This is a genomic window from Microbacterium yannicii (assembly GCF_024055635.1).
Classification (GTDB): domain Bacteria; phylum Actinomycetota; class Actinomycetes; order Actinomycetales; family Microbacteriaceae; genus Microbacterium; species Microbacterium yannicii.
In genome coordinates this window covers 114,240-229,582 of the sequence record NZ_JAMXMB010000008.1, presented here as the reverse complement: position 1 = coordinate 229,582, position 115,343 = coordinate 114,240, and the positions used below count along the sequence as shown (strand labels likewise).

Annotated in this window: 100 protein-coding genes, 4 tRNA genes and 1 other RNA gene (2 of these 105 cut by a window edge); 70 read left to right on the top strand and 35 right to left on the bottom strand. The window is 70.0% G+C overall.

Translation table 11 applies throughout. The annotated features are described in order from the left end of the window. Positions 1 to 979, top strand: partial view of an epoxide hydrolase family protein gene (locus tag NCG93_RS04170; protein ID WP_194415276.1) — the 3' portion only. Its footprint begins 140 nt before the window's first position; only the last 979 of its 1,119 coding nucleotides appear in the window; its start codon lies beyond the left edge, outside the window; it ends in the stop codon at positions 977 to 979. 7 nt (positions 980 to 986) lie between these two features. Here the strand turns inward: NCG93_RS04170 and NCG93_RS04165 are convergent, their stop codons facing one another. Next, positions 987 to 3,038, bottom strand: coding sequence for a M3 family metallopeptidase (locus NCG93_RS04165; protein ID WP_194415277.1), 2,052 nt, complete (start codon positions 3,036 to 3,038; stop codon positions 987 to 989). Positions 3,039 to 3,144: 106 nt separating this feature from the next. Between NCG93_RS04165 and NCG93_RS04160 the strand changes: the two genes are divergently transcribed. Genes NCG93_RS04160 through NCG93_RS04150 form a run of 3 tightly spaced genes read left to right on the top strand, consistent with a single transcriptional unit; the run spans position 3,145 to position 5,383 of the window. Beyond that, on the top strand, positions 3,145 to 3,780 hold the full coding sequence (locus tag NCG93_RS04160) for an ArsR/SmtB family transcription factor (RefSeq protein WP_194415278.1): 636 nt from the start codon (positions 3,145 to 3,147) through the stop codon (positions 3,778 to 3,780). Continuing rightward, entirely contained in the window at positions 3,777 to 4,007 is a 231-nt protein-coding gene (locus NCG93_RS04155; protein WP_194415279.1) for a hypothetical protein, read from the top strand. Before NCG93_RS04160 ends, NCG93_RS04155 begins: the two co-directional genes overlap by 4 nt. Then, positions 4,004 to 5,383: an MFS transporter gene (locus NCG93_RS04150; RefSeq protein ID WP_194415280.1), complete on the top strand. Its 1,380-nt coding sequence runs from the start codon at positions 4,004 to 4,006 to the stop codon at positions 5,381 to 5,383. The genes NCG93_RS04155 and NCG93_RS04150 overlap by 4 nt, the downstream gene beginning before the upstream one ends. Before the next feature lie 9 nt (positions 5,384 to 5,392). On the opposite strand, the gene NCG93_RS04145 is transcribed toward NCG93_RS04150, so the two are convergent. The 3 genes from NCG93_RS04145 to NCG93_RS04135 form a co-directional block, all read right to left on the bottom strand. Then, complete coding sequence (locus tag NCG93_RS04145) at positions 5,393 to 5,641, bottom strand: hypothetical protein (RefSeq protein WP_194415281.1); 249 nt, start codon at positions 5,639 to 5,641, stop codon at positions 5,393 to 5,395. 1 nt (position 5,642) lies between these two features. Then, the gene (gene valS, locus NCG93_RS04140; RefSeq protein ID WP_194415282.1) at positions 5,643 to 8,237 is read right to left on the bottom strand and encodes a valine--tRNA ligase; all 2,595 of its coding nucleotides are present in this window, start codon (positions 8,235 to 8,237) and stop codon (positions 5,643 to 5,645) included. Between the two features lie 148 nt (positions 8,238 to 8,385). After that, positions 8,386 to 9,732: an MFS transporter gene (locus tag NCG93_RS04135; RefSeq protein WP_252787436.1), complete on the bottom strand. Its 1,347-nt coding sequence runs from the start codon at positions 9,730 to 9,732 to the stop codon at positions 8,386 to 8,388. 312 nt (positions 9,733 to 10,044) lie between these two features. Between NCG93_RS04135 and ileS the strand changes: the two genes are divergently transcribed. From ileS to ndk, 4 genes are all read left to right on the top strand, one after another. Continuing rightward, on the top strand, positions 10,045 to 13,449 hold the full coding sequence (gene ileS, locus NCG93_RS04130) for an isoleucine--tRNA ligase (RefSeq protein ID WP_194416027.1): 3,405 nt from the start codon (positions 10,045 to 10,047) through the stop codon (positions 13,447 to 13,449). Continuing rightward, a complete protein-coding gene (locus NCG93_RS04125; RefSeq protein WP_194415283.1) occupies positions 13,446 to 14,804 on the top strand; it encodes a bifunctional folylpolyglutamate synthase/dihydrofolate synthase in 1,359 nt (452 codons plus the stop codon). The genes ileS and NCG93_RS04125 overlap by 4 nt, the downstream gene beginning before the upstream one ends. Further along, complete coding sequence (locus NCG93_RS04120; protein ID WP_194415284.1) at positions 14,801 to 15,196, top strand: DUF4233 domain-containing protein; 396 nt, start codon at positions 14,801 to 14,803, stop codon at positions 15,194 to 15,196. The genes NCG93_RS04125 and NCG93_RS04120 overlap by 4 nt, the downstream gene beginning before the upstream one ends. 72 nt (positions 15,197 to 15,268) lie before the next feature. Continuing rightward, positions 15,269 to 15,685, top strand: coding sequence for a nucleoside-diphosphate kinase (gene ndk, locus NCG93_RS04115; RefSeq protein ID WP_194415285.1), 417 nt, complete (start codon positions 15,269 to 15,271; stop codon positions 15,683 to 15,685). A 36-nt stretch (positions 15,686 to 15,721) separates the two neighbouring features. Here ndk and NCG93_RS04110 read toward each other — a convergent pair whose 3' ends face one another. After that, positions 15,722 to 16,339: a vitamin K epoxide reductase family protein gene (locus NCG93_RS04110; RefSeq protein ID WP_194415286.1), complete on the bottom strand. Its 618-nt coding sequence runs from the start codon at positions 16,337 to 16,339 to the stop codon at positions 15,722 to 15,724. Positions 16,340 to 16,682: 343 nt separating this feature from the next. Between NCG93_RS04110 and NCG93_RS04105 the strand changes: the two genes are divergently transcribed. Further along, the gene (locus NCG93_RS04105) at positions 16,683 to 19,085 is read left to right on the top strand and encodes an Rne/Rng family ribonuclease (RefSeq protein WP_194415287.1); all 2,403 of its coding nucleotides are present in this window, start codon (positions 16,683 to 16,685) and stop codon (positions 19,083 to 19,085) included. Between the two features lie 106 nt (positions 19,086 to 19,191). Continuing rightward, positions 19,192 to 20,286, top strand: a complete 1,095-nt coding sequence (locus NCG93_RS04100; protein ID WP_194415288.1) for a glycosyltransferase — start codon at positions 19,192 to 19,194, stop codon at positions 20,284 to 20,286. A 4-nt stretch (positions 20,287 to 20,290) separates the two neighbouring features. Here the strand turns inward: NCG93_RS04100 and NCG93_RS04095 are convergent, their stop codons facing one another. Next, a complete protein-coding gene (locus tag NCG93_RS04095) occupies positions 20,291 to 20,557 on the bottom strand; it encodes a DUF4031 domain-containing protein (protein ID WP_194415289.1) in 267 nt (88 codons plus the stop codon). Between the two features lie 156 nt (positions 20,558 to 20,713). Between NCG93_RS04095 and rplU the strand changes: the two genes are divergently transcribed. The 10 genes from rplU (at position 20,714) to NCG93_RS04045 (ending at position 27,727) form a co-directional block, all read left to right on the top strand. Then, on the top strand, positions 20,714 to 21,022 hold the full coding sequence (gene rplU, locus NCG93_RS04090) for a 50S ribosomal protein L21 (RefSeq protein WP_141894409.1): 309 nt from the start codon (positions 20,714 to 20,716) through the stop codon (positions 21,020 to 21,022). Positions 21,023 to 21,042: 20 nt separating this feature from the next. Next, on the top strand, positions 21,043 to 21,300 hold the full coding sequence (rpmA, locus tag NCG93_RS04085; protein WP_194415290.1) for a 50S ribosomal protein L27: 258 nt from the start codon (positions 21,043 to 21,045) through the stop codon (positions 21,298 to 21,300). A gap of 124 nt (positions 21,301 to 21,424) precedes the next feature. Further along, positions 21,425 to 22,933, top strand: coding sequence for a GTPase ObgE (obgE, locus tag NCG93_RS04080; protein WP_194415291.1), 1,509 nt, complete (start codon positions 21,425 to 21,427; stop codon positions 22,931 to 22,933). Continuing rightward, the gene (proB, locus tag NCG93_RS04075; protein ID WP_194415292.1) at positions 22,930 to 23,772 is read left to right on the top strand and encodes a glutamate 5-kinase; all 843 of its coding nucleotides are present in this window, start codon (positions 22,930 to 22,932) and stop codon (positions 23,770 to 23,772) included. Before obgE ends, proB begins: the two co-directional genes overlap by 4 nt. After that, complete coding sequence (locus NCG93_RS04070; protein WP_194415293.1) at positions 23,769 to 25,028, top strand: glutamate-5-semialdehyde dehydrogenase; 1,260 nt, start codon at positions 23,769 to 23,771, stop codon at positions 25,026 to 25,028. Before proB ends, NCG93_RS04070 begins: the two co-directional genes overlap by 4 nt. 54 nt (positions 25,029 to 25,082) lie before the next feature. Further along, the gene (locus NCG93_RS04065) at positions 25,083 to 25,307 is read left to right on the top strand and encodes a hypothetical protein (RefSeq protein WP_194415294.1); all 225 of its coding nucleotides are present in this window, start codon (positions 25,083 to 25,085) and stop codon (positions 25,305 to 25,307) included. A 10-nt stretch (positions 25,308 to 25,317) separates the two neighbouring features. Further along, the gene (gene nadD / locus NCG93_RS04060; protein WP_194415295.1) at positions 25,318 to 25,914 is read left to right on the top strand and encodes a nicotinate-nucleotide adenylyltransferase; all 597 of its coding nucleotides are present in this window, start codon (positions 25,318 to 25,320) and stop codon (positions 25,912 to 25,914) included. Then, positions 25,911 to 27,203, top strand: a complete 1,293-nt coding sequence (locus tag NCG93_RS04055; protein ID WP_194415296.1) for a hypothetical protein — start codon at positions 25,911 to 25,913, stop codon at positions 27,201 to 27,203. Before nadD ends, NCG93_RS04055 begins: the two co-directional genes overlap by 4 nt. Further along, complete coding sequence (gene rsfS / locus NCG93_RS04050; RefSeq protein WP_194415297.1) at positions 27,203 to 27,583, top strand: ribosome silencing factor; 381 nt, start codon at positions 27,203 to 27,205, stop codon at positions 27,581 to 27,583. Before NCG93_RS04055 ends, rsfS begins: the two co-directional genes overlap by 1 nt. A gap of 71 nt (positions 27,584 to 27,654) precedes the next feature. Beyond that, positions 27,655 to 27,727, top strand: a tRNA-Ala gene (locus NCG93_RS04045). Between the two features lie 83 nt (positions 27,728 to 27,810). On the opposite strand, the gene NCG93_RS04040 is transcribed toward NCG93_RS04045, so the two are convergent. Next, positions 27,811 to 28,476, bottom strand: a complete 666-nt coding sequence (locus tag NCG93_RS04040; RefSeq protein WP_194415298.1) for a M15 family metallopeptidase — start codon at positions 28,474 to 28,476, stop codon at positions 27,811 to 27,813. 86 nt (positions 28,477 to 28,562) lie between these two features. On the opposite strand from NCG93_RS04040, the gene NCG93_RS04035 reads away from it, so the two are divergent. From NCG93_RS04035 to NCG93_RS04005, 7 genes are all read left to right on the top strand, one after another. Further along, positions 28,563 to 29,243: a response regulator transcription factor gene (locus NCG93_RS04035; RefSeq protein WP_194415299.1), complete on the top strand. Its 681-nt coding sequence runs from the start codon at positions 28,563 to 28,565 to the stop codon at positions 29,241 to 29,243. Between the two features lie 10 nt (positions 29,244 to 29,253). Next, positions 29,254 to 30,321, top strand: coding sequence for a sensor histidine kinase (locus tag NCG93_RS04030; protein WP_241742254.1), 1,068 nt, complete (start codon positions 29,254 to 29,256; stop codon positions 30,319 to 30,321). A gap of 53 nt (positions 30,322 to 30,374) precedes the next feature. Next, the gene (locus tag NCG93_RS04025) at positions 30,375 to 30,851 is read left to right on the top strand and encodes a VOC family protein (RefSeq protein WP_194415301.1); all 477 of its coding nucleotides are present in this window, start codon (positions 30,375 to 30,377) and stop codon (positions 30,849 to 30,851) included. Beyond that, a complete protein-coding gene (locus NCG93_RS04020) occupies positions 30,848 to 31,981 on the top strand; it encodes a PQQ-dependent sugar dehydrogenase (protein WP_194415302.1) in 1,134 nt (377 codons plus the stop codon). Before NCG93_RS04025 ends, NCG93_RS04020 begins: the two co-directional genes overlap by 4 nt. 41 nt (positions 31,982 to 32,022) lie before the next feature. Next, positions 32,023 to 33,108, top strand: coding sequence for a zinc-binding metallopeptidase family protein (locus tag NCG93_RS04015; protein WP_194415303.1), 1,086 nt, complete (start codon positions 32,023 to 32,025; stop codon positions 33,106 to 33,108). After that, positions 33,105 to 34,781, top strand: a complete 1,677-nt coding sequence (locus NCG93_RS04010) for an acyl-CoA dehydrogenase family protein (protein WP_194415304.1) — start codon at positions 33,105 to 33,107, stop codon at positions 34,779 to 34,781. The genes NCG93_RS04015 and NCG93_RS04010 overlap by 4 nt, the downstream gene beginning before the upstream one ends. 62 nt (positions 34,782 to 34,843) lie before the next feature. Continuing rightward, complete coding sequence (locus tag NCG93_RS04005) at positions 34,844 to 36,049, top strand: glycoside hydrolase family 3 N-terminal domain-containing protein (protein WP_194415305.1); 1,206 nt, start codon at positions 34,844 to 34,846, stop codon at positions 36,047 to 36,049. A gap of 18 nt (positions 36,050 to 36,067) precedes the next feature. Here the strand turns inward: NCG93_RS04005 and NCG93_RS04000 are convergent, their stop codons facing one another. From NCG93_RS04000 to NCG93_RS03985, 4 genes are read right to left on the bottom strand one after another with little or no spacing between them, the layout of a single operon-like run. Continuing rightward, positions 36,068 to 36,940, bottom strand: coding sequence for a 3-methyladenine DNA glycosylase (locus tag NCG93_RS04000; protein ID WP_372495944.1), 873 nt, complete (start codon positions 36,938 to 36,940; stop codon positions 36,068 to 36,070). A 45-nt stretch (positions 36,941 to 36,985) separates the two neighbouring features. Then, positions 36,986 to 37,699: an SOS response-associated peptidase gene (locus tag NCG93_RS03995; protein WP_194415306.1), complete on the bottom strand. Its 714-nt coding sequence runs from the start codon at positions 37,697 to 37,699 to the stop codon at positions 36,986 to 36,988. A 28-nt stretch (positions 37,700 to 37,727) separates the two neighbouring features. Continuing rightward, a complete protein-coding gene (locus NCG93_RS03990) occupies positions 37,728 to 38,783 on the bottom strand; it encodes an App1 family protein phosphatidate phosphatase (protein ID WP_194415307.1) in 1,056 nt (351 codons plus the stop codon). Between the two features lie 4 nt (positions 38,784 to 38,787). Continuing rightward, the gene (locus NCG93_RS03985; protein WP_194415308.1) at positions 38,788 to 39,465 is read right to left on the bottom strand and encodes a DedA family protein; all 678 of its coding nucleotides are present in this window, start codon (positions 39,463 to 39,465) and stop codon (positions 38,788 to 38,790) included. A 42-nt stretch (positions 39,466 to 39,507) separates the two neighbouring features. Here NCG93_RS03985 and NCG93_RS03980 point away from each other — a divergent pair, with 42 nt between their 5' ends. From NCG93_RS03980 to holA, 5 genes are all read left to right on the top strand, one after another. Then, complete coding sequence (locus tag NCG93_RS03980) at positions 39,508 to 40,830, top strand: anthranilate synthase component I family protein (RefSeq protein WP_194415309.1); 1,323 nt, start codon at positions 39,508 to 39,510, stop codon at positions 40,828 to 40,830. A gap of 96 nt (positions 40,831 to 40,926) precedes the next feature. Then, entirely contained in the window at positions 40,927 to 43,533 is a 2,607-nt protein-coding gene (gene leuS / locus NCG93_RS03975) for a leucine--tRNA ligase (protein ID WP_194415310.1), read from the top strand. 184 nt (positions 43,534 to 43,717) lie between these two features. Continuing rightward, complete coding sequence (locus NCG93_RS03970) at positions 43,718 to 44,302, top strand: ComEA family DNA-binding protein (protein WP_252787440.1); 585 nt, start codon at positions 43,718 to 43,720, stop codon at positions 44,300 to 44,302. Position 44,303: 1 nt separating this feature from the next. Then, entirely contained in the window at positions 44,304 to 46,691 is a 2,388-nt protein-coding gene (locus NCG93_RS03965; RefSeq protein WP_252787433.1) for a ComEC/Rec2 family competence protein, read from the top strand. Between the two features lie 56 nt (positions 46,692 to 46,747). Beyond that, complete coding sequence (gene holA, locus NCG93_RS03960) at positions 46,748 to 47,785, top strand: DNA polymerase III subunit delta (RefSeq protein WP_194415311.1); 1,038 nt, start codon at positions 46,748 to 46,750, stop codon at positions 47,783 to 47,785. 112 nt (positions 47,786 to 47,897) lie between these two features. On the opposite strand, the gene rpsT is transcribed toward holA, so the two are convergent. Beyond that, positions 47,898 to 48,158 (bottom strand): 30S ribosomal protein S20, encoded by a 261-nt coding sequence (gene rpsT, locus NCG93_RS03955; RefSeq protein WP_163617239.1) that lies wholly within the window; start codon positions 48,156 to 48,158, stop codon positions 47,898 to 47,900. A gap of 236 nt (positions 48,159 to 48,394) precedes the next feature. Here rpsT and NCG93_RS03950 point away from each other — a divergent pair, with 236 nt between their 5' ends. Next, complete coding sequence (locus NCG93_RS03950; RefSeq protein ID WP_194415312.1) at positions 48,395 to 49,753, top strand: GH1 family beta-glucosidase; 1,359 nt, start codon at positions 48,395 to 48,397, stop codon at positions 49,751 to 49,753. Beyond that, positions 49,750 to 50,994, top strand: a complete 1,245-nt coding sequence (locus NCG93_RS03945) for an MFS transporter (RefSeq protein WP_194415313.1) — start codon at positions 49,750 to 49,752, stop codon at positions 50,992 to 50,994. Before NCG93_RS03950 ends, NCG93_RS03945 begins: the two co-directional genes overlap by 4 nt. Here the strand turns inward: NCG93_RS03945 and NCG93_RS03940 are convergent. Next, positions 50,983 to 51,708: an alpha/beta fold hydrolase gene (locus tag NCG93_RS03940; protein ID WP_194415314.1), complete on the bottom strand. Its 726-nt coding sequence runs from the start codon at positions 51,706 to 51,708 to the stop codon at positions 50,983 to 50,985. The two genes, NCG93_RS03945 and NCG93_RS03940, sit on opposite strands and share 12 nt — an antisense overlap. Positions 51,709 to 51,792: 84 nt before the next feature. Between NCG93_RS03940 and lepA the strand changes: the two genes are divergently transcribed. The 11 genes from lepA to era all read left to right on the top strand — a co-directional run bounded on the left by lepA (position 51,793) and on the right by era (position 62,894). After that, entirely contained in the window at positions 51,793 to 53,646 is a 1,854-nt protein-coding gene (lepA, locus tag NCG93_RS03935) for a translation elongation factor 4 (RefSeq protein WP_194415315.1), read from the top strand. A 10-nt stretch (positions 53,647 to 53,656) separates the two neighbouring features. Continuing rightward, complete coding sequence (locus tag NCG93_RS03930) at positions 53,657 to 54,307, top strand: DUF1990 domain-containing protein (RefSeq protein WP_194415316.1); 651 nt, start codon at positions 53,657 to 53,659, stop codon at positions 54,305 to 54,307. Positions 54,308 to 54,314: 7 nt separating this feature from the next. Further along, positions 54,315 to 55,532: a radical SAM family heme chaperone HemW gene (hemW, locus tag NCG93_RS03925; protein ID WP_194415317.1), complete on the top strand. Its 1,218-nt coding sequence runs from the start codon at positions 54,315 to 54,317 to the stop codon at positions 55,530 to 55,532. A 140-nt stretch (positions 55,533 to 55,672) separates the two neighbouring features. After that, the gene (hrcA, locus tag NCG93_RS03920; RefSeq protein WP_194415318.1) at positions 55,673 to 56,713 is read left to right on the top strand and encodes a heat-inducible transcriptional repressor HrcA; all 1,041 of its coding nucleotides are present in this window, start codon (positions 55,673 to 55,675) and stop codon (positions 56,711 to 56,713) included. A gap of 51 nt (positions 56,714 to 56,764) precedes the next feature. After that, a complete protein-coding gene (gene dnaJ / locus NCG93_RS03915; protein WP_194415319.1) occupies positions 56,765 to 57,877 on the top strand; it encodes a molecular chaperone DnaJ in 1,113 nt (370 codons plus the stop codon). A gap of 3 nt (positions 57,878 to 57,880) precedes the next feature. Beyond that, positions 57,881 to 58,618, top strand: a complete 738-nt coding sequence (locus NCG93_RS03910; RefSeq protein ID WP_194415320.1) for a 16S rRNA (uracil(1498)-N(3))-methyltransferase — start codon at positions 57,881 to 57,883, stop codon at positions 58,616 to 58,618. A 54-nt stretch (positions 58,619 to 58,672) separates the two neighbouring features. Next, positions 58,673 to 59,020: an HIT domain-containing protein gene (locus NCG93_RS03905; RefSeq protein WP_194415321.1), complete on the top strand. Its 348-nt coding sequence runs from the start codon at positions 58,673 to 58,675 to the stop codon at positions 59,018 to 59,020. A gap of 70 nt (positions 59,021 to 59,090) precedes the next feature. Then, positions 59,091 to 60,122: a PhoH family protein gene (locus NCG93_RS03900; RefSeq protein WP_206687913.1), complete on the top strand. Its 1,032-nt coding sequence runs from the start codon at positions 59,091 to 59,093 to the stop codon at positions 60,120 to 60,122. After that, positions 60,119 to 60,589, top strand: a complete 471-nt coding sequence (gene ybeY, locus NCG93_RS03895; RefSeq protein WP_194415322.1) for an rRNA maturation RNase YbeY — start codon at positions 60,119 to 60,121, stop codon at positions 60,587 to 60,589. The genes NCG93_RS03900 and ybeY overlap by 4 nt, the downstream gene beginning before the upstream one ends. Next, positions 60,586 to 61,935 carry a hemolysin family protein gene (locus tag NCG93_RS03890; protein WP_194415323.1) on the top strand — a complete coding sequence of 450 codons (1,350 nt, stop codon included), beginning with the start codon at positions 60,586 to 60,588 and terminating at the stop codon, positions 61,933 to 61,935. Before ybeY ends, NCG93_RS03890 begins: the two co-directional genes overlap by 4 nt. Then, a complete protein-coding gene (gene era / locus NCG93_RS03885) occupies positions 61,932 to 62,894 on the top strand; it encodes a GTPase Era (protein ID WP_194415324.1) in 963 nt (320 codons plus the stop codon). The genes NCG93_RS03890 and era overlap by 4 nt, the downstream gene beginning before the upstream one ends. Before the next feature lie 30 nt (positions 62,895 to 62,924). Here era and NCG93_RS03880 read toward each other — a convergent pair whose 3' ends face one another. Next, positions 62,925 to 63,554: a hypothetical protein gene (locus tag NCG93_RS03880; RefSeq protein ID WP_194415325.1), complete on the bottom strand. Its 630-nt coding sequence runs from the start codon at positions 63,552 to 63,554 to the stop codon at positions 62,925 to 62,927. 260 nt (positions 63,555 to 63,814) lie between these two features. On the opposite strand from NCG93_RS03880, the gene leuA reads away from it, so the two are divergent. After that, positions 63,815 to 65,575, top strand: coding sequence for a 2-isopropylmalate synthase (leuA, locus tag NCG93_RS03875; RefSeq protein WP_194415326.1), 1,761 nt, complete (start codon positions 63,815 to 63,817; stop codon positions 65,573 to 65,575). A gap of 76 nt (positions 65,576 to 65,651) precedes the next feature. On the opposite strand, the gene NCG93_RS03870 is transcribed toward leuA, so the two are convergent. From NCG93_RS03870 to NCG93_RS03860, 3 genes are read right to left on the bottom strand one after another with little or no spacing between them, the layout of a single operon-like run. Further along, positions 65,652 to 66,338 (bottom strand): trimeric intracellular cation channel family protein, encoded by a 687-nt coding sequence (locus NCG93_RS03870; RefSeq protein ID WP_194415327.1) that lies wholly within the window; start codon positions 66,336 to 66,338, stop codon positions 65,652 to 65,654. Positions 66,339 to 66,375: 37 nt separating this feature from the next. Next, positions 66,376 to 67,029, bottom strand: a complete 654-nt coding sequence (locus NCG93_RS03865) for a hypothetical protein (protein ID WP_194415328.1) — start codon at positions 67,027 to 67,029, stop codon at positions 66,376 to 66,378. Continuing rightward, the gene (locus tag NCG93_RS03860; RefSeq protein ID WP_194415329.1) at positions 67,026 to 67,493 is read right to left on the bottom strand and encodes a MarR family winged helix-turn-helix transcriptional regulator; all 468 of its coding nucleotides are present in this window, start codon (positions 67,491 to 67,493) and stop codon (positions 67,026 to 67,028) included. Before NCG93_RS03860 ends, NCG93_RS03865 begins: the two co-directional genes overlap by 4 nt. Positions 67,494 to 67,767: 274 nt before the next feature. Between NCG93_RS03860 and recO the strand changes: the two genes are divergently transcribed. From recO to NCG93_RS03815, 9 genes are all read left to right on the top strand, one after another. Then, entirely contained in the window at positions 67,768 to 68,508 is a 741-nt protein-coding gene (gene recO, locus NCG93_RS03855; protein WP_194415330.1) for a DNA repair protein RecO, read from the top strand. Continuing rightward, on the top strand, positions 68,505 to 69,317 hold the full coding sequence (locus NCG93_RS03850; protein ID WP_194415331.1) for an isoprenyl transferase: 813 nt from the start codon (positions 68,505 to 68,507) through the stop codon (positions 69,315 to 69,317). Before recO ends, NCG93_RS03850 begins: the two co-directional genes overlap by 4 nt. 100 nt (positions 69,318 to 69,417) lie before the next feature. Then, on the top strand, positions 69,418 to 70,098 hold the full coding sequence (locus NCG93_RS03845) for a DsbA family oxidoreductase (RefSeq protein ID WP_194415332.1): 681 nt from the start codon (positions 69,418 to 69,420) through the stop codon (positions 70,096 to 70,098). 148 nt (positions 70,099 to 70,246) lie between these two features. Continuing rightward, positions 70,247 to 71,413, top strand: a complete 1,167-nt coding sequence (gene dusB / locus NCG93_RS03840) for a tRNA dihydrouridine synthase DusB (RefSeq protein WP_194415333.1) — start codon at positions 70,247 to 70,249, stop codon at positions 71,411 to 71,413. Further along, on the top strand, positions 71,403 to 72,764 hold the full coding sequence (locus tag NCG93_RS03835; RefSeq protein WP_194415334.1) for a deoxyguanosinetriphosphate triphosphohydrolase: 1,362 nt from the start codon (positions 71,403 to 71,405) through the stop codon (positions 72,762 to 72,764). The genes dusB and NCG93_RS03835 overlap by 11 nt, the downstream gene beginning before the upstream one ends. After that, the gene (gene dnaG, locus NCG93_RS03830) at positions 72,764 to 74,626 is read left to right on the top strand and encodes a DNA primase (protein ID WP_194415335.1); all 1,863 of its coding nucleotides are present in this window, start codon (positions 72,764 to 72,766) and stop codon (positions 74,624 to 74,626) included. Before NCG93_RS03835 ends, dnaG begins: the two co-directional genes overlap by 1 nt. Positions 74,627 to 74,676: 50 nt before the next feature. Next, complete coding sequence (locus tag NCG93_RS03825; RefSeq protein ID WP_194415336.1) at positions 74,677 to 75,468, top strand: ATP-binding cassette domain-containing protein; 792 nt, start codon at positions 74,677 to 74,679, stop codon at positions 75,466 to 75,468. A 76-nt stretch (positions 75,469 to 75,544) separates the two neighbouring features. Next, positions 75,545 to 75,617 (top strand) — tRNA-Asn (locus NCG93_RS03820). Between the two features lie 64 nt (positions 75,618 to 75,681). Continuing rightward, positions 75,682 to 76,341: a hypothetical protein gene (locus NCG93_RS03815; protein WP_194415337.1), complete on the top strand. Its 660-nt coding sequence runs from the start codon at positions 75,682 to 75,684 to the stop codon at positions 76,339 to 76,341. A 10-nt stretch (positions 76,342 to 76,351) separates the two neighbouring features. Here NCG93_RS03815 and def read toward each other — a convergent pair whose 3' ends face one another. Next, positions 76,352 to 76,921, bottom strand: coding sequence for a peptide deformylase (def, locus tag NCG93_RS03810; protein WP_194415338.1), 570 nt, complete (start codon positions 76,919 to 76,921; stop codon positions 76,352 to 76,354). Between the two features lie 42 nt (positions 76,922 to 76,963). On the opposite strand from def, the gene NCG93_RS03805 reads away from it, so the two are divergent. The 3 genes from NCG93_RS03805 to nagE all read left to right on the top strand — a co-directional run bounded on the left by NCG93_RS03805 (position 76,964) and on the right by nagE (position 80,603). Continuing rightward, a complete protein-coding gene (locus tag NCG93_RS03805) occupies positions 76,964 to 78,052 on the top strand; it encodes a DMT family transporter (protein WP_194415339.1) in 1,089 nt (362 codons plus the stop codon). Between the two features lie 56 nt (positions 78,053 to 78,108). Beyond that, a tRNA-Ile gene (locus NCG93_RS03800) sits at positions 78,109 to 78,182 on the top strand. Between the two features lie 480 nt (positions 78,183 to 78,662). Next, positions 78,663 to 80,603: an N-acetylglucosamine-specific PTS transporter subunit IIBC gene (nagE, locus tag NCG93_RS03795; protein WP_194415340.1), complete on the top strand. Its 1,941-nt coding sequence runs from the start codon at positions 78,663 to 78,665 to the stop codon at positions 80,601 to 80,603. A 60-nt stretch (positions 80,604 to 80,663) separates the two neighbouring features. Here the strand turns inward: nagE and NCG93_RS03790 are convergent, their stop codons facing one another. Then, positions 80,664 to 82,670 (bottom strand): DUF262 domain-containing protein, encoded by a 2,007-nt coding sequence (locus tag NCG93_RS03790; protein ID WP_194415341.1) that lies wholly within the window; start codon positions 82,668 to 82,670, stop codon positions 80,664 to 80,666. 164 nt (positions 82,671 to 82,834) lie between these two features. Between NCG93_RS03790 and NCG93_RS03785 the strand changes: the two genes are divergently transcribed. Together NCG93_RS03785 and NCG93_RS03780 are read left to right on the top strand one after the other, a co-directional pair. Beyond that, on the top strand, positions 82,835 to 83,608 hold the full coding sequence (locus NCG93_RS03785; protein ID WP_194415342.1) for a hypothetical protein: 774 nt from the start codon (positions 82,835 to 82,837) through the stop codon (positions 83,606 to 83,608). A 153-nt stretch (positions 83,609 to 83,761) separates the two neighbouring features. Beyond that, on the top strand, positions 83,762 to 84,265 hold the full coding sequence (locus NCG93_RS03780; RefSeq protein ID WP_194415343.1) for a DUF3145 domain-containing protein: 504 nt from the start codon (positions 83,762 to 83,764) through the stop codon (positions 84,263 to 84,265). A gap of 171 nt (positions 84,266 to 84,436) precedes the next feature. Here NCG93_RS03780 and NCG93_RS03775 read toward each other — a convergent pair whose 3' ends face one another. The 6 genes from NCG93_RS03775 to aceE form a co-directional block, all read right to left on the bottom strand. Next, positions 84,437 to 85,675, bottom strand: coding sequence for a beta-ketoacyl-[acyl-carrier-protein] synthase family protein (locus tag NCG93_RS03775; RefSeq protein WP_194415344.1), 1,239 nt, complete (start codon positions 85,673 to 85,675; stop codon positions 84,437 to 84,439). A 56-nt stretch (positions 85,676 to 85,731) separates the two neighbouring features. After that, positions 85,732 to 85,980, bottom strand: coding sequence for an acyl carrier protein (locus tag NCG93_RS03770; RefSeq protein WP_013586517.1), 249 nt, complete (start codon positions 85,978 to 85,980; stop codon positions 85,732 to 85,734). A gap of 74 nt (positions 85,981 to 86,054) precedes the next feature. Continuing rightward, entirely contained in the window at positions 86,055 to 87,056 is a 1,002-nt protein-coding gene (locus NCG93_RS03765) for a beta-ketoacyl-ACP synthase III (protein WP_194415345.1), read from the bottom strand. A 13-nt stretch (positions 87,057 to 87,069) separates the two neighbouring features. Beyond that, positions 87,070 to 87,981, bottom strand: a complete 912-nt coding sequence (locus NCG93_RS03760) for an ACP S-malonyltransferase (protein ID WP_194415346.1) — start codon at positions 87,979 to 87,981, stop codon at positions 87,070 to 87,072. Positions 87,982 to 88,082: 101 nt separating this feature from the next. After that, positions 88,083 to 89,303, bottom strand: a complete 1,221-nt coding sequence (locus NCG93_RS03755; RefSeq protein WP_372495942.1) for a PucR family transcriptional regulator — start codon at positions 89,301 to 89,303, stop codon at positions 88,083 to 88,085. A 7-nt stretch (positions 89,304 to 89,310) separates the two neighbouring features. Beyond that, positions 89,311 to 92,040 (bottom strand): pyruvate dehydrogenase (acetyl-transferring), homodimeric type, encoded by a 2,730-nt coding sequence (gene aceE, locus NCG93_RS03750; RefSeq protein ID WP_194415347.1) that lies wholly within the window; start codon positions 92,038 to 92,040, stop codon positions 89,311 to 89,313. A 141-nt stretch (positions 92,041 to 92,181) separates the two neighbouring features. Between aceE and NCG93_RS03745 the strand changes: the two genes are divergently transcribed. Beyond that, positions 92,182 to 92,257: transfer RNA gene (locus NCG93_RS03745), tRNA-Val, on the top strand. Between the two features lie 20 nt (positions 92,258 to 92,277). Here the strand turns inward: NCG93_RS03745 and NCG93_RS03740 are convergent. Next, on the bottom strand, positions 92,278 to 93,795 hold the full coding sequence (locus NCG93_RS03740) for an amino acid permease (RefSeq protein ID WP_194415348.1): 1,518 nt from the start codon (positions 93,793 to 93,795) through the stop codon (positions 92,278 to 92,280). An 89-nt stretch (positions 93,796 to 93,884) separates the two neighbouring features. Between NCG93_RS03740 and NCG93_RS03735 the strand changes: the two genes are divergently transcribed. Together NCG93_RS03735 and NCG93_RS03730 are read left to right on the top strand one after the other, a co-directional pair. Beyond that, positions 93,885 to 94,616 carry a zinc ribbon domain-containing protein gene (locus NCG93_RS03735; RefSeq protein WP_194415349.1) on the top strand — a complete coding sequence of 244 codons (732 nt, stop codon included), beginning with the start codon at positions 93,885 to 93,887 and terminating at the stop codon, positions 94,614 to 94,616. 38 nt (positions 94,617 to 94,654) lie between these two features. Further along, positions 94,655 to 96,385, top strand: a complete 1,731-nt coding sequence (locus tag NCG93_RS03730; protein ID WP_194415350.1) for a bifunctional 3'-5' exonuclease/DNA polymerase — start codon at positions 94,655 to 94,657, stop codon at positions 96,383 to 96,385. On the opposite strand, the gene NCG93_RS03725 is transcribed toward NCG93_RS03730, so the two are convergent. Together NCG93_RS03725 and NCG93_RS03720 are read right to left on the bottom strand one after the other, a co-directional pair. Then, complete coding sequence (locus NCG93_RS03725) at positions 96,375 to 98,135, bottom strand: DUF4012 domain-containing protein (protein WP_194415351.1); 1,761 nt, start codon at positions 98,133 to 98,135, stop codon at positions 96,375 to 96,377. The two genes, NCG93_RS03730 and NCG93_RS03725, sit on opposite strands and share 11 nt — an antisense overlap. A 22-nt stretch (positions 98,136 to 98,157) precedes the next feature. Next, complete coding sequence (locus tag NCG93_RS03720; protein ID WP_194415352.1) at positions 98,158 to 98,793, bottom strand: LPXTG cell wall anchor domain-containing protein; 636 nt, start codon at positions 98,791 to 98,793, stop codon at positions 98,158 to 98,160. Positions 98,794 to 98,927: 134 nt separating this feature from the next. On the opposite strand from NCG93_RS03720, the gene rnpB reads away from it, so the two are divergent. After that, an RNA gene (gene rnpB, locus NCG93_RS03715) (RNase P RNA component class A) lies at positions 98,928 to 99,297 on the top strand. Positions 99,298 to 99,337: 40 nt separating this feature from the next. Here the strand turns inward: rnpB and ppgK are convergent. Continuing rightward, positions 99,338 to 100,111 (bottom strand): polyphosphate--glucose phosphotransferase, encoded by a 774-nt coding sequence (gene ppgK / locus NCG93_RS03710; protein WP_194415353.1) that lies wholly within the window; start codon positions 100,109 to 100,111, stop codon positions 99,338 to 99,340. Positions 100,112 to 100,210: 99 nt separating this feature from the next. Here ppgK and NCG93_RS03705 point away from each other — a divergent pair, with 99 nt between their 5' ends. From NCG93_RS03705 to NCG93_RS03695, 3 genes are all read left to right on the top strand, one after another. After that, the gene (locus tag NCG93_RS03705; RefSeq protein ID WP_194415354.1) at positions 100,211 to 100,438 is read left to right on the top strand and encodes an SPOR domain-containing protein; all 228 of its coding nucleotides are present in this window, start codon (positions 100,211 to 100,213) and stop codon (positions 100,436 to 100,438) included. Between the two features lie 61 nt (positions 100,439 to 100,499). Next, positions 100,500 to 101,837, top strand: a complete 1,338-nt coding sequence (gene glnA, locus NCG93_RS03700; RefSeq protein ID WP_194415355.1) for a type I glutamate--ammonia ligase — start codon at positions 100,500 to 100,502, stop codon at positions 101,835 to 101,837. 13 nt (positions 101,838 to 101,850) lie between these two features. Beyond that, positions 101,851 to 104,853 (top strand): bifunctional [glutamine synthetase] adenylyltransferase/[glutamine synthetase]-adenylyl-L-tyrosine phosphorylase, encoded by a 3,003-nt coding sequence (locus NCG93_RS03695; protein ID WP_194415356.1) that lies wholly within the window; start codon positions 101,851 to 101,853, stop codon positions 104,851 to 104,853. A gap of 51 nt (positions 104,854 to 104,904) precedes the next feature. On the opposite strand, the gene NCG93_RS03690 is transcribed toward NCG93_RS03695, so the two are convergent. Further along, the gene (locus NCG93_RS03690; protein ID WP_252787432.1) at positions 104,905 to 105,501 is read right to left on the bottom strand and encodes a hypothetical protein; all 597 of its coding nucleotides are present in this window, start codon (positions 105,499 to 105,501) and stop codon (positions 104,905 to 104,907) included. A 271-nt stretch (positions 105,502 to 105,772) separates the two neighbouring features. Further along, complete coding sequence (glnA, locus tag NCG93_RS03685) at positions 105,773 to 107,197, bottom strand: type I glutamate--ammonia ligase (protein WP_194415358.1); 1,425 nt, start codon at positions 107,195 to 107,197, stop codon at positions 105,773 to 105,775. Positions 107,198 to 107,329: 132 nt separating this feature from the next. Here glnA (NCG93_RS03685) and NCG93_RS03680 point away from each other — a divergent pair, with 132 nt between their 5' ends. Continuing rightward, positions 107,330 to 107,722 (top strand): RDD family protein, encoded by a 393-nt coding sequence (locus tag NCG93_RS03680; protein ID WP_252787431.1) that lies wholly within the window; start codon positions 107,330 to 107,332, stop codon positions 107,720 to 107,722. A 77-nt stretch (positions 107,723 to 107,799) separates the two neighbouring features. Here NCG93_RS03680 and NCG93_RS03675 read toward each other — a convergent pair whose 3' ends face one another. After that, positions 107,800 to 108,510: a DUF4191 domain-containing protein gene (locus tag NCG93_RS03675; RefSeq protein WP_194415360.1), complete on the bottom strand. Its 711-nt coding sequence runs from the start codon at positions 108,508 to 108,510 to the stop codon at positions 107,800 to 107,802. 124 nt (positions 108,511 to 108,634) lie between these two features. Between NCG93_RS03675 and NCG93_RS03670 the strand changes: the two genes are divergently transcribed. Further along, positions 108,635 to 109,978 (top strand): hypothetical protein, encoded by a 1,344-nt coding sequence (locus NCG93_RS03670; RefSeq protein ID WP_194415361.1) that lies wholly within the window; start codon positions 108,635 to 108,637, stop codon positions 109,976 to 109,978. A 13-nt stretch (positions 109,979 to 109,991) separates the two neighbouring features. Here NCG93_RS03670 and sucB read toward each other — a convergent pair whose 3' ends face one another. From sucB to NCG93_RS03655, 3 genes are all read right to left on the bottom strand, one after another. Next, on the bottom strand, positions 109,992 to 111,752 hold the full coding sequence (sucB, locus tag NCG93_RS03665; RefSeq protein ID WP_194415362.1) for a 2-oxoglutarate dehydrogenase, E2 component, dihydrolipoamide succinyltransferase: 1,761 nt from the start codon (positions 111,750 to 111,752) through the stop codon (positions 109,992 to 109,994). 62 nt (positions 111,753 to 111,814) lie between these two features. Further along, positions 111,815 to 113,188 carry a dihydrolipoyl dehydrogenase gene (gene lpdA / locus NCG93_RS03660; RefSeq protein ID WP_194415363.1) on the bottom strand — a complete coding sequence of 458 codons (1,374 nt, stop codon included), beginning with the start codon at positions 113,186 to 113,188 and terminating at the stop codon, positions 111,815 to 111,817. Further along, a complete protein-coding gene (locus tag NCG93_RS03655) occupies positions 113,185 to 114,672 on the bottom strand; it encodes a leucyl aminopeptidase (protein ID WP_194415364.1) in 1,488 nt (495 codons plus the stop codon). Before NCG93_RS03655 ends, lpdA begins: the two co-directional genes overlap by 4 nt. A gap of 86 nt (positions 114,673 to 114,758) precedes the next feature. Here NCG93_RS03655 and NCG93_RS03650 point away from each other — a divergent pair, with 86 nt between their 5' ends. After that, positions 114,759 to 115,343 carry the 5' portion of a PAC2 family protein gene (locus NCG93_RS03650; RefSeq protein WP_194415365.1) on the top strand. Its footprint extends 336 nt past the window's final position, so only the first 585 of its 921 coding nucleotides appear in the window; the start codon lies at positions 114,759 to 114,761; its stop codon lies off the right edge, out of view.

Below are 115,343 nucleotides of genomic sequence, written 5' to 3'. Positions count from 1 at the left end.
GCTCGTCGCGACGTGGCGCACGTGGGACTGGCGAGCCCGGGAACAGTGGCTCAACCGGCATCCGCAGTTCCTCGCCGAGATCGGCGACAGCACCGTCCACTTCGCCCACCTGCGTTCCGAACGCGTTGACGCCCCGGCGCTGCTGGTCATGCACGGCTGGCCGCACACCTTCGCGCTCCAGCTGGATTTCGCCGACCTGCTGCCCGACTTCCACGTCGTGGTGCCGAGCTTCCCAGGTTTCGCCTATTCCTCGGCCTATACCGACGGGCCGATCACCGAGGTGCGGCTCGCCGCCACGATGCACGCCCTCATGACGGATGTCCTGGGGTACGAGAAGTACCTCACCTACGGCGAGGACGTGTCGGCCAACGTGAACGATCTGATCGCCGGCTCATATCCGGACGCGGTGAGCGGCGTCATCGTGACGCATTCGCATTTCCCCTCGATGGCCGAGCGACCGGAACTCACGGCGCCCGACGAGGTGGCGTTCTTCACGCGCCTCGCGCAGTGGGGAGGAGCGAACGGCGCCTACGGTCACGTACAGGCGACGCGGCCGGACACCCTGGCTGCGGCACTGAACGACTCCCCGGCGGGCCTGGTCGCCTGGCTGGCGGAGAAGCTCGTCGAATGGAGCGACACACCCACGGGAGATCCTCGGTCGATCGAACGCCGGATCTCGCGCGAGCGCATCCTCACCGAGGCGATGATCTACTGGACGACGCAGAGCATCGGCTCCTCGTTCCGGCCTTATTACGAAGGGGCCGATCAACCCGATGAGATGCCTGCGGTGGTGATTCCGGCATCCGTGCACATCCAGCGCCATGAGGGCGACTATCCGGAATCACTCGCGCGGCGCTTCTATCGCGACCTGCGCACGTTCGAGCGCCTCGACGAAGGCGGACATTTCGCGGTCGCCGAGGTGCCGGAGGCGATGGCCGATCGAGTCCGGGCGTTCGCGCGCGAGCTCGACCTGCTCTGACCGCGCGTCAGTCGGCGAGGCCGCGACGCTCCAGCAGCGGCTGGATCTCGGCATCCCGCCCACGGAAGTCGCGGTAGGCCTCGAGCGGGTCCTTCGATCCGCCGACGCCCAGCAGCCGCCCGCGGAAGCGTTCGCCGTTCTCACGTCGGAGACCGCCGTTCTCGCGGAACCACTCGACGGTGTCGGCATCGAGCACCTCGCTCCAGATGTAGGAGTAGTAGCCCGCGCTGTAGCCGCCGGAGAACACGTGCGCGAAGTACGTGGACGAGTACCGCGTCGGCACGACCGGGTTGTCCAGACCGATGTCGGCGAGAGCGGATGCCTCGAACGCGGCCACATCGAGGTCGGCCGAGGCCTCATCGACCGAGAGCGAGTGCCATGCCTGGTCGAGCCACGCCGCAGCAAGATACTCGCTGGTCGCGAAGCCCTGGTTGAACGCCTCCGACGCGTGCAGCTTCTCCACGACCTCGGCGGGGAGCGGTTCGCCGGTGTCGATGTGGCGGGCGTACGACGCGAGGATCTCGGGCCAGTAGATCCACATCTCGTTCACCTGGCTCGGGAACTCGACGAAGTCGCGGTACACATTCGTGCCGGCGAAATGCGGGTACGTCACCGTGGCGAAGAGCCCGTGCAGTGCGTGACCGAACTCGTGGAACAGCGTCGTCACCTCGTCGAGACTGAGCAGCGTCGGCCGGCCCTCGGCCGGCTTCGGGACGTTCAGGTTGTTGACGACGATCGGCTGCGTCCCGCGTAGGCGCGACTGCAGGACGATGGAGTTCATCCATGCCCCGCCGCGCTTGGTGTCCCGCGTGTACAGGTCGAGGATGTAGAGACCGAGCGCCGACCCGTCGGCGTTGTGCACTTCGAACACGCGGGTGTCGGGGTGGTATCCGCCGAGATCGCCGCGCTCGGTGAACGTGATGCCGTACAGGTCGGTGGCGGCACGGAACACGCCATCCTGGAGCACGCGCTCCGCCTCGAACCAGGGACGCAGCGCCGATCGATCGAGGTCGTACTCGGCGGCCCGCACCTTCTCGGTGTGGAACGCCCAATCGTGCGCCTCGAGCGGGAAGGGCTCAGCACCGGCGTCGATGATCGCCTGCAGCTTCTCCTGCTCGCGGCGCGCGTTGCGCGCCGCAGGCTGCGCCAGGCGACGGAGCAGGTCGTGGACCGCCTCGGGGGAGCCGGCCGTCTCGTCCGACGTGATGTACGCCGCGTGGGAGTCGTACCCGAGCATCGCCGCACGCTCGGCGCGCAGGCGCACGATCTCGAGCAGGGTCGCACGGTTGTCGTTCTCATTGCCGCGCGAACCGCGCGAGCGTGATGCGGAGAGCAGGCGCGCGCGCGACTCCCTGTCGGTGAGGCTCGAGAGGTAGGGGTGGCCGGTGAAGAGGGTGAGCGTCACCACCCACTTGCCGTCCAGGCCGCGCTCGGCGGCTGCCTGCGCCGCGGCCGAGAGCTCGCCCTCCGAGAGCCCGTTCAGCTGGCCGGCGTCGTCGAAGACGACAGCCAGGTCGTTGGTGTCGGCCAGCAGGTTCTTCTCGAACTGCGTGGTGAGGGTCGACAGGCGCTGGTTCAGCTCGGTCAGGCGCTTCTTGGCCTCGTCGTCGAGGCCGGCGCCGGCGTGGGACATCTCGGTGAAGTGGCGCTCGACGAGGTAGCGCTGTTCCGGCGTGAGGTCCAGCTGATCGAGCTGATCATGAATGGTCTTGATGCGCCAGTACAGCGCCGAGTCGAGCTGGATCGAGTCCTGGTGCGCCGACATGAGCGGCGCGAGCTGCTCCTCGATCTTCTGGATCTCGTCCGTCGCATCCGCCGAGGACACGGTGTAGAACGTCCGCGCGACGTCGCCCAGGAGGCGGCCGCTCTCCTCGAGGGGGACCAGGGTGTTCTCGAACGTCGGCATCGACCGAACCCGTGTGATCGCCGACACCTCCGCGCTGTGCGCCGCGAACGCCTGCTCGAACGCGGGGAGGTAGTGCTCGGGAAGGATCTTGGCGTAGTCCGGAAGCCCGTAGGGAAGATTGCTGGACGCGAGGAGCGGGTTGTCGTTCGGCATGGCGTCCAGCCTAGTCGCGGGCGACGCAGGTGCCGAGAACTCTTTGCAAACCATCCCTTGCAAAGACATGCTTGCAAAGAGTTCTTTGCATGGCTATTCTGGGGCCATGGCAGAGAACGAGGCGCACGAATCGGATGCCGCCGCCCGCAGCGAGCAGCACCGCAACCAGGATCGGGTCCTCGACTCCGGTGCCCTCCGTGCGCTGGCGCACCCGCTCCGGGTGAGGATCTACGACATCCTCAGCCAGTACGGTCCGCAGACGGCCAGTTCGCTGGCCGAGCGGCTGGGGGAGTCCAGCGGCTCCACGAGCTATCACCTGCGGGCCCTCGCCAAGCAGGATCTGATCCGCGAGGCCGCCGATCGCGGCACCGGCCGGGAGCGGTGGTGGGAGCGTCCCGTCGGCGGTGTCTCATTCGCGAACCCCTCCGCGATGGCGACCCCCGCCGGCCGCGCTGCGACGCAGGTCGTGATGACCGAGTTCCTGCGCAACCGCAACGATCAGCTGCTCGACTTCATCAACCGGGGCATCGCCGGCGAGGACGAGAGCTGGCAGGACGGAACGCTCATCTCGACGGCGACCGCCCGACTCACGCCGGAGCAGAGCAAAGAGCTCGCTCTCAAGATCATGGCCCTGATCGACGAGGCCGTGGAGAACAACCGCAACCAGACCGGCGAGAGCGTCCGCCCCGTCACCATCCGGGCAGATCTGTTCCCGCTCCCAGAACTAGGAGGACAGTCATGACCACCATCACCGCAGGCGAAGCGGCACGGCACGGCTTCGTGACACCCGCCACCCGCTTCGACCGCACCCTGCTGCGCGCGGCGGCCGCCATCGACGCCTTCGTCCTGGCACGGGTGGAACGTCGGGTCGGCGCCGAACGACGCCGCGCCCTGACCGCACAGGCCGCCGCGAGCGGCGCACGGCGCGAGGCCGAGGCGCTCGCAGCCATCGGGATCCTCCCGCGATGAGCGAGAGCACCGACACCGCGGTGGCGAAGACCGGATCGCCGGTCGGCCGCGCAGGCAAGGTCCCGCTCGGCCGCGATTTCGGCAAGCTGTGGACGGCGGCGGCCTTCAGCAACCTGGCCGACGGAGTGGGGCGCGTCGCCGTGCCGCTCATCGCGACGACGCTCACCCGCGACCCCCTCGCCATCTCCGCACTCGGCGCCCTGGCGTTCCTGCCCTGGCTGGTCTTCGGACTGCCCGCGGGCATGATCGTCGATCGGTTCGACCGCCGATGGATCATGGCGATCGCCAACGGGCTTCGCGGGCTCGCGGCCGTCGGGCTCGCAGCACTCACGGTCGCGGGTGCCATCGACATCTGGTGGCTGTTCGCCGGTGTGCTGGTGTTCGGCCTGGGCGAGACGCTCTTCGACAATGCGACGAACTCCATCGTCCCCAGCGTCGTGCAGCGTCCCGCACTGGATCGAGCCAACGGCTGGCTGCAGGCGGCGCAGATCACGATCGACAGCTTCATCGCCTCGCCGATCGGCGGCGTCCTGTTCGCCGTCGCGCTGGCGCTGCCGCTCTGGGTGGGCGCCGCAGGCTATCTCATCCCCATCGTCCTCGCCGTGATGCTGCCGCTGTCGGCCGCGCGTCCCCTCCGGGCGGACCGCACGCCCGGCGGCAGTGCAGCAGCGAGGGCAGAGGCCGGTGTCGCCGCGGGAGAGCCGCTCGCGGCGGCCGACATGGGCCCCGAGGTCGACGCGACCGCCGACGTCGAGGCATCCGCACCGTCGAACGTGTCGGCCCGTGAAGCGCTCGTCTATCTCTGGCGGCACCGGTTCCTGCGTTCGATGGTCGTCTTCACCTCGATCGTCGGCTGTGCGTTCGCCTTCGCCCAGGCGCCGGTGTTCCTGTACTTCCTCGATGTGCACGGCGTCGCACCGGCGGCCATCGGACTCGTGACGGCGGGGATCGGGCTGGGCGGCCTCGGCGGCTCGCTCGCCGCGGCGTCGCTCGTCGCGAAGTTCGGACGCGGCAAGGTCATGCTCGGCGCCAACATCGTCGCCGCGATCGGGCTCGCCGGCGTGTGGGCCGCGCCGGAGGCGATCTCGGCGACCATCGCCTACGCCACCATGGCAGCGGCGGTGTCGATCTGGAACGTGCCGTGGGGCGCGCTGCGCCAGAGGATCGTGCCCGGGCACCTGTTCGGTCGAGTCCTCGGCATCAGCCGCACCCTCACCTGGGGCATCTTCCCGTTCGCGACGCTGCTCGGCGGCTGGGTGGCACGCATCGATCTGCGGCTGCCCTTCCTGCTGGCCGCGGGCGTGACGCTGGTCGCGACGGCCGTCGCGGTGCGGCTGCTGCTCTCGGCCTCGACGCACAACGCGCCCGAGGAGTGAGCTCGACGTCTAGCCGAAGCCGTCCTCCGGATCGTTCCGCGCGACGGCGTGGCCGTCCGCGTCGAGCGTCACGATGACGCCGGTGTCGAGCTCCGCGATCGGTCTGCCCTCGAGCCAGGTCAGCGTCCAACGCGGACGCGGCTGACCGAGCTGGTCGAGCGGGATCGTCGCGTCGACCGCGTGGATGCCGTGCCGCAGCGCCTCGGGTACGGCCTGAGGCGGTTCGTCGCCCGAGGTCCAGCGGGTTCCCAGCTGCATGTCAGTCCTCCTGCGGGGCGAGCACGATCTCGGTGACCGACAGGGCGTCGGCCTCCTCGTAGCGGATCTCGGCGATCCGCCCGACGGCCTTCAGATCGCCTTCCGCCAGCCGGAGGGCGGCTATCGCGTCGACGGGGGCCGCGATCGTGACGTGCGACACCTCCGCCTTCTGCGACACCTTCGCCTCGGTCTTCGCACGGCGGACGCCGATCAGCGCCTCGCCGACGATCTTGAGCACTGCCGGGTCGCCGTCGATGCCGAGCGGCTCGGGCCACGCCGCGTTGTGGACCGAGCCCTCGTTGAACCACGACCACGACTCCTCCGTCGCGAACGACAGCACAGGCGCGAACAGGCGCAGCAGCGTCGACAGCGCGATGCGCAGCGCGAGTGCCGCGGACGCCTGACCCACGTCGGCCTGGTTGTAGGCGCGCTCCTTGACCAGCTCGAGGTAGTCGTCGCAGAACGTCCAGAAGAACGATTCGGTGAGCTCGAGGGCACGCGCGTGGTCGTACGCGTCGAGGGCCTTGGTGGCGTCGCGCACGACGGCGTCGAGCGCCGTCAGCATCGACGCGTCCAGGGCGTGGGTGACCTCCGCACCCGCGGCAGCGGGGAACGACAGCACGAACTTGGCCGCGTTGAGCACCTTGATCGCCAGACGCCGGCCGATCTTCACCTGCGTCGGGTTCTGGGGATCGAACGCCGCATCGGTGCCGAGGCGGCTCGAAGCCGCCCAGTAGCGCACCGCATCCGAGCCGTGCTGGGAGAGGATGTCGGCCGGGGTGACGACGTTGCCCTTGGACTTCGACATCTTCTTGCGGTCGGGATCCACGATGAACCCCGAGATCGCGGCATCCGTCCACGGTGCGCGGTCATCCTCGAGGGCGCTGCGCAGCAGGGTGGAGAACAGCCACGTGCGGATGATGTCCTGACCCTGGGGGCGCATGTCGAACGGGGCGACGAGGTTCCAGAGCTCGGGGTCGCGCTCCCAGCCGCCGGCGAGCTGCGGGGTCAGCGACGAGGTCGCCCAGGTGTCGAAGATGTCGTTCTCACCCTCGAAGCCGCCCGGCACCCCGCGCTGGTCGGCCGAGTATCCGGCCGGCACGTCGGTGGAGGGGTCGACGGGCAGCGACGCGTCGTCGGGCGTGATGACGCGGTCGTAGTCGCGCTCGCCGTTCTCGTCGAGCCCGTACCAGACCGGGATCGGCACGCCGAAGAAGCGCTGGCGCGACACGAGCCAGTCGCCGGTGAGGCCGTTGGTCCAGTTCTCGAACCGCACCCGCATGAAGTCCGGGTGCCACGACATCTGCTTCCCGAGCGTGATGAGCTTCTCGCGGAGGGCCTCGTCGCGGGCGCCGTTGCGGATGTACCACTGGCGGGTCGAGACGATCTCCATCGGGCGATCGCCCTTCTCGTAGAACTTCACGACGTGCGTGAAGGGCTTCGGGTCGCCGATGAGCTCGCCGGACTCCTGCAGCAGCTCCACCACGCGCTTCTTCGCGCTGAACACCGTCTTGCCCGCCAGCTCGGCATAGGCAGCCTTGCCCGCATCGGTGACGATCACATCCGGAGCATCGGTGACGATGCGACCGTCGAGGCCGAGGATGGTGCGGTTCGGAAGATTCAGCTCACGCCACCAGATGATGTCGGTCACGTCGCCGAAGGTGCAGATCATCGCGATGCCCGAGCCCTTGTCGGGCTGAGCGAGGGGATGGGCGACCACGGGCACCTCGACCTCGAAGAGCGGAGTGCGCACGGTGGTGCCGAAGAGCGGCTGGTAGCGCTCGTCGTCGGGGTGCGCGACCAGGGCCACGCACGCCGCGAGCAGCTCCGGCCGCGTCGTCTCGATGTGCACATCGCCCGACCCGTCCGCCTTGTGGAACGCGATGCGATGGAACGCGGCGGGCTGCTCGCGCTCTTCGAGTTCGGCCTGGGCGATCGCCGTGCGGAAGTCGATGTCCCACATCGTGGGGGCCAGGTCCTGGTACGCCTCGCCTCGCTCGAGGTTGCGCAGGAACGCACGCTGGCTCGTGCGGATCGTGTCGTCCGAGATGGTGCGGTAGGTCTGAGTCCAGTCGACGCTGAGCCCGAGCTGGCGGAACAGCGCCTCGAAGTGCTTCTCGTCCTCGACCGTCAGCCTCTCGCAGAGCTCGATGAAGTTGCGGCGGCTGACCGGGATCTGATCGGCGGCGCGGCTGGACTTGTTGTCGCCGCCCTCGAAGGGCGGCGTGAAGTCGGGCTCGTACGCGAGCGACGGGTCGCAGCGCACGCCGTAGTAGTTCTGTACGCGGCGCTCGGTGGGCAGACCGTTGTCGTCCCAGCCCATCGGGTAGAACACCGTCTTGCCGCGCATCCGCTCGTACCGCACCTTGAGGTCGGTGTGCGTGAACGAGAACACGTGACCGATGTGCAGGCTGCCCGACGCGGTCGGCGGGGGAGTGTCGACCGAGTAGACGCCGTCGCGGCCCACCTGGGCGGCGCGGACGCGGTCGAACAGGTACGTTCCCTGCGCCGACCACGCGGCATCCCACTTGTCTTCGAGGCCTTCCAGCGCGGGCTTGTCGGGGATCGATCCCTGTGCGGGGCGGGCGTCGGTCATGGCAGGACTCCTCGAGCGATATGTGCGGCACTGTGTGAGCGTGCCTGAGTGTGGGATGTCGCTCGATTCTAGCCCGGGCCGATCGCACCTCGAGAAGCGGACGGATGCCGCGGGCCGCGGCATCCGCCCGTTCCGGGGGCGTGTCGACTCAGGCCGCGACGGTCGCGGTCGTCGCGCTGGCCGGGTCGGTCGCCAGTTCCGGCTCGACCGGGCGTCGCGCGGCGGCCCACGCGGACACGAGGGTGACCGCCGACATGATCGCCAGGATCACGCCGGGGTGCCACCACGCGTAGTCCGTTGCCTCGCCGAGGGCGAGCGTGAGGAAGGGCACGAAGCCGCTGATCGTCGCGGCGAGGGCGTACGCGAACGACAGCGCCGAGTACCGGAAGCGGTCGGGGAAGAGATCGTTCATCAGGCCGCCCAGGGCCGCCCATGCCATCGTCGGCAGGATGCCGCCGACGATCATCGTCGCGACCAGGATCGGGAACGTGGCGAACTGGAGGAGGAAGTACATCGGGAACGCGATGAGGAGCGTGCCCAGCGCACCCCACAGCACGACGCGCGCGGAGCCGATCCGCGACGCCCATCGTCCGAACAGCGGGATCGTCACGAGTTGCAGCAGGCCGCCGATGGTGGTGGCGACGAGAAGATCCTGGAAGCTGAAGCCGAGCTGCTCGACGCCGTAGTTGACGGTGTAGGTGTTCATCAGCGAGTACGACCCGATGCCCAGCAGCGCGGCGCCGATCGCGATCGCCATCGCGCCGGGGCGCTTCGCGAACATCGTGACGAACGGGATGCGGTCGCGGCGGCCCTCGGCGACGACGCCTTCGAACACCGGCGTCTCGGAGATCGACCACCGCAGGTAGAGCGAGACCAGCAGCAGCGGAACGGCGAGCAGGAACGGGATGCGCCATCCCCACTCCGCGATCTGCTCGGCGGGAAGCACCGCCGTGAGGACGATGAAGACCGCGGCCGACAGGATGGAGCCGACGGGCGAGCCGAGCTGGGGGATCGCAGCATAGAACGCGCGCTTGACCGGACCGGAGTTCTCGGTGGCGATGAGGATCGAGCCGCCCCATTCGCCGCCCAGCGACAGCCCTTGCACGATGCGCAGCAGGATCAGGAGCACTGCCCCGAGCCAGCCCGCTTGGGCGTAGGTCGGCAGCAGGCCGATGAGGCCCGTCGCGACGCCCATGATGCCGACCGTCCACAGCAGGGTGGCCCTGCGCCCGACGCGGTCGCCCATGTACCCGAAGATCACGGCGCCGATGGGGCGCACGACGAAGGCCAGTGCGATCGTCAGGAACGCCGCGCTGGTGGCACCGAACTCCCCGAGCGGATCGAAGAAGAGCGGCCCGACGAAGAACGCCGAGAAGTAGGCGAACAGGTAGAAATCGAAGGACTCCAGCGAGGTCCCCACCATCGATGCCCAGGCGACGCGGCGCGTGGGGGCGGATTCGGGAACCAGAGCGGATTCGGGTGCGGCTGCGGTCACGGATGTCAATCTTGGCACGAGTCCAGAAACCTCGTCGCCGTGCTCCGCATTCCCCCTTGCGGAGCCACGGTAGACTCGTTGCACAGCGTCGATCCGGCCATCACCGGGGAGCTCTCGGAAGAACAGGACCCCGCGCGAGCGGAATCCCCATTAGAACCGAGCGGGCCAGGCCCGTCACAGCCGCAGTGAGAGGGGATGGATGCCCGGGCGACCGGCATCCGTCAACGCAGGGTGGTACCGCGGTCGACCTGGATCCACGTCCAGGCGGATCGTCCCGGCAGGAAGCACACGAGCGAGCACCTGCGAGAGATGATGACCTACCCCCGCCCCTCCGCCTTCGGCCCCGCCGCCGACGCGGCGCCTGCAGCAGTCGTCCCGAGCCCGCGCTTCCCCGAGATCGAGCGGGAGACGCTCGCGTTCTGGGAGGCCGACCAGACCTTCCGCGCGTCGATCGATCAGCGCGAGGGCGCCGACGAGTGGGTCTTCTATGACGGCCCGCCTTTCGCCAACGGCCTGCCGCACTACGGACACCTCCTCACCGGCTACGCCAAGGACCTCTTCCCGCGCTTCCAGACCATGCGCGGCAAGAAGGTCGACCGCGTGTTCGGCTGGGACACGCATGGCCTTCCCGCCGAGCTGGAGGCGATGAAGCAGCTCGGCATCACCGAGAAGAGCGAGATCGAGGCGATGGGCATCGCGGCGTTCAACGCGAAATCCCGCGAATCCGTGCTCGCGTACACGCGCGAGTGGGAGGACTACGTCACCCGGCAGGCACGCTGGGTGGACTTCGAGCGTGGCTACAAGACGCTGGACCTCACCTACATGGAGTCCGTGCTGTGGGCGTTCAAGACGATCTACGACAAGGGACTGGCCTACGAGGGTCACCGCGTCCTGCCGTACTGCTGGCGCGACGAGACGCCGCTCTCCGCGCACGAGCTGCGCATGGACGACGACGTCTACAAGATGCGCCAGGACCCGTCCGTGACGATCACGTTCCCCCTGACGGGGCTCAAGGCCGAAGCGCTCGGGCTCACCGCGGTGCGCGCGCTGGCCTGGACGACGACGCCGTGGACGCTGCCCACGAATTTCGCCCTCGCCGTCGGTCCCGGCATCCGGTACGTCGTCGTGCCCGGCGGCCCCCACGGCGCTGCGGACGTGCACCGCGACGACGAGCCCGCCGAAGCGGAGTCGCACCGCTACCTCCTCGCCGAGGAGCTGCTCGCCGGGTACGCGAAGGACCTCGGCTACGAGTCGGCGGACGACGCGCGCGCGGCGGTCCAGCAGACGATCCTCGGTGCCGACCTCGAAGACGTCACCTATGACCGTCTCTTCGACTACTACGCGGATGCCGCGACCTGGGGCACCGAGCGCGCCTGGCGCATCCTCGTCGACGACTACGTGACGACCGGCGACGGCACCGGCATCGTCCACCAGGCCCCGGCCTACGGTGAGGACGACCAGCGGGTGACCGAGGCCGCCGGCATCCCGCTCATCATGAGCCTCGACGACGGCGGACGGTTCCTGCCGCAGGTGGCGGACGTCACCGGCCAGCTGTGGATGGACGCGAACCGTCCGCTCATCCGCCTGCTCCGCCAGGCGGGCCGCCTGCTGCGCGAGGCGAGCTACGAGCACTCGTACCCGCACTGCTGGCGCTGCCGCAACCCGCTCATCTACCGGGCCGTCTCCAGCTGGTTCGTGCGCGTCACCGACGTCAAGGACCGGCTGCTCGCCAACAACGAGCAGATCACCTGGGTGCCCCAGAACGTCAAGCACGGCCAGTTCGGCAAGTGGCTCGAGGGCGCACGCGACTGGTCGATCAGCCGCAACCGCTACTGGGGCTCGCCGATCCCGGTGTGGAAGAGCGACGACCCCGAGCACCCTCGCGTCGACGTCTACGGCTCGCTCGAAGACCTCGAGCGCGACTTCGGCCGCCTCCCGTGCAACGCGCAGGGCGAGGTCGATCTGCACCGCCCGTACATCGACGACCTGACGCGCCCGAATCCCGACGACCCCACCGGCACGAGCACGATGCGCCGCATCGAGGACGTCTTCGATGTCTGGTTCGACTCGGGCTCGATGCCGTACGCGCAGGTGCACTACCCGTTCGAGAACCAGCAGTGGTTCGACGAGCACTCGCCCGCCGACTTCATCGTCGAGTACATCGGGCAGACCCGCGGCTGGTTCTACGTGATGCATGTGCTGTCGACCGCGCTGTTCGACCGGCCCGCGTTCACGGGCGTGTCCTGCCACGGCATCGTGCTCGGCAGCGACGGGCTCAAGATGTCCAAGTCGCTGCAGAACTATCCCGATGTCAGCGAAGTCTTCGACCGCGACGGCTCCGACGCGATGCGCTGGTTCCTCATGTCGAGCTCGGTCCTGCGTGGCGGCAACCTCATCGTCACGGAGGAGGGCATCCGCGCGGGCGTCCGCGAATTCCTGCTGCCGCTGTGGAACGCGTGGTACTTCTTCGCCACCTACGCCAACGCCTCCGGCGGTACGTCGACGGGGTCAGGCGCGGTGGGCGAGGGCTACCAGGCGTCGTGGCGCACCGATTCCACCGATGTGCTCGACCGGTACATCCTGGCGCTCACCGGCGATCTCGTCCGCGACGTCGCCGTGGACCTCGACGCGCTGGACTCGACTCTCGCCGCGGCGAAGCTCCGAGACTTCACGGAGGCGCTGACCAACTGGTACATCCGCCGCTCGCGGGACCGCTTCTGGGTCGGGGTGGACCCGTCCGACCCCCAGAGCACCGAGGCGTTCGACACGCTCTACACGGTGCTCGAGACGCTGACCCGCGTCGCGGCGCCGCTCATCCCGCTGGTGTCGGAGAAGGTCTGGAAGGGCCTCACCGGCGGACGAAGCGTCCATCTGCAGGACTGGCCGGACGCCGACGCCTTCCCGGCCGCCGACGACATCCGCACCGCCATGGACGCCGTGCGGGAGGCGTCCAGCGTCGCCAACGCGCTGCGCAAGAAGGAAGGTCGCCGCGTGCGCCTGCCGTTGCCGGCCTTGACGGTGGCGGTGACGGATGCCGCGTCCCTCGGGCAGTTCGAGGGCATCCTCCGTGACGAGCTCAACGTGAAGTCTGTCGAGCTCGTCGAGCTCGGCGAGGACGTGTCGGCGCGGTACGGCATCAGCAGACGCCTGACCGTCAACGCGCGCGCGGTGGGTCCGCGCCTCGGCAAGCAGGTGCAGCACGTCATCGCGGGCGCCAAGGCGGGCCTGTGGGAGGAGCGGGACGGCGGGGTCGTCGTCGACGGCATCGCGCTGCAGCAGGGGGAGTACGACCTCAGCCTCGAGGCCGGCGGGGTCGCGGACGGCACGGCGATCGCGCTGCTCTCGGGCGAGGGCTTCGTCCTGCTGGACACCACCACCACCCCCGAGCTCGAGGCCGAGGGACTGGCTCGCGACGTCGTCCGCGCCGTGCAGGACACCCGCAAGGCGGCCGGCTTCGACGTCAGCGACCGCATCCGGCTCGGTCTTCTCTTCGACGACGCGGCCGACGCCGAGGCGGTCGCCGCGGCGTTCGATGCCGCCAATGTGGCCGGTGAGACGCTCGCGGTCGCACACGCCGTGCGCTCCGGTGGCGCTCAGCTCATCGCAGCGGGCGACAGCGACGGGACCGTCGAGTACGAGGCGGTGATCGACGCGGGCACGTACGCGAACCGCGGCGCGTTCACCGTCTCGGTGGGACGGACGGGGGTCTCGTCATGAGCGATCGCGAGCGCCGGAGGGCCGACGCCGTCTACGAGGCGCTGCTGCAGCGGCAGGGCGAGCAGTGGGTGCAGCCGCGCGTGGAGCGCACGCGCCGCGTGCTCGAGCTGCTCGACGACCCGCAGAAGACGTACCGTGTGGTGCACGTGACGGGCACGAACGGCAAGACGTCGACGAGCCGCATCATCGAGAGTCTGGTGCGTGCCCATGGCCTGCGGACCGGCCTGTTCACGAGCCCGCACCTGGAGCGCTTCACCGAGCGGATCATGATCGACGGCGAGCCGATCGACGACGCCGCCGTCGCCGACGCCTGGGACGAGATCGCGCCGTTCGTGGATCTCGTCGACGGCGAGCTGGTCGCGGGCGGCGACGCCCGGCTCACCTACTTCGAGCTGCTCACCGTGCTCGCGTTCGTCGCCTTCGCGGACGCGCCGATCGACGTGCTCGTGCTCGAGGTGGGCATGGGCGGCTCGTGGGACTCCACCAACAGCGCGGACGGCGACGTCGCGGTCTTCGCGCCGATCGACCTCGATCACGCCGACCGCCTGGGCGACACGATCGCCGAGATCGCCACCGTGAAGGCGGGCATCATCAAGGACGGCGCCGCGGTCGTGTCGGCGAGGCAGGATGCCGCTGCCGAGGCGGTGCTGCGTCAGGCAGCAGCCGCGCGCGGCGCCGCGATCGCGTTCGAGGGCGCGGAGTTCGCGCTCGCGCAGCAGCGGCTCGCCGTCGGCGGGCAGCAGATCACCGTGCGGGGGCTCGCCGGCACGTACGAGGACGAGTACCTCCCGCTGTACGGCGCACACCAGGGCTTCAACGCCGCCCTGGCCGTCGCCGCCGTCGAGTCGCTGGTCGGCGGCGGAACCCTGCCCATCGCCGGCGACGTGCTGGCTGACGGACTCGGCGGCGCGACCTCGCCCGGACGCCTGCAGCTCATCGGAGCCAGCCCGACGGTGCTCGTCGACGCCGCCCACAACCCCCACGGCGCGCGTGCGCTCGTCACCGCCCTCCGGGAGGCGTTCGACTTCGACGAGTGGGGTGTGGTGCTGGGCGTGCTGGCCGACAAGGACGCCGCGGGGATCGTCGCGGAGATCGCACCCGTCGCTGCGCAGGTGTTCGCCACCGCGCCCGATTCCGAGCGCGCGGAGGAAGCCGACGCCATCGCCGACCTCGCCGAGGCCCAGGGGCTGCGTGTCTCGGTGCACCGCGATCTGGCCGACGCCGCCGAGGCGGCGCGGGCGTGGGCGGCGGCATCCGATCGGCGCGCCGTCGTCATCGCGGGATCGGTCGTGCTCGCCGGCGAGGCGCTCAACCTGGCTGCCGCCGAGGACTGGAAATCGGGGTGGAGCGAATGACGGCCGCGCAGCCGCCCCGTGTGCGCCGCCCGCGCGGCGCGGCGGAGTCGCTGGCGACGATCGTGCTCGGGTTCGAGTCCCTCGTCGCCGTCCTCGCCGGACTCGCGATCTACGGGCTGAAGGCGCTTCCGGCCTCGATCGCACCCTGGTGGGGCATCGTCGCCGGCGCGGTGCTCGCCGTCCTCATGGTCGCGACCACCCGCGTGCTGAGGTACCGCTGGGGTATCGTGCTCGGCTGGGTGCTGCAGGTGATCGTCGCGCTCGGCGCCTTCCTCGTGCCGTCGCTGGCGATCGTCGCCCTCATTTTCGGCGCCATGTACGGGTATGCGACGATCAAGGGAGCGGCGCTCGACAAGCGCAACGCCAGCCTCGCGGCCGCACCCCACGAATAGCCCACCCACGAACAGATCCCTCCTCGCGACAGCTCTGTCCTTCTCATGACCCGATCCGAAACGGAGACCCGCATGGCCACCGAAGAGACCCTCGTCCTCGTCAAGCCGGATGGCGTCGCCCGCGGCCTGACCGGCGCGATCCTCGCCCGCATCGAGGCGAAGGGCTACGCGCTGGTCGACATCCGGCTGGTCGAGCCGGACCGCGAGACCCTGGAGCGGCACTATGCCGAGCACGAGGGAAAGCCGTTCTACGAGCCGCTGCTCGAGTTCATGATGTCGGGTCCCTCCGTCGCGATCCGCCTGGCCGGCAATCGCGTCATCGAAGGGTTCCGTTCGCTCGCCGGCACGACCGATCCCACGACGGCGGCGCCGGGCACCATCCGCGGCGACTTCGGTCGCGACTGGGGCCTCAAGGTGCAGCAGAACCTCGTGCACGGTTCGGACAGCCCGGAATCCGCCGCCCGCGAGCTGGGGATCTGGTTCGCCTGATCAGCGCGCCGGCTGACCGCCCGGACGCTCCCGCGGTCAGCCGAACAGCGTCTGCCAGATGTTGACGACGGCGTCCATCTCGACCTGTGCGAGCAGCAGGATGATCGCGAAGCTCACGATCGTCGCGAGTGGGACCCACGCCATGAGGCGGTCGGCGGCGTGGCGCACGCGCTCCGACACCGGCACGACACCCGCACGCAGCAGGTGCAGCGTGACCGCGTAGAACGTCGGGATCGTGACCGACCACGTGACCATGCACCACGGGCAGAGCGTGTGCAGGTCGTAGATGCTCTGGCCGATCAGCCACAGGACGAGGCCGAATGCGAACGCGATCCCGGCCCAGAAGCACCACCAGAACCAGCGTGCGAAACGCGCTCCGGCCAGGATCGCCATCCCTACCACGATCGGTGCGACCCAACCGGCGATCCCGACGATGGGGTTCGGGAAGCCGAAGAGGCTGCCCTGCCACGAATCGAGGTTCTTGGTGCACTGCACGAGCACGCTGAGGTCGCACGAGGCGATCGCATTCGGATTCGCGAGGGCGTGGAGCTTCTCGATCGTGAGCGAGAACGCCGCCCACCACCCGACGACGCCCGCGATCACGAGCCAGATGGCGAATCCCGTGGGACGGGCATGGGTCTGCTGCTCGGGCATGACTCGGATTATGGCATCGAGAACTGCACGGATGCCGCACCCGCCGCCGCGCGGAATCGCGGGGCTGCGGTGTGGGGGACGCCTTCCCACGCCGCGAATGGGCATTCTGGCGGGGGAAGTGCGATAATGGGGGTCGATGACTCACGGCCGCGTCGTGACGATCATCACCAGAAGACTTCAGGGCGACGAATGCCCTTGGCAGCGCGAGCATCCGCCTAGCGCCGGATATCCGCTGCAGACCGAGTGAGTTCGCGGCACCGCCCCGTCCGGAGGGGCATGGGCGGCGCCGCACGAGATTTCGCCGGGCGACGCGCGGTGTCGCCCCGCTAGGAGTACGCCAGTGATGGCTGATGGAAACGATGCCGAATTCACCCCTCAGACCGAACCCGACGCGCCGCTGACACCAGCCGGCGACGCAGGGACGCTCGCTCCTGAGGCGGGTCACTCCGGCGAGGACTCCTCGCCCGAGGTCGCGGACCACCCCTCCGCGGAGCACGACAGCCCGCGGGACGAGCCCCAGGACCACGCTGCGGAGCCCGAGAGCCCTCGCGAGGACGCTGCGGCGCCGGTCGCCGACGAGGAGTCCCAGGGCGACGTAGCGGACGGCGCGGCGCCTGAGCCCGAGCCGGAGCCGGCCGCCGCCGCTGACCCCGAAACCGCAGCCGCGCCGGAGCCGGAGGCTCCCTCGGAGCCCGAGCTCCCCACGGCGGTCAGCCTGGGACTGCTGCCGCAGCAGTTCGTGTCGGCCGTCTCGACGCAGCTCGTCTTCTACGCGCCCGAGATCGCACCGCTCCCCGCGCGAGCCGGTCGACCGCCGGAGGAGGACGAGCCCGAGGCGTCCGCCTCGGCGAGCAGCTCTCGCCGCCGCAGCCGCCGCCGCGGCGGAGAGGGCCGCGACGAGGCATCCGCTCCTTCCGAGCAGGCACCGCCTCAGCCTCGCCAGCGCGCGGTCGAGCTCATCACCGAGCCCCAGCGCATCAAGGGGTCGACGCGCCTCGAGGCGAAGAAGCAGCGACGCCGTGACGGCCGCGAAGCCGGGCGGCGCCGCGCCGTCGTGACCGAGGCGGAGTTCCTCGCCCGTCGCGAGTCGGTCGACCGCGTCATGATCGTGCGCTCGCGCAACGGTCGCGTGCAGATCGCCGTGCAGGAGGACAACGTGCTCGTCGAGCACTACGTCGCCCGCAACCAGGACGCGTCGCTCATCGGCAACGTGTACCTCGGGCGCGTCCAGAACGTGCTCCCGAGCATGGAGGCGGCGTTCGTCGACATCGGCCGCGGCCGCAACGCCGTGCTGTACTCCGGTGAAGTCGACTGGGACGCCGTCGAGACCGGCAACCAGCCCCGCCGCATCGAGCTCGCCCTCAAGACGGGCGACCGCGTGCTGGTGCAGGTGACGAAGGATCCGGTCGGCCACAAGGGCGCCCGTCTCACGAGCCAGATCTCGCTCCCCGGCCGCTACCTCGTGTACGTGCCCGGCGGCGCCATGAACGGCATCTCGCGCAAGCTGCCCGACACCGAGCGTGCGCGTCTGAAGAAGATCCTCAAGGAGGTGCTCCCGGAGTCGTCGGGCGTCATCGTCCGCACCGCTGCCGAGGGCGCCACCGAGGACCAGCTCACCCGCGACGTGCAGCGCCTCACCAACCAGTGGGAGCACATCTCCAAGCAGATCGAGACGATCCAGGCGCCGGCTCTGCTGCACTCCGAGCCGGATCTGCTGGTCAAGATCGTGCGCGACGTCTTCAACGAGGACTTCTCGAAGATGCTCATCCAGGGCGAGGACGCGCATCACACGATCTCCAAGTACCTCGAGTCCGTCGCACCGGACCTGCTCGACCGCGTCGAGCGCTACGAGAGCGACCAGGACCCGTTCGATGCGTTCCGTGTGACGGAGCAGATCGAGAAGGCCCTGGACCGCAAGGTCTGGCTGCCGTCCGGCGGCTCACTGGTCATCGACCGCACCGAGGCCATGACGGTCGTCGACGTCAACACCGGGAAGTTCGTCGGCTCCGGCGGCAACCTCGAGGAGACCGTCACGAAGAACAACCTCGAGGCGGCCGAAGAGATCGTCCGCCAGCTGCGCCTGCGCGACATCGGCGGCATCATCGTCGTGGACTTCATCGACATGGTGCTCGAGTCCAACCGCGATCTCGTCCTGCGCCGTCTGGTCGAGTGCCTCAGCCGGGACCGCACCAAGCACCAGGTGGCCGAGGTCACCTCGCTCGGTCTCGTGCAGATGACGCGCAAGAAGCTGGGCCTGGGTCTGCTCGAGACCTTCAGCGAGGCGTGCGAGGTGTGCGCCGGCCGTGGCGTGATCGTGCACCACGACCCTGTGGTCAAGCACCGGGTGGCCGCTGCCGGCGCCCCCGCGTCCGGACGCCGCCCCCGCGGCGGCACGCCGGCTCCCGCGACGGGAGGGTCGAACGGCACCCACGTCATCACGGAGGGCGTCAAGTCGGCGCTCGCGCAGATCGCGGCATCCACGATCCATCACAACGACGAGCCCGCGGTCGCCGAACCCGAGCCGGTCGTCGAGCGGGCGGCCGCCGAGCGCCCCAAGAAGCAGCGCAAGAAGCGTCAGGATTCCGGCGCGAAGAAGGAGAGCCGGACCGAGAAGGACCTGCTCCTCGACTCGGTGCTCAACGCCCTCCCCGAGCCCAAGGCCCCCGGTCAGGGACGCTCGCGACGTCGCGTGACCACCGCCGCGCTGACGGGCACTCCCGTGCCCCACACGCCCGCCGAGGACTGAGAGTCCTGCGCTCCCGGGCCGGCCATCGCCGGCCCGGGAGCGCGCCCTCTGTCGGGGCAGCCCGCCGCTCGCTAAGGTGGGCGCCGGGGCGGGGAATGGGGACGCCATGGCGCGCTACGTGTTCGTCACGTGGGACGGCGGCGGAAATCGCATGCCCACCATCGCGATCGCCCGCGCTCTGGTGCAGCGCGGCCACGAGGTGCGCGTTCTCGGACACGACTCGCAGGCAGCCGCGTACCGCGCGGCCGGGCTGAGGTTCACCGCCTTCGCGAGCGCGCCCGGCTTCGTGCTCGATCCGCGCCCGGCCGGCATGCTCCGGCTCTTCACCGACCGTGGACTGGCCGACGACACGCTGTCGCAGCTGGCCGCCGATCCGGCGGACGTCGTCGTCGTCGACTGCATGCTGCTGGCCGTCGCCGACATCCTCGACAGGATGCAGCAGACCTTCGTCCTGCTGGAGCACACCATGCATGGCTTCCTGGCGCCGGGCTTCCGGGTGCTCGGCCCCCTGGCGTGGCCCCGCGACGTGCGTGTCGGTCGGCCCCGGAAGCACGCGGCCCCGATCCTCGTGGCGTCCGTTCCCGGTCTCACCGGCCCGTTCCCGCCCCCACCGGAGCTGTCGGCCGTCCGCGGAGCGATCGTGTACGCCGGCGCGATGACGACTGCCGTCGCCGCCGCACCGACGGAGCCGACGGTGGCGGTGAGCCTCAGCACCTTCCGCTTCACCGACCTCGTGGCGACGTGGCGGCGGGTCTTCGCCGCCGTCGAGGGTCTCGACGCGCACGTGGTGGCGACACTCGGACCCGCGATGACGGCGGAGGAGGTCGCGGTGCCGGCCGGCGTGGAGGTGCACCAGTGGATGCCGCATGAAGAGGTGTTCCCGCGCGCGTCCCTGGTCGTCGGCCACGGCGGCCACGGGACGACGCTGGCGTCCCTCGCGCACGGCGTTCCCGTGCTCATCCTGCCGCTGGACGCGACGTCCGATCAGCCGCGCATGGGCCGCGCCGCCGCGCGGGCCTGCGTCGGCGTCACGATGTCGCGCCGGTCCGAGCCTGCGCTGATCCGTCGGGCCATCGAGGACGCCCTCGCCGACGACCGGATGCACGCTCGTGCGAAGCGCCTGGGAGAAGCCATCCGCACGTGGGACGGACCAGGACGAGCGGCCGACGTGCTCGAGCTGTCGGCATCCGTCGCGCGGTGAAGGATCAGTGCCGGTCGCGCGCCCGCACCCTCAGCCCGGAGGTGATCAGGCGCCTGACCAGCTCGTGCCCGGTGACGTGCTGCGCCCCGGCGGCGACCAGCCGCGCGTGCGCCTCTTCGGGCACGTCGTAGTGATCGAGGTCGAAACCACGGCGGGGGATCCCGTTCGCGGCGGCGAACGCATGGAGCTCCTCGAGGTCGGAATCGGTCACCAGATGCGCCCACAGCCGGCCGTGCGCCGGCCAGCGAGGATCGTCGATCAGGATCGCCACGTGCAGATCCTACGGGGACACCCCGACACGACGTCGGCGTGCTTTCGCGGAGTCATCGCGCATCTGATAAAGTAGACCCTTGGTGCGTCGAGATTTCCGCGCCAACTCTTTGATGACATCCTGAGCGCGTGCGCTCCCAGAAGAAACAGGTGTGAAGTGGTTTACGCAGTTGTGCGCGCCGGAGGCCGGCAGGAGAAGGTCGAGGTCGGCACGATCGTCGTCCTCGATCGCCAGGCCGCCAAGGTCGGCGACAAGATCGAGCTCCCCGCGGTGCTCTTCGTCGACGGCGACGCCGTCACGACGGACGCGGACAAGCTCGCGAAGGTCACCGTCACCGCCGAGGTGCTCGGTGAGGAGCGCGGCCCGAAGATCGTGATCCAGAAGTTCAAGAACAAGACCGGTTACAAGAAGCGCCAGGGGCACCGTCAGGACCTCACGCGCGTCAAGGTCACCGGCATCAAGTAAGTCCAGGAAGAGACGCAGAGATGGCACACAAAAAGGGCGCAAGCTCCACCCGCAACGGTCGTGACTCCAACGCTCAGCGACTGGGCGTGAAGCGCTTCGGCGGCCAGAAGGTCCTCGCCGGCGAGATCATCGTCCGTCAGCGCGGCACGCACTTCCACCCCGGCGCCAACGTCGGTCGCGGTGGCGACGACACGCTGTTCGCCCTCGCCCCCGGCGCGGTCGAGTTCGGTCAGAAGGGCGGCCGCAAGGTCGTCAACATCGTGGCGGTCGCGCAGTAGCCTACGACAGGCTCACACACCGCGAGAGCGGTGCAGAATTCCGGAAGGGGCGGGCTTCGGCTCGCCCTTTTCCCTTTACCGCTCGCCCGTCCGTCGGGAAGCATCCACACCTCAGGGGGACCGCATGGTCACGTTCGTCGACCGAGTGACGCTTCACCTGCGCGCCGGCAAGGGCGGCAACGGCTGCGTGTCGGTCAAGCGCGAGAAGTTCAAGCCGCTCGCCGGTCCCGACGGTGGCAACGGCGGTCACGGCGGCGACGTCGTGCTGGTCGCCGACCCCCAGGTGACGACGCTGTTGTCGTACCACCACTCTCCTCATCGCTCCGCGGGCAACGGGGGCTTCGGCATGGGCGATCACCGCTCCGGAGCTGCGGGAGAGACGCTCGAGCTCCCCGTGCCGGTGGGCACGGTCGTCAAGGACGAGTCCGGCGAGACGCTCGTCGACCTGATCGAGCCCGGCATGCGCTTCGTGGCCGCTCCCGGCGGCCTGGGCGGGCTGGGCAACGCCGCACTCGCGAACCCGAAGCGCAAGGCGCCGGGCTTCGCGCTCCTCGGCACCCCGGGCTGGGAGGGCGACGTCCTCCTCGAACTGAAGACCGTCGCCGACGTCGCGCTCGTGGGCTTCCCGTCGGCCGGCAAGTCGAGCCTGATCGCCGCGATCTCCGCTGCCCGGCCCAAGATCGCCGACTACCCGTTCACCACGCTGCACCCGAACCTCGGCGTCGTCCAGGCGGGGGAGCAGCGGTTCACGGTCGCCGACGTGCCCGGCCTCATCGAGGGCGCGAGCGAGGGCAAGGGGCTGGGGCTCGAGTTCCTGCGCCACGTCGAGCGGTGCACGGCGCTCGTGCACGTCCTCGACTGCGCGACGCTCGAACCGGGCCGCGACCCGCTCAGCGACCTCGAGGTCATCATGGCCGAACTGGCGGCCTACCCCGTTCCGGAGGGGCAGCTGCCGCTGCTGGAGCGCCCGCAGCTCATCGCCCTCAACAAGGTCGATGTGCCGGAGGCGAAGGATCTCGCCGACCTGGTGCGCCCCGATCTCGAGGCGCGGGGCTTCCGCGTGTTCGAGATCTCCACCGTGAGCCACGAGGGACTGCGACAGCTCACCTTCGCCCTCGGCGACATCGTCGCGAAGCATCGCGCCGAGCTGGCCGCCGCGCCCGCGCCCGAGCGGCTCGTCATCAGGCCCCGGGGCTCGCAGAAGGAGTTCTCGGTGCGCGTCGAAGGCGGCACCTACGGCAACATCTACCGCATCCTCGGCGACAAGCCGCTCAAGTGGGTCCAGCAGACCGACTTCCAGAACGAAGAGGCCGTGGGCTACCTCGGTGACCGGCTGGAGAAGCTCGGCGTCGAGCTCGAACTGTTCCGCGCCGGCGCCACCCCGGGTGCCACCGTCGTCATCGGCGAGGGCGACGGCATCGTGTTCGACTGGGAGCCGTCGATCTCGTCGAACGCGGAGCTGATGGCCGCGCCGCGCGGCACCGATCCGCGCCTGCTGCGCGACACCCGCCGCACCACGTCGGAGCGCCGCGAGAAGTATCACGACCTGATGGACGCGAAGGCTGAGGCTCGCGCGGAGCTCGAGGCCGAGCGCATCGCAGAGCGCTACCGAAACGAGGAGGACGCCGAGTGAGCGCGCGCGAGCGCCGCGACCTCCCGGCAGCCCGCCGGGTCGTCGTCAAGGTCGGCTCGTCCTCGATCAGCGGCGACAGCGCCCACAAGATCACGCCGCTCGTCGACGCCCTCGCCGCCGCGCACGCGCGCGGCACGGAGGTCGTCCTGGTCTCGTCGGGCGCCATCGCGACCGGCATGCCCTATCTGCTGCTCGACGAGCGCCCGAGCGACCTCGCCACGCAGCAGGCGGCGGCTGCGGTGGGCCAGAACGTGCTCATCTATCGGTACCAGGATGCGCTGCGCCCGTTCCACATCGTCGCGGGCCAGGTGCTGCTGACGGCGGGCGACCTCGAGAACCCCATGCACCGGTCGAACGCCCGTCGTGCCATGGAGCGCCTTCTCGGCCTGCGCATCCTCCCGATCGTCAACGAGAACGACACCGTCGCGACACACGAGATCCGATTCGGCGACAACGACCGCCTCGCGGCCCTCGTGGCGCAGCTGATCGGCGCCGACGCGCTGGTGCTGCTGAGCGACATCGAATGCCTCTACACCCGTCCGCCCGACGAGCCCGGCGCCCGGCCGATCCCGCACGTGACGTACGGCGACGATCTGCACGGCTTCGAGTTCGGCTCGGTCGTCGTCAACAGCGTGGGAACCGGGGGCGCCGCCACCAAGGTGTCGGCGGCGCGGCTGGCCGCGGCATCCGGAATCGGCGTGCTGGTCACCAGTGCCGACCTCGTCGGCGAAGCCCTCGCGGGCGACGAGATCGGCACCTGGTTCCAGCCCAACCCGGAGCCCACGGCGCCTGCCGCGACCGGCGCGGTCCGCACGGCGGTCGATACACTGGGCGGATGACCACCACCGCCACGACGGCACGGGAACGGATGCTGCTCGCCAAGGACGCGGCGCGCAGCATCGGCCTTCTCGGGGACGATGCCAAGCGCGATGCGCTGCTCGCGATCGCCGACGCGATCGAGGCGGCAGCTCCCGAGATCGTCGCCGCCAACGCCGAGGATCTGCGCCGTGGGAGCGAGGGCGGGCTCTCCACCGCCCTGCAGGACCGGCTGCGCCTGGACGAACCGCGGGTGGCAGCCCTTGCCGCCGCAGTGCGCGAGATCGCCGGGCTGCCTGATCCGGTCGGCCGAATCCTCGACGAGCGCACCCTCACGAACGGGGTGTCGCTCACCAAGGTGTCGGTGCCGTTCGGCGTCGTGGGCTCCATCTACGAGGCCCGCCCCAACGTCACGGTCGACATCGCCGCGCTGGCGCTGCGATCGGGCAATGCCGTCGTCCTGCGCGGCGGCACGGCCGCCGAGCACACCAACGCGGCGCTCGTGCGGGAGATGCGCGGCGCCCTGGCCGACCGGGGCATCGACCCGGAGGCAATCCAGACCGTCGACGAGTTCGGACGCGAGGGGGCGCGCGAGCTGATGCACGCCCGCGGCGTCGTGGACGTGCTGGTTCCCCGCGGCAGCGCGCAGCTGATCGAGACCGTCGTCACGGAGTCGTCCGTACCGGTCATCGAAACCGGCGCCGGTGTGGTCCACATCGTGCTCGATGAGACGGCACCGCTCGACTGGGCACGCGACATCGTCGTGAACGCCAAGACGCAGCGTCCGAGCGTGTGCAACGCCGTCGAGACGGTGCTCGTCCACCGAGCCGCCGCCGATCGCCTCGTGGGGCCGGTGGTGTCGGCGCTGCAGCAGAGCGGCGTCACCGTCCACGGCGATCCCAGCGTCGAGCGGCTCGCCGCGGGGATCGTCCCTGCGACCGACGAGGACTGGGCGACCGAGTACCTCAGCCTGGACCTGGCCATGCGCGTCGTCGACGATCTGGACGAGGCGCTCGCGCACATCCGCCGGTATTCGACCCACCACACGGAGTCGATCGTGACGCAGGACGCCGCCAACGAGGCCCGCTTCCTCGCCGAGGTCGATTCGGCCGTCGTGATGACCAACACCTCGACGCGGTTCACCGACGGCGGCGAGTTCGGCTTCGGCGCCGAGGTCGGCATCTCCACGCAGAAGCTGCACGCTCGTGGGCCGATGGGGCTCGCCGAGCTCACCAGCTCGAAGTGGCTCGCGCGAGGCGCCGGGCAGGTCCGCGCGTAACGGAATAGACTTGACCCGTCCCGCGTCCCCGCGGCGAACCCGAACGGAGCCCGAATGACACTCGCCACGATCATCGCCCTTGCTGCGGAGGAGTCCGAGCACCACGGCAACGTCGCCCTCGAGACCGTCGGGTACGGCATCACCGCGATCGTGGTCTTCGCCGCACTGGCGCTCGTGACGCTGTCGTACCGCAACGTGGCGAACCGCCACGCCCACAAGGCGGAGGCGTATGCCAAGGCGCACGCCAACGACGTACAGCGAGCGGGGCACGGTCACTGAGGTCCTCTGCATGTCGGTGACGACAGCTCCCAGAGTGGGGGTGATGGGCGGCACGTTCGACCCCGTCCATCACGGGCACCTGGTGGCGGCCAGCGAAGTCGCACAGTGGTTCGACCTCGATGAGGTCGTCTTCGTGCCCACCGGTGAGCCGTGGCAGAAGGCCGACGTGTCGCCGAGCGAGCATCGCTATCTGATGACCGTCATCGCCACGGCATCCAACCCCCGCTTCACGGTCAGCCGCGTCGACATCGACCGCGACGGCCCCACGTACACCATCGACACGCTCCGCGATCTGAAGGCCCAGCGCCCGGACGCGGAGCTGTTCTTCATCACCGGCGCGGACGCCATAGCGCAAATTCTCAGTTGGAGAGACCATGATGAGTTGTGGGATCTCGCCCACTTCGTCGCGGTCTCCCGGCCCGGACACGTTCTGAACACCGACGGTCTGCCCAGCGAGGACGTCAGCCAGCTCGAGATCCCCGCCCTTTCGATCTCGTCGACGGACTGCCGCGATCGAGTTCAGCGAGGTCATCCCGTGTGGTACCTCGTGCCCGACGGGGTCGTCCAATACATTGCGAAGCATCATCTCTACCGGAGCAAGGAATGAGTACACCCGAGCACCCGGCAACGCCAGCCCTCACCCGTAAGCAGATCCGCGAACTGCGGAACACGGGATCCACTCCCGTTATCACTGCGACTCCGGCGTCCGACGACCCTGTCGAGAACCCGGCCACCTCCGTCGAGCCCTCACCGGCCGACGCCGTCGTCGCTCCGCCGCCCGTCACCGGCGAGCCTGTCACCGGCGCCCCGTCCCCGGCATCGCCGTTCTCGGCAGCACCCCTGAGCGCGGCGCCCGTCAATGCGGCTCCGTTCCCGCGCCCCGCCGAACCGGCACCGGTCGCTCCTGCTCCGGTGCCCGACTCCGCGGTCGACCTCGGAGTCTCCCCGCTGACCCGCCGGCAGGCACGCCAGCAGGAGCGCATCCGCACCGCGTCGGTGCCCGTCATCACGCCCGAGGTGGTCGCGGCCCATGCAGCGGCCTCGTCCGGTGCGGTGCCGGCGTTCGGCTTCCCGGTCGCGCCCCCGCCTGCGACGCCGCTCGGCGAGACCGGCAACCCGCTGGTGAACGCACCGGCGGACGACTCGCAGGTCCCGACGGACAGCGGGATGCACGCCCTGTTCGGCCTGCCGCGCGAATCTGCACCCGAAGCGGTCGAACCGGCGCCGCGCTGGGATCAGCCGGCTCCCTCGGCACCGATCGCCGTGCCTGCCTTCACCGCTGCGACAGCGGCTCCGGAGGTCGACGACGACGACCGACAGGACGAGCCGTTCTCGGACGTCCTCGGCTCGGCCGGCGGGCAGTCCGTCGAGGAGCCCGCAGCCGCGCCGAAGGCGGTCAGTCCGCTCCTCGGCGCCGGCCTCCTCGAGGAAGCGCCCGTCCACGCGGAGCCGACGGCCGTCGAGTTCCCGCCGTCGTTCGATCAGCTGCTGTCGCGCACGACGGGATCCATCGCCATCCCGAACACGCTGATCGTCTCCCAGGCGCCGGAAGTCTCCCCGCTCGTGGCCCCGGTCACGGCGACCGGCGAGGTCATCGTCACCGGTACGTTCAATCTGCCCGAGGGTCTCGGTTCCACCGGCCGCGCAAAGGGCACGGCCGATGGAAAGGAGATCGACGCCACGCTCGTCGACGGCGAGCTGCCGTCGCACTCGTCGCCGACGCCGATCGCCGCCAGCGCCGCCGTGAGCACGGTCAAGACCCCCGGCGAAGTCATCAAGCCCCCCACTCCCGAGAAGGGCGGCAAGCTCATGATGTCGCTTGCCATCACGGCGGGCGTCCTCGCCCTCGCCCTGGTCGGAGTGCTCATCCTCGCCTTCGTGACAGGAGTCTTCTGATGGTCGCGAGTGCGCAGTCCCATGACATGCTCCAGATCGCCGCAGCGGCGGCGGACGCGAAGGGCGGCGAGGATCTCGTCGCCCTCGACGTGTCGGAGCCGCTCCCGCTGGTGGACATCTTTCTGCTCGTGACCGGGCGCAGTGAGCGCAACGTCGCGGCGATCGCCGACGAGGTCGAAGACAGGCTTCTCGAGGCCGGTCACAAGCGCCTGCGACGCGAGGGCCGGCAGGAGTCGCGCTGGGTGCTGATCGACTTCGGCGACCTGGTGGTGCATGTCTTCCACGAGGAGGAGCGCATCTACTACGGGCTCGAGCGGCTCTGGAAGGACTGCCCTGTGGTGCCGGTCGAACTGCCCACGCCGGCCGCCGCCGAGGACTGATCCTGGTTCGGAGCACCGCTCGGAATGTTGTAAGCTTGACGAGTTGCCTCGCGGGAGCGAGAGCAGCGTCAGGGCCTGTGGCGCAGCTGGTAGCGCACCTGCATGGCATGCAGGGGGTCAGGGGTTCGAGTCCCCTCAGGTCCACCGAGAAAAGGCCGCCCGATCAGGGCGGCCTTTCGGTTTTCCCCAGCCACGTGCACCGTGACGGTGACACCGATCCGTCGTGGTCATCCCTGCATCCGCGGATCCTGCGTCGGATCGGCGTACGGTGTCGGGCAGCCGCCGCGGACCGCGTCCGGGCGCAGTTCGAAGTGCCAGGACTCGTTGCTGTACGTCTGACACAGCCCGTACGCCGCGCCGTGCGTGGACATCCAGGCGACCGCGTCGAAGGAGCCGATGTCGACGGCTTCGCCGGCGACGTGGGCCGAGGTGGCGGCAGTGGCCACCCATCTCGCGGCTTCCGCCTCCGAGCCGTAGTCGGACACCGCATCCTGAAGCAGCTGGTCCTGGTATTCGGGGGACCGCCACCCGCTGTTGACGTGGATCACGACGCCCTGCTGCGCGGCGTCGTCAGCCGCTCGACGCAGCGCGTCGCCCAGTTCCGGAGAGAGGCGCGCGACGCCGGGGTAGGCGTCGTCGAACACTGAGACGCCGGCGGGGAGGATGCCGTCCTCCTCGGTGACGACGCCGTCGGCCGACGCCTCGGCGTCACCCTGTGCCGGCGCGGCAGTGCCGGGCCGGGGAGGGGGGCTCCCCGGCCCGGATCTGTCGGCAGCCGCCGCGGACTGGTGGAGCGCCGCGCCGACGGACACCGCGCACACGACGACCAGGGCGAGGATCACGCCCCACAGCGCCACGGTGAGCTTCAGGCGTGCGGAAGCAGTTCGAGTCATGCCCCCACCCCACACGCGCGGGCGTTGCGAGGGCGTATGCGCTTTCCGATAGCTGGACGATATGCGCCGGCTCGTACGATCAGAGCATGCGCGTGCTGGTGGTGGAAGACGAACCTCTGATGGCTCAGGCCATCCGCGACGGTCTGCGCCTGGAGGCGATCGCGGCGGACATCGCGGGCGACGGAGACACCGCGCTGGAGCTGCTGAGCATCAACGTCTACGACATCGCGGTGCTCGACCGTGACATACCAGGCCCGTCGGGCGACGAGGTCGCGGCGCACATCGTCGCCTCGGGCAGCGGCATCCCGATCCTCATGCTCACTGCTGCCGACCGCATCGATGACAAGGCCACGGGCTTCGGGGTGGGCGCCGACGACTACCTGACGAAGCCGTTCGATCTGCAGGAGCTCGTGCTGCGACTGCGCGCACTGGACCGCCGCCGCGCGCACAGCCGTCCACCGGTGCGAGAGCTCGTGGGACTGCGGCTGGATCCGTTCCGCCGCGAGGTCTATCGCGACGATCGCTACATCGCCCTCACCCGCAAGCAGTTCGCCGTGCTCGAGGTGCTGATGGCGGCCGAGGGCGGTGTCGTCAGCGCAGAGGACCTGCTGGAGCGCGCATGGGACGAGAACGCCGACCCGTTCACCAACGCGGTGCGCATCACGGTGTCGACGCTGCGCAAGCGCCTCGGCGAGCCCTGGGTCATCGCCACCGTTCCGGGCGTCGGTTACCGGATCGACGCGGACGGAAGTGCCGGCGGTGAGTAGGGAGCCCGGGCTGAGCGTACGGCTCAAGCTGACCCTGAGCTACGCGGGGTTCCTGATGGTCGCGGGCGCGGTGCTGCTCGGGATCGTGTGGGCCTTCCTCCTGCGCTATGTCCCCGATGGGCCGATCACCGGACCCGGCCCGTTCGTGCCGAACCGCGGCGACCTCATCCGCGCCTTCGCACCGGCGGCCGTCTGGGCGCTGCTCTTCCTCCTCGCGTTCGGGCTGCTGGGCGGATGGTTCCTCGCCGGACGGATGCTGGCGCCCCTGCGACGCATCACGGAGGCGACCCGACTCGCCGCGGGCGGCTCGCTGTCGCATCGGATCGAGCTCGAGGGCGCCGAGGACGAGTTCCGCGAGCTGGCGGACAGCTTCGATGCCATGCTCGCGCGGCTGGAGTCCCACGTCGCCGAGCAGCGTCGGTTCGCCGCCAACGCCTCCCACGAGCTGCGCACGCCGCTGGCGATCACCCGAACGCTGCTGGATGTCGCGCGCAAAGATCCCGACCGTGACGTCGACGAACTGATCGAGCGACTGCGCATCGTGAACACCCGCGCGATCGGCCTCACCGAGGCGCTCCTGCTCCTGAGTAGGGCGGATCAGCGCTCCTTCACTTGCGAGACGGTGGACCTGTCGCTCTTGGCCGAGGAGGCCGCGGAGGCGCTGCTGCCGCTCGCCGAGGCACGTGGGACGACACTGCGCACGCTCGGCGCGGTGACGCCCGCGTCCGGTTCCCCCGCGCTGCTGCGGCAGCTGGTGTCGAACCTCGTTCACAACGCCATCGTCCACAACCTGCCCGCCGACGGCATCGTCGACATCGTCACGTCGGTGCAGCCCGATGCCGCCGAGATCGTGGTGGAGAACACGGGGGAGAAGCTCAGCCCGCTGCTCGTCTCGACGCTGGCCGAGCCGTTCCAGCGGGGGAGCGAACGCATCCGCACCGACGATCACGCCGGCGTGGGTCTGGGCCTGGCCATCGTCCGCAGCATCGCACAGGCGCACGGCGGGACCCTCGACCTCGCCGCGCGCCCCGACGGAGGTCTCCGCGTCACCGTGCGCCTGCCGCGCCCCGCGGAATGAGCACGGCGATCCCCCCATTGCGCGCCTTCGCCCTGTCGACGAAGGTGGGACGCATGAGCGCAGTCACCCCCTTCCTCTGGTTCGATGACAGCGCCGAGGAGGCTGTCGCCTTCTACACCGCGCTCATCCCCGACTCGGAGGTGGTGAGCATCGATCGCTATCCCGACGAGGTTCCCGGCATGGGGGGAAAGGTCATGCACGTGCACTTCCGGCTCGGGGGACGCGACTACCTCGGAATGGATGCCGGACCGCAGTTCCCTTTCACCGAGGCGTTCTCGCTGTATGTGCCGTGCCGTGACCAGGCGGAGGTCGACCGCTATTGGGACGCCCTGACCGTGGACGGCGGGCAGGAGCAGCCGTGCGGGTGGCTCAAGGACCGCTGGGGCCTGTCGTGGCAGATCATCCCCGACCGGCTGGTCGAGCTGATCCGCCATCCCGACCCCGAGATCGCACACCGCGCCGTGCAGGCGATGCTCAGGATGCGCCGCATCGACCTCGCCACCCTCGAGGCTGCCGTGGCGGACGGATGAGGCGGACCGGACGGGCGATCGGATGCCTCCTCCTGGTGCTGATGACCGCCACCGGCTGCAGCGTCTCTACGCCACGGCCGGCGCCTTCTGCAGAGGCACCCACGGTGGGACCGAGCTCATCACCCGGGGCGGACACCTGGTGGCGGGTCGCAGAGGTGACCGGCACCCTGGCGTCCGGCCTCGCCGCACCGTGGTCGGTCGTCCCGCTCCCCGGCGGAGGCGCCCTGGTCTCGCAGCGCGATGACGGCGCGGTGCTCGAATTGACGGCGGACGGCGACCTCCGCGAGGCAGGCGTGGTGCCCGGCGTCGTGTCGGGCGGAGAATCGGGGCTCCACGGGCTCGCCCTGCTCACGACCGGCGAGACACCGATGCTGTACGCCTACTTCGGCGCGGCGGACGACAATCGCGTGGCACGGATGCCGCTGCTCGGCGCACCGGGATCGTTCGAGCTCGGCGAGTCCGAGGTCGTGCTGGACGGCATTCCGCGGGCGAGCACCCACGATGGAGGCCGCCTGGCGTTCGGCCCGGACGGCTATCTGTACGTGACGACCGGCGACGCGCAGCAGCGTGACGCCGCTCAGGACCGCGACGCGCTGGGCGGCAAGATCCTGCGCATGACCGCGGACGGCGAGCCGGCGCCGGGCAATCCCTGGGGCACGCGGATCTGGTCGATGGGACATCGCAACGTCCAGGGCATCGCGTGGACGGCCGACGGCACGATGTGGGCGAGCGAGTTCGGTCAGGATACGTGGGACGAGGTGAATCGCATCGAGCCGGGCGCGAACTACGGCTGGCCGGTGGTCGAGGGCGTCGCCGATCGTGAGGGGTTCGTCGATCCGGTGGCCCAGTGGACGACGAGCGAGGCGAGTCCCAGCGGCATCGCCGCCGTCGGCGACACGGTGTTCGTCGCCGGGCTGCGCGGAGAGCGGCTCTGGCAGCTCGACACCCGTGAGGGGACGGTCGTCGACGAGCCGGTCGCGGCGCTGTCCGGCGAGTACGGGCGTCTCCGCGACGCGGTCGCGCTGCCGGACGGCTCGCTGTGGCTCCTCACCAACAACACCGACGGCCGGGGCTCCCCGCGCTCCGGCGATGACCGGCTGCTGCGTGTGAGGCTGGCGCCCGCGGCGTGACACAGACGCCGGATGGCACGCGCAGCGGCTACGGTGAGAGCGTGAGCTCGCAGCCCCGCTGTCCGCATTGCCGTCACTTCGTGTATCTCGACACCCTGCGGTGCCCGAACTGCGAGGGTGAGATCGGCTACCACCTTCCGACGCGTGAGTTCGTCGGCCTGCGCCACGGTCAGGCCGACGTCGACGGGGAGACCTGGTACACCTGTTCGAACCGCGAGTGGGCGTGCAACTGGCTCGTGTGGGAGAACGCGCCCGCCGGCCGGTGCTTCTCGTGCCGGCTGACCCGCCGCCGCCCGGCGGGCAACGACACTGTCGCCCTCGAGAAGCTCGCGAAGACAGAAGAGGCGAAGCGTCGACTGATCCTCCAGCTCGCCGACCTGGGGCTGCCGATCGTCGGCTGGGACGTCAAGGACGGCGGTCTCGGGTTCGACCTCATCTCGAGCCTGTCCGACGGCAAGCCCGTGACCATCGGGCACTCCCACGGCATCATCACGATCGACCTCGCCGAGAGCCTAGACGACCGGCGGGAGGCGCTGCGCGTGCGCCTGGGCGAGCCCTATCGGACGATCCTCGGTCACCTCCGCCATGAGGTCGGCCACTACTTCCAGAACGTGCTGCTCACCGACGACGAGCTCTGGGACCGCTGCCGTGACCTGTTCGGCGACGAGCGCACGAGCTACCGCGACGCCCTGACGCGCCACTACAAGCTGGGTGCGCCGTCCGACTGGAGCCAGTCGTTCATCTCGGAGTACGCCACGATGCACCCCTGGGAGGACTTCGCCGAGACGTTCGCCCACTACCTCCACATCACCGGCACCCTCCAGACCGCGGCGGTCATCGGCATCCATCTGGATGCGTCGGTGACGAACCTCCGCGACACGGACGTCGTGCCCCTCGCCTCGTACGAGCGCGAGCCGATCCAGCGCCTGCTCACCGACTGGGAGTGGCTGTCGCAGGGATTCAACCGCATCAACCGCTCGATGGGCTTCGGCGACCTCTATCCGTTCACGATCGTGACGCCGGTGCGGCACAAACTGGCGTTCGTCCACGACATCGTCACGCGGGCGCCACTCAGCGAGGGAGAGCAGTACTCGCTCGCGTTGGCGACGGAGACCGAGCGGTCATGACCACGTTCGCGCGGGGGCAGCGCGTGATCGGCGCGGCGACGCACTACGTCGAGAACCAGCCGCCCTGGCGTGTGGACGTGGACGAGTACGCCCTCAACACGCCGCTGGGCGAGGCCGTGCGCGCGTTCGGCGCGGAATGGGCGGAAGAGGGCCTGGGCGAGGCCGGACGAGTCGTCGGCTCCGGCTCGTTCCAGCGCGACGCTGAGCTGGCGAACATCCACACCCCGGTCGCGTACCCGCACGACCGCTGGGGATACCGCCTGGACGAGGTGGAGTACGACCCCTCCTACCACCGCGTGATCGGCGAAGCCGTGGCCCGCGGCGCGCACACGTCGGCGTGGGCCGAACCGCGACCGGGCGCGCACGCGGCGCGCGCCGCCATGTTCATGCTCTTCGCACAGGTGGAACCCGGACACGCCTGCCCGGTCTCGATGACCCATGCCGCCGTGGCCGCGATCGAGGGCTCACCCTGGATCGCCGACGCCTGGCTGCCGCGCCTGTACTCGCGCGAGTACGAACCGCGTCTCATCGTGGCGGGCGAGAAGACGAGCGCGCTCATCGGCATGGCGATGACCGAGAAGCAGGGCGGATCGGACGTGCGTGCCGGCACCACTGTCGGCGAGTCCATGGGCGGTCACGCATACCAGCTCACCGGCCACAAGTGGTTCTGCTCGGCGCCGATGTCGGACGGGTTCCTCGTGCTGGCGCACACCCGAAGCAGCGGGGTCGACGAGGGGCTGACATGCCTGTTCGTACCCCGCGGCCTGCCGCACGGCATGCGCAACGTGTTCCGCATCCAGCGGCTGAAGGACAAGCTCGGCAATCGCTCCAACGCCTCGGCGGAGGTCGAGTTCGACGGCACTGTCGGATTCCTCGTCGGCGAGCCGGGACGCGGAGTGCGCACCATCATCGAGATGGTGCAGCGCACGCGCCTCGACTGCGTGCTCGGCACCGCGGCGGGAATGCGGCAGTCTCTCGCCGAGGCGCTCTGGCACGCCCGCGGGCGTGAGGCGTTCGGCGCGCTGCTCGTGGACCAGCCTGCGATGACCGGCGTGCTCGCCGACCTCTCGCTCGAGTACGAGGCGGCGATGCTCACCGGCATGCGCCTGGCGCAGCTCTTCGAGGCGGAGGCGTCCGACCGCGACGTGACCCTCCGGCGGCTCGCGACGCCGGTGTCGAAGTACTGGGTGTGCAAGCGCGGCCCGCAGCACGCGTACGAGGCGCTCGAGTGCCTCGGCGGCAACGGCTACACCGAGTCGTTCCCGCTCGCCCGCCGGTATCGCGAGCAGCCGGTCATGGCGATCTGGGAGGGCTCGGGCAACGTCATCGCGCTGGACGTGCTGCGGGCGCTCACACGCGACCGCGAATCCGGCGAGGCCTTCGCCGATGAGCTGGCCGCCACGAGCGGTGCGTCGGCGGTCCTCGATCGTCACGTCGAGCGCACGCTGGTGCTGCTGCAGCGGCTGACCGCCGATCCCGGCGAAGCGGCATCCCAGGCCAGGCGTCTCAGCGAAGACTTAGCACTCGCGTTCCAGGCATCGCTCATGCTCCGCCACGCACCGGGCCGCGACGCCGAGGCGTTCATCGCCGCGCGCCTCGGCGACGACCGCGGGGCGCAGTACGGCGTGCTGCCCCGGGGAACGGATGCCGCCGCGATCGTCGCGCGGCACTGAGCCGGCTCCCACGTTCCTGTCGTTCCCAGAACCCTCGCACCCGGCCCGCCTAGGCTTGCCGGATGACTTCTGCGCCGCGCCTCGCCCTGTTCGCGGCCGTCGTGGCGCTCGCAGCCATCTGCACGTCGTGCGCGTCCGGCGCCGGAGTGCAGACGCCGTCGTCTTCTTCCACCGCCGAGGAACAGCCCGAGCCGACGCCGACGCCGACACCGACGTCCGAGCCGGCTCACGCGGCCGTGGCGGCGCTGTCGCTGCGCGAGCGGGCGGCCAGCGTCGTGATGGGTCACATTCCGACCACCGATCCTGGGGCGCTCCACGCGTACATGGAGACGTCCGGTATCGGCGGCTTCCTGCTGATGGGGGCGAACATCCCGGCGGATGAGGCGGCGCTCACGACGATCACCGCGGCGCTGACGGTGGATCCGGCGCGGCCGCCCCTGGTCGCGATCGATCAAGAGGGCGGCGATGTGTCCCGACTGCCATGGGACACCCTTCCGGCGCCGCTCGAGCTGCAGCAGGCCGATCCGTCGGCAGCCGAGGCGGCGTTCGCGGGTCGGGCGGACCTCGTGCGACAGGCGGGCATTCCCGTGAACTTCGGGATCGTCGCCGATGTCACGGCCGACCCGAGCTCGTTCATCCACCGACGCGTGCTCGGAACGACTCCCGACGCCGCGTCTGCCCGTGTGGCAGCGGCCGTCCAGGGCGAGGAAGGCACGGTGTTCTCGACCCTCAAGCACTTCCCCGGGCATGGCGCGGCGCCCGGTGACTCGCACACGGCGATCCCGTCGACCGGCCTGTCCCTCGATCAGTGGCGCTCGGCCGACGCCCTCCCGTTCGAGGCGGGCATCGACGCGGGTGCCGAGCTGCTGATGTTCGGACACCTCTCATACACGGCAGTCGACCCGGCTCCGGCGAGCCTGTCGCCCGAGTGGCACCGGATCGCCCGGGAGGAGCTCGGATTCGACGGCGTCAGCATCACCGACGATCTGGGGATGCTGCAGGGTTCGGGCCAGGCGCCGTACGCCGATCCGGTGGCCAACGCCGTGGCCGCCCTCGCCGCGGGCAACGACATGGTCCTGACGGTGGTCTACTCGACGCCCGAGACGGCTCCGCGGATCGTCGACGGCATCGTCGCCGCGGTGGAGTCCGGCGCGCTGCCGGCCGATCGGCTCGACGAGGCCGCCACGCGGGTGATGGAGCTCCGGCTCGCCGTCGCCGAGGCGGGTGCGGGCGACCTGCCCTGCACGACGTGCGCCCCTGCTCACTGAGTCAGGCGGTCGACTGCGTCAGCCGGCGGCGACGTCGATCAGTCGCCTGCGTACGGCCCTCCCGCGGTCGGCGAATGCGCGCTGGGCGCGCACGTACGCGGCCTTCCCCTCCGCCGTCTCGATGGGGACCGCGTCGTAGCCCCACTCGGCGAGGTCGTACGGCGAGGCGCGCATGTCGAGCACGCGGATGTCGCGGGCGAGCTCGAACGCATCGAGGAGCACTTCCCCCGGCACCAGCGGCCCGAGCTTCACGGCCCACTTGTACAGATCCATCCCGGCGTGAAGGCACCCCGGCTGCTCGAGCGCCGCCTGACGCTCCCGGGTCGGCGTCTCGCGATTGCGCGGCGCTGCCTCGGGGGTGAAGAAGCGGAACGCATCGAAGTGCGTGCAGCGCAGCTCGGCGGCCTCGACGACGGCGTCCGTCGCATCCTGACCGAGGCGCAGCGGCACCGGATGCCGGTGCTCCGGCTGCCGATAGACCATCGCCCACTCGTGCAGACCGAAGCAGCCGAAGCCGGGAGCGCGGCCGGCAGTCGCACGGAGGATCCGTGAGATGTTCGCGATGAGGGCGCCGCGCTCGGCTCGGAAACCGTCACCGTCGACGACGAGCGACCCCCGCGCGCTGCCGGCGCGGTACCAGCGCCATCCGGCTCGCGCGTCGGCCGCGGCATCCGCCAGCTCCAGGCCCTCACCGGCATGCCAGCGGTGCAGCACTGACGGCTTGTACGAGTAGTACGTGAACAGGAAGTCCTCGACCGGGTGCGCCTCGCCGCGCGCAGCCCGCTCCCGGCGCCCGTGCGTCAGCGAGCGGGCACGGCTCTCGTGTGCCGCGGCGCGCGCACGCCAGACCTCGCCGGCGAGAACCGGGACGGGAGCGGGCGCGATCGTCACCGTTCGAGGATACGCGGGGCCTCTCGCGAGGCCGCAGTCCGAACGTCAGGACTCGACCGGCTCGATGAGCTCGGGGGAGTTGTTTCGGACGTTGCCCACGGCCTTCGAGACCTCGTGGTCCTCGAGCGTGTCGGCCAGTGCCGGGGCGGCGTCGATGGCCGCATCGAGCACATCGCGGACGTTGTCGGTGGTCGGATCGAGCCACGCATCGGCGTGATCGGGATCCAGGAACAGCGGCATGCGGTCGTGGATGGAGCCGAGGTGCCCGATGGAGTCCCGGGTCAGGATGGTGAAGCTCAGCAGCCAGCGCTCGGGATCGTCGTCGCCCTTGGTCTTGTCGCGCCACCATTCGTAGAGACCGGCGAGGAACAGCGGCTCACCGTCAGCGGGGTGGATGAAATGCGGCGTCTTGACGCCGTCGACGTTCTTCCACTCGTAGTAGCCGGATGTCGGCACCACCGCACGCCGCTTCTCGAGCGCGCTGCGGAACATCGGCTTGTCTTCGAGCTCTTCGGCCCGGGCGTTGAATGCGCGCGCCCCGATCTTCGTGTCTTTCGCCCATGAGGGGATCAACCCCCAGCGCGCCGCCTCCAGCCGCCGGGTCGGCGGCTCGGTCTTGGCGGAGTCCAGCACGATCGCCGCGCGATCGGTGGGCGCCACGTTGAAGGACGGGGCCGGCAGGTCGTCGCCCTCGACGTCGACGCGCAGCACCCCGACGAGTTCGGGACCGGCACTGGCCACTACGAAACGTCCGCACATGCGGCCAGCCTACGCGCGGCCTCCGACGTCACACCGTGGCGGTGCCGGTGCTTCCCAGCACGCCCACGTCCTCGAGCCGCTCGAGGAGCCCGGCACCGTCGTTGTCGGTCACCCACGGCACCTCGGCCGCCGCGTGGTCGTTGACCGCGGTGCGGCCGCCCGCGAGGACGGCCTCGGCGGGGGAGAGGCGGCGGATGGCGACGGCGACCACTCGCGACGGATGCTCGTCGGTGAAGGTGGTGTAGATGTCGTCGTCGTGCTGGCCGTCGTCGCCGATCAGCAGCCAGCGCACGCTCGGGAACTCGTCGGCGAGACGTCGCAGGTTCGACAGCTTGTGGGCCTTGCCGCTGCGGAACCAGCGGTCGTGAGTGGGGCCCCAATCGGTGAGCAGCAGTGATCCGGGCGGGAAGACGTGCCGGCTCAGGAACCGCATCAGCGTCGGAGCGATGTTCCAGGCGCCGGTCGACAGATAGATGAGCGGCGCCCCCGGGTTCTCGCGCACGACGCGTTCCATCAGCACGGCCATGCCGGGGACCGGCTGGCGTGCGTGCTCGTCGACCACGAAGGAGTTCCAGGCTGCGAGGAGCGGGCGGGGGATGGCGGTGACCATCACGGTGTCGTCGACGTCGGACACGATGCCGAACCGGACGTCGGGCGCCACCACGAACGCGCGGGTCTCGACCGGCTCGCCGCCTTCGACGGACATCGTGAAGGTCTGCCAGCCCGGATCCAGCGCTGCCGGCAGCCGCGTGTCGATCACACCGCCGCGGTCCGCGACCACCACGTGCTCGATCCCGGCGATGGTGACGGTGACCTGCGCATAGCCGATCGGCACCGCCACGAAGCTGCGCCAGCCGCGCACTCCGGCATACTCGCCGCCTTCGGAGACCTTCGCGGGCGGCACGATCATGGCGCGGCCGAGAACGCGGACCCACCCGGGACCGCCGTAGCCCGGAAACGGTGTCACCGTGGGCTTCTGGCCCCGACGCCGCGCACGGCGTTCCCGCCAGGAGTGGAACCGGTACTCCAGGCGCGCGAGCCACAGGATCTTGGCGCGCACGGGCGGGGAGTCGGTCTGAGGCATCCGCTCAGTCTTTCATGTCCGCCACGGACGCTTCGTCAGGGCCGTCGTGGTCCAGGTGCTTCCGCTCCGCCCGCTCGATGACCTTCTTGCTGAGGAACACGAGCACGAGGAAGAGGACGATGACGCCGACGAAGATGTAGCCCGCGTAGTGGAGCTGGTCGGCGAGTTCGCGGTACGTGCCGGCCGCGAGAGCCGCCACCGAGATGTACAGGGCCGACCAGATCACGCACGCCGGAATGGTCCATGCGAGGAACCGCCGATAGGGGTACCCGCTCATGCCCACCGTGAGAGGCACCAGCGAGTGGAGCACCGGAAGGAACCGCGAGATGAAGATCGCCGGTCCGCCGCGGCGGCGGAGGTACCTCTCGGACCGCTCCCAGTTGGCCTCGCCGATGCGACGTCCCAGACGTGAGTGCTGGATCCTCGGGCCGAGGAACCGGCCGAGTCCGAACCCGATGCTCTCGCCGATGACGGCGCCGATCACGACGGCGATGCCGAGCAGCACCCCCTCGAGAGGGGAGGCGACAGCCGTCGCGGCGACGATGACGACGGTGTCGCCCGGCACCACGAGACCGACGAGCACGCTGGTCTCGAGCATGATCGCGAAGCCGGCGAGAAAGGTCCTCAGCACCGGGTCGACGCTCTGCACGGCGTCGAGCAGCCAGGTGAGGAACTCGTTCACGCCACGAGCCTAGAGCCCGGCGCGCGCCCCTAACCTGGGAACATGTCGGACACCCTCGCCGCCGTGCGCGTCACGCAGTGGGCGGATCCGGCATCCGTCTTCGCCGCCCTGTTCGCGCATGAACCGCATGTCTTCTGGCTGGATGCCGGCCCCGGCGCGCGCGAGGGCTGGAGCTGGATGGGCACGGGCACTCCCGACGATCCCGGGCGGGCGACCGCGACGGTGTGCACGGGCGGGTCGGCCGACGCTGCCGCCTCGAGTGGTGCGGCGTTCCGCGGCGGGTGGGTCGGCTGGAGCGGATACGACGACGCCGCCGCCCGCGCCGGCGCACCCCCGTCCCGCGACGCCGACGGTGTGCCGCAGGATCTCTGGCTGCGGGTCGATCGCCTCGTCGCGTTCGATCATGGCGCGCAGCGCGTCCACGTCTTCGGCTCATCCGCCGACGTGCCGCGGGTCGTGGCGGCCGTCGCCGGCGTCCCGCTGCGATCTCCGGCGATGCCGGCACCTGTGCTCGGGCCGGCGCGGTCTCGCCACGCGCCGGAGGAGTACGCCGCCCTCATCGAGCGCTGTCGCGACGCGATCCGCGAGGGCGACGCATACCAGCTGTGCCTCACGACGCGGTTCGAGGTCGAGGCATCCGTCGATCCCGTGGCGGTGTACGCACGCCTGCGGGAGGCGACGCCGGCGCACCACGGGGGGATCGTGCGCTCGGGACGGGTCGCGCTCCTGAGTGCGAGTCCCGAGCGATTCCTCGACGTCTCGCCCGGCCCGGACGGCGCCGCGATCGTGCGGACCCGGCCGATCAAGGGCACCCGGCCACGGGGCGGCGATCCCGCGACAGACGCCGCACTGGCGGACGAGCTGCGCGCGAGCGAGAAGGAACGCGCCGAGAACGTCATGATCGTCGACCTGATGCGCAACGACCTCTCGCGGGTGTGCCTGCCGGGCAGCGTTGGAGTCGACGCGCTTCTGGAGGTGGAGTCGTACCCCGCCGTGCATCAGCTGGTCAGCACGGTCTCGGGCCGTCTGGTCCCCGCGACGACGGTCGGCGACCTGCTGGACGCGACCTTCCCGGCCGGCTCGATGACGGGAGCGCCCAAGCTGTCGGCGATGACCATCCTGCACCGCCTCGAAGATGCGCCGCGCGGGGTGTTCTCGGGGTGCTTCGGCTGGATCGGCGAGGACGGCGGGCTCGACCTCGCGATGGTGATCCGATCCATCGTCGTCCGCGAAGACAGTGCCTATGTCGGCGCCGGCGGCGGCATCACCTGGCGATCGGATGCCGCGGCCGAGGTCGCGGAGGTCGGCATCAAGGCACGCGCGCCGCTCGCCGCGTTGGGCGCCGGACTGCCGCCGGGCTGGTGAAGCCGCCCTTCCGCTAACCTGGAAGGTGCGCTTCGTGCGCCGTATGCGCTGCGTGCGCTCTGCGTGCTTCCCGGCATCCCGGCATCCCGTCATCCCATGATTGGTACTTCCCTCGTGAGTCACACCGACACCCCCGTCACCTCTGCGCCCGCCGAGGGCTACGACGCGTACTCGATCCAGCAGAAGTGGCAGGCGCGCTGGGCCGAGGCCGACCCGTTCCGGGCCGGCGGTGCCGACGACAAGCGTCCGCGGAAGTTCGTGCTCGGGATGTTCCCGTACCCCTCCGGCGACCTGCACATGGGGCACGCCGAGAACTACGCCTACGTCGACGTCGTGGCCCGCTTCTGGCGCCACCGCGGCTACAACGTGCTGAACCCGATCGGGTGGGACTCGTTCGGCCTGCCCGCCGAGAACGCGGCGATCAAGGGCGGCGCGGGCTCCGACCCGCGCGAGTGGACGTACGCGAACATCGCGCAGCACAAGAAGAGCTTCCGCGAGTACGGCTCGTCGTACGACTGGTCGCGCATTCTGCACACCAGCGACCCCGAGTACTACCGCTGGAACCAGTGGCTGTTCCAGCGCCTCTACGAGCGCGGGCTGGCGTACCGCAAGGCGAGCCCGGTCAACTGGTGCCCGAACGACCAGACGGTGCTCGCCAACGAGCAGGTCGTCGACGGCCACTGCGAGCGCTGCGGGGCCGAGGTCGTCAAGAAGAACCTGACGCAGTGGTACTTCAAGATCACCGATTACGCCGACCGGCTGCTCGACGACCTGAACCAGCTCGAGGGCTTCTGGCCGCAGAAGGTCCTCCGGATGCAGCGTAACTGGATCGGCCGCTCGGTCGGCGCCGACATCGACTTCGAGATCGAGGGCCGCGCCGACAAGGTGACGGTGTTCTCGACGCGCCCCGACACGCTGCACGGCGCGACCTTCATGGTCGTCGCGCCCGACAGCGATCTGGCGGCCGAGCTCGCCGCCGGCTCGACGGCCGAGGTGCGCATGCGCTTCCAGGACTATCTCGAGCGCGTGCAGCGCGAGACCGACATCGAGCGCCAGTCGACGGACCGCCCGAAGACGGGCGTGTTCCTCGACCGCTTCGCGATCAACCCGGTGAACGGCGATCGCCTGCCGATCTGGGCGGCCGACTACGTCCTGGCCGACTACGGCCACGGCGCCGTCATGGCCGTGCCCGCCCACGATCAGCGAGACCTCGACTTCGCCCGTGCGTTCGACCTGCCCGTCAAGGTCGTGGTGGACACGACGGCGCCGATCACCGGCGCCATCCCCGTCATCGAACTCGACGACGACGGCGTGCCGATCGATCCCGGCCCGGTCGAGACGCTGTCCGACGTGGACCCCGCCCGTACCGGTATTGCGCTCACCGGAGAGGGCCGGCTGATCAACTCCGGGTCGCTGGACGGCCTGTCGAAGCGCAACGCCATCGCGCGCATCATCGAGCAGCTCGAGGCCGCCGGCACGGGTCGTGCCGCGAAGTCGTACCGCCTGCGCGACTGGCTGATCTCACGCCAGCGATTCTGGGGCACGCCGATCCCGATGATCCACACGGAGGACGGCCGTATCGTCCCGGTGCCGGACGACCAGCTTCCGCTCGAGCTGCCCGATGCGCGCGGACTGGACCTGAAGCCCAGGGGGACCTCCCCGCTCGGAGGCGCCACCGAGTGGATGAAGACGACGGACCCCGAGACAGGCGAGCCGGCGCTGCGCGACCCCGACACGATGGACACGTTCGTCGACAGCTCCTGGTACTTCCTGCGCTTCCTTGCGCCGAACGACCCGACGCAGGCGTTCCCGTCCGCCGAGGCCAACCGCTGGGCTCCCGTCGACTCGTACATCGGTGGCGTCGAGCACGCGATCCTGCACCTCCTGTACGCGCGCTTCATCACGAAGGTGCTGTTCGACATGGGGCTGATCGACTTCACCGAGCCGTTCACGAGTCTCGTCAACCAGGGCATGGTGCTGCTGGGCGGCTCGAAGATGTCGAAGTCGAAGGGCAACCTCGTCGAGTTCGCATCGAGCATGATCGACCCGGGCGCCGACGCGTCGCGCGTGGCGATGGTGTTCGCCGGCCCGGTCGAGGACGACATCAACTGGGAGGACGTGTCGACCACCGGGGCCCAGAAATTCCTGGCGCGCGCGTGGCGTGTCGCCAAGGACGTTTCGAGCGAGCCCGACGCCATCTGGGCGGAGGGTGATCTGTCGCTGCGGCGCGTCACGCATCGCCTCCTTGCCGACGCGCCCGGGCTCGTCGAGCAGACGAAGTTCAACGTCGTCGTCGCCCGGCTGATGGAGCTGGTCAACGCCACGCGCAAGGTCATCGACAGCGGGGCCGGCCGGGCCGACCCGGCGGTGCGCGAGGCCGCCGAGGCGACCGCCATGATCCTCGACCTGTTCGCTCCGCACCTCGCGGAGGAGATGTGGCAGATCCTCGGCTACGAGGGCTTCGTGGGCCTGGTGCCGTGGCGCACGGCCGATCCGACCCTCCTCGTCGAGGAGACCGTGACGGCGATCATCCAGGTCGACGGCAAGGTCCGTGGAACCCTGCAGGTTCCCGCTCGCATCGACGCCGCAGAGCTCGAGCGCCTCGCGCGCGCCGATGAGAAGGTCGTCCGCGCCCTCGGCGACCGTGAGATCACGCGCACCGTCGTTCGACCCCCCAAGGTCGTGAGCTTCAGCACGCACTGACCTTCCTCCCCAGGAAGGCCGGGCCGCGGGATCTCCACATCCCCAGGCCTGCGCGCATCACGGTCGTCACCGGACTCCTAGCGTGAGTCCGGTGACAGCCGGTGATCGCGACGAGCCGCTCGGAGCGGTCGCCGGGGTCGCTGCACCGGGCGCGAGCGCGCCGTACCCGAGCTCGGACTCGGGCGTGCCCGACCCGTCAGCACGGCGACGGCTCGGCGTCGGCGCCGTGGTCGTGCTGGTCGTCGCCGCACTCGCCGTCACGGTGGGCATCGGCATCCTGCGCGGCGCCATGGCACCGGTGGACGAGGTCGCGGTGGACCAGACACCAGCGCCTGCCGCCACGGGAGTCGCCGACGTCTACGTGCACGTGTCCGGCGCGGTGCGCACACCCGGCCTGTACCTGCTGCCCGCGGGCGCGCGCGTGGTGGACGCGGTCGCCGCCGCGGGCGGCTTCAGCGAGGACGCCGATCGCGACGCGGTCAACCTGGCGCGCACCCTCGACGACGGAGAGCAGCTGCCGGTGCCGCGCGAAGGGGAGGCGGCGCCGCCCGGCGCGGCCGCTCCGCCACCCGCCGACGGGCGGGTCGACCTCAATACGGCGGACGCGGCGCTGCTCGAGACGCTGCCGCGCGTCGGCCCGGCACTCGCCGAACGCATCATCGCCTGGCGCGAGGACAACGGCGGATTCACGAGCATCGAAGACCTCCTGGCCGTGCCGGGCATCGGCGACAAGATGCTGGAGTCCCTCCGCGATCTCGTGACGGTGTGACGTGCCGCGTGGCGCAGTGCTCCGGCTCGTTCCCGTCGCCGCTTCGTGCTGGGCCGCCGCCGCCGCGGCGATCCTCCTGCCCACGGCCTCTCCCTGGCTCGCCGCCGCGCTGTGGCTCGTCGTGGCGCTGGGCGCTGTCGCGGTCGTGGGCACGAGCCGGCCCGGAACAGCGTCTAGCCGCGCTGCCCACGCGCGACGACGATCCCGGATGCCGCGTCACGCGGTGCGGCGTGCGCTCGTCGTCGTGGTGCTCGCTGCCGCAGCATCGGCGGCCGCCGCCTCGCATGTCGCGGCGGCGCAGCCGACGAGGGGGAGCGTCGGACAGCTGGCCCTCGACGGTGGCCGCGCTGTCGAGGTCCGTGCCGTGGTGGTCGGCAAGGTCGAGCGGCGTGCCGACGGCACCGTCGCCTTCGATGCGCGGACCTCGCGCTTCACGACGGGGCACGCGACCCGCGCGACGGACGTGGAGATCAGCGTGCACGTGGCGGTGGGTGATGTCGAGCGCCTCTCTTCCCTCGACGTGGGTGCCGTGGTGCAGGCTCGCGGCACCGCCACGCCCGGCCGTGCCGGTGAGCGCGACGTGCTCGTGCTCTGGGCGTCCCGAGGCGTCGACGTTGTCCGTGCGGCCGAGGGGGCGGCCGCAGCGGCGGCGGAGCTGCGCCGCGGGCTCGTCCGCGCCATGGGCGGTCTTCCCGGCGACGGGGCAGGTCTCGTGCCGGGGCTGGCGGTCGGCGACACGTCGGTGGTATCTCCCTCGCTCGACGCGGCGATGAAGGCGGCATCGCTCTCCCACCTCACCGCGGTGTCGGGCGCCAACTGCGCCCTGGTGGTCGGCATCGCCTTCGCCCTCGCCGCCGCGCTCGGCGCGTCGCGCGGCCTCCGGGTGGGCTGCGGCCTCGCGGTGCTCGTCGGATTCGTGGTGCTCGTCACCCCCGAGCCCAGTGTGGTGCGCGCCGCCGCGATGGCCGCCGTCGCGATGCTCGCCGTGCTCCTGGGCCGCACGGGAGTGGGCATGTCACTGCTGGCCACGGCGGTGACGGTGCTGCTGGTCGTCGATCCGTGGCTGGCGGCATCGCTGGGCTTCGCGCTCTCGGCGGCTGCGACGGCCGCGCTGCTGCTCTGCGCCCGTCCGCTCGCGGGGGGCCTCGCACGTGCGGTTCCGCGTCCGCTCGCGCTGGCGCTGGCGGTGCCGCTCGCCGCGCAGCTCGCCTGCGGGCCCCTGCTGATCCTCATCGAGCCGACCGTTCCCGTCTACGGGGTGCTCGCGAATCTCCTCGCCGGCCCCGCGGCGCCGGCAGCCACCGTCCTCGGCCTGGCGGCATGTCTGAGCGCGCCCTTCCCGTGGCTGCAGTCGGGGCTCGCTGCTCTCGCGTGGGTGCCGGCATCCTGGATCTCCGCCACCGCGACGACCGTCGCCGGACTCCCCGGCGACGCCCTGCCCTGGTGGGAGGGGTGGCCAGGAGCCACGAGCCTGACGATCCTGGGTCTGGCCATCGGGCTCGTCATCGTGCTCCGGAGCGACGGACCTCCGGCACGGCGGCTCGTCCACGCCGCGTCGGTCGCGCTCGTGGCCGTCGTCGCGGGGGCTGCTCTGGGCGCGGGGGCGCTCACATCGGTCGTCGGCCGCTGGACGCTGCCCGCAGACTGGTCGGTGCTCGCATGCGACGTCGGCCAGGGCGACGCGGTGCTGCTGCGCTCGGCCGGCACGGTCGCCCTGGTCGACACCGGCCCGACCCCGGAGCCGCTGGCAGCCTGCCTGGCACGCGCCGGCATCGAGCACATCGACCTGCTGGTGCTCACCCACTACGACCTCGACCACGTCGGCGGGCTCGACGCCGTGCGCGGTCGGGTCGGCACCGTGCTGCACGGTCCCGGCGACGTGGAGGCGGTGCGTCGCATCGCCGCGTTGACGGCGGAAGGGGCGCGGGCGACCGAGGCGTCGGCCGGCCTCAGCGGATCACTCGGCGCGGCGCGTTGGCGTGTGCTGTGGCCGAAACCGGGCAGTCGCGCGTTCCCGACCGGGAACGACGCGAGTGTCGTCCTCGACGTGCGGGGTGGCGGCATCCCTCCCACCCTGCTGCTCGGCGATCTGTCAGCCTCGCCCCAGCGAGTGCTGATGGCCTCCGGCGCTCTCGCACCGCCGTACGCCATCGTCAAGGTGGCGCATCACGGCAGCGCCGACCAGGACGCCGGCCTGTATGCCGCCGTGCAACCGGCTGTGGCGCTGCTGACGGTGGGAGCGGGCAACGACTACGGGCACCCGCGGGCGGAGACCCTCACGATCCTCGAGGACGAAGGGGCGCGCATCGCCCGCACCGATCAGGAGGGGGCGATCGCACTGTGGTGGTCGGGAAGCGCGGTCGCGATGTGGCGGGAACGGGGAGGATGACGGGCCGCGCCTCGCGCCCGGGCGGTGAGGTCGGCGGCCGTCGGTAGGCTGGAGCAATGGCTTCTCCCGCTCGCCGCACCCCCGCGAAGACGGCGCGCAGCGCCATTCCGCAGCTGTCGTGGCGCGCGCCGCAGCCGGCGCCGATCGTCCTGGTGTCGGGCCCCGAAGAGGTCTGCGCCGAGCGCGCGATCGCCGGCGTGCGCGAGTACCTGCGCGCCGAGGATCCGACGCTCGAGGTCTCCGACATCCGCGCCGACGACTACGCCGCGGGAACGCTGCTGGGCGTCACCTCGCCGTCGCTGTTCGGCGAGCCGCGGCTCGTGCGGGTGAGCGGCGTGGAGAAGTGCTCCGACACCTTCCTGGCCGAGGCGGTCTCGTACCTGTCAGCCCCGCAGGACGGCGCCACAGTGGTGCTGCGCCACACCGGCGCCAGCGTGCGCGGCAAGAAGCTGCTCGACGCGATCCGCGCGGGGCAGGGCTCGGGCGTGGAGATCGCCTGCCCGGCCGTCAAGCGCGACTCCGACCGCTTCGACTTCGCCGCGGGGGAGTTCCAGGCAGCCAAGAAGCGCATCGCCCCCACGGCGCTGCGAAGTCTCGTCTCCGCCTTCGCCGACGATCTTACCGAGCTGGCGGCCGCCTGCCAGCAGCTCATCGCCGACGTGCCCGGCGATATCACCGACCAGCTCGTCGAGCGCTACTACGGCGGCCGCGTCGAGACGTCGGCGTTCACGGTCGCCGACACGGCGATCGCCGGCCGCTACGGCGAAGCCCTGATCGCCCTCCGCCACGCGCTCGCCTCGGGTGCCGATCCGGTCCCGCTCGTCGCGGCTGTCGCGATGAAGCTGAGGACGATGGCGCGGGTGGCGGGCAACCGCGAACCCTCGGCGGCGCTGGCGGCGCGACTGGGCATGAAGGACTGGCAGGTGGACCGTGCGCGCCGCGACCTCATGGGATGGAACGAAGAGAGCCTGGGCCGCGCCATCCAGGCGACGGCGAGGGCGGATGCCGACGTCAAGGGCGGCTCGCGCGATGCGGTCTTCGCGCTGGAGCGCATGATCACCGTCATCGCGACGCGTGCGCCCTACGGCGCCTGACGTCCGGCGACGCGAAATGGCCCGCCCCTTGACGGGACGGGCCATGTCGACTCGCTCTGACCGCGCACTCGCGTGGCGGCGCGGCCTCAGGGCCGCAGAGCGCGTCGAAATCTCAGAGAGCCGAGACCTGCTTGGCGATGGCCGACTTGCGGTTCGCCGCCTGGTTCTTGTGGATGACGCCCTTGCTGACGGCCTTGTCGAGCTTCTTGGACGCCGTGCCCAGAGCCTTCTCGGCGGCGGCCTTGTCGCCGGCGGCGATCGCCTCGCGCGTGCGGCGGACGTGCGTCTTCAGCTCGCTCTTCACTGCCTTGTTGCGCTCGCGCGCCTTCTCGTTGGTCTTGTTGCGCTTGATCTGCGACTTGATGTTCGCCACGTGTCGACGTTCTTTCGTTCGAAGGGAATCGGATAGATGTGCCGGTCAGCGGTAGAGGGGCGCTTCGCGACGGTCGTGAGGGCGAACCCACACGCAAGCCAAACAAGGATTCTACCAGGTCGGACGCCGTGCGATGGACGGCGCCGATGCGCGGGGGAGCGGTGCCGGATGATGCATGATCGAGACGTGGCTGCGCGCGTCGCCCGAGGCGCGCGCCCCTGACGAAGGAGTCCGCCGTGCCGCAGCATCCGTCCATCGACCTCGCGACGTTCCCACCCGGCTTCCGATGGTCGGCCGCGACCGCCGCGTTCCAGGTGGAAGGCTCCCGCACCGCCGACGGCCGCGGCCGATCCATCTGGGACGATTTCGTCGATGCTCCCGGCGCGGTTCACGGCGGGGCGACGGCAGAGCCCGGCCCCGACAGCTACCGGCGCCACCGCGAGGACGTCGCACTGCTGGCGGCCCTCGGCGTCGACCGCTACCGCTTCTCGATCTCGTGGGTGCGGGTGCAGCCCGAGCCCGGCGGTCCTGTGCTGCAGGCGGGGCTCGACTACTACCGCCGGCTCGCAGACGATCTGCGCGACGCCGGCGTCACCCCCTTCGCAACGCTGTATCACTGGGATCTGCCGAGCACGCTCGAGCAGCAGGGCGGCTGGCTGCGGCGCGGCACCGCGGAGCGCTTCGGCGAGTACGCCGAGATCGTCGCCGAAGCACTGGGCGACCGCATCCGTCATTGGTACACGCTCAACGAACCGGTCTCCACATCGCTGCAAGGCTATGCCGTCGGCACGCTGGCGCCGGGTCGACAGCTGCTGTTCGACTCGCTGCCGACCGTGCACCATCAGCTCCTCGCCCATGGCCTGGCGCAGCGGGCGCTGCGCGCCGCGGGCGCCGAGGAGGTCGGCATCGTCAACAACCACACGCTGGTTCTCCCTGCGAGCGGGACGGATGCCGACCTCACCGCCGCGGCGGTGTACGACGTGCTGCACAACCGCGTCTTCGCCGAGCCGGTGCTCACCGGGGCGTATCCCGATCTCGAAGCGCTCGGCATTCCGCCGATGCCGGTCGCAGACGGCGATCTCGACCTGATCTCGGTGCCGGGGGACTTCTACGGCATCAACTTCTACAACCCGACGACCGTCGCGGCCGCGCCGCAGGGCGGCCCGATCCCGTTCGAGATCGTTCCCACGCCGGGGGCGCCCGTCACGGGGTTCGGGGCGGAGTGGCCGATCGTGCCCGCTGCGCTCACCGAGCTTCTGCTCGACTTCCGCGAGCGCTACGGCGACCGCCTCCCTCCGTTGGTGATCGGCGAGAACGGCGCGTCGTTCCCCGAACCCGACCACGTTCACGGCCCCGTGGACGACGCCGATCGCATCGCGTACCTGGCGGGCCACATCGATGCCGTGGGAGCTGCCATCCGGGCCGGCGTGGACGTCCGCGAGTACACCGTCTGGTCGCTGCTCGACAACTTCGAGTGGGCCGACGGCTGGACGCAGCGCTTCGGGCTGGTGCACGTGGACTTCGATACGGCGCAGCGCACGCCCAAAGCCTCGTTCGACTGGTACCGCACCCTCATCGCGGAGTCCCGCTCGTGAACGCCCGGCGAGGTGCGAAGGTCGGAGCGGGCTGGTTCACGCTCTTCACGCTCGCGTGGCTCGCACTCTGGACCGTGCAGCTGACGCCGTTGCAGCTGCTCATCCCGCTGCAGCTGGACACACCCGACGACGCGGCGGGCTGGATCACCGGCGTGGTCTCGTCAGGACTCGTGCTGGCGATCGGCGGTGTCGCCGGCGTGATCGCGGCCCCGCTCGCGGGCGGCCTGTCCGACCGCACGCGCGGCCGATGGGGCCGCCGGCGCCCCTGGGCCCTCGGCGGCGTCGCGCTCGGCACTGTGTCGCTCGTCGCGATCGCGTTCGCCGACGGACCGTGGGGGGTGGGCCTGGCGTGGGTGGGCGTCTCGGTGGGCGTGGCCGTCGCCTCGGCGGCCTTCACCGCGCTCATCGCCGACCAGCTGACGACGCAGCGGGGTGCGGCATCCGCTGCCGTCTCCTCGTCGCAGGCGCTCGGCATCGTCGTGGGCGTCGGCGTCATCGTGCTGCTCGAGCTCGGCGTCGCCGTCGGCTACCTCGCCCTGGCGGGCTTCCTCGCCGTCGTGGGCACCGTGGCCGCGCTGCTGCTTCCCGATCCTCCGGCGAGCGGCGACGTAGCGGTCGCACGTGAGGTCCGAACGCTCCGCGAGCGCCTCGCGGCGCTGCGGGACCGTGACTTCGCGTGGCTGCTCGCGGGACGCCTGACGGTCAACATCGGCAACGCGCTCGGAACCGGCCTGCTGCTGTTCTTCCTGCTCTACGGGCTGCACCGGGATGCCGCGACCGCCGAGGACGAGCTCCTCCTGCTGATCCTGGTGTACACGCTGTTCGTCGTCGCGTCCTCGATCGCATCGGGCTGGATCTCCGACCGCACCGGCCGCCGCGTGCCGTTCGTGGTGTGGGCCGCCGTCATCCAGGGGCTCGCGTCGATCATCCTGGTCGTGGCGCCGTCGCTCACGTCGGCCATGATCGCGGCGGCCCTTCTGGGCGTCGGGTACGGCGCGTACATGTCGGTGAGCCTGGCGCTGGGCACCGACCTGCTGCCGTACCCGGAGGACCACGCGCGCGACCTCGGATTCGTCAACGTGTCGGCGAGCCTGGGACAGCTGATCGGGCCGCTCCTGGGTGCGGGCCTCGTGGCCCTCGTCGGAGGGTTCTGGCTGCTCTTCCTGATGGGCGGCATCCTGTCGATCATCGGCGGCGTGATGACGTACGCGATCCGCGCCCGTGAGCGCTCAGCCGTCTGATGCCTCGAGGGTGGTGAGTGCGACCTCCAGGAGAGCGTTGAAGACGCGCGGGCGCATGACCGTGACGTGGTGGGTCGTGCGCGGCACGACGACGAGCTCGGCGTGCTGCGCGATGCGCACGAAAAGCCTCTCGTTCACGCGGAGCTGGTCGTACTGCCCGTTGACGAACCACAGCGGCACGTCGATGCGGTGCAGCGCCGCGAGGAGATCGAGCACTGAGAGGCTGCGCAGCGCCGTGTCCTGTGCGTCCAGCGCGTAGCCGCCCGCGCCGAAGTCGGCGCGTGTCTCGTCGGGAAGGATGCGGTCGAGCATGCGGTCCGTCAGCCACATCCCACGGTCGGGCAGCGAGTCGAACCCGCGTGCCAGCACGCGATAGGCGGCGAGCCCGACGCCGCGCGGGATCGCGGTGCAGGACGCCGCGATGAAGCCCGCGACGGGCGGCGGATGCTCCGCGCCCGCGTACTCGATGCACAGCAGGCCGCCCATCGAGTGGCCGGAGAGGAGGACCGGCCCGCGCTCGGCGGCGGAGCGCACCGCCTGATCGATCGTCGCCATCGCCGATTCGAGCGTGAACTCCTCGGCCATGCGCGATCCGTGTCCCGGCAGATCCACGGCGGTCACGGGGGTGCCGCGAGCAGTCAGGTAGTCGACCTGGGAGCGCCACATCGTGGCGGACGTCCGGATGCCGTGGACGAGCACGACTTGCACCACCATGACGACAGGCTAGCCGGGGGCGCGACCGGGCGTGCCGGCGGCTCGCAGAGTCTCGGCACCGCGCACCCGTACAATCGTCTGGACATGTCACCCCGCGCACTGAAGCCCCTCGAGCCCTCTGCCACGCCGCCCGAGCTGATTCGCAACTTCTGCATCATCGCCCACATCGACCACGGCAAGTCGACGTTGGCCGACCGCATGCTGCAGATCACCGGCGTCGTCTCCGATCGCGACATGCGCGCGCAGTACCTCGACCGCATGGACATCGAGCGCGAGCGCGGAATCACGATCAAGTCGCAGGCGGTGCGGATGCCGTGGACGACCGGCGACCAGACGTTCGCACTGAACATGATCGACACTCCCGGGCACGTCGACTTCACCTACGAGGTCTCGCGGTCGCTCGCCGCGTGCGAGGGCGCGATCCTCCTCGTCGATGCGGCTCAGGGCATCGAAGCCCAGACGCTCGCGAACCTGTACCTGGCTCTCGAGAACGACCTGCAGATCATCCCGGTCCTGAACAAGATCGACCTCCCCGCGGCCGACCCCGAGAAGTACGCGAAGGAGCTGGCAGGGCTGATCGGCGGCCGCCCCGAGGACGTGCTGCGGGTCAGCGGGAAGACCGGCATGGGAGTCGAGGATCTCCTCGACCACGTCGTCGCGCAGATCCCGGCACCTCAGGGCGACCCGGATGCCCCGTCCCGCGCCATGATCTTCGACTCGGTGTACGACTCCTACCGCGGTGTCATCACGTACGTCCGCATGGTGGACGGCGCGCTCAACCCGCGTGAGCGCATCCAGATGATGTCGACCCGGGCGATCCACGAACTCCTCGAGATCGGCGTCTCATCACCCGAGCCGACACCGACCCGGGGCCTGGGCGTCGGCGAGGTGGGCTACCTCATCACGGGCGTGAAGGACGTGCGCCAGTCGAAGGTCGGCGACACCGTCACGAACGCTGCCAAGCCGTCGAAGGACGCCCTGCCCGGCTATACCGACCCGAAGCCGATGGTCTTTTCGGGCCTGTATCCGATCGACGGCAGCGATTACCCGTTGCTGCGTGAGGCGCTCGACAAGCTGAAGCTCTCGGATGCCTCGCTGAACTACGAGCCCGAGACCTCGGTGGCTCTCGGCTTCGGGTTCCGCTGCGGCTTCCTGGGTCTGCTTCATCTCGAGATCGTGACCGAGCGCCTCGAGCGCGAGTTCGGCCTGGACCTCATCTCGACCGCGCCGTCGGTGACTTATGAGGTGGTGACCGACGACGGGAAGACCTTCACCGTCACGAACCCCAGCGAGTTCCCCTCCGGCACCAAGATCGCCAGCGTGACGGAGCCGATGGTCAAGGCTGCGATCCTCGCGCCCAAGGACTACGTCGGCACGATCATGGAGCTCTGCCAGTCCCGCCGCGGCACGCTGCTCGGCATGGAGTATCTCGGCGAGGACCGCGTCGAGATCCGCTACAGCATGCCGCTCGGCGAGATCGTCTTCGACTTCTTCGACCACCTGAAGTCGAAGACCGCGGGGTACGCCTCGCTCGACTACGAGCCCAGCGGCGATCAGGAGGCCGATCTCGTGAAGGTCGACATCCTGCTGCAGGGCGAGCCGGTGGATGCGTTCAGCGCCATCGTGCATCGCGACAAGGCCTACGCCTACGGCGTGCTCATGACCGAGCGGCTCAAGAAGCTCATTCCGCGCCAGCAGTTCGAGGTTCCGATCCAGGCCGCGATCGGGGCCCGCATCATCGCCCGCGAGTCGATCCGTGCCATGCGCAAGGACGTCCTGGCCAAGTGCTACGGCGGCGACATCAGCCGTAAGCGCAAGCTCCTCGAGAAGCAGAAGGAGGGCAAGAAGCGCATGAAGATGGTCGGTCGCGTGGAGGTGCCCCAGGAGGCGTTCATCGCCGCATTGTCGGGCGACACCGAGAAAAAGGACGGCAAGTAGGCTGGTCGTCATGCGTCGAGGGAACTTCCGGGACGACACTGTCGACTACGCCGCGGTCGGGGCGACGCAGGCGCCCGATCTCATGCACTATCCGCCGGAGCGCAGCATTCCGGCCGAGCAGTCGTGGCGCATCGGCAGCGGCGAGGCGCGCTTCCGCGCGGCCGGCGAGGCGCTGCTGTCGTGGACGGCACAGCGCGGCGCAGGGCTGGACGTCTCCGACGTGCGCCCCGCGTCCGGCCCGATGTACTCCGGCGTCAGCTTCGACGCCGAGGGCACCCCGGTCGCTCCCAGCCGCACCGAGACCGAGCAGCGCTTCGACGCCGACGGCACGCCCTACGTCAGTGCCGGCACCACGATCAGAGTCGACGGCCGGGTGAAGGGCCTCCGTGCCGATGCGGAGCTGCGCGTCATCTTCGCCGTGGAGGAGCCGCGCCGCATCGGCTTCGCGCTCGGCACGGTGAGCGATTCGGTCGTCAGCGGCGAGGAGTCGTTCATGCTCGACTGGTATGACAACGACGAGGTGTGGTTCACCGTGCGCGCGTTCGACGCGCCCCGTGCGGTGCTCTACCGAGTGCTCCCTGCGTTGACCAAGCGCCGTCGGCGCGAGCTGTTCACGCGGTACCTGCGTGCCATCTCGCCGCTGTACACGACACCCGCGTGACGCGCTGATGGGCGCCGCGCTGCCGCTGGGCGAGCCCGTTCCGGCGGACGGCTCGCTGCCGGAACTGACCCGCATCGACCGTGCGACGGACTTCGGTGTCTACCTGCATGTGCCGTTCTGCCGTGTCCGATGTGGATACTGCGACTTCAACACCTACACGTCGTCGGAGCTGCAGGGCGCACGCCAGGACCAGTACGCCGACACGCTGCTGCGCGAGATCGACCTCGCCGCGAAGGTGCTCGGTCGCGCGGGCGGCAACCGGCCGGCGACGACTGTGTTCTTCGGCGGCGGCACGCCCACGCTGCTGCCCCCGGGCGATCTCGCTCGCATGCTGGACGGCGTCCGCGAGACCTTCGGCATCGTGGAAGGTGCCGAGGTGACGGTCGAGGCCAACCCCGACACCGTCTCGCCGGCGGTGGCCGCCGAGCTGGCGGCATCCGGCGTCACCCGGCTCTCGATCGGCATGCAGTCCGCGATTCCGCACGTGCTCGCGGCCCTCGATCGCACGCACGATCCCGAGAACGTGCGCACGGCGGTGTCCGCCGCCCGGGACGCGGGCTTGGACGTCAGCGTCGACCTCATCTACGGTGCCCCCGGCGAGTCGCTCGCGGACTGGCGCGCGTCGCTGGAGGCCGCCATCGCACTGGAGCCCGATCACATCTCGGCCTACGCGCTGATCATCGAGGACGGCACGAAGCTGGCGCGCCAGATCCGCCGTGGCGAAGTAGTCGCCCCCGACGACGACCTGCAGGCCGACATGTACGAGCTCGCCGACGACCTGCTCGCGGGCGCGGGGTTCGGCTGGTACGAGGTGTCGAACTGGGCCCGCGACACCGGGCACCGCTCGCGGCACAACCTGGCCTACTGGCTCGGCTCGGACTGGTGGGGCTTCGGCCCGGGAGCGCACAGTCACATCGGGGGAGTGCGGTTCTGGAACGTCAAGCACCCCGCGGCCTATGCCCAGCGCCTCACGGCGGGCGAGTCGCCCGCCGCCGGACGCGAGATTCCGGATGCCGAGGCCCGGGTTCTCGAGAACGTGCTGCTGCGCACGCGCGTGCGTGAGGGGCTTCCGGTCGGCGAGCTTCAGGGCGAGGGCCGCCATGCCGTCGCCGCGCTCATCGCGGACGGTCTGATCGACGGCCCGACCGCGCTGAAAGGCCACGTCGTGCTGACCCGACGCGGCCGCCTGCTGGCAGACGCGGTCGTGCGCGCGCTGACCGCATGATCCTGCGGACGCGGGCGGAGGGCGTGCGGCGCCTCGTCCGGCGTCGCTCACCGCTCCTGACAGAGGCATCCGATAGAATTGGCACTCCAGTCGTGCGAGTGCCAGATGTCCTGGTGCCGACAGCAGCGTGAGGAGGCGGGATGGTCAGCGAGCGAGGCCTGCAGGTGCTGCGTGCGATCGTTCAGGACTACGTCGACACGCGTGAACCCGTCGGCAGCAAGACGATCGTCGAGCGTCACGCGTTCGGCGTGTCTGCGGCGACCATCCGCAACGACATGGCGCTGCTCGAAGACGAAGAGCTCATCGTCGCGCCGCACACCTCCTCGGGCCGCGTGCCGACCGACAAGGGCTATCGCGTCTTCGTGGACCACCTCGCTGAGATCCGCCCGCTCTCGTCGGCCCAGCGCTCGGCGATCGCGTCGTTCCTCGACGGCTCGGGCGACCTCGACGACGTGCTCGTGCGCACGGTCCGCGCACTCACGCAGCTCACCGGCCAGGTCGCGATCGTGCAGTATCCGTCGTTCGCGCGTGCCAACGTCACGCACGTCGAGCTGGTGCAGCTCGGCGGCGGACGGATGCTGGTGATCGTCGTCACCGACACCGGCCGCGTGTCTCAGCGACTGACCTTCGTCGGCGAGGACTTCGACGACACCGACCTGGCGCACATCCGCGCCCGCCTCGGGACGCTGCTGGTCGGCCGCCCGGTGCGCGAGGGACTGCAGCGCATCGCGGAGCGGCTGGAGGTGCCGGATGCCCAGGCTCCCGCGCACGAGCGCGCGACGGACGAGATCGTGCGCGCGGTCGCCGAAGAGCTCGAGGAGTTCCGCCAGGACAAGCTCGTGATGGCCGGCAGCGCCAACCTCGCACGCAGCGAGTCCGACTTCCGCGGCAGCATCTACCCCCTTCTCGAGGCGATCGAGGAGCAGGTCACCCTGCTGCGGCTGATGGGCGAGATGGTGGCCGACGAGCAGGGGCTCGCCGCGAGCATCGGCCGGGAGAACGAGGCGTTCGGCCTGGCCGAGGCATCCGTCGTCGCCAGCGACTACGACGCGACCGGATCGCTCGCACGCGTCGGCGTGCTCGGACCGACGCGCATGGACTACCCCACGAACCTCGCGACGGTCCGCGCCGTCGCGCGCTACCTCACGCGCATGCTCGAGCAGGACGACAACTCCCGCTGACGCGGACGCGCATCATCGATTCCGCGGCACGGCCGCGGCAGGAAGGCGAAAGTGGCTGACCACTACGAGGTCCTCGGCGTCGCACGCGACGCCACCACCGACGAGATCAAGAAGGCGTACCGCAAGCTGGCACGGCAGCTGCACCCCGATGTGAACCCCGGTGAGGACGCCTCCGAGCGCTTCAAGCTCGTCACCCACGCGTACGACGTGCTGAGCGACCCCGATCAGCGGGCACGCTACGACATGGGCGGCAACGACTCGCCGTTCGGTGGCGCCGGCGGGTTCGGCGGCTTCAACGACATCTTCGAGACGTTCTTCGGGGCCTCGGGCGGGTCGCGCGGAGGGCGCCCGCGCTCGCGGCGGGAGCGTGGGCAGGACGCCCTCGTGCGCGTCACGCTCGAGCTCGGCGACGTGGTGTTCGGCACGCATCGTGACATCGACGTCGACACCGCGGTGGTGTGCGAGACCTGCCAGGGGTCGTGCTGCCAGCCGGGGACGAGCCCCGTCACATGCGACATCTGCCACGGCACCGGCAACGTGCAGCGCCAGGTGCGGAGCCTGCTCGGAAACGTCGTCACGACCCAGCCGTGCAACGTGTGCCAGGGCTACGGCACCACGATCCCGTACCCCTGCGCGACCTGCCAGGGCCAGGGTCGCGTGCGCGCCCGCCGCACGGTCTCGCTCGACATCCCCGCCGGTGTCGAGACGGGCCTCCGACTGCAGCTGCCCGGCTCGGGTGAGGTCGGTTCCGCCGGCGGCCCGAACGGCGACCTGTACATCGAGGTCACGGTGTCGCCCCACGAGGTGTTCAGCCGCGACGGCGATGATCTGCTGGCCACCCTCGAGGTGTCCATGCCCGACGCGATCCTGGGCACCACGACGACGATCGAGTCGCTCGACGGCCCGGTGGACCTCGAGGTGCGCCCCGGCGTGCAGGCAGGCGACATCCTGACGATCAAGGGCCGCGGAATCACGCCCCTGCGCGGCTCGCAGCGTGGCGACCTGAGGGTCGGCGTACACGTCGTGACGCCCACGCGGCTCGATCACAAGGAGCGCGCCCTGATCGAGGAGTTCGCCAAGCGGACCAAGGCGCCGGCTCCGCGTCTCTCGGAGTTCCACCAGGGCCTGTTCGCCAAGCTGCGCGACCGCTTCCGGAACGGGTAGCCGGTGGCCCTGCACTTCCTCCTCGACGGGCCCGCTTCCGCGGCGCCGGGCGACGCCGTCACGCTGACCGGCGCCGAGGCGCACCACGCCTCCAGCGTTCGACGGGTACGTGTCGGCGAGGAGGTGACGGTCGGCGACGGCCGCGGCGCCTGGCTCACGGGCCTCGTCGAGTCGGTGGCGTCGCGGGAGGTCGTGGTGCGCATCCGCGAGCGGACGGATGCCGCGCAGCCGCGTCCGCGCGTCGTGCTCGTGCAGGCGCTCGCGAAAGGCGACCGGGACGAACTGGCGGTCCAGGCGGCCACCGAGCTGGGCGTCGATGAGATCGTGCCGTGGCAGGCTTCGCGGAGCGTCTCGCGATGGGACGCCGCGAAGGCGGTCAAGGGCCGCGCCCGGTGGACGACCATCGTGCGGGAGGCCGCGAAGCAGGCTCATCGCGCCTGGGTGCCGGAGGTGGCGGAGCTGACCACGACGGCCGGGCTCGCGCGGCGGGCCGCGGCATCCCTCGTCCTCATCCTCGAGCCGACGGCGACCGAGCGGCTGAGCGCCGTCGTGATCGAGCCGGGCGACGTCGGCGAGATCGTGCTGGTCGTCGGCCCGGAGGGCGGAATCGCACCCGACGAGCTCGACGTCCTCGCCACCGCGGGAGCGCGACTCGTCCGGCTCGGCGATACCGTGCTGCGCACGTCGACGGCCGGCCCGGCGGCACTCGCGGTCGTCAGCACCGCCATCGCGCGCTGGTGACCGCTCCGCTCGGTAACCCGAGCCCGCGGTTCGGCCCCTCGCTAGACTTGCGGGATGAGCGAGCCGTCGATCTTCACGCGCATCCGCAACGGAGAGATCCCGTCCGAGATCATCGCGGAGACCGAGAACGCGTTCGCGATCCGTGACATCGCTCCGCAGGCGCCGCTGCACCTGCTCGTGATCCCCAAGACCGAGGAGTACCGCAACGTCGTCGAGCTCGCCGCCGGCGATCCGGAGCTGATGGCCGAGCTCGTCGGCCTGGCGAACACGCTCGCCGCCGAGCATTCCGACGGGGATTTCCGCCTCGTCTTCAACACCGGCCCGAACGCGGGCCAGACCGTCTTCCACGTGCACGCCCATGTGCTCGCGGGAGGCCTCGAAGAGAAGAGTGTCGGTGCCTGATCAAGACGGTCATGAAGCCGTGAGCGACCGCGCCCGCACCACCGAGCGCATCTATGCGGACGGGGTCGCGATGGTGCAGCTGCTGGGTCCCCAGGATCGCCTGCTGCGGGTCGTCGAACGGGAGCACCCCGGTGTCGACGTGCACGTGCGCGGCAATGAGATCACCCTGACGGGCGAGGCGGACGCGGTCGCGGCAGCCCGGTCGCTCGTCGACGAGCTGCTCGCGATGACCAAGGCCGGCCACGCGCTCGGCGAGGAGGACGTCACCTCGTCGAACCGCATCCTGCGCACCGAGGGCGGCCCGCGGCCGTCCGAGGTGCTCGGCGAGGCGATCCTGTCGTCGCGCGGCCGCGTGATCCGTCCGAAGACGCTCGGCCAGAAGGCCTACGTCGACGCGATCGAGGAGAACACCATCGTGTTCGGCATCGGTCCGGCGGGAACCGGCAAGACCTACCTGGCGATGGCCAAGGCCGTTCAGGCGCTGCAGCGCAAGGAGGTCAGCCGCATCATCCTGACTCGCCCGGCCGTGGAGGCGGGGGAGCGGCTGGGGTTCCTGCCTGGCACCCTGACCGACAAGATCGACCCGTATCTGCGCCCACTGTACGATGCGCTCAACGAGATGATGGACCCGGACATCGTGCCCAAGCTCATGGCGACGGGCACGATCGAGGTGGCGCCGCTCGCGTACATGCGCGGCCGCACCCTGAACGACTCGTTCGTCGTGCTCGACGAGGCGCAGAACACCACTCCCGAGCAGATGAAGATGTTCCTGACCCGCCTGGGGTTCGGCACGCGCATGGTCGTCACGGGCGACATCACGCAGATCGACCTGCCTCAGGGCGCATCGGGCCTGCGCCTGGTGACGCGGGTGCTGGACAGGATCGACGACATCCATTTCGCCTACCTCACCAGCGACGACGTCGTGCGGCACACCCTCGTAGGTCGGATCGTCGACGCGTACACCGAGTACGACGAGCACCGCCTGGCTGCCCGCCGTGAGCGTGATGAGGCCTCCGAGTTCGCCAACCGGGCAGAGCGGCGCGCCGCCGTTCCCCGCAGCGGCGGACCCCGCGACCACCTTCCGAAGCGAGGACGCTCATGACCATCGAGATCGGCAACGAATCTGGGATCGCCGTCGACGAGACGGTGCTGCTGCGGCTCATGGAGCACCACTTCGCGGAGCTGCACGTGAGCCCGGACGCCGATGTCGCCATCCTCCTCGTCGACGAGGGCGCGATGGAGGCGCTGCACGTGCAGTGGATGGATGAGCCTGGTCCGACCGACGTCCTGAGCTTTCCCATGGACGAGCTCCGTCCGGGCACCGAGGACGCCCCCACGCCCGCCGGGCTGCTCGGCGACATCGTCCTCTGCCCGCAGGTGGCTGAGACGCAGGCGGCGGCAGCCAAGCACTCGACGCTGGACGAGCTCATCCTCCTGACCACGCACGGGCTGCTCCACCTCCTCGGCTTCGACCACGCCGAGCCGGAGGAGGAGCGCGAGATGTTCGGACTGCAGCGCGAGCTCATCACCTCCTTCCAGGCGACCGAGCGTCGACGACCGCGCGCATGACCGCTGCCCTCCTCCTGATCGCGGCCGCCCTGCTGCTCGCGTTCGGGGCACTGATGGTCGCGATCGATGCCGCCCTCAGTGTGACGTCGCGCGCGGATCTCGCCGACCTCGCCGCCGGCGACCGCAACGCCGAGCCGCTGCGCAAGATCGCGGCCGATCCTGACGCGCATGCCAACGCGGTGATCTTCATCCGTGTGCTGGCCGAGACGACCGCGGCGGTGCTGGTCACCGTCGCGTTCACGGATCTCTTCAACAACATCTGGTGGGCCATGCTCGCCGCCGCGGTGCTGATGACGGGGGTGTCATACGTCATCGTGGGCGCGAGCCCGCGCACCCTTGGCCGGCTGCACGCGAAGGGTCTGCTGCGGGGCGCGGCGCCGGTGATCCGCGGAGTGAGGATCATCCTCGGTCCGCTCGCCCACGGCCTCGTCGCCCTCGGCACCCGGATCACGCCCGGCGGCTCGCGTGGTTCGTCGTTCGCGTCCGAGGAGCAGCTGCTCAGCATCATCGACGAGGCGGCCGAGAACGAGCTCATCGAGCAGGACGATCGTGAGCTCATCCATTCCGTCTTCGACTTCACCGACACCTTCGTGCGGGCAGTGATGGTCCCGCGCACCGACATGGTGACGGTGGATGCCTCCGCCTCCACGCGCGAGGCCATGTCGATCTTCCTCGAGAAGGGCGTGTCGCGGGTGCCTATCGTCGACGACGACGCCGACGACGTGGTGGGGGTGCTCTACCTGAAGGACCTCGTGCAGTTCGGCTTCCGCGACGAGTCCGGCTGGCGCGATGCCCCCATCAGCCGCATCGCCCGGCCTGCCGTCTTCGTCCCCGAATCGATGAAGGCCGAGACCCTGCTGCAGCAGATGAAGCGCGACGCCGTGCACGTCTGCCTCGTCGTCGACGAGTACGGCGGCGTGTCGGGGCTCGTGACCCTCGAGGACCTCATCGAAGAGCTCGTGGGCGAGATCTCCGACGAGTACGACCCTCGCGCGGAGGAGGTGACCGAGCTCGAGCCCGGCCACTACCGCGTGAGCGCCCGGCTCGGACTCGACGAGGTCGGCGACCTGTTCGGCCTCGAACTGGAGGATGAGGACGTCGATTCGATCGGTGGGCTCCTGGGCAAGGCGCTGGGGCGCGTGCCGCAGCCCGGCGCGACCGCCGAGTACGCCGGCCTCGTACTCACCGGTGGTGCGTCACGCGGACGCGGACGCGGCATCTCCACCGTGTTCGTCGAACGCGGCGCACCCACTCTCGACTTGGACCGTCCGCGCACCGGCGAGATCCGCGTCCCGAGCCCTCGCACCGGCGAGATCCGGCTGCCCAAGAAGGAAGACACCCCATGACCGAGAACGACGCCACCCCGGCTCCGGAGTCCGCCACGGTCCCCGCCTCTTCCGGATCCTCTGAGCCCGCCGACGGGCGTTCGGGCTTCGTCACCTTCGTCGGCCGCCCGAACGTCGGCAAGTCGACCCTGACGAACGCGCTGGTGGGCGAGAAGGTCGCCATCACCAGCGATAAGCCGCAGACCACGCGGCGCGCCATCCGCGGCATCGTCAACCGCCCGACAGGCCAGCTCGTCATCGTCGACACACCGGGGCTCCACAAGCCGCGCACCCTGCTGGGCCAGCGGCTGAACGACCTCGTCGAACAGGTGCTCGGCGACGTCGACGTCATCGGCTTCTGCGTGCCTGCGACCGAGAAGGTCGGCCCCGGTGACCGGCGCATCGCGGAGTCGCTGGGCGGTTACAGCCGGGCGAAGAAGGTCGCGATCGTCACCAAGACGGATGCCGCGTCCCGCGACCAGATCGCCGAGAGGCTCATCGAGGTCGACCAGCTGCGGGAGGACTGGGCCGCCGTCATCCCGCTCTCCGCCCTGACCCGAGATCAGCTCGACGTGCTGACCGACGAGCTGCTCGCGCTCATGCCGAAGGGCCCCGCACTCTACCCGGACGGCGTCGTCACCGACGAGTCGACCGAGGACCGCATCGCGGAGATCATCCGTGAGGCGGCGCTCGAGGGCGTGCGCGACGAGCTTCCGCACTCCATCGCCGTCACCATCGAGGACATGTCCGAGCGCGACACCGGCTCGATGACCGACATCTTCGCGAACCTCATCGTGGAGCGCGACAGTCAGAAGGCCATCATCATCGGGCACAAGGGATCGCGCCTGCGCGACGTCGGTGCGCGTGCTCGCGCCCAGATCGAGCCACTGGTCGGCACCAAGGTCTTCCTGAAGCTGCACGTCCGCGTCGCGAAGGAATGGCAGCGCGACCCGAAGCAGCTGGGCCGCCTCGGCTTCTGACAGAGCCGCCGAGCGGCAGGACCGCCCGGTTCAACCGCCGGTCGGCGTCATCGCCGACCGGATGATGACGGTGTCGTCGCCGTACTCGGCGTTCGCGGCATCCTGCCAGCTGCCGTCGTCCCAGACGACATCGACCCAGAGCCAGCCGTCCTGCGGATGCGAGTTCAGGTACGCGTCCCCGAGGCGGTCGGGGAGCTCGTCCTGGATGGCCGTGAGCGTCGCCTCGTCGCCGGCGCCCGCCTCGCCGCCCGTCGGATCCTCCGGACGGATCGGGTCGTACAGGGCCAGCAGGATGGGGCGCTGCGTCACCGTGATCGACGTGCCGTCGTAGGTGCCGCGCACGGCGTAGGCGCCCCAGGTCACGTCGCCCGACGACTCGGCACCGTCGACACCCTCCCAGGTCCAGTTCTCGAGCGCGATCCCCGTGCACTGCGGCGGGTACGACTCGGCGACCGGTCCCAGGCAGAGCTGCACCTCACCGGCGGCGTCCAACACCGTCCCGGTCGTCGCGACCTCGCCCTCGGGCGGCACCGGTGTGATCGCACCGAGCGCCGTCGGCGGGGCCGTGCTCGCGCGATCGGCGCTCGCGCACGCGGCGGCGAAGAGCCCGACGAACACGGCGATGGCGGCGATGCCGAGCGGGCGGCGAAGACCTCTCATACCCCCATGGTGTCGTGTGCACCGCGGTCGTCTCGGATACCGGATGCCGCGGCATCCGCGTCGAGCGGTTCGCACCGTGCGCGGAACCGGGTGTAACGTGGTCACATGCGCTTCGGCGGGCTTCTCCTTCTTAGCCGCCGCGACGAGACCTCGTTCTAGGGCCTTCCTCGTCGCGGAGCTTTCTGCTGGCCCGCATCATCAGGCATCGAGCCACCCCGATCGGGTTGATGGCTCGAGACAGACGAGAGAAGCAATCGATCATGAAGAACAATCAGAAGCCTTCGGGCATGCCGGTCCACAAGTATCTGCCGTTCCACGAGCAGATCACCGTCGAACTGCCCGACCGCACCTGGCCGGACCAGCGCATCACCACCGCACCCCGCTGGTGCGCGGTGGATCTGCGTGACGGCAACCAGGCGCTCATCGATCCGATGAGCCCCGAGCGCAAGCGGGTCATGTTCGACCTGCTCGTGCGCATGGGATACAAGGAGATCGAGGTCGGGTTCCCCTCCGCCAGCCAGACGGACTTCGACTTCGTGCGTCAGCTCATCGAAGAGGACCTCATCCCGGATGACGTGACGATCCAGGTGCTGACGCAGGCGCGTGCGCACCTCATCGAGCGCACGTACGAGTCGATCGCCGGCGCGAAACAGGCCATCGTGCACCTGTACAACTCGACCAGCGTGCTGCAGCGCGAGGTCGTGTTCCGCACCGACGAGCAGGGCATCACCGACATCGCACTGGAGGGCGCGCGGCTGTGCCGCGAGTTCGAGAAGCGCATTCCCGAGACTCAGGTGTTCTACGAGTACTCGCCCGAGAGCTACACCGGCACCGAGCTCGCGTTCGCCCTCGACGTGTGCAACCAGGTGATCGAGATCTTCGAGCCGACGCCGGAGCGCAAGGTCATCATCAACCTCCCCGCGACCGTCGAGATGGCGACTCCGAACGTCTACGCCGACTCGATCGAGTGGATGAGCCGTCGCCTCGCCCACCGCGAGAACGTCATCCTCTCGCTGCACCCCCACAACGACCGCGGCACTGCGATCGCCGCGGCGGAGCTCGGGTACATGGCCGGCGCCGACCGCATCGAGGGCTGCCTGTTCGGCAACGGCGAGCGCACCGGCAATGTCGACCTGGTCGCGCTGGGCATCAACCTGCTGACACAGGGGATCGATCCGCAGATCGACTTCAGCGACATCGACCAGGTCAAGCGCACCGTCGAGTACTGCAACCAGCTGCCCGTGCACGAGCGCAGCCCGTGGGCGGGAGACCTGGTCTTCACCGCCTTCAGCGGATCGCATCAGGACGCCATCAAGAAGGGCTTCGAGGCCATGGAGGCCCGCGCGGCGGCGGCCGGCGTCACCGTCGACGAGATCGACTGGGCCGTTCCCTACCTGCCGATCGACCCGAAGGATCTCGGTCGTTCGTACGAGGCGGTTATCCGCGTCAACTCGCAGTCGGGCAAGGGCGGTGTCGCATACCTGCTGAAGACCGACCATTCGCTCGACCTGCCGCGCCGGCTGCAGATCGACTTCTCGGGCGTCGTGCAGGCGAAGACCGATGCTGAGGGCGGCGAGGTCACGAGCGACCAGATCTGGAAGATCTTCACCGACGAGTACCTGCCGGCGGAGGTCGCCGATGAGCGCTGGGGCCGCTTCGAACTGCTGGCGACGAGCACCCGCAGCGACCTGTCGGGCGATGTCTCGCTCGACATCACGCTGCGTGACGGCGACGAGCGATTCGAGGCATCAGGCCGTGGCAACGGCCCGGTCGCGGCGTTCCTCGAGATCGTCCGCGCACAGGGATTCGACGTGACGCTGTACGACTACGTCGAGCACGCCCTCAGCGCCGGTGGCGACGCTCAGGCCGCCGCGTACATCGAACTGCAGGTCGATGGCGAGCGCCTGTGGGGCGTCGGCATCGACTCGGACATCTCGACCGCATCGCTCAAAGCGATCGTGTCGGGAGTCAACCGCGCCATCCGCACGCGGCAGCGCTCCGGGGCCCTCGCGGCCGTCTGAGCGCGAACCGTCGACGGGTGCGCGCGGGTGACCCCCGCGCGCGCCCGTCGGTGTGCGCGGGCGGGCTTCAGCCCGCTCAGTGCTTGACGATCGGAATCGTCGAGGTCTCGACGGCCACCTTGCGGCGGTAGAGCGCGCGCTGTTCCGGCAGGGAGATGTCGAACATCACGGCGAGCAGCCGGATGACCGTCGTCACCACGATGCCCACGATCGCGGCGATGACCAGATCGACCCCGAGCGCGTTCGCGACAGCGAGGACGAGGCACCCGGCTCCGGCGGCGACCGCATAGAGCGAGCCGACGTGCATGATCGCCACGGGGAGGCCCATGATCATGTCGCGCAGGATGCCACCACCGACGGCCGCGCACACGCCGACGAAGACGGCCGGCACCAGGGGGAGGCCGAGCGCGAGCGCCTTGCTGGTTCCGAAGGCGCCGAACAGACCGATGACCAGGGCGTCGAGGCCGACGATGACGGCGTTGAGCCTCTGGAAGACGCCGGCGAGCAGCATCCCGAGCAGTGCCGCACCGGTGGCCGTCAGCAGGTACCAGTTGCTCTGCAGCGTGGTGGGGGTGACGTTGAGGAGCAGGTCGCGGATGAGACCGCCGCCCATGCCGACGACGACGCCGATGATCGCGACGCCGAGCAGATCGAGCCGCCGTTGGCCCCGGAAGCCCGAGGCGAAGAGCGCACCCTGTATCCCGCCGAGTCCGACGGCGGTGAGGTCCGCCCACAGCGGGATCACGAAGATCGGCTCGTCCACTCCTCCATTCTGGTCCACGCGGTGCTCGCGGCCGGACTCAGGGGATGTGCGTCCGCACCGCCGTCATGAAGCCGTCGAGGTCGTCGGCCCAGAGCCGCACGGCGCCGACCTCGTCGGCGGTGTCGCCGAGACGCACCGCCACCGGACGCTCGAGGATGACGAGGACGTTGGTCTCGTCCTGCATGCGCAGAGCGAGCGTGCGTCCGTGCGGCTCGTCGCGGATCTTCGGAGCCTTCTCGAGCACATCGCGAGACTTCTCGACACTCGCCACTGACTCCCACGGGAGGTCGATGTCGACCTCGGCGCCGGAGCGCGCCCGGATGCCTTCAGGACCGACGGCGTGCGGACGGGTGAGGAAGCCCAGCAGGAGGCCGATCATCCAGGTCACGCCCCAGATCCCCGCGACGAGGAGAGGGATGCGCACCGCCGGCCAGTCGTGGACGATCAGGTCGATGATCGGGATCTCGATCGCCGAGAGCACGATGAAGATCACCAGGATCGTGAGCACGGGGGAGTGGTAAGCGAATCCGGTGGCCCCGACGGGCACCCGCGGGCGCCGGAAGAGCCAGCGGTAGAGGCTCTTCCAGATTCCGATCTCGGCCCGCAGCGCCATCCGGGCGAGGCGCTGGGCGCGGTGCCCGAAGGACACCGGCGGGGGACTCGTCGTCTCGGTCGCACGGGGTCCGGTCATGACGGTTCGGCCTGTTCGTCCTGTCGCGCGGCGTGCTCGGCGACGAGCCGCTGCAGGGTCGTCAGCACGTGCTGCAGCGCGTCGGCGGTCACGCGCACCGTTTCGTCGTCGAGCCCGGCGACCAGGTCGCTGCCGAGCGCGTCGTGCTCGGCATCCATCGTCTCCATGATCGACAGCCCGCGCTCGGTGAGGTGGACGAGCACGGCCCGGCGATCGGTGGGATGAGCCTCGCGGCGCGCGAAGCCCGTGGCCTCGAGGGCGTCGACCAGCGTGGTGACGTTGCGCGGTGTGACGCCGATCGCCTCGGCGAGGTGTGCCTGCGTCACCGGTCCGCCCTGGTAGAGCACCCAGAGCAGGTGCGTGCGCGGCTGGGTGAGTCCCCGCCTCTCGAGCTCGCGTGCTTGATCGGCCTCCAGGACCTGCGAGAGGGCGAGAAGGGAATCCAGGATCTGCGTGCCCGACATAGTGAATAGTATACATAATGTCTACACGGCGCGGCCGTCCCCGTGAGTCTCCGCGCGCAGGGGGACTCGCCTTCCACAGGAGATTGAATCGCTCCAACGACCAGTGGAAGCGCGGTTGACCTGTTGGCGGGTCGGCCGCACGCATCACAGTCGCCGCAGCGCGATTCGCCGGCCCCGCGCGCGATCAGCTGCGCCCGGCAGCCGGGCCCGACTCAACCGAACCCGCACGGTCCGGCGCCGCCCGATCGCACCGGTACGCAGCGATAATTGACGGGTGCCCACCTACCGCGATGAAGTCGTGGTCCTTCGCACCCACAAACTGGGGGAAGCCGACAGGATCGTGACGATGCTCAGCCGCCGTCACGGCAAGCTGCGCGCGGTCGCGAAGGGCGTGCGCCGCACCTCGTCGCGCTTCGGTGCGCGGCTCGAGCCGTTCATGGTCGCGGACGTCCAGCTCTACCAGGGCCGCTCCCTCGACATCGTGCAGCAGGCCGAGTCGCTCGGCTCGTACGGTGCCGAGATCGTCGCCCACTACGACCGGTACACGTCTGCCCATGCGATGGTCGAGGCCGCCGACCGCCTCAACGAGGCCGAGGCGACGCCGCAGCAGTATCTGCTCCTCGTGGGCGGGCTTCGTGCCCTCTCTCGCGGCGAGCATGCCTCGCGCAGCGTACTGGACTCCTATCTCCTCCGTGCCATGGCGCTCTCCGGCTGGGCGCCGGGGCTCGGGGAGTGCGCCCGCTGCGGGCGCAGCGGACCACACGACACCTTCGTCGCGCAGCAGGGCGGCGTCATCTGCCGGGACTGCGCTCCGACGGGTGCGGCGCGCGTGGATGCGGCGACGGTGTCGCTGTTGCAGTCGCTCATGGCGGGGGAGTGGGATGTGGTGGATGCCGCCTCCCACGGCTCGACGGCGGCCGCCTCGGGACTGATCGCGGCTTATGCCCAGTGGCACCTCGAACGCGGCATCCGCTCCCTTTCGCATGTCTCCGCCCCGCAGGAAGGCCACCGGTGACTCCCAAGCCCTACACGCATCGCGATGCGGTGCCGTATCGCCCACTGGACTGGACCGGGGTGTACCCGCCCGAATACCCGCGCGGCGCCGTGCCCCACCATGTGGCGATCGTGATGGACGGCAACGGCCGGTGGGCAAATCGCCGTGGACTCACCCGTATCGAGGGTCACAAGGCGGGCGAGGCCGCCCTGCTCGACGTCGTCGCGGGGGCGATCCAGGCGGGGGTCAAGCACCTGTCGGTCTACGCGTTCTCGACCGAGAACTGGTCGCGCTCGCCGGAGGAGGTGCGCTTCCTGATGGGGTACAACCGCGACGTGCTGCATCGCCGCCGCGACCAGCTCAACGAGTGGGGCGTGCGCATCCAGTGGGCCGGACGCAAGCCCCGGCTCTGGTCGAGCGTGATCAAGGAGCTGCAGTTCGCGGAGCGCCTGACGGCGGGCAACGACGTGCTGACCCTCACCATGTGCGTGAACTACGGCGGCCGCATCGAGCTCGTCGACGCGATGCGCTCGATCGCCGACGACGTCGCGGCAGGCAGGCTCAAGCCGTCGGCGGTGTCGGAGAAGCTCATCCAGCGCCGCCTGTATCGTCCGGACATGCCGGATGTCGACCTCTTCCTCCGCTCGAGCGGGGAGCAGCGCACCTCGAACTTCCTGCTGTGGGAGTCTGCGTACGCCGAGTTCGTCTTCCTCGACACGCTGTGGCCGGACTTCAGCCGCGAAGACCTCTGGGATGGCATCGACGCCTACCTCGGGCGCGAGCGCCGCTTCGGCGGCGCCGTCGACACGCCGGACGCCTCGGCATCCTGACCGGCGGCGGGCTCACCCCCTGCCGGCGATCGCGCCGGCAGTCGAGCACCGGAGCGCATTCGACGGAATACAAACGACGACGTCGGCGGTTGTCCCCAGCATGACGGACGCCATCAAGATCGACGTGTGGAGCGACATCGCCTGCCCCTGGTGCTACATCGGCAAGCGCAATCTCGAGAACGGGCTGGCCGCGGCATCCGCGGATGACGACGCCCCCGCCGTGGAGGTGACGTTCCACTCGTTCGAGCTGTCGCCCGACACGCCCGTCGACTTCGAGGGCGACGAGCTCGACTTCCTCGCGAAGCACAAAGGCATGCCTCGCGAGCAGGTGCAGCAGATGCTCCAGCGCGTCACCGGCGTCGCCGCCGATGCCGGCCTCGAGTACCGCTTCGACCTCCTCAAGCACACCAACACCGTCAAGGCCCATGAACTGCTCCATTTCGCCAAGGAGCAGGGCCGCCAGCACGAGCTCGCCGAGCGGCTCATGGCCGCGTACTTCACGGAGGGTCGTCATCTCGGTCGGGAGGACGAACTCGTGGACCTCGCCACGGATGCCGGACTCGACGCCGACGCCGCGCGCGAGGCGCTGCAGAGCGGACGCTACCTCGACGCCGTCCGCGCCGATCAGGCGCAGGCCACGGCGTACGGCATCAACGGCGTGCCCTTCTTCGTGATCGACGGCAAGTACGGCGTATCGGGCGCGCAGCCCGCCGACGCGTTCGCGCAGATCGTGCGCCAAGTGTGGGCAGAGCACCGCGAGCCCGCCGGCGTCGAAGCCTGAACCTCGACAGCAACGGGCCCGCCGCGAAGCTTCGCGGCGGGCCCGTTCTCACCGGCGGAGGGGGGCGCCTCGCCTCGGTGACTGCGACGATCCCACAGGCGAGCGCCCCGTTCAGCCAAGGGACGGAATCCTGTAAGAGAATGGAGTCGTGACGACTGCCCTCGCTCCCGCGCGCACGCTGCGCATCGGGCCCATCGATCTCGATGCGCCCGTCGTGCTGGCGCCGATGGCGGGTATCACCAACACCGCGTTCCGGCGACTGTGCCGCGAGTACGGCGCCGGCCTCTACGTCAGCGAGATGATCACGACGCGCGCCCTCGTCGAGCGCAACGCCACGACGATGCGCCTCATCACGCACCACGAGTCCGAGAAGCCGCGCTCCATCCAGCTGTACGGCGTGGATCCCGCGACGACCGAGGCGGCCGTGCGCCTGCTGGTCGAGGAGGACCGCGCCGACCACATCGATCTGAATTTCGGATGCCCCGTCCCCAAGGTCACCCGCAAGGGCGGGGGAGCGGCGCTGCCGTGGAAGCTGGGCCTGTTCCGCGACATCGTCACACGCGCCGCGCGCGCGGCGGGCGACATCCCGCTGACGGTCAAGATGCGCAAAGGCATCGATGCCGACCACCTGACGTATCTCGACGCGGGTCGTATCGCGGAGGACGCCGGCGTGGCCGCCGTCGCCCTGCACGCCCGCACCGCCTCGGAGTTCTACTCGGGCAACGCCGACTGGTCGGCGATCGCCGCGCTCAAGCAGGCCGTCACGAGCGTCCCCGTCCTCGGGAACGGCGATATCTGGTCGGCCGACGACGCCGTGCGCATGATGGACGAGACAGGCTGCGACGGCGTCGTGGTCGGTCGTGGGTGCCTCGGGCGCCCGTGGCTGTTCGGCGACCTGGCCCGCGCACTCGGCGCTCCGGGCGCCGCGCCGGCCGAGCCGGTCGATGCGACCCTCGGATTCGTGGCGCGCGCCTTCCGCCGCCACGCGGAACTGCTCGTCGAGTTCTTCGAAGACGAGGGCCGTGGCTGCCGCGACGTCCGTAAGCACGTCGCCTGGTACTTCAAGGGCTACCCGGTCGGGGGCGAGCTGCGTGCGAGCCTCGCCACCGCCTCGACCCTCGCCGAGATCGACGACCTGCTGGCGACCCTCGAACTCGATGCGCCCTATCCTGGCGCCGCGGCCGAGGGTCAGCGCGGTCGCGCCGGCACCCCCAAGCGTCCCGCGCTGCCCGATGGCTGGCTGAACTCGCGCGAGCTGGGGGCCGCGGCATCCACCGCCCTCGCCGAAGCGGAACTCGACCACAGTGGCGGGTGACGTGGTCGCGGCGTCGGACCGCCCGGCGGGCTACGACGACGCCGACGCCGCCCGATTCCTCGTCGAGCACCATCGATCGCAGCGCGACGACTTCGCGCGCGACCGTGCGCGGGTGCTCCACTCCGCTGCACTGCGCCGACTCGCGGCCAAGACGCAGGTGCTCAGCCCCGCGAGTCCCGCGGACTTCGCGCGCAACCGGCTGACGCACTCGCTCGAGGTGGCACAGGTGGGTCGCGAGCTCGCGACGGCGCTAGACCTGGCGGCCGACGTCGTCGACACCGCGTGCCTCAGCCACGACCTCGGGCACCCGCCCTTCGGTCACAACGGCGAGCGGGCGCTCAACGAGTGGGCCGAGGACGTCGGCGGGTTCGAGGGCAATGCGCAGACCCTCCGCATCCTCACCCGCCTCGAGCCCAAGGTCTTCGACGCCGACGGCCGCAGTGTCGGGCTGAACCTCACGCGTGCGAGCCTCGACGCCGCCTGCAAGTACCCGTGGACCTCGGATCATCCGCTGCCCGACCCGGGCGGCCGGCTGAAGTTCGGGGTGTACCCCGAAGACGAAGCGGTCTTCCGCTGGCTGCGCGCCGATGCTCCGGGCCGGGTGCGCTGCATCGAGGCGGAGGTCATGGACCTCTCGGACGACATCGCGTACTCGGTGCACGACTTCGAGGATGCGGTCGTCAACGGCTACCTCGACCCCGAGCGTCTCGCGGATCCGCGTGAGCACGAATGGCTGCTGACGGCGATCCAGTCGTGGGTCGGCTTCGACTTCGCTCGCGACGAGCTTGAGGACGCCCTCTTCCGGCTCACGCGCATGCCGGAGTGGATCGACTCGTTCGACGGCACCCGCGCCGCTCTCGCCCGCCTGAAGAACCTGACCTCCGACCTCATCGGGCGCTTCGCACGCGCCGCGACCACCGCGACGCGCGAGTCGTACGCCACCTCGGTGCTCACCCGCTATCGCGGGCACCTCGTGGTGCCACGGATCGTCGAGGCCGAGATGGCCGTGCTCAAGGGCGTCATCGGCGCGGCGGTCGTCTCCATCGAAGGACGCAAGGAGCTCTACAAGGAGCAGCGGCGCCTGCTGAAGCGCCTCGCCACTGCACTGTGGGAGCGGCCCGACGCACTCGACCCGCTGCATGCGGAGGACTTCGCGGCGGCGGAGACGGATGCCGCGCGCCGCCGTGTCGTCGTCGACCAGGTCGCCAGCCTCACCGACCAGCTGGCGATCGCCTGGCACGGCTCGCTCGTCGGGCCGGTGGATCCGGCATCCGTCGGCGTGTGGGCGCCCGGCGCCCGGCCGATGGATGCGGCGGAGCGCGCCGCGCGCCATCCGTCCGAGGTGCGCTGATGGCGGGACGTATCCGTCAGGCGGACGTCGACGAGGTGAAGTCCCGGACGAACATCGCCGACATCATCGGAGAACGGGTCGCACTCAAGTCCGCGGGCGTCGGCTCGTTGAAGGGCCTGTGCCCGTTCCACGACGAGCGCAGCCCGAGCTTCAACGTCCGCCCGCAGGCCGGCTTCTATCACTGCTTCGGCTGCGGCGAATCGGGCGACGTCTACTCGTTCCTGCGTGCGATGGACCATGTGACGTTCACCGAGGCCGTCGAGCGCCTCGCGGGCCGCATCGGCTACTCCCTGCACTACGAAGACGGCGGCTCCGCTCCCGAGCACACCGGGCGCGCCCGGCTGTACGCCGCCAACGCCGCGGCTGCGGAGTTCTTCCGCTCTCAGCTGATGACGCCCGAGGCCGACATCGCGCGCCGCTTCCTGGGCCAACGCGGGTTCGACGCCGGCGCGGCCGGCCACTTCGGCGTGGGATACGCCCCCAAGGGATGGTCGGGCATGCACTCCGCCCTCCGTGCGCAGGGTTACACCGACGAGGAGCTCTCGTCGGCGGGCCTCGTGTCGCAGGGCCAGCGCGGCGTCTACGACCGCTTCCGCGGGCGGGTGGTGTGGCCGATCAGGGACGTCACCGGCCAGGTGCTCGGCTTCGGCGCGCGCCGGCTCCACGACGATGACAACGGGCCCAAGTACCTCAACACGCCCGAGACCACCATCTACAAGAAGGCCCAGGTGCTCTACGGCCTCGACCTCGCCAAACGCGAGGTCTCGCGTCAGCACCGCGTCGTCGTCGTCGAGGGGTACACCGACGTGATGGCGTGCCATCTGGCCGGCATCACGACGGCGATCGCCACCTGCGGCACCGCGTTCGGCTCCGACCACATCACCGTGCTGCGGCGGGTCATGGGCGACGACTCCACGGCCGGTGAGGTGGTCTTCACCTTCGATCCGGATGCTGCGGGCCAGAAGGCGGCGCTGCGCGCGTTCGCCGACGCCAAGCGGTTCAACGCCCAGACGTATGTCGCGACCGGCCCGGAAGGGCTCGACCCCTGCGATCTGCGCCTCGCGCGGGGGGACGGCGCCGTGCGCGCCCTGCTCGAGACCAAGGTGCCGATGGTGGAGTTCGTGCTCGACCAGCGCATCTCGGGGTACGACCTCGCCAGCGTGGAGGGACGCGTCGGCGCGCTGCGTACCGCGGCTCCCGTGGTCGCCGAGCTGCGCGACCCGCTGCTGCAGCCCGAGTACGTACGGGTGCTCGCCCGCCGGCTCGGCATGGATACCGAAGACGTGCGCCGCGAGGTCGAACGCGCGGGCCGCACCACCACCACCAGCGGTCGCCGCGAGGGCTCCCCGGTAGCCGAGGCCGTCGCTCCCGACGCCGAGGGGGCGCTGCGCGTCACGCTCGCGACGCTGCCGCGCACGCCCGGGGTGGCGATCGAGCGCGACGCCCTGATGGGGGTGCTGCAGTTCGGCCACCGCATGGACCCGGCGCTCGTGGCGCGCGCCCTCGAGCTGCCCTTCCGTCATCCGGCGCTCGATGCCGTCCGCGTCGCCGTGCGCGACGTCTCGAGCATGCAGCGCCCCGGCTGGGCAGTGGATGCCGTCGCCACCGTCCGCGAGCCCTACCGCGCGCTCGCCGCCGAGCTTCTCGCCGGTGACTTCCCGGCGCTGAGCGACGAGGCCGCCGTGTCGTCAGCGAGCGATCTCGCGCGGCGACTCGTGATGCGCGGCCTCGACCGCGAGAAGTCCGAGCTGCTGGGCGCCATCCAGCGGGTCCCCGCCGACTCGGAAGAGGGACGCCGCATCCGGCTGCGACTGCGCGAACTCGACGCGACCCGTCAGGCCATCGCGGACGAGGCGTCCTGATCCCGCCGCGCCTGCTGGCGCCGCGGACCGCCGCGCGGCAGGATATGAGGATGGCTCGCCGAAGAGACGCGGATGTCGCGATCGACTGCTCCGATCTATCGATCGCCCGCCGTGCGGGCCGTGGGGGCGCGTCCCAGCGCGTGGTGGACGGCGTTTCGTTCCGCCTGGACCACGGTGGCATCCTGGCGCTGATGGGGCCGACCGGTTCCGGCAAATCGTCGCTCGCCGCCGTGCTGGCCGGTGCCGATGAGGCGGGGCTCACCGTGGTGGGCGGGCGGGGCCTCGTCGAGGGCATCCCGGTGCGCCGTCCGGGCCGCGCCCACCGCCAGCTCACCTACTACGCCGGTTATCTGCCGCAGTCGGCGGGTGCCCGGCTCCCGGCACGTCTCACCGTCGCAGAGGTGATCGGCGAGCCGATCACCAGCCGCGATCGCCGCGTGAGTCCCCGCGCGCTGGCCGTCCGGGTGGCATCCCTCCTCGACGAGTTGATGCTGCCGCTTGGAGCGGCAGCCAAGTACCCGTACGAACTCAGCGCGGGCATGCGCCAGCGAGTCGCGCTGGCGCGCTCACTCGTTCTCCAGCCGCGCGTGCTCATCGCAGACGAGCTGTTCGCGAACATGGACGTCGAGGTGCGTAAGGCGGCGCGTGCGGCGGTCCTGCGCCGTCGCAAGGAGCTGAACATGGCCACGCTCATCGTGACCAACGAGCGGGACGTCGTGAACGAACTGGATGCCGATGTGCTCGTGCTCCGCGCCGGGCACGCGGTCGCATTCGGACATGGCACGCAGGACCTGCTCTGGACGCCCAGCGGCGAGGCCGACAGACGTCTCGTGAGCTCCTGACGGGGTGGCTGTGGTCGTCAGCACGGCCCGGGCTTTGCTAGTATGGTCTGGTTGCCCGCGCGAGAGCGCGGACCATTCCTCCATAGCTCAATTGGCAGAGCAATCGGCTGTTAACCGATAGGTTCTTGGTTCGAGTCCAAGTGGGGGAGCGAAGGCCTCGGGGCTCCACCCCCGAGGCTTTCTTCGTCTTCGGGATCGGATCGAGGTGGGAACATGGCGGCTCGCGCGAAGCCCTCGCCGCTGCTCCAGGTCGAAGGCGGCGTTCCGGCGCCGGCCCCGATCTACCGGTCCGCGCCACTGCTCGGTGCGCTCGCCCTGTTCGCGGGGGCGCTCGTGTGGGTGGGTCTGGCCGTGCTCTTCGGCGGAGAACCATGGATGTTTCCCGTCGCCGCGCCGGCGCCTTGGCTGTTCCTCGCGCTCGTCCCGTCGATCGCGGCGATCCTGCTCGCTCTGCGCGGCGTCGCCGTGTGGTCGCTGGCGTCGGCGATCGTGAGCTGCTGGCTCGTGCCGACGGGACTCGCGACGGTGCTCGTCGTGCTGGTGTCCCTGTGGACCGTTCGCCGCATCCGCAGCCAGTGGGCCGCCCACGACCTCGACACCGTCATCGCCACCGCCGCTGCCCACGGTCTTCCTGTCCTCGTGGTGCAGCACGTCGCGGGGAAGGCCGGAGCACGCAAGACCACGGACACCACGCAAGTCCAGGTCCGCGACGTCGACACCGGCGAGCTGACCACGGCGCGCGTGTGGGGACCGATGCGCACCGGCACGACGCTCGTACGACAGGGTATGAACGTCATCGCACAGGCGCCACCAGGTGCCGACGCCGAGCTGCGTCGATGGGTGGAGCGTCAGAACCGCCGCAGCGACGCGTGACCTGGAAGGATCAGGCGTCGATGTCGTCGACGCCCGGCATCCAGGAGCTCCCCGGCCGGCCCCAACCGCGCTTGCGGGCGATCTTCTGCACGGTCTTCCAGTCCCCGTCGTCGAGGCGGTCGACGTAGAGGATGCCGTCGAGGTGGTCGAACTCGTGTTGCATGATGCGGGCCCGCCAGCCGTCGACCTGGATGCTCACGGGTGCGCCGTCGAGGTCGGTCCCGGTCACGAGCACTTCCTCCGAGCGGCGCAGCGGGAACCGCTCGCCTGGGAACGACAGACAGCCCTCGGACTCCTCGTCCGGGTCCGGAGCTCCGGGTTCGAGCGGCCGCATCCACAGTTCGGGGTTGATGACCACGCCCCGCCAGGGCTCGCCGTTCTCGTCGTCGGCATAGGTGTACGTGTAGATGCGCAGCGGCACGCCGACCTGAGGGGCCGCGAGGCCCACGCCGGGTGCGGCATCCATCGTCTCGAACATGTCGGCGACCAGTGCGCGGATCTCGTCCGTGATCTCTTCGACAGCGGACGCGGGGGAGTGCAGGACGGGATCGCCCATGATGCGAATCGGGAGAACAGCCACGCCTTGAGCCTATCGACCGGTGCCTGCGACTAGTGTCGATACGTGGTCTGGACTGCGGTGGAACTCGAGGACGTCGGCGATCAGCTCGTCGGCGCTTTCCAGAACCCCGGCATCCTGATCGGCATCCCGCTGGCCCTGCTGGGTGCGGTGTTCATGTCGTTCGGCGCCCAGTACCAGCACCGCGGCGTCACGAAGGTGGAGCGCCTCAGCGGCGGACACTCCAGTCAGGGCCTGGGACCCAGCCATCTGCTGAAGCTGCTGGCCCGGCCCTCGTGGGTGATCGGCACCGTGATGCTCGGCCTGGCGATCGTCTGCCAGCTCTCGGCCCTCTTCTTCGCACCGCTCATCGTCGTCCAGCCGCTCGGCGCGGTCGCGCTCGTGATCACCACGCTGCTGAACGCTCAGATCAGCGGCCACAAGCCGACCAAGCGCTCGCTCATCGCGATCGCGGCGTGCGTCGGCGGCATCTTCGTCTTCGTGACTGTCGCCGCCCTGTTCGCGACCGAGAAGCCGGTCTCGAATGGGCAGCTGATCACCATCCTCGTGCTGCTGCTGGTCGTCACCCTGGTGTTCGCGGGACTGTGGATCTGGCTGCGCAAGCGCATGGGTGCCCTGTTCTACATCACCGCCGCGGGCGTCATCTACGGTTTCGTCGCGACGCTGGCCAAGGTCGTCATCGAGCGCGTGAAGGTCGGCGAGTTCAACTGGCTCACCTTCCTGTGCCTGGCAGCCCTCATCGTCGGAGCCATCGTCGGCGCCTACTTCGTGCAGAGCGCCTACGCCTCCGGCCCGCCGGACCTCGTCGTCGCCGGGCTCACGGTCATCGATCCGATCGTCGCGATCATCATCGGCCTGACGGTGCTCCAAGAGGCCGCAGGCGCTCCGCTGTGGGTCTACATCACGTTCGCCGTCGTGGGCGCTGTCGCCGTGTGGGGAGTGTTCCAGCTCGCGCGACATCATCCGCAGGTGCTCAGCGAGAGCCAGGGGCTTCCGATCTCTCGGGGGAGCAACGGGGGAGCAACGGATGCCGCGCACCCGCGCACCGGATCGGTCAAGGTCACCGAGGCGGTGGCGAAGGTGTGGCCCGAGCCGCCCGTGAAGGACCGCCTCGACGATCCCGACAAGCGCTGACGCACGCGCACGACCCCCGGACGGACCGGTAGGCTCGTCTGCGCACTCCGTGCCGCGGGGCGGTGGCCAAGCTGGTCAAGGCAGCGGGCTCATAACCCGACGATCGTGGGTTCAAGTCCCACCCGCCCTACGGATTGTGGACCGCCGCTGCCCGAAGGGTTGCGGCGGTCCACACCTCGTCTGACGGGTCTCGCCTGCGGGGAAGCTGCCCTCTCGACCCCAGAGTGAGAGGGCAGCCGCCGGCACGAGGCCGGCTGTTCCCCAGGTTGGCATTCGCGTGCCGCGCATCACGATGTCGTGTGGATGGAGCAGGAAATAGACCCTTGACCGAGGCCACCCTCGGGGGCTAAGCGACTGCGATCAGCCGTTGTCCGGAGGGCTGCGGTGGTCTCATCTCTCGTGTCGTCAGCGGCGCGCATCACCCTGCTGGCGGCCGGCGGCGGCGGCCCCGGCTGACGGTACGCCGGCGAGTCGCAACGGGCCGCTTCCGCCAGAGGCGGGGGCAATTCGTTCGCACCCCTTACTTTCGGAGGGAGAGCCCTGTCGGGGCAGCGGTCGTTGCGTGTAGCGTCAGCGGCAGCAAATGTCCCTTGCGCCTTGGAGGCGAACAATGAAGTTCTTGCAGAGGCTCGGACGATCGATCATGCTGCCGGTGGCTGTGCTGCCGGTCGCCGCGATCCTGTCGGGCATCTCGTACTGGATCAGCAACGGCGGGAAGAGCCCCAACCTCGTCTCGGCGTTCCTTGGCGCCGCCGGCGGGTCGCTGCTCGACAACATGGCGCTGCTGTTCGCCGTGGGCATCGCGCTCGGCATGGCGAACAAATCCGATGGCACCTCGGCGCTGGCGGGTCTCGTATCGTGGCTCGTCGTCACCACGCTGCTCAAGCCGGAGACGGTCGCCCTCTACACCGGCGTCGCTGACGTCAACGAAGTCGATCCCGCATTCCTGAAGGTGCAGAACGTGTTCGTCGGCATCATCTGCGGACTCATCGGCGCGTACTGCTACAACAAGTTCAAAGACACCAGGCTTCCCGACGCACTGTCGTTCTTCTCGGGCAAGCGTTCGGTGGCGATCGTCACGGCGGGCGCCTCTCTCGTGGTCGCCGTCGCGCTGTTCTTCGTGTGGCCATGGGTCTACGGCGGCCTCGTCACGTTCGGCGAGTGGATCGTCACCCTCGGACCGTTCGGCACCGGCATCTACGGCTTCCTCAATCGGCTGCTCATCCCTGTCGGACTCCACCACGCCCTGAACTCCGTCTTCTGGTTCGACGTGGCCGGCATCAACGATCTCAACAACTTCCTCTCCGGCGAAGGCACCTACGGAGTCACCGGCCAGTACATGACCGGGTTCTTCCCCATCATGATGTTCGGTCTGCCCGGTGCGGCCCTCGCGATGTATCTCACGGCGAAGACCACGCGCAAGAAGCTCGCCTACGGCATCCTGCTCGGCGGCGCGATCTCGTCGTTCTTCGTCGGCGTGACCGAGCCGCTCGAGTTCGCCTTCATGTTCCTGGCGCCCGTGCTGTACCTGGTGCACGCGATCTTCACCGGCATCTCGATGGCGATCAGCCAGATCCTGCCGGTGCGCATGGGATTCGGCTTCTCGGGCGGCTTCATCGACCTCGTCCTCAACTGGATGAACCCGATGGCGCAGAACCCCTGGCTCATCCCCGTCATGGGAGTGTTCTGGTTCTTCATCTACTTCGTCGTGTTCTACTTCATCATCAAGCGGTTCAACCTGAAGACTCCCGGTCGCGAGGACGACGACATCCTCGCGGACGACACCGAGTACGACACGCGGTCGGCCGACGACAAGTACCTGGTCACCGGCAGCCGTTTCATCGATGCGCTCGGCGGGAAGGCGAACATCCTCGAACTCGAGAACTGCGCCACGCGCTTGCGAATGGAGATCGACGACCCGAGCAAGGTCGACGAGACTGCGCTGAAGCGTGCGGGGGCTGCGGGCACGATGAAGCCCGGCGGCAAGTCCGTCCAGGTCATCTACGGCACCAACGTCCAGTTCGTGAAGGACGCCATGGAGCAGATCATCTCCGGCCAGGCAGCGGCACCCACGGGCGCCGCACCCGAGCCTGCGGTGGCTCCGGCGGTCGGCGGAGCCACGGTGCTGACCGATGCACCCACGACCACCGCCGTGAGGCTTCGGCAGCCCCTGGAAGGAACTGTCGTGCCGCTGTCGGCGGTGCCAGACCCGACCTTCGCGCAGGGGATCATGGGTCCGGGCGTCGCGATCGAGCCGACCGGCGACACGGTGGTCGCCCCCGCAGACGGCACCATCGGCGCGACGTTCGACAGCAGCCATGCCGTCGCGCTCGTGCTCGACGACGGCACCGAGCTGCTGATCCACGTCGGCATCGACACCGTGGAGATGAAGGGCGACGGCTTCCAGACCCTCGTCGAGAAGGGTCAGAAGGTCACGGCCGGAACACCCCTGCTCCGCTTCGACCTGGCGAGGATCCAGGCGGCGGGCCACCCCTCGATCACGCCGGTGATCGTGCTGAACAACGAGAACGCAGCCGTCACGTTCGAGTGACGCCCTGCGGGGCCCACGATGAGGGGGACGGATGCCTCGAGCCGAGGCATCCGTCCCTTCTCACATCGCGCTGCCGATGTACGAGTACTTGACGAACACCTCGGCGGCGAGACCGGCCTCCTCCAGGACTCCCTGGACGGCGCTCAGCATGTAACTGGAGTCCCAGCCCATGTACAGCGAGTGGCCGTCGTCGAGACGATCCCATTGGCCGTTCCACGATTGCGCGGTGTACACCGGGCCGCCGCGGCGCGCGCTGTAGGCGACCACGGCTTCGCGGGAGTCGGCCCACAACCGCTTGAATACACGGTTGAAGAGATACTTCACGTCGGGCACCTCCCAGTGCTCGCCGCAGTACTCCACATACGACCACTCGCGGTGCCATCCCGGCGGCCAGCCGCGCCGGCGGACGGCATCGAGGATCGGGGTGAGCCCGTCGTCATCGATCGCCGTACCGCCCGGACGCTTCCACACCTCGACGAATCGCTGCGTCAGCTGCGTCGACCGCTGGGCGATCGCCGCGGTTCCCCAGCCGGGCAGTTCGGCCAGCGCCGACGTCGCCGCGACCGCGCTGCGGGCGTAGAGCGCCTGCTTCTCGGGGAACGACCGATCCAGCGCGCGCAGCGCGAGGTCCTCTTCCAGGATGGTGAGGTTGCCGATGGTGTTCGCCAGCGCGCGATGGCTGTTCTGCTCGTCGTCGCTGTACGACGCCCATTCCCGCACTCCGTCGCCCGACCACGCGTCGCCGGGCGCCACCGGGAAGATGTGCTCGACGTCGAGGCCGGCCGCGCCGTCCACACCGGCGATGCGTCTCAGCACATACGCCGGGTGCGGGAGCTCGGAGTACTTCAGCGCGACCGCGATGCGCTCGTCGGAGGGCGTGATGCGCGAGATCGCCGAGACCAGCGCTTCCCGCCCGTCGTCGCGCGCCCGACAGAGCCGCGCGACCAGGCGCTCGACACCGGTGCCCACCACAGATCGGCGCACGAGGAGCGACTGCACCATCTCGAGCGTCTCGATCAGCTCGTCCCGCGCGATGAGCTCCTGCTCGAAATCGCGGTACGCGCGCATGACGAGCGGGTACATGCCGGTGCCGAACGTGTGCAGGTACGACAGGTGGCGCGTGATCTCGGCATCCGGAGCCTCACCGGGATGCAGCAGCACCCGGTACACGCGGGACAGCTCGCGCCATTCGCCGGCGTGGCGCACGAGGTCTGCGAACTCGAGCCGAGGGAACTCGTGCCTAAACGCCTCATACACGCCCCGCCCGCCGACCACGGTGACCTCGCGGCCCGTGGTCATCACGAGGTACTGCCGCCAGAACTCCGCGATCGCGTCGCCCGTGTTCTGCTCGATCACCTGCCAGTACTCTGCCTCGATCTCACGCTGCTCGGCGTGGTTCAGACCCATCAGCACGTAGTTGTGGATCAGCTCGTGATCGCGCAGCGGCTCGCCCGTCGAATTGAGGCTCTCGAAGATCTGCTGCGCGTTGGCGCCCGCGCCGAGGGTGATCGCCACGTGCTCGAGCTTCTGCAGCCCCCGCCAGATGCGGGGAGCCTCATCGAGACTGATCTGGCTGCGGAAGAACGCGTAGTTGTCGTCGAATCGCGAGTCCCGCTGCTCACCCGCGGGAAGCGGGAGGTCGAGCACCACCCTCTCGAACACCGAGGCCCACGCGCGATGCGGCCGCAGCTTGGTGCGCATCGCGTCGCCGGAGTGCACGAGCACGCGCTGCAGCCGATCGGCGAGGTCGGGGTCGGCCTCGCGAACAGTGTGGTGCAGTGCCGCGACCAGCAGCATGAGCGTCGTCGTGCGCTGCTGGCCGTCGATCAGCACCAGCTCGGCATCCTCTCCGTCACCGCTCGCCGATGAGAGGATCGACCCGATGAAGTGCATGTGGCGATCGTCGAGGTCGGCCACCGCCCGGATGTCGGCGAGGAGTTGCTCGCATCCCCCGATGTCCCATCGATACTGGCGCTGGTACACCGGCACGACGATCGTGCGGTCCGCGGCCGAGAGCCATCCGATGGTGTTGACAGCAGTGGCGTCGACATTCGTGGCAGTGACCATGGCCTGTCCATTCTAAAGGCGGTGCACGTGGCGAGCCCGGCTCCGCGGTCGGGCCGTCCGCATTACGGCGCGGTCCTCCGGGCCCTCCGAGCCCCCGAGGTAGGCTTGCCTAAGTTGAGCCTGTTAAAACGTGCTGGCTCACTGACCGAAAGGCATGATTCGTCATGGGTTACATCAAGTCCGCCGCTCTCGATGAGACCGGCTTCGTGGTTCTCGACTCCTACGACCGGGAGCTCGACCCGAAGGAGTGGCTCTCCATCGAGTACGTCGACTGGAAGTCGTCGGGTGACACCCGTTTCGCTCCGCTGGCCTCCGCCAAGGGTGAGATCGAGTGCAACGGCTTCTGGAATCACACGCCCCCGCGCACCGACAAGGATGGGGTCTGGATCCCCTCGCAGGTCGAGAAGGCACCGGACATGACGCGTCGCGCGCAGGAGCCCGGCGCCAACGTCGGCCGCTGCCGCGTCATCGAGCTGCAGCCGAACACGTACGCCGACGCGCTGTACAACCTCCACCAGGACGACAACAACCGTCTCAACCCCGACGGCACCGGCTGGGTCGTGCGTGGGTTCTTCAACCTCACCGACGACAAGACGAGCTACTTCGTCCTGCGGGAGAACCGCACCGACCCCAGCATCGAGTACCGCGTCGCGCTGCCGGCCGGTGCTCAGCTCATCGTCGACACGCAGCGCCTCTGGCACGCCGTCCACCACAACGGCGACGAGGCCCGCTACTGCCTCATCACGTCGTGGGAGTCCGGCCCCGAACTCGACGCCTACATCGAGAAGTACCACGGCAAGCCGACGACGGACTACGTCGATGTCCCGCAGGACGTGCTCGACGCCGGTCAGGCCGAGCAGGCGCGCCGTGACGCCGCCCGCGCCGCGTACTACGCCGCCAAGGGCAAGGCCGAGGTCCAGGCGATGAGCGAGGCCTGAGCCCCCGCTCATCCCGCACAGAGAGGGCGGGGAAATCACACTCTTGTGATTTCCCCGCCCTCTCGGCGATAATGGCGGCAGCACAACCGAATAACACGCTATGAACGCCGTCGCAGGTCGTAGGGGAAGACGCACCTGACGAACGGAGAGATCATGGCGACACACAAAGCACGCGGGGTGATCTTCATCCACTCCGCGCCACGGGCGTTGTGCCCTCATCTGGAGTGGGCAGTCGGTCGAGCGTTGGGTCGGGCAGTGAGCTTCGACTGGGCCGATCAGCCCGTCCTCGGCGGCAGCCGCCGTGCCGAGTTCTACTGGGAGGGCGCTGCCGGCACCGGCTCGGCCCTCGCTACCGCGATCCGCGGGTGGGAGCACCTGCGCTTCGAGGTCACCGAGGACCCCACGCCGCGCAGTGACGGCGGCCGCTGGCTGCACACGCCGGGTCTCGGCATCCACTATGCCCAGACCGATACCGCCGGCAATGTCGTCATCGGCGAGGACCGCATCCGCTACGCGATGGAACTCGCCGGCGGCGATGCCTTCGAACTGCGGCGCGAGCTCGACGTCGCGCTCGGTGCGGCCTGGGACGAAGAGCTCGAACCGTTCCGCCACGCGAGCGACGACGCGCCCGTCGTCTGGCTGCACAAGGTCGGCTGAGGTCGGCTCCCGCGGAGCGCACAGACGCAGGCGGTGCGAGGCGCCACTACCGAGGCTCGGAGCCAAGAATCCCGGGCAGCGGGACCGCGAACCATCGCCTGACACGACAGACGCCCCCGGCGGTCCCAGCGCTTGTCGCAGGGTGCCGGGGGCGTCTTTCGCCGTGCTGCGTCAGACGGACGCGAACGCGGCGACCGCGTTGTGGCCGCCGAAGCCGAAGGAATTGCTGATCGCGAGGTGTTCGCCGTCTCCGAGTGGAGTCGGGGTGCCCGAGATGCGGAACGGCACCTCGGGGTCCTGCGTCGTCAGGTTGATCGTCGGGGGAGCGACCCGCTCCTTCAGCGCCAGGACGGTGAAGATCGCCTCGAGCGCGCCGGTGCCGCCGAGGAGGTGGCCAGTGGACGCCTTCGTGGCCGACACCGGGATCTCGTCGATCCGGTCGCCGAACACGGATCGCAGAGCGGTGTACTCATTGGGGTCGCCGACCGGCGTCGAGGTGGCGTGGGCGTTGATGTGGCCGACGTCATCGGGTGAGGCATCCGCCATGTCGAGTGCGAGCCGCACCGCGCGCGACGCGCCGAGGCCCTCGGGGTCGTTCGCCGTGATGTGGTAGGAGTCGGCGGTGACGCCGCCGCCCACGACGGCCGCATAGATCTTCGCGCCGCGCGCGCGGGCATGCTCTTCGGTCTCGAGGATGAGCACCGCGGCGCCTTCGCCCATGACGAAGCCGTCGCGGTCGATGCTGCACGGTCGAGACGCCGTCGCGGGGTCGTCGTTGCGACGCGAGAGCGCCTGCATGGACGAGAACGCAGCGATCGTGACGGGGTGGATGACCGACTCGGTGCCGCCCGCGATCACGACGTCGGCGTAGCCGGCGCGGATGTGCTCGATGGCGTTGACGATGGACTCGGTGCTCGACGCGCACGCACTCGCGACGGTGCGGGCATAGGCGCGCGCGTTGAAGTGGAGGGAGAGGTTGCCGGCCGCGGCGTTCGGCATGAGCATCGGCACCGTCATCGGAAGCACTCGACGCGGACCCTTCTCGCGCAGCGTGTCCCAGCCGTCGAGGAGCGTGTGAAGGCCGCCGATGCCGGTCGCGAAGTCGACGCCGAGGCGTTCCGGTTCGACCTCAGGGCTGCCGGCGTCCGCCCAGGCCTCCAGCGCAGCGACGAGCGCGAACTGCGAGGACGGGTCGAGACGCTTGGCGATGGGACGCTCGAGCACGGTCTCGGGCCGCACCTTGGCCTCGGCGGCGAAGGTGACCGGCAACTGGTACTTCTCGACCCAGTCGTACTCGAGGGTACGGGTGCCGGAGACGCCTTCCAGGAGCGCGGACCAGCTCTCGGGGGCCGTGCCGCCCAGCGGCGAGGTTGCGCCGATGCCGGTCACGACGATGCGGGAGTTGCTCATGTCGTTCTAGATCCTCAAGGATGCGCCGGTGGGGGCCGAGGCCCCCACCGGAGGGTTTACGCCTGGTTCGACGTGATGAAGGTGACGGCGTCGCCGACGGTCTTGAGGTTCTTGACCTCGTCGTCGGGGATGGTGACGCCGAACTTCTCCTCGGCGTTGACGACGATCGTCATCATCGAGATCGAGTCGATGTCGAGGTCGTCGGTGAACGACTTCTCGAGGGCGACCTCGTCGGCCGAGATGCCGGTCTCGTCGGTGATGAGCTCCGCGAGTCCGGCGAGGACCTCGTCGTTGGTGAATGCCATGGGGTTCTCCTGTTTTCTAGGGGTTTGCGGGGGCCCGAACGGGCCGTCTCAGTCTAGGGTCGTGCTCCGCCGGGTCAGGGGAGCACGACCACCTGCGCGCCGAACACGAGGCCGGCGCCGAAGCCGATCTGCAGCGCGAGACCGCCGCTGAGCTCGGGGTGCTCCTCGAGCAGGCGGTGCGTCGCCAGCGGGATGGAGGCGGCGGACGTGTTGCCGGTGGTCTCGATGTCGCGGCCGATCAGGACGGTGTCGGGAAGCTTCAGCTGCTTGGCGAACTCGTCGATGATGCGCATGTTGGCCTGGTGCGGCACGAAGGCGGCGAGATCGGATGCCTCGATCCCGGCGGCCTCGAGCGCCTGGCGCGCGACCTTCACCATCTCCCACACGGCCCAGCGGAAGACCGTGGGGCCTTCCTGCCGCAGCGTCGGCCAGGGCGCCTTGCCGTCGCGGAAGTCGGTGAGCGTGTGGTTCATGCCCACGGCGTCGGCCTTGGAACCATCCGAGCCCCACACCGTGGGGCCGATGCCGGGAGCCTCGCTGGGGCCGATCACTGCCGCGCCGGCGCCGTCGCCGAGCAGGAACGAGATGCTCCGGTCCGTCGGGTCGACGACATCGCTGAGCTTCTCAGTGCCGATGACCACGGCGTAGTGCGCCGCACCGGCGCGGATGAGGGCGTCCGCCTGGGCGACACCGTACGCGAAGCCTGCGCACGCGGCGTTGAGATCGTAGGCGGCGGCGGGATTCGCACCCACACGCTCAGCCACGATGGCCGACACCGACGGGGTCTGCTTCGGGTTGCTGATGGTGGCCACGATCACCGCGTCGACCTGCGACGGGTCGACGCCGGAGCGCTCGATCGCCTCACGGGCGGCATCCGTCGCCAGATCGATCGCATCGGTCTCGGGCACCGCGCGCGCCCGCGTCACGATGCCGGTGCGCTGGCGGATCCACTCATCACTGGAGTCGATCGGGCCGATCAGGTCGTCGTTCGGCACGGCGATCTCGCCACGGGCGGCGCCGTACGCGTAGATGCGCGTGTGGGCCGCACCGGTGGGCTGGACGAGGATGGGGGTCATTCGGATACTCCGGTCATGCGTCGACCGCCACGAGAGCGGTGGCGGCCTCCAGGTCGGCGGGCGTCTTGACGGCGACGGCCGGGACTCCGCGCAGCGCGCGCTTGGCCAGCCCGACGAGCGTCCCCGCCGGGGACAGCTCCACGATGCCCGACACGCCGGCGGCGGCGAAAGACGCCATGCACAGGTCCCAGCGCACGGGCGAGGCGACCTGGTCCACGAGCAGGTCGACGAACGCGCGGCCGGACGTGACGGCTGAGCCGTCGCGGTTGGTCCACAGCAGCACCGAGGGATCGGGTGCCGCGACCTCGGCCGCCGCGGCGCGGAGGGTCTCGACGGCCGGCGCCATGTAGCGGGTGTGGAAGGCTCCGGCGACCTGCAGCGGGATGACGCGGGTGCCTGCGACCGGCTCCGCAGCCAGCGCCTGGAGCGCGTCGAGTGCGCCGGCGACGACGAGCTGCCCGCCGCCGTTGTAGTTGGCCGGAGCGAGATCGAGCTCATCGAGACGGGTGAGGACGGATGCCTCGTCCCCGCCGATCACGGCGCTCATCCCGGTCGCGACGACACCGGCGGCCTCGGCCATCGCGCGACCGCGGATGCCCACGAGCGTCAGGGCGGCCTGCTCGGTCAGGACGCCGGCCGCGGCGGCCGCCGCGAACTCGCCGACGGAATGGCCGGCGACGCCGTCGATGCGCTCACGGTCCGGCAGCGCGTTCCACGACAGCAGGCTGGCGGCGACGATGAGCGGCTGCGCCACCTGCGTGTCGCGGATGCGGTCGGCATCCCACTCCGTGCCGGCGGCGACCAGGTCGACGCCGGACCACTCCGAATACCGGGCGAGCCGATCGGCTGCGCCGTCCATCTCGAGCCAGGGTGCCAGGAAGCCGGGGGACTGGGAGCCCTGCCCCGGGAAGACCGCGATTCTCACCGTTCCATCCTGTCAAGGATCCGGGGGGCCGTTCTGGCGACACCGTCACAAGAATGACGAGCACCTTTGTGCGTGGTCAACACTTCGGGCCGGTGCCGACGTCAGACCGCGGCGCGTCGAGGCGCCGGCGCGCGCCGGCGGGCGGCATCCGTTCCGATGGATCCGAGGATGAGCGCCGTCTGCAGGATGAGGGCTTCTCGCGGCCCGGTGGCATCCCAGCCGATCACCTCAGAGACGCGCTTGAGGCGATACCGCACCGTGTTCGGATGCACGAAGAGCTCGCGCGCGGTCGCCTCGAGAGAGCGCCCGTTGTCGAGATAGGCCCACAGCGTCGCCACCAGGTCGGCGCTGTGCGCCTGGAGGGGACGGTAGATGCGGTCGACAAGCGTGAGCTTCGCGAGGGGATCGCCGGCGAGGGCCCGCTCGGGCAGCAGGTCGTCCGCCTCGACCGGGCGCGGCGCATGGCGCCACGCCCTCGCCACCGCGAAGCCGGCCAGCGCCGCGCGCGCGCTCTGGCTCGCGTCGACGAGCGCGGGCACCGTCGGACCGAGGACCAGGTATCCGGTGCCGAACCCGGGTTCGAGCCGTCGTGCGATCTCGGCGAACGGAAGGTCGGTCACGGCGTCATCCGCGACCGCCGACGGCTCGGCGCGACCCAGGACGAGCACAAGACGTGAGCCCTGCACGCCGATCAGCACATCGACACCCAGCTTGCGTGCCGTGCGACGCAGCTGGTCGACGTCGAACTGGGGCGGAGTCGTGCCCACCAGCACCGCGACCTCGCCGTGACCGTGCCAGCCGAGCGCCGCGATGCGGCTCGGCAGCTCCTCGTCGGCTTCGCCGGTCAGGATGGAATCCACCACCAGCGCCTCGAGCCGGGCGTCCCACAGTCCGCGGGCCTCCGCCGCGCGGGCGTAGACGTCAGCCGCTGCGAAGGCCACCTCGCGGGAGTAGAGCAGGATCGCCTCGCGCAGGTGCTCGCCCTTGCCGGCGACCCGCTCCTCCGTCACCTCGACCGTCACCCGGATCAGCTGCAGCGTCTGCGTCAGACTGACGCTGCGCAGCAGTTCGCGAGGGGCGGCCGCGAAGATGTCCGCGGCGATCCATGGCGTCGAGGCGGGATCGTCGTACCACTGGATGAAAGACGTGATGCCGGCCTGCGCCACCAGCCCGACGGCGGAGCGTCGGGCCGGTGGCATCTCGGCGTACCAGGGCAGTGTGTCGTCCAGGCGTTTGATGGTCACGGTCGCCAGATCGCCCGAGATGCGTCGCAGCCAGGCGAGCGTCTCGACCTTGTCCATCACCTCGGCGGACTTGCCCATCGGCGGGTCAGCTCTCGCCGCCCGCGTTCCCGCTCGTGCCGGCCGTCACATCGTGCAGACGGTACTTCTCGATCGCCTGCGCGGCGAGGCTGCGGTCGACCGCTCCCTCTTCGGCAAGCGCCTGCAGCGTGCGGACGACGACCGAAGGTCCGTCGATCTTGAAGAACCGACGAGCGGCGGCGCGGGTGTCGGAGAAACCGAACCCGTCGGCACCGAGCGTCGCGAACCGGTTGGGCACCCAGGGCCGGATCTGGTCCTGCACCGCGTGCATGAAGTCGCTGACGGCGACGACGGGGCCCGCGGCATCCTTCAGCTTCTCGGTGAGGTACGCGGTGTGCGGCTCCTCGTCGGGGTGGAGGAAGTTGTGCTCGTCGGCGGCGAGGCCGTCGCGGCGCAGCTCGCTCCACGAGGTGACCGACCAGACATCCGCCTGCACACCCCAGTCGTCACGCAGCAGCTGCTGCGCTTCGAGCGCCCACGGCACGCCGACACCCGACGCCATGAGCTGAGCCCGTGGGCCTTCGCCCTCACCCGTCGAGATGCGGTGGATGCCGCGCACGATGCCGTCGACGTCCACGCCCTCCGGCTCCGCCGGCTGCACCAGCGGCTCGTTGTACACCGTGAGGTAGTACATGACGTTGGGGTCGGGGTGGTTGCCGCCGTACATCCGCTCGATGCCCGAGCGGACGATGTGCGCGATCTCGTAGCCGTAGGCCGGGTCGTACGACAGCGTCGCCGGGTTGGTGGAGGCGAGCAGGAGCGAGTGGCCGTCGGCGTGCTGCAGTCCTTCACCGGTGAGCGTCGTGCGTCCCGCGGTCGCGCCGATGATGAAGCCGCGCGCCATCTGGTCGCCCGCCGCCCACTGCGCGTCGCCGGTGCGCTGGAAGCCGAACATCGAGTAGAAGACGTACACCGGGATCAGCGGCTCACCGTGGGTGGCGTACGACGTGCCCGCGGCGGTGAACGCCGCCACGGCGCCCGCCTCGTTGATGCCGACGTGGATGATCTGGCCCTGCGGGCTCTCCTTGTAGGCGAGCAGCAGCTCACGGTCCACGGAGGTGTAGTTCTGCCCGTGCGGGTTGTAGATCTTGGCCGTCGGGAAGTACGCATCCATGCCGAAGGTGCGCGCCTCGTCGGGGATGATCGGCACGATGCGGTGACCGAAGTCCTTGGCCCGCAGCAGATCCTTGAGGAGTCGGACGAACGCCATTGTGGTGGCGATCTCCTGCGTGCCGGAACCCTTCTTCGGCAGCGCATACGCCTCGTCGCCGGGCAGCTGCAGCCCGACGTGGTGCGTGCGGCGCTCGGGCAGGAAACCGCCCAGCGCACGACGGCGCTCGAGCATGTACTGGATCGTCTCGTCGTTGCCGCCGGGGTTGTAGTACGGCGGCAGGTACGGGTTCTCGTCCAGCTGCGCGTCCGAGACCGGGATGCGCATGGAGTCGCGGAAGTACTTCAGGTCCTGCAGCGTCATCTTCTTCATCTGGTGGGTCGCGTTGCGACCCTCGAAGTGATGCCCGAGCCCGTAGCCCTTGATCGTCTTCGCGAGGATGACGGTGGGCTGACCCTTGTGCTCGGTCGCCGCCTTGTAGGCGCCGTAGACCTTGCGGTAGTCCAGGCCGCCGCGGCGGAGCTTGCCCCAGATGTCGTCGTCCGACCAGTCCTTCACGAGGGCGGCCGTGCGCTCGTCGCGTCCGAAGAAGTGCTCGCGGATGAACGCGCCGTCCTCGGCCCGGTAGGTCTGGAAGTCACCGTCGGGCGTCGTGTTCATCAGGTGCACGAGGGCGCCGTCGGTGTCCTTGGCGAGCAGCTCGTCCCAGCCGCTGCCCCAGACGACCTTGATGACGTTCCAGCCGGCACCGCGGAAGAAGCTCTCGAGCTCCTGGATGATCTTGCCGTTGCCGCGGACGGGTCCGTCGAGGCGCTGCAGGTTGCAGTTGACGACGAATGTCAGGTTGTCCAGGCCCTCGTTCGCCGCCACCTGGAGCTGTCCGCGGCTCTCGACCTCGTCCATCTCGCCGTCGCCGAGGAAGGCCCACACCCGCGAGTTCGAGAGATCCTTGATCCCGCGGTTGGTGAGGTACTTGTTCGACATCGCCTGGTAGATGGCGTTGATCGGGCCGAGGCCCATCGAGACCGTCGGGAACTGCCAGTACTCCGGCATGAGCCGGGGGTGCGGGTACGACGGCAGCGCGTTCGGCGCCTTCGACTTCTCCTGACGGAAGCCGTCGAGCTGCTCCGAGGTGAGACGGCCCTCGAGGAAGGAGCGGGCGTAGATGCCGGGGGAGGCGTGGCCCTGGATGAAGATCTGGTCACCGCCGGTCGGGTCGTCGAGACCCCGGAAGAAGTGGTTGAAGCCCACCTCGTACAGCGAAGCCGACGACGCGTAGGTCGAGATGTGGCCGCCGACGCCGATCCCGGGCCGCTGCGCACGGTGTACCGTGACCGCGGCGTTCCAGCGGATCCACCGGCGGTACCGGCGCTCCAGCTCTTCGTCGCCGGGGAACTCGGGCTCGTTCTCGGGCGCGATCGTGTTGATGTAGTCCGTGGTGGGAACCTGCGGGACGTTGAGCTGCAGCTCGTGCGAGGTCTGCAGCAGGCTCAGCATGATCTCGCGGCCACGACCGTGGCCCTTCGCCTGCACGAGCTGCTGGAGGGACTCCTGCCACTCGGAGGTCTCATCGGGATCGCTGTCGAGGGGTTCCTGCGAGTACGGATCCTGATCGTTGACAGTCACAGAAGACCTTTCGTCGTCTGGCAGATCATGCCAGGGAATCGCTACCGGAGCGCAGCGGGCTTTGTCAGCCCTGCACAACGCACCATCTGCCAGCCTAGCGAGTTCGGGAGGAACCGGACGCACCTCGTAGACTGACCGCGAGGGCCTTTAGCTCAGCTGGTAGAGCGCCACGTTTACACCGTGGATGTCGTCGGTTCGATCCCGGCAGGGCCCACCATTGCGATCAGCGGATGCCGCTCATCCGCGTTTCTCGTCTGCGTCCCTCTCGTGGGCGACCACGTGCGGCAGCGCGAAGTCCTCGTAGCCGGGCTGCCCGATCTTCGAGTGACGGTGCGAGTAGGCGAAGTAGATCACGAACCCGATGACGAGCCACACCAGGAATCGCAGCCACGTCTCGACCGTGAGGTTGAGCATGAGGTAGACGCAGATCGCCGCCGAGAGAGCCGGCAGCCACGGGTTGAGCGGCACGCGGAAGGCGCGGGGAAGATCCGGGCGCTTGCGGCGCAGGACGATGACTCCGACGGAGACCAGCACGAAGGCCGACAGGGTGCCGATGTTCACCATCTCCTCCAGGAGCCCGACGGGGGTGAACCCGGCCACGACCGCGACGACGAGCGTCACGATCAGCGAGATGAGCCACGGTGTGCGGTAGCGCGGGTGCACCTTCGCCAGGCCGATCGGCAGCAGATTGTCGCGCGACATCGCGAAGATGATGCGGGTCGCGCCGATGAGGAGCGTGAGCACGACCGTGGTGAGTCCGGCGACCGCGCCCGCCGAGATGAGGGTCGCCATCCAGGTCTGCCCGTGGAAGGCGAAGGCGTTGGCGAGGGCGGCTGCGGGATCGAGATCCTGGTACGGCACCATGCCTGTCACCACCAGAGCGACCGCGCAGTAGAGCAGTGTGCAGATGATCAGCGACGCGATGATGCCGATCGGCAGATCGCGCTGCGGATTGCGGGTCTCCTCCGCGGTCGTGGCGACGACGTCGAAGCCGATGTAGGCGAAGAAGACGAGCGCCGCCCCCGCGAAGATGCCGCCGACGCCGAACGCCGTCGGCTCGATGCCCGAGAAGAACTGCAGCAGCGGCTGGCTGAGGCCGGTCGGAGCATCCGTCGGTGCGGCAGCCGGGACGAACGGGGACCAGTTCGCGGGATTGATGAACAGCAGGCCGGCCACGATCACGAACAGCACGATGAAGAGCTTGACCGCGACGAGCACCATGTTCACCCGCAGCGACTCCTTGATGCCGAAGGTCATCAGCCCGCCGAGCACCAGCACCAGCAGGATGGCCATGAGGTCGACGGTGCCGCCGTAGCCGATCTCGGCCGGGATCGGCACCCCGAGCTGCTCGAGGAGCGTCCCGAGGTAGGCGCTCCATCCCTGAGCAACCACGCTCGCCCCGAGGAACATCTCGAGGATGAGGTCCCACCCGATGATCCAGGCGAACAGCTCGCCGAGCGACGAGTACGAGAACGTGTAGGCCGAGCCCGACACCGGGACGGTCGACGCGAACTCCGCGTAGCAGAGGGCGGCGAGCGTGCACGCGATGGCCGCGACGGCGAAGCTGATGACGATCGCGGGGCCGGCGACCTCATGCGCGGCTCGGCCCGTGAGCGTGAAGATGCCCGCCCCGATGACCACCCCGATGCCGAAGACCGTGAGGTCGAGCGCCGTCAGCGATTTCTTGAGCCGGAACTCCGGCTCGTCGGTGTCGGCGATGGACCGCTCGACGGACTTGGTGCGGAGAACGCCCATGGTGCGCGCCTTTCGTCATCGGAAGGACCGGTCGTCGAATGCTAGCCGCACCCGGTCGCGGCGTCGATGCCCCACGGTAGGTTGGACTCGTGAAAGCCAGCCCCGCAGACCAGCGCCGCCTCGTCGAGGTCGCCCAGCTCGACGCCCGGATCCGTCAGGCCGAGAACGCCCGAAAGAATCCTCCGCAGGCCGGTCGCGTCCAGGAGCTGCTCGGGCGCCGGCAGCAGCTCTCGCAGGAGCTCACGACGCGCCTCGGCGCACGCGACGATCTGCGCACCGAGCTGTCCCGCATCGAGTCAGACGTCGCCGTGGTGGACGCCCGCGCGGCTCGTGACGCGCAGCGGCTCGCGGCATCCACCAACTCGAAGGAGGCGCAGGGTCTCGAGAGCGAGCTCGCCGCGCTCGCGCGCCGCAAGAGCGACCTCGAGGACGCCGAGCTCGCGGTCATGGAGCGGCTCGAGCTGGCCGACGCCGGAGTCGCCGAGCAGGAGGCGCTGATCGCGGCGACCAACGCCGAGGGGACCGAGCTCAGCGCCGAGGGCAAGCGCGCCGTCGCAGAGGCCACGGCGGCGTTCGACGCGGCCACCCGTGACCGCGCGGCGATCGCCGGCGCGCTGCCGGCCGATCTCGTCGCGCTCTACGATCGCGTCGCGGTGCGCAGCTCCGGCGCCGCATTCCTCCACCGCCGCACCTGCGAGGGCTGCAACATGGTGCTCGCCGGGACCGATCTGCAGGTGTTGCGCCAGGCGCCCGACGACGAGGTCGTCACGTGCCCAGAGTGCGGCTGCCTGCTGGTGCGCGACGACGAATCGGGACTCTGAGGGAATCCGGGCTGTGAGCACAGCCGGACCGTGCCGGCGTGGACGCGGCTGAGCCCCCGGCCTGGATCGCCGTCGGACGGACCGCACGAACCGTCGTCGTGGTCCTGCTGGATGCGGGCGCGGCCGAGCAGAGCCGCGAGGAGATCGAGCCGGCACGGCTGGCGTCGTGGATCGCCGACGCCGAGGCACGCTGGGCACCGCGCTGGGTGTGGCACGACACCCCGCAGTGGTACGGCGCCCTCCTCGCCGACGGCATCCGGGTCGCGCGCTGTCACGACCTGCGGCTCTGCCACGCGATCCTCCGGGAGTCGGCGCTGGTCGATGACGCGGCGGCCGTGCGTCGGGCGGTGGAATGGGATGCCGCTCCCTCCGTCGACGCGGAGGACGCGGCGCCTGCGCTGTTCGAACTCGAGCAGGCGCAGCAGCCGACGGGGCCACCCGCGGATGCCGATGCTGCCGTGGCGGAGTTCCTTCGACAGCGTGCTGCCGTCGAGGTCAGCCCCGAAGCGAGCCGGCTGCGCCTGCTGCTCGCGGCGGAGTCCGCCGGCGCGCTGGTCGCGTGCGAGATGAGGGCCGCGGGGCTCCCGTGGGATGCCGCGGCCCACGATCGGATCCTCGTCGAGACCCTGGGGGAGCGCCCCCGGGGAGGTGGCCAGCCGGCGAAGCTCGCGGCTGCCGCCGACCGCGTGCGCGCCGCGCTGGGGGATCCGACGGCGAGCCTCGACTCTCAGCCGAAGCTGCTGCGGGCGCTGCATCGAGCCGGCGTGCTCGTCGAGTCCACAAGCCGCTGGGAGCTCGCAGAGCAGCGGCATCCCGTCATCGAACCGCTGCTCGAGTACAAGAAGCTGTCTCGGCTGGCGGCGGCCAACGGGTGGACCTGGCTCGCCGATTGGGTCGCCGACGGACGATTCCGGCCGGTCTTCGTCCCCGGCGGCGTCGTCACCGGTCGCTGGGCGTCCTCTGGCGGCGGGGCACTCCAACTGCCGCGCCAGCTGCGCGAGGCGGTGCGCGCCGATCCCGGCTGGCGTCTCGTCGTCGCCGACGTCGCCCAGCTCGAGCCCCGCGTCCTGGCCGCCATGTCGAGCGACACCGCCCTCGCGGCGGCGGCGCGCGGTCGCGACCTCTACGCGGGCATCGTCGACAGCGGCGCCGTCGCTACCCGCCAGGAGGCCAAGATCGCGCTCCTCGGCGCGATGTACGGCGCGACGACGGGAGAGTCGGGACGCCTGGTCCCACGCCTGCGGCGCGCGTATCCGCGCGCGATGGGCCTCGTGGACGACGCGGCGCGCGTGGGCGAGGACGGCGGTGTCGTGTCCACCTGGCTCGGGCGCAGCTCACCGGCTCCCTCGCCGGAATGGTCGGCCGCCCAGTCGCGCGCGACCGAGGCCGAGGCATCCGGGGCAGAAGAGGCGCGCGCGCGACGGTGGGCCCGCGATCGTGGCCGGTTCACCCGCAACTTCGTCGTGCAGGGGACCGCCGCCGAATGGGCGCTCGCGTGGTTGGCCGACCTGCGAGGACGTCTCGCCGCGCTGCCTCCCGTCTCGCCCGAGCACGCGGCGCCCCGCTCCGGTCCGGCGTTCGCGCGGCAGCCCCACCTCGCGTTCTTCCTGCATGACGAGGTGATCGTGCACACCCCCGCCGAGCACGCGGATGCCGCAGCAGAAGCGGTGACCGAGGCCGCGGCATCCGCGGGGCGTCTGCTCTTCGGCAGCTTCCCGGTCGACTTCCGGCTCGACGTGCGCACCTCCGAGACCGCGCTCAAGGACTGACGGTTGCGGCGCACCCTCCGTCGATGCTCACGTCGGCGGCGTTCATCAGCGGCGTGTGGACGATTCGGACAGAATCGGCATCGTCGCGCGGCACGAGGAAGTGGAACTCCAGCGTGTTGACCTCGCTGGGAGACAGGTTGACGCGCGCGGTGCTCGCGGCGCGCTCGCCCTCGATGGCGGTCGCTGCGGGATACCGCTCACCCTTGACGATCACCTCGCCCACGAAGGAGCCTCTCGGCGCGGTGACGGTGACGTTGGTGCCGATGTCGCCGATGCCCACGCCGAACATGCCCCCGCCGGTGACGCTGAACGGCAGAGAGCCGACATCCGCCGGAGCGTGGCTTCCCATCGTGACGGTGAGCGCAACGTCGGTGAGGCCGTCGGCCCGGCACTCGACAGTCTGCGAATCGATCGCGACGTCGAGATAGCCGGCCATCTTGCCACCGGTCGCATCGTTGAAGTACACGGCGAACGCACCTGGGCCGGCGGCATCCTGGCGGGCGAGCGGCCCTCCGAGGGCGGAACGGGCGATGAGCTCCTGCTCGTCGTCATGCGCGCTCCACACGGAGATGCGGCCATCCGCCGCCGGCTTCTCGACCGCCCGAAGGACGCCCAGCGCATCGACCGAGCCGTCCGCGACGCGCGCGAACACCGCCTCCACCGCAGCGGAGAAGAGTTCGGTCTGCTGATCGGACGCCAGGGACACGTACGGCTGCACGAGCAGCGTGTCGAGGACGTTATCCGCGTTCAGTGCGGCTCCAGACGGCAGCGTCACCGGACCGGTCACGGTCAGCAGCGCCTGCAGGGTGTAGGGGTCCACCGAGACGACCATGTCAGGGGTGCGACCGGTGAGCGTGGACCACCAGGCCGAGACGATGTCGCCGGTCGCTGCGAAGTCCGGGGTCATCGAGGCGTTCTGGACGTACCGCGCGACACCGTCACCGTACAGCGCCGTGGTCGTGGCGGGGACCTCCACGATCGGCGTCGTCAGGCGAGGAAATTCCGAGGAATCCGCTTGGCGAGCGAGCGTCAGCCGTCCGCCGTCCGCCTGCAGCTCGACGAAGCTCCCCGAGATTCCGCCGCCGGTGCGCAGCTCGGCGGGGTTCTGGACCATCAGCAGGATGGATCTGACGCCCTCGCCACCGAGGGCTCCGGGCAGGATGTCCGCCGCGCCGGCAGCGACACCGGTGAGGGGAGCCAGAGCGTCGACGACATCCCGCACCTGGGACACTCCGCGCGCCACGGGCGAGATGAGGGCGTCGACATCCAGAGCCGCGAGCGCCTCGGCCGAGCGCGCGAACGAACGTGCTGAGTCCGTGATCTGCGCAGAGCTCGCCGCCAGGGCGGCGGTGTCGACGAGCGTGCCGGGTGCGCGATCCTCGAGACTCTCGGTGATCTCCAACACCCCTGGCGCCGCTTGTGCGACCCGGTCGAGCTCTGTGGCGACGACCCGCACGGCGACGAGATTCTCACCCGCTCCGGGGATCGCCTCCGCCAGACGCCAGAGCGGATCGCCGGCTGCGGTGGCAGCACGCTCCGCTCCCGCCGACATCGCCTGCGACACCTCGGAGAGCCGGCTCCGATCGCCGGCGTCGATGGCAGTGCGAGCCTCCGCCGCGAGCGGCACCAGCGCATCGAGTTCGGACTTGACGGTCCACACCCGCCAGCCGAGCCAGGCGGCGCACACGACGACGAGCACCCCGAACGACAAGGAGCCGATCAGCACCCAGCGGCGAGCCTTCCGCGGCATCCCCATTGCCGTGGACCCCCGGTCAGCGGCGAGCGGCGCGCCGCCGGAAGACGAGGAAGACTCCGCCTGCCAGTGCCGCCGCGCCGACGACCGCGATCGGACCCATGGCGGCGCTCAGACCGGTGGCGGGCAGCGACGCGGTGGACGGATTGCTCGGGCTAGTGACGCATTCCGGTGTCGACGGCGGATAGGACAGCGGCACGACGAGTGACGGGTTGACCTCGAGCGTCGCCGTGATGGCACCACGCGTCCAGGCGAAGTTGCCCGGCACCTCCACCCACTCACCGTTCTCGAAGGCCCAGCCGGGCCAACCGGTCGCTTCTCCCGCCGCATTGACGGACGCACCGGGCCAGAGCACCCGCCCCGAAAGACTGCCGTCGACCAGAGTGCCCAGCGGGATGGCTGCCGTGTTGGTCCCGTCGGTGAGAACCAGCTGCGCCTCGTTGCTCGTTGCCTGCGAATCAGGATCGATGAGCGTGACGTCGTAGTAGATCCACGGCGCATCGTTGTCGCAGACGCCGACGGCGGTGGAACCGGCGAGCGTCGGCGTAGCCGGGTTCGTCGGGGTGTAGTCGTCGGACTCGGCCTGCGCTGCCGTCGGCGCACCGAGTGCGACGACCGCGACGACAGCGAGCGCGAAGAAGAATGAACGCTTCACAATTGCCTCCCCAGCAGGCATGAACGACCCAACTCCCCAGAAGGGTCGTGCCGCCAGACTACTGCATCGGGGGTGACCCGTCAGCACGTTCCCGTGAGGTTTCGCTCTGGATCGCCTAAGATCGTGCAGGCGAATGGGTCGGCTGGACGGTCGCGTCGCGGGCGGTTCGCCGTCGCGCGCCGAGGAACGTCCGGGCTCCGCAGGGCAGGGCGGTGGGTAACACCCACCCGGAGCGATCCGCGAGACAGTGCCACAGAGAGCAGACCGCCGGGACCTCGGTCCCGGTAAGGGTGAAAGGGTGGTGTAAGAGACCACCGGGGTCGTGGTGACACGACCCGCACGGCAAACCTCGCCCGGAGCAAGGCCAGACAGGGGATGTTGACGCGGCCCGCCGAGTCCCCGGGTAGGCCGCTGGAGCGGCACGGCAACGTGTCGCCGAGAGAGATGACCGTCCACGGGGCTCGCGCCCCCGGACAGAACCCGGCGTACAGGCCGGCCCATTCGCCCTCTCGCCGCCGCGTGTCGCGGAGCGACCGTCGCGCCGTCAGAAGACGGGTCGCCCTGCCAGGGCGGCCGCGCCGATGATGCCCGCGTTGTTGCGGTGCACCGCCGGGACGATGGGCGTCTTGAGATCCAGCAGGTGCAGGAACTTGTCGGCGTGCTTCGACACGCCGCCGCCGACGACGAAGAGGTCGGGGCTGAACAGGAACTCGATGTGGCCGTAGTACCACTGCAGCCGCTTGGCCCACTGCTCCCAGGTGAGCTCGTGGCGTTCCATCGCGGAGTAGGCCGCGTACGCCTCGGCGTCCTTCCCATGGCGGGCGCGCTGCACATGGCCGAGTTCCGAGTTCGGGACGAGGACGCCGTTATACAGCAGGGCGGAGCCGATGCCGGTGCCGAGCGTGGTCAGGATGGTGAGTCCCGCCTGGTCCTTGGCGGCCCCGTACCGGACTTCCGCGACCCCCGCGACATCCGCGTCGTTGGCGAAGTGGATGTCGCGACCCAGGCCGTCTTCGAAGAACTTCTCGGCCTCGAAGCCGATCCACTGATCGGAGACGTTCGCGGCCGACAGCGTGCGGCCGTTCTTGACGATCGCGGGGAAGGCGACGCCGAGCGGGACCGACTGGTCGTCGGCGACGCCGAGGGTCGAGAGCACCTCGGTCACCGCGGCGAGGACGTCCGGCGGGTGGGCCCCCTCAGGGGTCGCGACCTTGACGCGGTCGCTGATCAACTCGCCCCGCTCGAGGTCCACGATGCCCGCCTTGATGCCGGTGCCGCCGATGTCCACGCCGACGGCGCGTGCCGCGTCAGATGCCATGCCGACAGCCTAGCGATGGCGACTGCGCGGCTGCGGAGCGGCCACGCGTCAGTAGGATCGTGCTGACGGCGTGAAGCCTGGCTCGGCGAGGAGGGCACGATGACGAACGACAGCGAGAAGTACTGGTACAACCTCAAGACCGGCGAGGTCGAGAAGGGCTACGAGTCGCCTGCGCCGGACCGTGCCGGCCCTTTCGACACCGCCGAAGAGGCGGCGAAGGCACCCGACGTGATCCGCGAGCGATCGCGCGCGTGGGCGGCGGAGGAGGCCCGCGAGGACTCGTGGGGCTCCGACACGGTGTCCGGCTCCCCAGGCGCCGACCAGTAGTCTGGCTTCGACCGCGGTCGGACAGCCCGCCGCCCGCGAATCCGGCACCGGAGAGGACGCGATGGACAAGCAGCGTGACTTCGTTCTGAGGACCATCGAAGAACGAGGCGTGAAGTTCGTACGGCTGTGGTTCACAGACGTGATCGGCACGTTGAAGTCCGTGGCCATCGCCCCCGCGGAGGTCGAGGGCGCGTTCAGCGAGGGACTCGGCTTCGACGGCTCGGCCATCGAGGGTCTGACGCGATCGTACGAGTCGGATCTGCTGGCGCACCCCGACCCCACCACGTTCCAGATCCTGCCGTGGCGGGGCGAGATCGACCCCACCGCGCGCATGTTCTGCGACATCACCACGCCTGACGGCCAGCCGGCCGTCGCCGATCCCCGGCACGTGCTCAAGCGGACGCTGGCCAAGGCCGCCGATGCGGGTTTCACGTTCTACACGCACCCGGAGATCGAGTTCTACCTCCTCAAGTCCTCGGCCTTCGGCACCGAGGGCCCCGAGCCCGTGGACTCGGCGGGATACTTCGACAACGTGCCCGGCGGCACCGCGCACGACTTCCGCCGCCGCTCGGTGCGCATGCTGGAGGACCTCGGCATCTCGGTCGAGTTCAGCCACCACGAGGGCGGCCCCGGCCAGAACGAGATCGACCTCCGCTACGCGGACGCGCTCACCACGGCCGACAACATCATGACGTTCCGCACCGTGATCAAAGAGGTCGCGATCGAGCAGGGCGTGTACGCGACCTTCATGCCCAAGCCCATGACCGGCAAGCCCGGCAGCGGCATGCACACGCACATGTCGCTGTTCGAGGGCGACGTCAACGCCTTCTACGAGGAGGGCGCCCAGTATCAGCTCTCGAAGGTCGGACGTCAGTTCATCGCGGGCCTGCTCCGCCACGCCAACGAGATCTCGGCGGTGACCAACCAGTTCGTCAACTCCTACAAGCGGCTGTGGGGCGGCGACGAGGCACCCAGCTTCATCTGCTGGGGCCACAACAACCGGTCGGCCCTGGTGCGCGTGCCGCTGTACAAGCCGAACAAGGGCCAGTCGTCCCGCGTGGAGTATCGCGCGCTGGACTCGGCGGCCAACCCCTACCTCTCGTACGCGCTCATGCTGGCCGCAGGCCTCAAGGGCATCGAAGAGGAGTACGAGCTTCCCGCCGAGGCCGAGGACAACGTGTGGTCGCTGACGGATGCCGAGCGCCGAGCGCTCGGCTACGCACCGCTGCCCGCGAGCCTCGACCACGCTCTGGAGTACATGGAGGAGTCCGAGCTCGTCGCCGAGACTCTCGGTGAGCAGGTCTTCAACTACGTGCTCCTGAACAAGCGACGCGAATGGCAGGAGTACCGTTCGCAGGTCACCGCGTTCGAGCTCAAGAGCAACCTCGAGATGCTCTGAGACCGGCTGACGCATGTCCGCGAGCGAGCGCCCGGCTTCTCTCGCCCCGCTCGCCCGGCTGGGCTTCAGCCGCCTGACGGACGCCGAGGGGCTGCTGGCGGAGCTCTCCGGGCTCTCGGATGCGCCCCGCGACGATCTGCTGCGCGGCTCCGAGGGCGCGGCTGATCCGGACGAGGCACTGCAGGCGTTGACGCGCCTGGCGCGACGTGACGCCGCACCGGTGCAGCGGGCGCTCGAGCGTCCGGGCGCCTGGCGCGCCCTGTGGGCGCTGCTGGGCGCATCGACCGGCTTCGGCGAGTTCTTCTTCCGGCATCCGGCCGAAGTGGATCAGCTGACCGGCGCGGGGGAGCGACTGCCCACCGCCGATGAGCTCCGCGCCCAGCTCCTCGAGTCCGTCGGCGCGGTGGACGGCTTCGCGGCGGACGCGGGCGAGAGCGCCTGGGTCGCGTTGCGGGTGCGCTACCGCCGCATGCTCGCCCGGATCGCGTTGTATGACCTGCTGAGCCCGTCGCCCGTCGACGAGATCGCGGCGGTGTCGGCACGGCTGGCGGATGCCGCGGGCGCAGCGCTGGAGGCATCCCTCGCGGTCGCCCGCACCCGCGTCTCGGGGGGCGCTGCCGGGGCAGGCCTCTTCCCGCGCGAGCAGGTGGCGCGCACCCAGCTGGCGATCATCGGGATGGGCAAGACCGGCGCCCGGGAGCTCAACTACGTCAGCGATGTCGACGTCATCTTCGTCGCGGGTGGTGACGACGCCGCGCTGGAAGAGTACGGCGAGAGCCGGATCGTCGACATCGCCACCCGCCTCGCGGTGCAGACCATGCGTGGAATCTCCGGCGTCGAGATCGAGCCGCCGCTGTGGGAGGTCGACGCCAATCTGCGTCCAGAGGGCAAGCAGGGCGCGCTCGTTCGCACGTTGGACTCGCACCTGGCCTATTACGAGCGCTGGGCGAAGAGCTGGGAGTTCCAGGCGCTGCTCAAGGCTCGCCCGATCGCGGGCGACGACGAGCTCGGTCGGGCCTACACCGCGGCGGTCCAGCCCAAGATCTGGACGAGCGCCGCGCGCGAGAACTTCGTCGACAGCGTGCAGCGGATGCGTGAGCGGGTCACGGAGCACATCCCCGCCGCCGACGTCCCCTATCAGCTCAAGCTCGGCCCCGGCGGTATCCGCGACATCGAGTTCACGGTGCAGCTGCTGCAACTCGTGCACGGGCTGTCCGACGACCGCATCCGGCAGCGTGGCACGCTCGAGGCCCTCGACGCGCTCGTGGCCGAAGGCTACATCGGCCGATCGGAGGCATCTGCGTTCTCGCGGGACTACCGGGTGCTGCGGCTCCTCGAGCACCGCGTGCAGCTGCGCCACCTGCGCCGCACGCACCTCATGCCGGCCCGTCCCGAGGAGCGCCGGGTGCTGGCGCGCGCGACCGGGCTCGCCGACACCGGCGAGGGCATCTGGAACCTGTGGGAGTCGGTCAAGCGAGAAGTGCGCGACATCCACGTCCGCCTCTTCTATCGCCCGCTGCTGTCCGCGGTGGCCGCTCTGCCCGCGGACGAGCGCATCCTGTCGACGGCGCAGGCACACGACCGCCTCGCGGCGATCGGCTTCTCGGACCCCGCCGGCGCCCTCCGCCACATCGCGGCCCTGACGACCGGGCTCAGCCGCAAGGCGACGATCCAGCGCCACCTGATGCCTGTCATGATCCGGTGGTTCGCCGACGGGGTCGACCCCGACTACGGACTGCTGGCGTTCCGCCGGTTGAGCGAGCGCCTCGGCGACACGCACTGGTTCCTCCGCATGCTGCGGGACTCGTCGGGCGCGGCGGAAAGCCTCTCCCGGGTGCTGTCGGGCTCGCGATACGTGGGCGAGCTCATCGAGTGGATCCCCGAGTCGGCCGCGTGGCTGGACGACCCCGAGCTTCTTCGGCCACGCTCCGGGCGTGCGCTGCAGCAGGAGGCGCGCGCCATCCAGACGCGCCACGACACGATCACCGAAGCCATGCGCGCCGTGCGCGCTCTGCGGCGGCGTGAGCAGCTGCGCATCGCGATGGGTGCCATCCTGGGCAGCGTCACGATCGAGGAGGTCGCGGACGCTCTGACGACGATCACCGACGTGACGATCCAGGCGACGCTGCGCGCCGTGCGCCGCGAGATCGTACCGGCCGAGGACGCCGCGCTCGACTTCTCGGTCATCGCGATGGGCCGCTACGGCGGGGCCGAGCTGGGTTTCGGATCCGACGCCGACGTCATGTACGTCTACCGACCCAACGGCGTGGATCCGCAGCGGGCGAGCGAGCTGGCACTGAAGCTCGTCGCCGCGCTGCGCAGCTACTCCGAGGACCATCGCGTGCCCTTGGAACTCGACGCCGACCTGCGCCCCGAGGGCCGCAACGGGCCCCTCGCGCGATCGCTCGACGCATATGCCGAGTACTACCGCCGCTGGGCGCTGTCGTGGGAGGCGCAGGCGCTGCTGCGCGCGCGCGGAGTGGCCGGCAGCGTGAAGCTCATCGACGACTTCATGAAGCTCGCCGACCAGGTCCGCTATCCCGAGCGCGTCGACCTGGCGGCGACACGCGAGATCAAGCGCATCAAGGCGCGCGTCGAGAGCGAGCGGCTGCCGCAGGGCGTGGACCCGTCCCGGCACCTGAAGCTCGGCCCGGGGTCGCTCAGCGACGTGGAGTGGCTCGTGCAGCTGCTCCAGCTGCAGCACGCGCACGCCGTGCCCGCGATGCGCACGACCTCGACGCTCGGCGCACTCCGCGCGGCGGAGCGCGCGGGCCTCATCCCGACCGCCGCCGCCGACCGGCTCGCGTCCGCCTGGCGGCTCGCCAGCCGGCTGCGCTCGGCCAACACTCTCCTGTCAGGTCAGACCAGCGACGTGCTGCCGGTCGACCGCGGCAGGCTCGACGGCATCGGGAGGCTCCTCGAATACCCACCGCGCTCGGCCACGCAGGTCGAGGAGGACTATCTCGGCACCACACGCCGCGCACGCCGTGTGTTCGAGAAGCTCTTCTACGGCTAGACGCCGGTCCGGGGCATCCGTCCGACGACGTCGAGCCCAGACGGCCGCGGGTCACGCGGCCGGGCAGAGGGGGATGCCGTCGGCGCGGTCGTCCTCCTGCAACGGCGTCGCGTTGAGCGATGCCACCACGCGGGCCGCAGCATCCCAGTAGCGGGCGTAGTGGGAGGGATCGGCATTGATCTGCGTGAGATGGGCGACGATGGTCGGCTCGGTCGTCGCGCGGTCGGGCACGCGCCGCGTCATCGCGCGATAGAAGATGCCCGCCGCCGTGTACGGGTCGAGGCGCGCCTCTCGCGTTCCCCAGCTGTCCTGCTGCTGGAAGAGTCCGATCGACGTCGTGCGCGAGCCATCCGGGTTGGTGACGCCACTCGTCTCCCAGTCCCCATAGTCGATGTTTCGTAGGGACGACTCGCCCATGGCCGTCATGACCGCGATCGTCTGGTCGCGCTCGTCAAGTCCGAGATCCCGGCCGGCAACCATGATGGTGCACGCGTTCGCGAGCTGCTCGCGCCCGTAGCCCGCGACACCCGGCTCCTCGACAGACCGGGGAGCGAACCACGGCGTGCCAGACCCGTCGTTCCGGATGGTGATGCCGGTCGCTGCGAATACGGCGGCCACCACGAGGGCGGCGAGGACGGAGACGGACACCGCCACGAAAGCGGCAGGACCACCGCGCCGGGACCGACCACGGGCACGCCGATGCGGCGGCGTCCGTCGTCGAGTGGATGCCGTCGACCTCGTCGCACGGGACCGCCGAGACGATGCGCGAGTGCGGGTGGACATCGGTCGTCGCTTTCGTCGGGGAGACGGGGCTCGCCCAGCGTAGGCAGAGCGGCTGTGGGAACGCTCCACATGGGGGAACGCTCCACAGACGGGAAAGGGCCCCGGTCACCCGGGGCCCTTTCGTCATGCAGGAGCGTCAGACGCCGAAGTACAGCTCGTACTCGAACGGGTGAGGCCGCGCGTTCAGCGGCTGGATCTCGTTCTCGATCTTGTACTCGATCCACGTCTCGATCAGCTCGGGCGTGAAGACGCCGCCCTTGAGCAGGAACTCGTGGTCGGCGCGCAGGGCGTCGAGCGAGTCGAGCAGCGAGTTCGGCACCTGCGGGATGTTCTTCGCCTCCTCGGGGGGAAGCTCGTACAGGTCCTTGTCGACGGGCTCGTGCGGCTCGATGCGGTTCTGGATGCCGTCGAGACCGGCCATCAGCTGGGCGGCGAAGGCGAGATACGGATTTCCTGAGGCGTCCGGCGCGCGGAACTCGATGCGCTTGGCCTTCGGGTTGGAGCCCGTGATCGGGATGCGAATGGCCGCGGAGCGGTTGCCGGCCGAGTAGACCAGGTTGACCGGGGCCTCGTACCCCTTCACCAGACGCTTGTACGAGTTCAGCGTCGGGTTGGTGAACGCGAGCAGCGCCGGCGCGTGCGCCAGGATGCCGCCGATGTACCAGCGGGCCAGGTCGGAGAGCTGCGCGTAGCCCTTCTCGTCGTAGAACAGGGGCTTGCCCTCGAGCCACAGCGACTGGTGCGTGTGCATGCCGGAGCCGTTGTCACCGAACAGCGGCTTGGGCATGAAGGTCGCGACCTTGCCCCACTCGTTGGCGACGTTCTTGACGATGTACTTGAACTTCAGGATGTCGTCTGCCGCGTGCACCATCGTGTCGAAGCGGTAGTTGATCTCCTGCTGGCCGCCGGTGCCCACCTCGTGGTGCGCACGCTCCAGCAGCAGGCCCGACTCGATGAGGTGGAGGCTGATGTCGTCGCGCAGGTCGGCCGTCTTGTCGACGGGGGAGACGGGGAAGTAGCCGCCCTTGTAAGGGGTCTTGTTCGCGAGGTTGCCGCCCTCTTCGGTGCGGCCCGAGTTCCAGGCGCCCTCTTCCGAGTCGACGGAGTAGAAGCTGGAGTTCTGCTTCACCTCGTAGCGGACGTCGTCGAAGATGTAGAACTCCGCCTCGGGGGCGAAGAACGCGGTGTCGGCGATGCCGGTCGACGCGAGGTACTTCTCCGCCTTCTTGGCGACCTGACGCGGGTCCTTCGCGTAGATCTCCCCGTTGCGCGGGTTGTAGATGTCGAACACCATCACGAGGGTCTTCGCCTCGCGGAACGGGTCGAGGTACGCCGTCGACACGTCCGGGATCAGCTGCATGTCCGATTCGTGGATGTTCGCGAATCCTCGGATGGAGGAGCCGTCGAACAGCTGGCCGACCGTGAAGAATTCTTCGTCAACGGTGGAGGCCGGGATGTTGAAGTGCTGCTGCACGCCAGGAAGATCCGTGAAACGGATGTCGAGGAACTTTACATCCTCGTCCTTGATGTAGGTCAGCACCTCGGATGAATCTTTGAACATGAAGACTCCAGAGGTAGGGCATTCGGATCCGCCCGTACGGGTCGGGCTCTCTGGCAAGCTACCGGCAGGGCATTGCCCGGCAGTATCACCTGTGTTTCCGGGATGTTACGGGCACCTGTATACGCTGGGGAAGTGACGCAGAGCACCCAGGACTATCCCGGCGAGCGGCTCGGGCTGCCCCGCGAGGGCACCGGATCGATCGGCCGGCTCGGCCGCCGGATCGGGGCGCTGGCCCTCGACTACGGCGCCGCCTATCTCATCTCCGGGTTCTTCGGATGGGACGCGCTCGCGATCCTCGCGCTGTTCGCGGCGATCCAGCTGGTGTTCCTGCCGACGCTGCAGGGCAGCCCCGGCCATCGCGTGTTCGGCCTGCGACTGGTGCGCCTCGACGGCGCATGGGTCGGCGTGTGGCGACCCGTCGTGCGCACGGCGCTGCTGATCGTCGTCATCCCGGCGGTCATCTGGGACGCCGACCAGCGCGGACTACACGACAAGGCCGCGGGGACGGTCCTCGTCCGCTCCTGACGAGCGGCGCGGCGGGCTGCCTTCACGGACGCTGGCACCGGATCAGGATGCCGGGTGCCCGCGCCGCCGCGTGAGGCTCAGCGCGGGCGCGGTGCCCGAGCCTTGGTGGGGTCGATGCCCTTCGGGATGGGCAGCGAGGTCAGCGACTGCGAGACCGACTCGACGCGCTTGATGACGGCTGCCATCGTGGCGCGGTCGATCTTCGTCGGAAGCGCCTTGATCGTCGACGAGAGCTTCGAGATGGGCACCTCGCCCTCGCCGTGGCCGATGTACAGCACCGTCACGGGCACACCTGAGGCGACGCGCTGCACCTTGGAGCGCTCGTCGTTGACCAGGCGCGTGAGCCGGCCGCGGGCGCCTTCGCCCACGATCACCACGCCACCGCGACCGATCGCACGGTACACGGCCTCCTGGGTCTTCGGGTTGATGCCCACCGGCATCTCGCTCGCCTGCCACTTGCGCCCGAGCGACGTGGACATGACGTGACCGGTGGCCCCCGGCATCCCGTCGATCTTCTTGTACATCGCACGCGTCGACAGACGCGTCATCGTCATCATCGAGGCCAGCACGCCCAGCATGAGGCCGGTGATGCCCCACAGGATGATGCTCCACACCGCGACCGGCGGCAGGGCGAAACCGATGCCCACGCCTGCGGCGATGCCGACGAGGAGGATGCCCGCCAGCAGGTACGGCAGCCAGCGGAACTCCTTCTGGGTGAAGGTGTAGAGGGTTCGGATCTGGGAGAAGAATCCCGGGCCCTTCTCGGGGGCGGTACTGCGCGCGGCCATAGCTTCCAGCCTACCTTTTCGCGGGCTCCTCCTCGGCTCCTCCACAGTGGCGAGCCTGCGCCGTCCATCCACAGAAGCGGGCCGTCGCACAGAAGCGCCGCTTCGCGCCTCGCAGACTGTCGACATGACCACCGACGACGGCCCGCTGGCGGGTCCGTACCGCGCCATCCGTGCGGTGCGTGCCCGTGAAGACGGTCCGTGGCCGGGCGTGCTCGTGCGCACGCCGGCCGGCGACACCTTCGTCCTCGTCGACGCCGATGTGCTCGGCGCGCGATGGCGCGGGTGGGATGCCGCGGCCGACGGCCACGTGCTCGCCCCGATCGATATCGCTCGGAGACTCGACGGGCACGACGTGGTGCTGCCGGTCTGCGCGGAGCGCCTCGAGGAGTTCGTTCGGCGACGCGCGACGCGGATGCCGCTCAGCCCCGGGGAGGCGGTGACGCTCGGCGTCAGCGTGCTGCGCGGGTGCGCCCAGATCGCGAATGCGCCCGACACGACGGGGGAGTGGTGGCTCGACGATGCCGGCCGGCCTGTGCTGGCAACGGATGCCGTCACTCAGCGCGCCCTCGATGCCGCCGCGACCGTCTTGGAGGGCGTCCACGTCGACCCGGCCGCGGAGCGGACATGGGGCACCGCGCTACGCGCCGTGACCGCGGAGCGCCTCTCCGTCCGCGAACTGGAGGCGGCCGAAGAGGCGCTCTTCGCCATCGCGACACCCGAGCCGCTCAGCACGGTGAGCCTGAGCCCCCACAGCGCCGCGGAGAGTGCGCGCCGTGTGCAGGCGGTCGCGCACGCGGGCGGCGCGATGGATGAGAGCGGCGAGGCGGCGCCACCGTCGATGTGGCGCAGTCTGCTCGCCGGTGTCGACAACGACCTCGCCGACAGCGTGTCGAGGGCGACGACGGCCGTCTGGCGCCGGGTGCGCCCGAGCGACCGGCCGGAGCGGGCACGCCGGCGGCGGGCGCCCTGGCTCGTCGGCGGCGCGGTCGCGGCGGCAATTCTCGCCGGTGGGGCACTCTGGCCGACAGCGAGCGGCGTGGCGACGGAGGAACCGGCAGAGGTGACGGCGACCGCAGCGCCGGGGCAGACGACGGAGGGCACCGGCGCCGAGCCCGCGTCGACCCCGACTGGCCTCCCGGATTCATCGGCCTCTGACGCTCCCGCGGCGGCTCCCACCGATCTCGCCCAGGTGGCCGGCGCCCTGCTCGACGCGCGGCTCGCATGCAAGGGCGCTTCCGGCTGCGTCGACGACGTCGTCATGGACGCGGCGGTGCTTCCTGGCGGGGCGATCGACCTTCCGTCCGGTGGGCGTCAGGTCACGCTGCTCGACGATTTCGGCGACATCGCCGTGCTGCGGGTCGACGCGGCGGACGGAGCCGTCGCATCCCAGATGGTCGTGATCGTGCGCCGGAACGAGAAATGGCTGCTGCGCGACGTCTCGGACGTCGCGCAGCAGCCGGAGCAGTGAGGTGGGTGTGGCGTCAGACGCCCAGCTGACCCTCGAACGCCGCCGCCTCGAGCCGCGACTTCACCGCACCGAGGAAGCGCGCAGCGTCCGCGCCATCGATCACACGGTGGTCATAGGACAGCGCGAGGTACACGTACGAGCGGACCGAGATCGCGTCCTTGCCGTCGACCGTCACGATGCCGGGACGCTTGACGACGACACCGGTTCCGAGAATGGCCGTCTGCGGAAGGAAGACCACGGGCGTGTCGAAGAGCGCGCCGCGCGAACCGGTGTTGGTCAGCGTGAAGGTGCCGCCCGCCAGCTCGTCGGGCTTCAGCTTGTTGTCGCGCGTGCGAGCCGCCAGGTCGGCGATCTCGTGAGCGATCTGGGCCAGGTTCTTGGACGCCGCATCACGGAGCACCGGGGTCAGCAGGCCCCGCTCGGTGTCGACCGCGATCGACAGGTTCTCACTCGCCGGGTAGACGATCTGGTCGCCGTCGACGGTGGAGTTGACGACGGGGTACGCCTGCAGCGCCTCAGCGGCCGCCAGCGCGAAGAACGGCAAGAAGGACAGCTTGTCGCCGGTCTTGGCGAGGAAGTCGTTCTTCACCTTGTCGCGGAACGTCGCCAGCTTGGTGACGTCGACCTCGACCACGCTGGTGAGCTGAGCCGTCGACTGCATCGACTCGACCGCGCGCTGTGCGAGCACCTTGCGCAGGCGAGACATCGGCTGGGTCGTCCCCCGCAGCGGAGAGACCTCGAGCGGTGCCGGTGTGGGGGCTGCCGTGGGCGCGGCCGGAGCCGACGCGGCCTCCGCCGCCTTGAGCACGTCCTCCTTGCGGATGCGGCCGCCGACGCCCGTCCCCTTGACCGAGGCGAGGTCGACTCCCTGCTGCTGGGCGAGCCGGCGCACGAGGGGCGTGACGTAGGTCACGCTGTCGTCGTCCGACGCAAGCGCGGGAGCCGGTGCGGGCGCCGGTGCCGAGGCCGCAGGGGCGGGAGCCGCCGGTGCCGGAGCAGGTGCGGGTGCGGCGGCAGGAGCCGGCGCGGGCGCGGGAGCCGGCGCGGGAGCGGCGGCAGAAGCCGGTGCCGCGGGCGCAGCCTGGGCCGGCGCTTCGGCAGGCGCAGGGGCCGCGGTCGATCCGGGGTCGCCGATGCGGGCGAGGGTCGCGCCGACGGCGACCGTCTCGTCCTCCGAGACGAGGATCTCCTGCAGGACGCCGGCGAACGGCGACGGGATCTCGGTGTCGACCTTGTCGGTGGAGATCTCGAGCAGCGCCTCGTCCACGGCGACCTCGTCGCCGACCTGCTTGAGCCAGCGCGTGACAGTGCCCTCGGTGACGCTCTCGCCCAGCTCGGGGAGCACGATCTCCTTGCCACCGCCGGACGAGGCGGCGGGCGCCGCAGCGGCGGGTGCGGGCTCGGCCGGAGCCTCGGCAGCAGGCGCGGGGGCCTCGGCCGGAGCGGGGGTCTCGGCGGCGGGAGCGGCAGGCGCCTCGGCGTTCGAAGAGTCTGCGGCAGCGGCCTGCGGGGCGCCATCGGCGTCGGGGGCTCCGGAACCATCGCCGATCTTCGCCAGCACGGCGCCGACCTCGACGGTCTCGTCCTCGTGGACCAGGATCTCCTCGATGACGCCGCTGATCGGCGACGGGATCTCGGTGTCCACCTTGTCCGTGGAGATCTCGAGCAGGCCCTCGTCCGCCTGGACCGTGTCGCCGACGTTCTTGAGCCAGCGGGTGACCGTTCCCTCGGTCACGCTCTCGCCGAGAGCGGGGAGGACCACGGATGTGCTCATGAGGATGTCTCCTTCTGAAGAAATATCGGATCTAGCTTAGTGATGAGGGGCGAGCCCGAGGGTCAGAGCGCGTGCAGCGGCTTGCCCGCGAGAGCGAGGAAGGCCTCGCCGAGCGCTTCGGACTGCGTCGGGTGCGCGTGGATGAACGGCGCGATGTCTTCGGGATGGGCTTCCCAGCCGACGACCAGCTGTCCTTCGCTGATGAGCTCTCCCACGCGATCGCCGATCAGGTGGACGCCGAGCACCGGCCCGTCCTTCGCGCGGACGACCTTGACGATGCCGCTCGTGCCGAGGATCTCGCTCTTGCCGTTGCCGGCGAGGTTGTACTCGTAGGCGACGATCCCGTCGGCGCCGTGCGCCGATGCGGCCTGGGCTTCGGTGAGGCCGACGGAGGCGACTTCGGGGTGGCTGTAGGTGACCTTGGGGATCTGCGCATCCGGGATCACGACGGGCGAGAGGCCGGCGATCTCCTCCGCGACGAAGATGCCCTGCTGAAATCCCCGGTGCGCGAGCTGCAGCCCCGGAACGATGTCGCCGACGGCCCAGACATGATCGACGCCGGTGCGAAGGCGCTCGTCGGTGATCACGAATCCGCGGTCGATGGTCACGCCGGCTTCCTCGTAGCCGAGGCCCGCAGTCGCAGGCCCGCGACCGACGGCGACCAGGAGATGGTCTGCAGTGAAGGCCTTGCCGTCCTCGAGCGTCACTGTGACCGCATCCGCCGTCTGCGTCGCGCTCTGGAAGCGCACGCCGAGCGAGTATTGGATGCCGCGCCGGCGGAACGCGCGTTCCAGGCCCTTGCTGAGCGCGACGTCCTCATTGGGCACGAGGTGGTCGAGCGCCTCGACGATCGTGACGTCGGCGCCGAACGAGCGCCAGACGCTCGCGAACTCGACGCCGATGACGCCGCCGCCGAGGATCACGACGCTGCGGGGGATCTCGTCGAGCTCGAGCGCGTGCTCGCTCGTGAGGATGCGGCCGCCGATCTCGAGCCCCGGGAGCGTGCGACTGTACGACCCGGTCGCGAGCACGACGTCGGCGCCGCGGTAGAGGTCGTCTCCGACGCGGACGGCAGGACCCGCCTCGAGCCGGCCTTCACCCGCGACGACCGTGATCCCACGGGCCTTCACGAGTCCTTCGAGTCCCTTGTACTTCTTCGCCACGATGCCTTCGCGGTAGGCCCGGACGCCCGCGGGGTCGATCCCGTCGAGCGTCGCGCGGATGCCGATGGCCGAGGCATCCCGTGTCAGATCGGCCACCTCCGCCGCGTGCAGCAGCGCCTTGGTCGGGATGCAGCCGCGGTGAAGGCACGTGCCGCCCACCTTGTCCTTCTCGACGAGGGCCACGCTCTTGCCGAGTTCCGCCGCGCGCAGCGCGGCGGCGTAGCCACCGCTGCCGCCGCCCAGAACGACGAGATCGAAGGAGTGGTCGGTCATCGTGCCTCCTCATCGAGGTCAGTCAGGACGAAGCGGATCAGGCTGCGCACGGTCGCGGCAGTCGGTCCCTTGTCGGTGAAGCCGTACGGCGCGCCCTTGTGGGTGCCGCTGCCGGCGATGTCCAGATGGACCCACGGGATGCGGGGCGCATCTTCCTCGTCGCCCGTGCGGCCGACGAAGTGACGCAGGAACAGGCCTGCGAAGAGCGAGCCGCCCGCGGGATCGCCGATCTTGGCGTTCTGCAGGTCGGCGATCGGGGAGTCGAGCTCCTCGACCATGTGGCCGGGAAGAGGCAGCTGCCACGCGGGCTCGCCCGCCTCGGCGGCGGCGGCCAGGTACGCCGCGACGGCCGTGTCGTCGCCCATCACGCCGGTGTGGCGCGTGCCGAGGGCGATGAGGATCGCGCCGGTGAGCGTTGCGACGTCGACGATCACGTCGGGGTGCTCGCGGCTGGCCGCCACGATGCCGTCGGCGAGCACGAGACGCCCCTCGGCATCGGTGTTCAGCACCTCGACCGTCGTTCCGTCGAGCAGCCGCAGCACGTCACCCGGACGCGTGGCGCGCCCGGACGGCATGTTGTCGGCGACGCAGAGCCACGCCGTCACCTTGACGGGTGCTGCGACGGATGCCGCGGCTCTGAGCACCGCGAGGACGGTCGCGGCCCCCGCCATGTCGTACTTCATCCCGACCATCGACGCGGCGGGCTTGAGCGACAGGCCTCCGGTGTCGAAGGTGATCCCCTTGCCGACGAGGGCGACGTGTCGGGTGGCGCCCTCGGGTGCGTACTCGAGACGCACGAGGCGCGGCGGGCGATCCGATCCCTGGCCGACGCCGAGGATGCCGCCGAAGCCCTGCTCACGCAGCGCCTCCTCGTCGAGGATCTCGACGCTCACCGGCAGCCCCGACACGGAGTCGGCGGCGCGCTGCGCGACATCGGCGGGCCCGAGCCACTCGGCCGGGATGTTGACGAGGTCTTTCACGAGGGCGACGGATGCCGCGGTCTCGACGATGAGCTTCAGGGCGGCCTCGTCGGGTTCGGCCGTGCCGTGGACGATGACGCGCCCGGCGCGCGGCTTGGGCGCCTCGGTCTTGTACCCGTCGAATCGGTAGCCGCCGAGGGCCGCGCCTTCGGCGGCCGCGGTCCACAGTGCGGGGTCGGCGTACGGCGCGGCGACGGCGACCGTCGCGAACCCGGTCAGGGCGCGGATCGCCCCACCGACCGCGTCGCGCACGGCTGCGGCATCCGGATCCGTCCCCGTGCCGACGACGGCCAGCGGCAGTCGTGTCGCCTCCGGCGCGTACACCCGCACCCATGCGCCGGCGGCGCCGGTGAAGCCCACCGCCAGGAGCGCGTCGCGCAGGCCCGGCCAGTCGGACAGATCGGGAGCTGCCTCCGCCTCGAGCGGCGGGAGTGCGACGAGGAGAAGGTCGGCGTCGGACTCTCGGACGGGGGACGTGCGGTACTCCAGGTCGGGAAACGACATGGTCTCCATCCTAGGGACGCGGACTGTTCGCTCTGAGCACGACGGTCGCGACCCGACCACGTCGGGGCGGCTCGTAGCATGGGAGCATGCCTTTTCCCGGCCCGCTGTTCGAGCGTGCGGCTTCCGCGCCGCCCGTACCGCGCGGACTGCCGCTCGTGATCGCCCTCACCGGGTTCACCGATGCCGGCAGCGCCGTGAGCCGCACGATCGACTACTTCCGCGACGACCTGTCGCCCTCGCCGCTCGCGGTCTTCTCCAACGACACGCTCCTGGACTACCGCGCGCGCCGTCCGATCGTCTCGTTCGAGAAGGATCACCTCACCGACTATCGCCCGCCGCGACTGGAGCTGTCGTTCGCCCATGATGCGCTCGGGCAGCCGTTCCTGCTGCTGGCGGGCTACGAGCCCGACTTCGCATGGGACGCCTTCGCTGCAGCGGTCGTCGACTTCGCCGAGAGCTACGGCGTCTCGACGGTGACCTGGGTGCACGCGATACCGATGCCGGTCCCGCACACCCGGCCCATCGGCACGACGGTCAGCGGCACCCGCTCCGAGCTCACCGAGGCGCACTCGGTGTGGCAGCCGCACACGGAGGTACCTGCGACGGCGGGTCACCTGCTGGAGTACCGGCTGGCTGCCGCCGGCGTGCGCGTGGCCGGCTTCGTCCTTCTC

Coding starts and splice junctions, on each gene's coding strand:
- NCG93_RS04165 (WP_194415277.1), bottom strand. CDS start 3,038: ATGCCGAACGACAACCCGCTCCTCGCGTCCAGCAATCTTCCCTACGGG.
- NCG93_RS04160 (WP_194415278.1), top strand. CDS start 3,145: ATGGCAGAGAACGAGGCGCACGAATCGGATGCCGCCGCCCGCAGCGAG.
- NCG93_RS04155 (WP_194415279.1), top strand. CDS start 3,777: ATGACCACCATCACCGCAGGCGAAGCGGCACGGCACGGCTTCGTGACA.
- NCG93_RS04150 (WP_194415280.1), top strand. CDS start 4,004: ATGAGCGAGAGCACCGACACCGCGGTGGCGAAGACCGGATCGCCGGTC.
- NCG93_RS04145 (WP_194415281.1), bottom strand. CDS start 5,641: ATGCAGCTGGGAACCCGCTGGACCTCGGGCGACGAACCGCCTCAGGCC.
- valS (WP_194415282.1), bottom strand. CDS start 8,237: ATGACCGACGCCCGCCCCGCACAGGGATCGATCCCCGACAAGCCCGCG.
- ileS (WP_194416027.1), top strand. CDS start 10,045: ATGACCTACCCCCGCCCCTCCGCCTTCGGCCCCGCCGCCGACGCGGCG.
- NCG93_RS04125 (WP_194415283.1), top strand. CDS start 13,446: ATGAGCGATCGCGAGCGCCGGAGGGCCGACGCCGTCTACGAGGCGCTG.
- NCG93_RS04120 (WP_194415284.1), top strand. CDS start 14,801: ATGACGGCCGCGCAGCCGCCCCGTGTGCGCCGCCCGCGCGGCGCGGCG.
- ndk (WP_194415285.1), top strand. CDS start 15,269: ATGGCCACCGAAGAGACCCTCGTCCTCGTCAAGCCGGATGGCGTCGCC.
- NCG93_RS04110 (WP_194415286.1), bottom strand. CDS start 16,339: ATGCCCGAGCAGCAGACCCATGCCCGTCCCACGGGATTCGCCATCTGG.
- NCG93_RS04105 (WP_194415287.1), top strand. CDS start 16,683: ATGGCTGATGGAAACGATGCCGAATTCACCCCTCAGACCGAACCCGAC.
- NCG93_RS04100 (WP_194415288.1), top strand. CDS start 19,192: ATGGCGCGCTACGTGTTCGTCACGTGGGACGGCGGCGGAAATCGCATG.
- rpmA (WP_194415290.1), top strand. CDS start 21,043: ATGGCACACAAAAAGGGCGCAAGCTCCACCCGCAACGGTCGTGACTCC.
- obgE (WP_194415291.1), top strand. CDS start 21,425: ATGGTCACGTTCGTCGACCGAGTGACGCTTCACCTGCGCGCCGGCAAG.
- NCG93_RS04070 (WP_194415293.1), top strand. CDS start 23,769: ATGACCACCACCGCCACGACGGCACGGGAACGGATGCTGCTCGCCAAG.
- NCG93_RS04065 (WP_194415294.1), top strand. CDS start 25,083: ATGACACTCGCCACGATCATCGCCCTTGCTGCGGAGGAGTCCGAGCAC.
- nadD (WP_194415295.1), top strand. CDS start 25,318: ATGTCGGTGACGACAGCTCCCAGAGTGGGGGTGATGGGCGGCACGTTC.
- NCG93_RS04055 (WP_194415296.1), top strand. CDS start 25,911: ATGAGTACACCCGAGCACCCGGCAACGCCAGCCCTCACCCGTAAGCAG.
- rsfS (WP_194415297.1), top strand. CDS start 27,203: ATGGTCGCGAGTGCGCAGTCCCATGACATGCTCCAGATCGCCGCAGCG.
- NCG93_RS04040 (WP_194415298.1), bottom strand. CDS start 28,476: ATGACTCGAACTGCTTCCGCACGCCTGAAGCTCACCGTGGCGCTGTGG.
- NCG93_RS04035 (WP_194415299.1), top strand. CDS start 28,563: ATGCGCGTGCTGGTGGTGGAAGACGAACCTCTGATGGCTCAGGCCATC.
- NCG93_RS04025 (WP_194415301.1), top strand. CDS start 30,375: ATGAGCGCAGTCACCCCCTTCCTCTGGTTCGATGACAGCGCCGAGGAG.
- NCG93_RS04020 (WP_194415302.1), top strand. CDS start 30,848: ATGAGGCGGACCGGACGGGCGATCGGATGCCTCCTCCTGGTGCTGATG.
- NCG93_RS04010 (WP_194415304.1), top strand. CDS start 33,105: ATGACCACGTTCGCGCGGGGGCAGCGCGTGATCGGCGCGGCGACGCAC.
- NCG93_RS04005 (WP_194415305.1), top strand. CDS start 34,844: ATGACTTCTGCGCCGCGCCTCGCCCTGTTCGCGGCCGTCGTGGCGCTC.
- NCG93_RS03995 (WP_194415306.1), bottom strand. CDS start 37,699: ATGTGCGGACGTTTCGTAGTGGCCAGTGCCGGTCCCGAACTCGTCGGG.
- NCG93_RS03990 (WP_194415307.1), bottom strand. CDS start 38,783: ATGCCTCAGACCGACTCCCCGCCCGTGCGCGCCAAGATCCTGTGGCTC.
- NCG93_RS03980 (WP_194415309.1), top strand. CDS start 39,508: ATGTCGGACACCCTCGCCGCCGTGCGCGTCACGCAGTGGGCGGATCCG.
- leuS (WP_194415310.1), top strand. CDS start 40,927: ATGATTGGTACTTCCCTCGTGAGTCACACCGACACCCCCGTCACCTCT.
- holA (WP_194415311.1), top strand. CDS start 46,748: ATGGCTTCTCCCGCTCGCCGCACCCCCGCGAAGACGGCGCGCAGCGCC.
- NCG93_RS03940 (WP_194415314.1), bottom strand. CDS start 51,708: ATGGTGGTGCAAGTCGTGCTCGTCCACGGCATCCGGACGTCCGCCACG.
- lepA (WP_194415315.1), top strand. CDS start 51,793: ATGTCACCCCGCGCACTGAAGCCCCTCGAGCCCTCTGCCACGCCGCCC.
- NCG93_RS03930 (WP_194415316.1), top strand. CDS start 53,657: ATGCGTCGAGGGAACTTCCGGGACGACACTGTCGACTACGCCGCGGTC.
- hemW (WP_194415317.1), top strand. CDS start 54,315: ATGGGCGCCGCGCTGCCGCTGGGCGAGCCCGTTCCGGCGGACGGCTCG.
- hrcA (WP_194415318.1), top strand. CDS start 55,673: ATGGTCAGCGAGCGAGGCCTGCAGGTGCTGCGTGCGATCGTTCAGGAC.
- NCG93_RS03905 (WP_194415321.1), top strand. CDS start 58,673: ATGAGCGAGCCGTCGATCTTCACGCGCATCCGCAACGGAGAGATCCCG.
- NCG93_RS03900 (WP_206687913.1), top strand. CDS start 59,091: ATGGTGCAGCTGCTGGGTCCCCAGGATCGCCTGCTGCGGGTCGTCGAA.
- ybeY (WP_194415322.1), top strand. CDS start 60,119: ATGACCATCGAGATCGGCAACGAATCTGGGATCGCCGTCGACGAGACG.
- NCG93_RS03890 (WP_194415323.1), top strand. CDS start 60,586: ATGACCGCTGCCCTCCTCCTGATCGCGGCCGCCCTGCTGCTCGCGTTC.
- era (WP_194415324.1), top strand. CDS start 61,932: ATGACCGAGAACGACGCCACCCCGGCTCCGGAGTCCGCCACGGTCCCC.
- NCG93_RS03880 (WP_194415325.1), bottom strand. CDS start 63,554: ATGAGAGGTCTTCGCCGCCCGCTCGGCATCGCCGCCATCGCCGTGTTC.
- leuA (WP_194415326.1), top strand. CDS start 63,815: ATGAAGAACAATCAGAAGCCTTCGGGCATGCCGGTCCACAAGTATCTG.
- NCG93_RS03865 (WP_194415328.1), bottom strand. CDS start 67,029: ATGACCGGACCCCGTGCGACCGAGACGACGAGTCCCCCGCCGGTGTCC.
- NCG93_RS03860 (WP_194415329.1), bottom strand. CDS start 67,493: ATGTCGGGCACGCAGATCCTGGATTCCCTTCTCGCCCTCTCGCAGGTC.
- NCG93_RS03845 (WP_194415332.1), top strand. CDS start 69,418: ATGACGGACGCCATCAAGATCGACGTGTGGAGCGACATCGCCTGCCCC.
- dnaG (WP_194415335.1), top strand. CDS start 72,764: ATGGCGGGACGTATCCGTCAGGCGGACGTCGACGAGGTGAAGTCCCGG.
- NCG93_RS03825 (WP_194415336.1), top strand. CDS start 74,677: ATGGCTCGCCGAAGAGACGCGGATGTCGCGATCGACTGCTCCGATCTA.
- NCG93_RS03815 (WP_194415337.1), top strand. CDS start 75,682: ATGGCGGCTCGCGCGAAGCCCTCGCCGCTGCTCCAGGTCGAAGGCGGC.
- nagE (WP_194415340.1), top strand. CDS start 78,663: ATGAAGTTCTTGCAGAGGCTCGGACGATCGATCATGCTGCCGGTGGCT.
- NCG93_RS03790 (WP_194415341.1), bottom strand. CDS start 82,670: ATGGTCACTGCCACGAATGTCGACGCCACTGCTGTCAACACCATCGGA.
- NCG93_RS03785 (WP_194415342.1), top strand. CDS start 82,835: ATGGGTTACATCAAGTCCGCCGCTCTCGATGAGACCGGCTTCGTGGTT.
- NCG93_RS03780 (WP_194415343.1), top strand. CDS start 83,762: ATGGCGACACACAAAGCACGCGGGGTGATCTTCATCCACTCCGCGCCA.
- NCG93_RS03775 (WP_194415344.1), bottom strand. CDS start 85,675: ATGAGCAACTCCCGCATCGTCGTGACCGGCATCGGCGCAACCTCGCCG.
- NCG93_RS03770 (WP_013586517.1), bottom strand. CDS start 85,980: ATGGCATTCACCAACGACGAGGTCCTCGCCGGACTCGCGGAGCTCATC.
- NCG93_RS03765 (WP_194415345.1), bottom strand. CDS start 87,056: ATGACCCCCATCCTCGTCCAGCCCACCGGTGCGGCCCACACGCGCATC.
- NCG93_RS03755 (WP_372495942.1), bottom strand. CDS start 89,303: ATGGGCAAGTCCGCCGAGGTGATGGACAAGGTCGAGACGCTCGCCTGG.
- NCG93_RS03740 (WP_194415348.1), bottom strand. CDS start 93,795: ATGGGCGTTCTCCGCACCAAGTCCGTCGAGCGGTCCATCGCCGACACC.
- NCG93_RS03725 (WP_194415351.1), bottom strand. CDS start 98,135: ATGCCGCGGAAGGCTCGCCGCTGGGTGCTGATCGGCTCCTTGTCGTTC.
- ppgK (WP_194415353.1), bottom strand. CDS start 100,111: ATGGCATCTGACGCGGCACGCGCCGTCGGCGTGGACATCGGCGGCACC.
- NCG93_RS03705 (WP_194415354.1), top strand. CDS start 100,211: ATGACGAACGACAGCGAGAAGTACTGGTACAACCTCAAGACCGGCGAG.
- glnA (WP_194415355.1), top strand. CDS start 100,500: ATGGACAAGCAGCGTGACTTCGTTCTGAGGACCATCGAAGAACGAGGC.
- NCG93_RS03695 (WP_194415356.1), top strand. CDS start 101,851: ATGTCCGCGAGCGAGCGCCCGGCTTCTCTCGCCCCGCTCGCCCGGCTG.
- glnA (WP_194415358.1), bottom strand. CDS start 107,197: ATGTTCAAAGATTCATCCGAGGTGCTGACCTACATCAAGGACGAGGAT.
- NCG93_RS03675 (WP_194415360.1), bottom strand. CDS start 108,510: ATGGCCGCGCGCAGTACCGCCCCCGAGAAGGGCCCGGGATTCTTCTCC.
- NCG93_RS03670 (WP_194415361.1), top strand. CDS start 108,635: ATGACCACCGACGACGGCCCGCTGGCGGGTCCGTACCGCGCCATCCGT.
- sucB (WP_194415362.1), bottom strand. CDS start 111,752: ATGAGCACATCCGTGGTCCTCCCCGCTCTCGGCGAGAGCGTGACCGAG.
- lpdA (WP_194415363.1), bottom strand. CDS start 113,188: ATGACCGACCACTCCTTCGATCTCGTCGTTCTGGGCGGCGGCAGCGGT.
- NCG93_RS03655 (WP_194415364.1), bottom strand. CDS start 114,672: ATGTCGTTTCCCGACCTGGAGTACCGCACGTCCCCCGTCCGAGAGTCC.